A 113,686-nucleotide genomic window follows, 5' to 3' on the forward strand; every position below is an offset into this window, starting at 1 on the left:
ATGTCAGTTCGTCGGCGGGCGGCAAGACGGTGACGGTCACCATGACGCAGCCGTATCCCGCCTGGCGGCAACTGTTCTCGGATCTGCTGCCCCAGCATCTGGTCAAGGACTCGGGTTTCGAGCAGGGGTTGATCGACACCATCCGGATCTCCGGCGGCCAGTTCCGCATCAAGCAGGCCGACCGCGGCCGCGAGGAGATCCTGCTGGAACGCAATGACCGGTACTGGGGTCAGCCCGCGGTGCCGGATCAGATTCTATTGCGGCGCGGCGGAACTCCCGCGCAGGTGGCGGAGTCGCTGCGGGTCGGGGACGCGCAGATGGCGCTGGTGCACGGCGGTGTGGCGTTGCAGGCGCAGCTGGCGGCGATTCCGTCGGTGCGCACGGCCACCATGCCGCAGTCGCGGGAGATGCAGCTGGCGCTCAACGGTCGCAGCGGCGACCTGGCCGATGCGCGGGTGCGGCGTGCGGTGCTGGCGCTGCTGGATCCGGTGCTGCTGGCCACGGTCGGCGCGCAGACCGGCAGCTGGGTGGAACCGGCTCGGGCACAGGTGCTTTCGCCCTCGGATCCGGGTTATGTCGCGACCGAGCCGCCGCGGCTGAGCCAGGAGGAGGCGTTCGGACTACTGGCCGAGGCCGGATTCGCGCGGGCCGCGGAGACGCCCGCCACGCAGTCGGCGACCTCGCCCGCCCCGCAGCCGCGGTCGCTGGCCAAGAACGGTAAATCGCTGACGGTGCGGATCGGCGCGGTGGACGGCGACACCACCACGCTGGCGGTGGCCAATACCGCCGCCGACCAATTGCGCAGTGCCGGAATCGATGTCGTCGTGCGCAGTGTCACGGCCTCGGAGTTGTACGGCAAGGAGCTGACCGACGTCGGGGTCGACGCCGTGATCGGCTGGGAACGCACCGGTGAGGATCCGGCCACGGTGCTGGCGTCGCGTTACGGGTGCACGCCGGTGGCGCCGCCCGGTGACACCGCCGACACCACCGTCGCGGACGGGGCCAAGAAGTCCCCGTCGAATGTCTCCGGCGTGTGCGATCCGACCCTGCAGCCCGCCATCGACGCCGCCCTGCGCGGCATCGATGTGGGCAAGGTGATCGGCGAGACCGAGCCCAAGCTGTGGGAGCTGGCGACGGTGCTGCCCATCGTGCAGGACACCCAGGTCGCCGCGGCGGGCCCCCGGGTGGACGGGGCCTCGCTGAGCGGCGCCATTCAGACCGGCATCTTCGGTGATGCCGCCAACTGGCGGAGGCTGCCGTGAATCCTCTCGATGCTTCCCGGCACGGCCTGCTGCTGGTGCACGCGCATCCGGACGACGAGTCCATCACCACCGGCGGCACCATCGCCCACTATCGCAAGCGCGGCCTCCCGGTCACCGTGGTGACCTGCACGCTCGGCGAAGAGGGTGAGGTCATCGGCGACGACTACGCGCATCTGGTGGCCGGGCAGGCCGATCAGCTGGGCGGTTACCGCATTCTCGAATTGACCAGGGCGCTGGCCGAATTGGATGCCGGGGTGCCGAATTTCCTGGGTGGCGCGGGCCGCTGGCGGGATTCCGGCATGGCCGGGACGCCGTCGGCGCGCAACCCCCGCGCCTTCGTGAACTCGGGCACCGCCGCGACCGACGCGCTGGTGCAGGTGATCCTGGAGCTGCGCCCGCGCGTGGTGATCGGCTACGACCCGCGCGGCGGCTACGGGCATCCGGACCACATTCGCGCGCACCAGATCACCATGGCGGCCATCGACGCCGCCTCGGACTGGGGCTGGACGGTCCCGAAGGTGTACTGGACGGTCACCGACCGGACCGTGCTGGCCATGCACACCGAGTCGTTGAAACGCCGCACGGTGGAACAGTTGCCGGGTGCGCTGCCGCGCGGGTGGCGGCTGCCGCATGCGGGCGAGTTGGCCTGTGTCCCCGCCGAATCCGTGACCACCACGATCGATGTCTCGGATGTGCTGGCGGCCAAGCGCGCGGCTCTGCGGGCGCACGCCACCCAGGTGATGGTGGCCCCCTCGGGCCGGGAGTTCTCGCTGTCGAACGATGTCGCCCAGCCGGTGCTGCCGGAGGAGCATTACATTCTGGTGCGTGGCGAGCGCGGACCGCTGGGCCCCGACGGCCGCGAACATGATCTTCTCGGCGGCCTGGAATGAGAGACTGACGCTATGTACAACTGGGACCTGCAGAACGCGATCGCGGCGTTCGTCGAGAGCCAGCGCCCCTACTTCGAGTGGCAGCACGAGCTGTACCTCTCGGTGCTCTACGGCTTCGTGGACATGCAGAGTCAGCTGCTGACGCTGCTCGGATTCCCGCCGGTGCCGTGACGGCGGCGGTCGGTGCCCGGGCGGGCGATGCGGTGATGGCGGCGGGACCGGTGCGCGGGGTGCTGACCGCGTTGATCGGCACGCTGCTACTGGCCGATGCGGTGATCACGCTCGGGTTCGAGGTGCTGTTCCTGCCGATCTACGCCGGTCGGGCCCACATCCCGGAGCCGACGCCGGTGCTGGCCGCTGGCACCCTGGCCTCGAGCACGACCGACGGCGCGATCGCGGTGCCGCTCACGGCCCTGGCCGCCGCGGTGGTGAACGTGCTGCTGGTAATGGGCATGGGTGTGATCACCAAGCGGATCGGGGTGATGGCCCTGCCGATTCTGGTGTGGGTCCTGGGTTTCCTGATCTGCGCGGGTTTCAGCCCGAGCGGGTATGCCCTGCTCATGGGTGACTGGCCGACCATGCTGCTGCTCATCTGCGGCCTGCTGCCGGCGGGCATGTACCTCTACTACCGCGCGACCGTGCGCCTGGCCCGGTCCGGAGCCTGAACGGATCGTCCTGCGTTTCCGGTTCCTTTCCGCCGCGGTGTCACACTTCGGCGCCCTGTCTCGTCCCCCTCGTGAATCGCAATCACGATCAGGAACGAGGGAAGACGATGGGATTCGACGAACTGCGCAATGCTGTCCGGGGCCGCGTCCTGGAGTCCGGTGACGCGGACTTCGAGCAGGCCGCGCGGCCGTGGAGCCTGGCCGTGACGCAGCCGGTGGCGGCGGTCGCCGAGATCGCCGATGCCGCGGATGTGGCGGCCGTGGTCCGCTACGCGCGTGCCGCGGGCCGTCCGGTGGCGACCCAGCCGACCGGGCACGGCGCGGCGGGCGGCATCGATACCGCGATCCTGTTGCGGACCGGTGCGCTGAACCGGCTCGAGATCGATCCGGTCGCGCGGGTGGCCCGGGTCGGCGCGGGTGTGCGGTGGGGACAGGTGCAGGCGTCCGCTGCCGCGCACGGCCTGACCGGGCTCGCGGGCAGCAATCCGGTGGTCGGCGTGACCGGCTACACGCTGGGCGGCGGCAAGAGCTGGTTCGGCCGTAAGTACGGCTGGGCGTCGAACGCGGTGCGCGCCTTCGAGATCGTGGACGCCGAGGGCCGCCCGGCCCGGGTGACCGCGGACAGTGATCCGGACCTGTTCTGGGCATTGTCCGGTGGCGGTGGCGATTTCGCCGTGGTGACGGGCCTCGAGTTCGAGCTCTTCCCCGCGCCGGGGCTGTACGGCGGCCGCATCACCTGGACCGCCGATCGGCTGCCGGAGGTGTGGGAAGCCTTCCGCGAGTTGACTTCTCGAGCCCCGGATGAGTTGTCGGTGTGGTTCAACCGCTTCCAGTTCCCGCAGGCGCCGGAGATGGTGGGCGTGGACCTCGCCTGTCTGGGCGATCCGGAGCGGGGCCGGACCCTGGTGTCCGCGCTGGACCGGATCGGCGGCGCGCTCACCGACACGCGGGCCGCCCTGTCGGTGGCGGACCTCGGCGACATCACCAGGGAGCCGGTCGATCCCAGCCCGGCCATCACCCGCGGCGAGCTCCTCGACGACCTTTCCCCGGCGGCGGAGAAGATCATTCTCGGCGAATCCCTCGCACCGCTGGTCAGCGTTCAGGTCCGCCACCTGGGCGGCGCGCTGGCCCGCCCGGCCGCGGGTGCGCGCGGTGCGCTGTCCGACCGCTACCTCGTCTCCACCCTCGGCCTCGGTCTGCCCCACCTGCGAGAAGCGGTGCACGCCAGGACAAGTGCACTGGTGGCGGAGTTCGGTGCGCTGGTGACGGGCAAGAAGCCCTTCACCTTCCTGGCCCCCGGTGAGTCGGCCGCCGCGGCTTTCGACGCGGTGACCGTGGACCGTCTGCGCACGATCAAGCGTGAGCGCGACCCGCAGAACGTGATTCGCTCGAACTTCCCGGTGCTCGGCTGACGCTGCCGAATTCCGGCCCGGCGGTGGAGCATTCGATCCGCCGCCGAGCCGTTTCGGTCACCGCCCGGCGGGGATGCCCAGCTGTCCGGGGGAGACCGCGTCGATCAGGGACCACGCCTGGTCGATCGGCAGGTCGATGACGTGGTAGCGCTTCTTGCCCGCGGCGGAGGCGGCCACGACCGTGGCCACGCCCGCGCGACGCTGGAAGAGGGTCTGGCGGACCGTCCAGCCGATGACACCGGGGGCCTCCAGGCAGTCGCGGTCGCGGTCCAGGCAGCCGCTGCGGGTGATGAGCCAGGCCGGTTTGCCGTCGGTGGCGGGGAGCACGGCGTGGCCGAGGCCGCGGTAGCGGTCCCAGGCGAGGGCGGCGCCTATGGGGGTGGCGATGGCGAGCGCGATCCACATCCAGAGCGGGATGTGGCCGCCCGCAAGGGAAATGACGAGCAGCACCGCCGCGATGGCCGCGAGCGGACCCAGGGTGCGGGTGTAGCGGCGGCGGTGGGCGGCCGGACCGTGGGGGACCAGCGGCACGGTCACCAGTGGGGGTACCGGCAGGGTGGCCCCGGCCGGAACGGCGGAGGTGCCCAGCAGATGGGCGAGGGTGCGGTGCACGGCGGCGCGGGGAGCCTGCGGCAGGATCTTCTGCCGCGGGCTGGTGCCGGTCATGATGGCTTCGAGTTCGGCGGCTCCGGCCAGGCGCAGCAGCAGGGGCTCGTTGACGGTCGCGCCGCGCAGGCGGGCCAGGTCGAGGGTCGTCTGGCGGGTGGTGAACAGCCCGTGTCGCACGGTCAGGGTCTTGCCGTCGTCCAGCACGTTCAGGCCGAACCAGGTCATGAGGTAGCGCGCGCAGGCGGCGAGGCTGACCACCACGACGAGGATCACGACGAGCAGCGCGATCACGCCCGCGATGACGGTCACGCCGCGGTGCCCGACATCCTGGACCGTGCCGGATCTCAGGAAGAGCTGGGCGAACCCGTACTGGAAGGCCAGACCGACGACCGGCGTGATAATTGCGAAGCCGGTCAACGAGAGTGGCGCGTACCGCACCCAATCCGGTTGCCAGTGCGCGATTTCCACGACCGGGAGGCCGGGTGCCGCGTCCGGTGTCTCGCCTTCGGTCGTAACCGACCGGGCATCAACGGATTCCGTGCCCGCCCGGGTATGCGCCAGCAGCGCGAGCCGCAGTTCCGGCACCAGCTTCGCATCCAGTGAGTCCAGTTTGAACTGTTCCCGCTTCTCCGCGTGCTGCCCGGTGCCGATGGACAGCACCGCCAGTCCGAGTGCCCGATGCAGCAGGTCGGCCTGCACGTCGACCGATCGGACCCGGTTGCGCGGCACCGAAAGTCGTTTGCGCCGGATCAGTCCGGTGCGCAGCTCCACATTGTCGGGGGTGATGCGATAGGTGGTGGTGAACCAGCGGGTGAGCGCGAAGCCGACGATGATCGCCACCACGGCCAGGCTCCACCCGGGATTGTCCCTGCTCGCGCCGGCCACCAGCGTGGCGATCAGCACCGGGATGAAGCGGATGAGCTCGGTGACCGGATGGACCAGCAGCATGCGCTTGTCGAGCCGCTGCCAGTTCTCGGTGTCCGGACCGAGGGGCGTCCCCGTCCCCGGTGCCGCGGTGATCGGTGAAAGTGCTTCCGTCGGATAGGAATCCGGGAACATGTCCGGATCCGGGGGTGGCGGCTGGGTCATGTGGCGTCCCCCCGGTGTTGTGCGGCGATGGCGGTGAGCTGGGCGACGGTGTCGCGCGCGTCGGCCAGGGCGAGCGCGCTGATGTGCACGGCCCCGGCCGAGGAGGCGGTGGTGACGGTGACGGTGGCCAGTCCGAGCAGCCGTTCCAGCGGTCCGCGGTAGGTGTCCACGGTCTGCACGCGGGTGATGGGCGCGACCCGGCTCTCCTGGGTGAACCAGCCGGTGCGGGTGTAGACAGCCTCGTCGGTGATCTCCCACCGGTGCACGGCGTACCGCCACAGCGGGATGGCCACGATGCTGAATATCGCTGCCAGCAGCATGATTCCGAACACCAGTGCCTGCGGGCCGCGCCGGTGCGCGTCGAACAGCGCCCAGGCCCCCACTCCGAGGATCGGCACCACCCACGACAGCGCGGCGCTCAGCGCCCACAGCAGTTTGGCGCGTGGGCTGGGACGCCGCGACGGGTCGGCCAGGATGCCGCCGGGAGCGATGGGCTGGGACATGCTGGCACAGTACCGCCTCCTCGAAATATCAGCGGGCGGCTGAAAGCCGTTCACCACTGGTAGCCCGTGCCGGCGGTGGGGTGCCGAAACAATTCTGGGCGTACCCGGCGAGTTACCCTCGCCTCACGAGATCAGTTGTCACGACCGCACATTGCATGTGCCGTTTGTCGGCTAGTGCGGCGTTATCCGGAACAGTCCGGTGGTGGTGCCCTGGTACTGGATTCGCCCGGGCGCGATGGTGCCGACCATCTGGAGGGTGTCGTCCACCGTGGTCGCGCCGACGAACTGCTCGGTGTCGACCTTGCCGGTATCGGCGTCGATCACCGCGAAGCTGTAGTTGTCGGTCACCCCCGCGCTGCCGCTGCCGAGGCCACTGCTGCCGCTGCTGCTGCCACTGCCGAGCAGGGAGTGCCGGGTGAAGGTGTAGATCTTGCCGTCCGCCACCGACAGTCGCGGCACCGCCGAGGAGGGCACGGTGTTGGTCCAGACCACGGTGCAGCCGGAGCCGGTGACGTCGATGCGGGTCATGCCGCCCGAAATCGGTGCGCTCGCGGGCTGACTGGTCCCGGCGTTGGGCGGCAGCGCCGGGTAGGGGTAGCCGTAGGTGCTGGCCACGAACACGCTGTTGCCCGATCCGATGGGCGAGTTCTCGGTGCCGTCGATGGCGGGCACCGAGCAGATCTGGTGCCCGGTGGCGGTGTCGTAGACCAGCAGGTTCTCCTTGGGCACCGCATTGTCGGTGATGGTCAGGTATTCGGTGCCGTCGCCGGGCCCGAAGAAGGTCGGGGTGGCGCCGGTGCCCCAGCTCAGCTGGCCGGGCTTGCGGGCCGGCCCGCGGTCGTAGGCTTGGCGCCACGCGATCTGAGGGTTGCCGCTGCCATCGACGGTCAGCAGGTACAGGGCGTGGTCGGTGGCCACGGCCATGCCCTGGGGTGCGATGGCGATGCTGTTGGCGACGATCTCGCCGGGGGCGAGGACGATCGAGTGGGCGGTGCCGTCGGTGCCGACGTATCCGGCGGCGGCGTTGTCGGTGGCGAACCACACCCGGCCCTGGTAGTCGGGGGAGACGGAGTCGACCGAGTCGCAGGTGCCGCCGCCGCAGTGTCCGGTAACCGCTTGTGTCACATCGGTTTTCGAGGCGATCGACAGTGACCAGGAGCCGTCGGAGCCGCGTTGGTGCCCGATGCGCAGCAGGTTGCCCGACCCGTCGACGGTGACCATCTGGTCGTGGTTGTCGAGGTAGGCGTAGACCCCGCCGAGCAGGCTGCCCTTGGTGAGGTCGAGGTGCGCGAGGGTGTTGCCGTTGTTCGGGTCCAGCAGCAGCACTTCCGGCGCGCGATCGGTGATCTTCGTGCACAGCGCCTGCGGGAACCCGTCGGCCCCTTGCAGGATGGTCGGGCAGGCGGCGCCTTCCTCGTGGAAGTCGGCGTTGACGCCGCCGGTGCCGACGCCGGGCAGTGGCGTGGTGTCGGAGGCTTCCGAGTCACCGTGCATTGTCGCGGTGCCCACCGGTCCCAGGTACGGATTGGCGGGCGGCACCGGTCCGAATGCGGAGGCGGTGCTGGTGGCGATGGCCAGCAGGGCGGTGGCGCCCAGGGCGGCGACGACAGTGGCGCGGCGGATTTTCGCGAGCACGAAGGTCTCTCCCTCTTCTTCTGCGAAGTGGACGCCCGCGAGGCTATTTCATCGGAACTGAAATTTGAATAGATGAACTCGAGGATACGAATAATCAAGTCGGAATACCGGACGTGGGCGCCAGGTTGGCTCGTTCTAGGGCACCCGAGTCGGAACAGCCGGATGGATGGCGCATGATCGAGACCGTGACGGATCTACCGAACCCGAGCCTGCCGCCGAGGCCCACCAGCAGTTCGGCTACGCCCACGGGTTCCGCCATACGCAATGGTTCCGCTGTGTCCACCGATACTGCCGTGCCCACCGATTCCGCGATGCGCCGCGCGCTGCGCCGGGCCCGGGACGGTGCGACCCTCAATCTCGACGAGGCCGTGGTGCTGCTGCACGCGCGCGGCGCCGATCTGGAAGATCTGTGCGCGTCGGCCGCGCGGGTGCGCGATGCCGGTCTGCGGGAGTCCGGCTACGCGGGTGAGGTGCTGCCGATCACCTACTCCCGCAAGGTGTTCATCCCCATCACGCATCTGTGTCGCGACCGCTGCCACTACTGCACCTTCGTCACCGTGCCCGGCAAGCTGCGCGCGCAGGGCAAGGGCATGTACATGGAGCCGGACGAGATTCTCGAGGTCGCCCGGCAGGGTGCCGAACTCGGTTGCAAGGAAGCGCTTTTCACCCTGGGTGACCGCCCGGAGGAGCGCTGGCCCGAGGCGCGGCAATGGCTCGACGAGCGCGGCTACGACTCCACCCTGGATTACGTGCGCGCCATGGCGATTCGCGTGCTGGAGGAGACCGGCCTGCTGCCGCATCTGAATCCGGGCGTGATGAGCTGGGAGGAGCTGTCGCGGCTCAAGCCGGTGTCGCCGTCCATGGGCATGATGCTGGAGACCACCTCGACGCGGCTGTTCACCGAACCCGGTCAGGCACACTACGGTTCGCCCGACAAGGACCCGGCGGTGCGGCTGCGCGCGCTGACCGACGCCGGACGCCTGTCGGTGCCGTTCACCACCGGCATCCTGGTGGGCATCGGCGAGACCGTGGTCGAGCGCGCCGAGTCCATTCTCGCGATCCGCAAGGTGCACAAGGCTTTCGGGCATGTGCAGGAAGTCATCGTGCAGAACTTCCTGGCCAAGCGGAACACCGCCATGCGCCACAGTCCGGATACCGGGCTGGAGGAGTTCCGTGCCGCCATCGCCGTGACCCGGCTGCTGATGGGGCCGAAGATGCGCATCCAGGCGCCGCCGAATCTGGTGTCGCTGGAGGAATGCCGGGCGCTGCTGGCGGCGGGCATCGACGACTGGGGCGGGGTTTCGCCGCTCACCCCCGATCATGTGAATCCGGAACGGCCGTGGCCGAATCTGGAGACCCTCGCGCAGATCACCGCCGACTGCGGCTACGTCCTCACCGAGCGCATCACCGCTCACCCGAAGTACGTGCTGGCGGGCCATCCGTGGATCGATCCGCGGATTTCCGAACATGTTGCGGCACTGATGGATCCGAAGACCGGCCTGGCCGCCGACGTGAAGCCGTCCGGCCTGCCCTGGCAGGAGCCCGACCAGGATTGGGAATCGGTCGGCCGCATCGATCTGCACACCGCCATCGACGCCGAGGGCCGCCTGACCGAATCCCGCAGTGACGCAGGTATTGCCAATGATTCGCTGGGGGCGTTCGGTGACTGGGAGAGCATCCGTGAGCAGGTGCTCGAGCTGGCCGGTTCCGCCCCGGAGCGTGTCGACGCCGACGTGATGGCCGCCCTGCGCGCCGCCGAGAAGGACCCCGCGGGCCTGTCCGACGATCAGTACCTGGCCCTGGCCACCGCCGACGGCCCTGCCCTGGAGGCCGTGACCTCGCTGGCCGACCAGCTGCGCCGCGACGCCGTGGGCGACGAGGTCACCTATATCGTCAACCGGAACATCAACTTCACCAATATCTGCTACACCGGCTGCCGCTTCTGTGCGTTCGCGCAGCGCAAGGGCGATGCCGACGCCTTCAGCCTGAGCCCGGCCGAGGTCGCCGACCGCGCCTGGGAGGCCTGGGTCGAGGGCGCGACCGAGATCTGCATGCAGGGCGGCATCGATCCCGAGCTGCCGGTCACGGGCTACGCGGACCTGGTGCGCGCCATCAAGGCTCGGGTCCCCGGGATGCACGTGCACGCGTTCAGCCCGATGGAGATCGTCAATGGCGCGTCCCGCGGTGGGCAGTCGGTGCACGACTGGCTGTCGGCGTTGAAAGAGGCCGGGCTGGACAGCATTCCGGGCACCGCCGCCGAGATCCTGGACGACGAGGTGCGCTGGGTGCTGACCAAGGGCAAGCTGCCGGCCTCGGCGTGGGTGGATGTCGTCACCACCGCGCACCGGCTGGGCCTGCGCTCCAGCTCGACCATGATGTACGGCCACGTGGACAATCCGAAGCACTGGGTGGGCCACCTGCGCGTTCTGCGCGGAATCCAGGACGAGACCGGTGGTTTCACCGAATTCGTGCTGCTGCCGTTCGTGCACCAGAGCGCCCCGCTCTACCTCGCGGGTGCCTCCCGGCCCGGCCCGACCGTGCGCGAGAATCGCGCCGCGCATGCCCTGGCGCGGATCATGCTGCACGGCCGGATCGAGAATATTCAGACCAGCTGGGTCAAACTTGGTATCACCGGAACCCGGCTCATGTTGAACGGCGGCGCCAACGACCTCGGCGGCACGCTGATGGAGGAAACCATCTCCCGCATGGCCGGTTCCGAACATGGATCGGCCAAGACGGTCGGGGAACTGACGGAGATCGCGTCGGGTATCGGCCGCCCGGTCCGGCAGCGCACCACCACCTACGGTGTGCCACGGACCCGCCTCTCCGTGACTTTGGCGGACGGCTGAGAGCCGCTCACCGTTGGCAACCCGTGCCAGCGGCCGAGAGCCGAACCGATTTCGGGGGTATCCGCCGAGGTACCCCTGGCACAGCGAGATCAGTTGTCGCGTTTCCGATCGCTGCACCGCGGGTACGAACCCACCCGGAGTGCGGCGGTCGGAAGTTAGGGCAGGCTGTGCAGTAGTAATGTTGGCTGGCCGGGATAGGGTTTCGCCGGCGGAGTATCCCGCATGTGAGGACAGACTAGGAGAGCGGCAGTGCCGTACATCATCGCTGAACCGTGCGTTGACGTGAAGGACAAGGCGTGCATCGAGGAATGCCCCGTGGACTGCATCTACGAGGGCGGACGCATGCTGTACATCCAACCGGACGAGTGCGTGGACTGTGGTGCATGTGAACCGGTCTGTCCGGTGGAAGCCATCTTCTACGAAGACGACACCCCGGATCAGTGGGCCGGTTACGTCAACGCCAATGTCGACTTCTTCGACGACCTGGGTTCGCCGGGTGGCGCCACCAAGGTCGGCAAGGTCGACTACGACCCGCCGTTCATCGCCGCGCTGCCGCCGATGGCCAGCGAGTAGGACGAGCATTTGACCGCGCGTGGCCGGGTCAGCGCTCTGCTACCCGATTTCCCCTGGGACACCATCGCTTCCGTGAAGGCGAAGGCGGCGTCGCATCCGGACGGCATCGTCGACCTCTCGGTCGGCACGCCGGTCGATCCGGTGGATCCGCTGATCCGCACGGCACTCTCGTCGGTGGCGGAGGTGCCGGGCTACCCGACCACGCACGGCACGCCCGAATTGCGCGAAGCCGTTGTCGCGGCGCTGAAGCGGCGATTCGGGATCACGGGGGTGGACCCGGCGGCGGTGCTGCCGGCCATCGGCACCAAGGAGCTCATCGCCGGGCTGCCGCGGCTGCTCGGCCTGGGATCGCAGGATCTGGTCGTCATCCCCGAGGTCGCCTACCCGACCTACGAGGTGGGCGCGCTGCTCGCCGGGACCCGCTATGTGCGCGCCGACGGCACGACGCAGCTGGGCCCGGAGCGGCCCGCGCTGATCTTCCTCAACTCGCCGTCGAATCCGACCGGCAAGGTGCTGGGCGTCGATCATCTGCGCAAGGTGGTGCAGTTCGCCCGCGAGCGCGGGGCCATCGTCGCCTCCGACGAGTGCTACCTGGGGCTGGCCTGGGAGGGCCGCGCGGTGTCGATCCTCGACCCCGAGGTCAGCGACGGCGACCACACCGGCCTGCTCGCCATCCACTCGCTGTCCAAGACTTCGAATCTGGCCAGTTACCGGGCCGGTTTCGTGACCGGTGACCCGGCGCTCGTGGCGGAGTTGCTGGAGGTGCGCAAGCACTCCGGCATGATGCTGCCCTTCCCGATCCAGGCGGCCATGACCGCGGCCCTCGGCGATGACGCGCACGAGGTTCAGCAAAAGGACCGCTACCGGGCGCGGCGGGTCGTGCTGCGAGATGCCTTGCAGCGCGCGGGATTCCGGATCGACGACTCCGAGGCGGGTCTGTATCTCTGGTCGACGCGCGGTGAGGAATGCCGCACGACCCTGGATTGGCTGGCCGAGCGCGGCATCCTGGCGGCACCCGGCGAGTTCTACGGCCCGCGCGGCAATCAGCATGTGCGCATTGCCCTTACCGCGACGGACGAACGAATCACCGCGGCCGCTGATCGTCTGACCAGCTGATTTCCCGTTACCACCGGGCCCGTGATAGCGTCTACGACGTTGCAAGGCCCGGTGGCCGAGCGATTGCAAGGCCCTGTGGCGCAGTTGGTTAGCGCGCCGCCCTGTCACGGCGGAGGTCGCGGGTTCGAGTCCCGTCAGGGTCGCATATTTTTTCTTCGACTCTCGAAGTTCCTTCCCGGCGCTCTCGCCACCCCTCGCAGCACTCTCTGCTGACCACGCATTTTCTCAAAAAGTGATACACGTTCACTTCACAACCTCTATAACAGGTTCTCATCGCAACTCGATGAGGAGTCTTTCAGTGCGTGGTCTGTCTTATGAAACCCCCGGCAAGAGTGTCTATGGCAGCAATGTCAGCCGACGCGGGTTCCTAGCTGCAACAGGTGTCATTCTGGGGGCGGCTGCGCTACTACCGAAGGCGCCTCTGGCTCGAGCTCTACCCACGGGATCGATCAATGACGGTGACACGATGCCGATTCTGGTCATCGGCACCGGCTACGGCGGTGCGGTCGCCGCGTTGCGGCTCGCGCAGGCCGGGCAGAACGTGATCATGGTCGAGAAGGGCATGTCCTGGACCCAGCCCGGGTCCGACGGCAAGGTCTTCTGCAACATGCTGAATCCGGACGGCCGGTCCTTCTGGCTGCGTACCGAGACCGACCAGCCGATCAACCACTTCATGGGCGCGCCCTACAACAAGTCCATCTCCAGCTACACCGGCGTGCTGGATTCCGAGCAGTTCAGCGGCATCCGGATCTACCAGGGCCGCGGCGTGGGCGGCGGCTCGCTGGTCAACGGCGGTATGGCGGTGACGCCCAAGCAGGAGAACTTCGCCAGCATCCTGCCGTCGGTGGACGCCGGCTCGATGTACAGCACCTACTACCCGCGCGCCAATGCCGGGCTGAAGGTGAACAACATCGACCAGACCTGGTTCCAGGGCGCGGACTGCTATCAGTTCGCGCGGGTCGGCATCAAGCAGGCGCAGCGGTCCGGGTTCGCGTATACCTTCGTGCCCAACGTCTACGACTTCAACTACATGAAGCAGGAGCAGGCCAGCACCGCCCCGCGGTCGGCGCTCAACGCCGAGGTCATCTACGGCAACAACTACGGCAAGAACTCGCTGGACAAGACCTATCTGGCGGCGGCGTCGGGCACCGGCAAGGTGACCATCGTGCCGCAGCACGTGGTCACCACGGTGGCGCCGGCCAATGGCGGCGGCTACTCGGTGTCGATGAACCAGATCGACACCAGCGGCAATACCGTGAAGGCGAAAACCGTTACGGCGCAGAAGGTCTTCTTCGCGGCGGGCAGTGTCGGCACCAGCAAGCTGCTGGTTACCCAGAAGGCCACCGGCAAGCTGGGTAATCTGCCGGACTCGATCGGCGCCGGCTGGGGCAACAACGGCAATGTCATGGTGGCCCGGCAGAACCAGGCCTGGGACGCCACCGGCAGCCTCCAGTCCTGCATCCCCTGCGTCGGCATCGACAACTGGGCCGACAGCGGCGGACCGGCCTTCGCGGAGGTGTCGCCGTTCCCGGCCGGCATCGAGACCTTCGCCAGCCTGTACCTGGCCATCACCAAGAACCCGAACCGCGGCACCTTCTCCTACAACTCGGGAACCGGTGGCGTGGACCTGAACTGGCAGACCGCCTGGAACCAGCCCAGTATCGATTGCGCCAAGCGCATCTTCGACAAGATCAACAGTACGGAAGCCACCATCTACCGGACCGACCTGTTCGGTGAATACAAGACCTGGGGCGACGATTTCGCCTACCACCCGCTCGGCGGCTGCGTGCTGAACGTGTCCACCGACAACTACGGGAGGCTCACCCAGTATCCGGGGCTGTACGTCATCGACGGCTCCCTGATTCCGGGCCTCACCACCGTCAACCCCTTCGTCACGATCACCGCGCTGGCGGAACGCAATATCGAGACGATCATTTCGCAGGACTTCCACTGAGGAAGCGGCCCCGCTGACGGAGAAATTCCGTCGGCGGGGCCGGCCGGGGTGTGTTCGTTCCGGTCGGGCAGCGGCGATCGCGTTAGCCTTGGATATGGACGCTGTCACGGTTGTCCCTGCTCCCGGCAATGAACCGGTGCACACCTACGCCCCCGGCAGCCGCGAACGCGAGCTGCTGGCCGGCAGGCTCGCCGCTCTCGCCGCCGACCCCGTGAATGTGCCGCTCGTCATCGGCGGCAAGCATCAGCCCGGCGGCGGCGAGCGGCACACCATCGTGATGCCGCACCGGCGCCGCCACGCACTCGGGACCTACACCCACACCACCCACGACGAAGCACGCACGGCCATCGCGGCGGCGACGGCCGCCGCGCCCGGCTGGCAGGCCGTGCCCTTCGAGGAACGGGCCGCCATTCTGCTGCGGGCCGCCGACCTGCTGGCCGGGCCCTGGCGCGAGACCATGGCCGCCGCCACCATGCTCGGCCAGTCGAAAACGGTGCAGCAGGCCGAAATCGACGCGCCCTGCGAGCTGGTGGACTTCTGGCGCTTCAATGTCGCCTTCGCCCGGCAGATTCTCGCGGCCCAGCCGGAATCGGCGGCGGGCGTGTGGAATCGGATGGACTACCGGCCCCTGGAGGGCTTCGTCTACGCCATCACGCCGTTCAACTTCACCGCCATCGCCGGGAACCTGCCCACCGCGCCCGCGCTCATGGGCAATACCGTCGTCTGGAAACCTTCACCGACACAGACACTTTCGGCCTACTACACCATGAAGCTGCTGGAGGAGGCCGGGCTGCCGCCCGGCGTCATCAATATGGTGACCGGTGACGGGGTTCAGCTCTCGGAGGTGGCGCTGGCCGACCCGCGGCTGGCGGGCATCCACTTCACCGGTTCCACCCGCACCTTCCAGTACCTCTGGCAGAGCGTCGGCTCGAATATCGGCCGCTACCACGGGTATCCGCGGCTGGTGGGGGAGACCGGCGGGAAGGACTTCATCCTCGCCCACCCGTCCGCCGACCCGGATGCGCTGCGCACGGCCATGATTCGCGGCGCCTACGAGTATCAGGGGCAGAAGTGCTCGGCCGTCTCGCGCGCCTACGTCGCCAGGTCGGTGTGGCAGCGGATGGGGCAGGATTTCCTGTCCGAGGTGGAGTCGCTGACCTACGGCGATGTCTCCGATCTGTCGAATTTCGGTGGGGCCGTGATCGACAACCGTGCCTACGACAAGTGCGTGGCCGCCATCGAGAAGGCGAAGGACCGGGGGCTCATGGTCCCCGCGGGCGGTGGCTACGACGACAGCGAGGGCTGGTTCGTCCGGCCGACCGTGCTGCTCGGCGATGACCCGGGCGACGATGCCTTCGCCACCGAGTACTTCGGGCCGATTCTGTCGGTGTACGTCTACGACGACAGCGCCCCCGACTCGTTCGCCGAGATTCTCGAAGTGGTGGACGGGACCTCGCCCTACGCCCTCACCGGCGCGATCTTCGCCCGCGACCGCCAGGCCGTCGAATCCGCCTCGGACGCACTGCGATTCGCCGCGGGAAACTTCTACATCAATGACAAGCCCACCGGCGCGGTGGTGGGGCAGCAGCCCTTCGGCGGGGCCCGTGCCTCCGGCACCGACGACAAGGCGGGCTCCTACCTCAACCTGCTGCGCTGGGTCGCGCCCCGCACGCTCAAGGAGACCTTCGTTCCACCGACCGACTACCGCTACCCCCACATGGAGACGCGATGAACCCACTGCGGCCCGCGATTCTGGCCGCGGCCGGATCGTCGCGGATGAAGGACGCCATCACCCGGGTGCCGGTCACCGCCGCGGTGGTCCGGCGGTTCGTGGCCGGGGAAACCCGGGCCGAGCTGGTGCCGGTGGCGCGTGAGCTGCTGGCGAGCGGCCGCGCGGTGAGCGTCGACTTCCTCGGCGAGTACACCACCGACCATGCGCAGGCCGATGCCGCGGTGGCGGAATATCTTTCGCTCATCGACGACCTGGCCGAGGCCGACCAGACAGTGCCCGGCGCGCACACCTACATCCCCCGGGTCGAGGTCTCGGTCAAACTGTCGGCGCTCGGCCAATCGCTGGGTCAGGACGGTCCGGCCATCGCCGCGGAGAACCTGCACAAGCTGTGCGCCAAGGCCGTCGAGCGCCACGTCTGGGTGACCGTCGACGCCGAGGATCACACCACCACCGCCCGCACCCTGGAGGCGGTCCGCCAGGCCCGCGCCGAATTCCCCTGGCTCGCCGTCGCTTTGCAGACCTACCTGCGTCAGGCCGAGGACCGCGCCCGCGACCTGGCCGCCGACGGCACCCGGGTCCGCCTCTGCAAGGGCGCGTACCAGGAACCGGTGACCGTCGCCTACCAGCGCCGCGCCGAGGTAGACGCCTCCTACCTGCGCTGCCTCGACGTCCTCTTTCGCGGCGCGTGGTACCCCATGATCGCCTCCCACGACCCGGCCATGATCGACGCCGCCCTCACCTTCGCCACCGAAAACCACCGCAACCCAGGCGATTTCGAGTTCCAGATGCTCTACGGCATCCGAGACGCCGAACAGCGCCGCCTCGCCGCGGACGGCCACTCCTTGCGCGTCTACGTCCCCTACGGCACCCAGTGGTACGGCTATCTCATGCGCCGCCTCGCCGAACGCCCCGCAAACCTCGCCTTCTTCTTCCGGGCCCTGACCGACCGCGCCTGAGAATCGCGGTCGCGGGTTGTTCCGAGAGTTGGTTCAGACCAGCGGGCGGCCGAGGCGGCGGCGGAGGCGCATGTCGGCGAGGTAGAAGTTGTAGGGGAACAGGCGGATCGGGGTGGGCATGCGGGTCCAGATCGCGGAGATCAAGCGGAGGAAGCCGGCGAAGATGCGTTCGTCGCGGGCGGCCCAGGTCATGGCCATCTCCTCGCGCAGGTGCGGGGGGAGCAGGGCGGTGACGATGAAGCGGTGCAGGCCGCCCAGGGTGATCTGCAGGGGCCAGGGGAGCATCTTCAGATCGGTGAGGTCGTTGAAGTACTTGCGGGTGGGGCCGTCGATCGACTTGGTCGCGAGGTTCTCCTCCCAGTACACGTAGAACTCGTCGCGGCTGGCGGGCCACATCTCGGGACGCATCTGCAGGGTGGTGCCCAGCCGCGCGCAGTACTGGTAGAAGGCTTCCGCCAGTTCGGGATTCATGGGGCCGCGCATGCGGTGGTAGAGGTCGTCGACACCCCAGTAGAGGCAGGCCGCCACCCACAGCTGGAGCTTGGGGTCGAAGGCGTTGTACTTGACCGCGCTACCGGGCTTGGAATGGACGCTGCGGTGCGAGCGGTTCACGGCCTCGCGGTAGTCGCGGCGGTCGTCCTCGTTCCCGAGCAGCGCGACCGACAGGTAGGTGAGGGTGGTGCGCAGCCGCTTGATCGGGTGCAGTGTCACCTTGCCACTGTCGACGTCGCTCTCCATGACGCCGTACGCGACCGGTTTCAGCGACAGCTGCATGACGACATTGGCCGCGCCGCCGAGGAAGGCCGTGACGCCGTCGATGTGCTCTCGCACGGATTCCGGGGTCATCGGCTCGTGGGCCGGCGGGAACTCGTCGAACTTGCGCAGGGGGGCGGTCATCGTTGACTCGGCTCCTCGTCGTCACTCCTCGCCCTGAGGAGAGTGTGAGAAATTTGTCCACTCACCTTCTCATCGTGGGGGTGGCCATGTCAATGTGCGAAGATTAGTGCCTCACCGTTTCTTTGCGACCGGAAAGGGTCCGGACCATGGCCAAACTGGCCGAACTGCTACCGCTCGTCCGCGGGTCCGGCCCCGAGGATCACAACCAGGCCAAGGTCCTCGACGCCGCGCTCATGGCCTTCCTGGACTTCGGCATCAAACGCACCAGCATGGTGGAGGTCGCCCGTCGCGGCGGGCTCTCACTGGCCACCCTCTACCGTCGCTTCGCGGGCAAGAACGACCTCATCCAGGCCGTCGGCCTGCGGCAGGCCCGCCAGCTCGTCGAGGACGTCGACGCCGCGGTGCGGGTTCCGATCGAACGCGACGCCAGCGCCGAGGAGCAGATCACCGTCCTGTTCATCGCGTTCATCGAGGGCCTGCGCGGCAATCAGCTGCTGGGCCGCCTGCTCAAGACCGAACCCGAGGTCGTGCTGCCCTATCTGACCGTGCAGGGCGCGCCGGTCATCGAGCTCGGCCGCGATTACCTCGCCGAGTTCATCGCCCGCCTGCAGGCGGAAGACAAACTGCCGCAATATGATCCGCTGCCGCTGGCCGAGATGATCGCCCGCGCGGCGCTGTCGCTCGCACTGACGCCGCAGACGGTCATCCCGCTCGACGATCCCGTCGCGCTGCGGCAGTTCGCTCGCGACCACATCATCCCCGGATTCCGGATCCTCTGACCCGCACCGGGATTCACACCAGCCGCAGGCCCAGCCTGCGGCGCAGGCGCATATCCAGCAGATACGCGTTGAGCGGGAAGGCGCGGATCGGGGCGGGGACCACCGACTCGGCCGCGCCGGCCACCCGCAGGATCCGGGCCAGCGCCCGGTCCTGGCGCGGGGTCCAGGTCATGCCCATCTCGTCCCGAAGATGTTGCGGCAGCAGCCCGGTCACGAAGAACCGGTGTGTGCCGCCGAAGGCCAGCTGGAACGGGCGCGGCAGCATCTTCAGGTCGATGAGGTCCTCGAAGTACGCCTTGATCTTGGGGTCGATGCGTGTCGCGGCGAGGTTCTCGGCCCAATACCGGTCGAAGGCGCCGCGATCCGCGGGCCACATCTCCGGCCGCACCTGCAGCGTGGTGCCCATGCGCGCGGCGTGCAGGTAGAAGGCGTCGGCGTCGTAGTCGTCCATCGGGCCGTGCATGCGCTCGTAGAGGTCGCGCGCGCCCCAGTACAGGCAGGCCGCCACCCAGAGCTGGAGTTCGGGGTCGAAGGCGTTGTACTTCACCGTGCTGCCGGGCCGGGAGCGAACATACTTGTGCACGGAGTCGACGGCTTCCCGGTACGCCGCCCGATCCGCCTCGTTGCCCAGTAGCGCGACGGCCAGGTAGGTGAGGGTGGTGCGCAGCCGCTTGATCGGGTGGACCATGACGTTCCCGGATTCCACCGGGCTCTCCACCACGCCGTATCCGACCGGGCGGTTGGAGAGCTGCATGATGACATTCGCCGCCGCGCCGAAGAATCCGGCCGCGCCGTCGAGATATCGCCGGAGATCGATCTCGGGGGCGGCGGCCTCGGCGGCGTGATTGTCGAATGGGTCGTGCAGCGGCCTGGTCATCGTCGACCACATCCTCGGTTGAGAAGGTTATATAGAAACTTTCTTACCCACTCGGTCGTCTGTCAACCGGCTCGATGGCTTCGCAAGCGATTCGTTGCCGAGCGGCTCCGGTAGCGTGGGCCCGTGTCGCCGCTGTTGCTGAGCTCGCTGAACCCGGCCGCCATCGCCGCCGGAGCCGATATCCCGGATGCCGTCACCATCGACGGGGAGACGTTGTCGCGCAGTGATCTGCTCGGCGCGGCCACCTCCGTCGCCGAACGTGTCGCCCAGGCGCGCCGGGTGGCCGTGCTGGCCGAACCGACCGTCACCACCGTGCTCGCCGTGGTGGGCTGCCTGATCGCCGGGGTGACCGTGGTGCCGGTGCCGCCGGACTCCGGCAGTGCGGAACTGGCGCACATCCTGCGGGATTCGGGTGCGCAGGCCTGGCTGGGCAAGGCTCCCGAGGGCTCCGACCTGCCGGTTATCCCGGTGCGCAAGCACGCGCGGTCCTGGCATCGATACGCCGAACCCGGCGGGAAGGCAACGGCTTTCATCCTCTACACCTCCGGCACCACCGGTGCGCCCAAGGGTGTGATGCTCAGCCGTGACGCCATCGCGGCGGGTCTGGACGCGCTGATCGAGGCGTGGGGCTGGACATCGAAAGATGTTCTGGTGCACGGTCTTCCGCTGTTCCACGTGCACGGTCTGATTCTCGGCGTGCTGGGCCCGCTGCGGGTCGGCAGCCCGGTCGTTCACACCGGCAAGCCCACCCCGAGGGCGTACGCCGACGCGCACGGCACCATGTACTTCGGCGTGCCCACCGTGTGGTCGCGGATCACCGAAGATCCCGACGCCGCACGGGAATTGGCGAAGGCGCGGATCCTGATCTCCGGCAGCGCGCCGCTGCCCGTGCCGGTGTTCGAGCGGCTCGCCGAGCTCACCGGGCACGCCCCGATCGAGCGCTACGGCATGAGCGAAACCATGATCACCCTCTCCACCCGGCCCGACGGGGAACGCCGTCCGGGCTGGGTCGGTACCCCGGTCGCGGGCGTCGAGACCCGGCTGCGCGACGAGGCGGGCGACCCGGTGCCGCACGACGGGGAGAGCGTCGGCGGACTCCAGGTGCGCGGCCCCATGCTCTTCGACGGCTATCTGAACAAGCCCGAGGTCACCGCCGAGAACTTCACTGCCGACGGCTGGTTCCGGACCGGCGATGTGGCGGTCATCGACGCCGAGGGCTTCCACCGCATCGTGGGCCGGGAATCGGTGGACCTCATCAAGTCCGGCGGCTACCGCATCGGCGCGGGCGAGATCGAGACCGCGCTGCTGGGGCATCCGGCGGTGGCCGAGACCGCGGTCGTCGGCATCCCGGACGACGATCTGGGGCAGCGGATCGTCGCCTATGTCGTGCTTCGCGCCGGGGCGGGCGCGGCGATCGCCGACGAGCTCATCGCCCATGTAGCGGGCGAACTTTCGGCGCACAAGCGGCCGCGCGAGGTGCGCGTGGTGGACGGCCTGCCTCGCAATGCCATGGGCAAGGTCCAGAAGAAACTGCTGTCTTGACCTCGAGTGCACTCGAGGTCCTACCGTGATCGGTATGACCGCATCTCTGTCGCCCGCCCAGATCGAGTACCTGAACAGTCAGCGACTGGGGCGGCTGGCCACCATCCGCCCCGACGGCTCACCGCAGAACAACCCGGTGGGCTTCCGCTACAACGCGGCCCTGGGCACCATCGACATCGGCGGACGCGATCTTGGCGCGAGCCAGAAGTTCCGCAATCTGCTGAAGGAGGAGCGCGTCGCCTTCGTGGTCGACGACGTCCCGTCCGTGGACCCCTGGACGGTGCGGTGCCTCGAAATCCGTGGCACCGCACAGGCGTTGCGGGACGTGGAGCCGTGGTACCCCGGCCTGTCCCCGGAGCTGATCCGCATCACCCCCGAACGGGTAATCGCCTTCGGTCTCTGACACCGGAGTTCCGGTGCCGGAGGTTTCGGGGTCTCGCCGGGGCCGCGAGCGAACATCTAGCTTACGTGAAGCGAAATAGTCACGTTCTCAAGGAGATTCGCCCGATGCACACCTCTCTGCGCACCACCGTGGCGGCCGCCGCCGTCTTCGCCGGCCTGCTCGCTCCCGCCGCGGCGGCCACCGCCGATGCGCTGCCCCTCACCCCCGTGCAGCAGCCTGCCGAGCAGATCGCCAGCCCCACCAGCACCGGCTCGGTGAACACCGGGCCCACCGGCACCGGATCCTTCGACCTGTCGCCCACCGGCTCGTCGAACCTGATCAAGGCGTTCCAGACCGGCTCGGGCCAGTGCAACACCGGCGGCATCCCGTTCCCCGTCATGGACGGCTCGGCGGCGCCCTGGTGCGGCCTCTACCACTGAGCGCGAAATGACGAAAACCCCTGCGGCGGAAGCCGGCAGGGGTTTTCGCGTATCTGATTCAGTCGTTGGCGTGCAGCGCCGCGTTCAGCTCGATGCCGGTGCCCTTGCGCGGCCGGACCTCGACCGCGCCGGTCAGCGAGTTGCGGATGAACAGCAGGTTCGACTTGCCCGACAGCTCACCGGCCTTCACGACCGTGCCGTCCGGCAGCGCGACCTTGGTGCCGGCGGTGATGTACAGGCCCGCCTCCACCACGCAGTCGTCGCCGAGCGAGATGCCCAGGCCCGAGTTCGCGCCCAGCAGGCAGCGCTCACCGAGCGAGATGACCTGCTTGCCGCCGCCGGACAGGGTGCCCATGATGGACGCGCCGCCGCCGACGTCGGAGCCGTCGCCGACCACCACACCGGCCGAGATCCGGCCCTCCACCATGGAATTGCCGAGCGTGCCGGCATTGAAGTTGACGAAGCCCTCGTGCATGACCGTGGTGCCCGAGGCCAGGTGCGCGCCCAGGCGCACCCGGTCGGCATCGGCGATGCGCACCCCCGACGGCAGCACATAGTCGACCAGGCGCGGGAACTTGTCCACGCCGTACACGGTGACCGGGCCGCGGGCGAGCAGCTTCAGCCGGGTCAGCTCGAATTCCTCATTGGAGCAGGGGCCGTGATTGGTCCACACGACATTGGCCAGCAGGCCGAAGATGCCGTCCAGGTTCGCGCCGTGCGGGCGGACCAGCCGGTGCGAGAGCAGGTGCAGACGCAGGTAGGCGTCGTGCGTGTCGATCGGCGCGGCGGCCAGATCGGCGATGACGGTGCGCACCGCGACGATCTCCACGCGGCGTGCCTCGTCCGAGCCGACCGACGCGGCGAATTTCGCGAATTCGGGATCCGAGGCATCGAGCCGGACGGTGCCGACCTCGTCGGCGGAGAAGGTCCCGAGGCTGGGATACGGGTACCAGGTGTCCAGGACTGTGCCGTTGACGGTGATGGTGGCTAGGCCGACTGCAGATGCTCCCTGTGTACTCACGTCCCCCTACGTTACCGGGCTGTGAATTCATACCGCATGCGGTGCCGATTTGTGCCAACGCAGCGGCCGTGCGAAGAACGGAGGTTATTCCTCCTTTATGGTGGATCGAGTGACCATCGATCTGAGTGCCGACCCCATTTCACTCACCGCCGCGCTAGTGGACATTCCGAGCGTGTCGAAGAACGAGAAGGTCATCGCCGACATCGTCGAAACGGCGCTGCACGAACAGACCACCGGATTCGAAATCCTGCGGCACGGCAATACTGTGCTGGCGCGCACCAATCGCGGGCTGCCCACACGGGTCATTCTCGCCGGACATCTGGACACCGTGCCCATCGCCGACAATGTCCCCGGCCATTTCGAGACCACCGCGGACGGCGAACGGCAGCTGTGGGGATGCGGCAGTGTCGATATGAAGTCCGGCGACGCGGTCTTCCTGCACCTGGCCGCCACCGTGGCCGAGCCGCTGCACGACCTGACCCTGATCTTCTACGACTGTGAGGAGATCGCGGCCGAGTTCAACGGCCTGGGCCGCATCGAACGCGAACTGCCCGAGTGGCTCGCGGGTGATCTGGCCATCCTCGGCGAGCCCTCCGGCGGCTGGATCGAGGCGGGCTGCCAGGGCACCCTGCGGGTGCGCCTGACCACCTCCGGCGTGCGTGCGCACACCGCGCGAGCCTGGCTGGGGGACAACGCCATTCACCGTCTCGCCCCGATCCTGGAGCGGCTGGCCGGCTACCGGGCGCGCGAGGTCGAGATCGACGGCTGCACCTACCGTGAGGGCTTGTCCGCGGTTCGCGTCGAGGGCGGCGTGGCCGGCAATGTGGTGCCGGACGTGGCCACCGTGGACGTGAACTTCCGCTTCGCCCCCGACCGCACCCTGGACCAGGCCACCGAGCACGTGCGCGAGGTATTCGCCGGTCTGGAACTGGATTTCGAGCGCACCGACGGCGCGCCCGGCGCCCTGCCCGGCCTGTCCAATCCGGCAGCCAAGGACCTCATCGAGATCGTGCACGCGCACGGCAGCGGCGGCGTCCGCGCCAAGTACGGCTGGACCGATGTCTCGCGGTTCGCCGCCCGCGGCATCCCGGCTGTCAATTTCGGCCCGGGCGATCCGAACCTGGCCCACAAGCGCGACGAGCACCTGCCCGTCGACCAGATCGCGCAGGTGACGGCGATGCTGCGCAGTTACCTCACCGGTGCCAAAGGCTGACAGAACCAGCAGGTAGAAACCTCGGAGGTTCGCGGCGCGTCTCGGTTCTGGAGCGACTGGAGCGGGGGAGCGGAGCGGCGGAGCGGAGGGAGTGAAGAATCGGGACTTCCAGCGCCGCGAACCCCGCTCGTGTCGATGCTGCGCAGTTATCTCACCGGTGCCAAAGGCTGACAGAACCAGCAGGTAGAAACCTCGGAGGTTCGTGGCGCGTCTCGGTTCTGGAGGGACTGGAGCGGGGGAGCGGAGCGGCGGAGCGGAGGGAGTGAAGAATCGGGACTTCCAGCGCCGCGAACCCCGCCCGTAGCGAAGCGGAGGGCAAATTAGATACTGCCTGCATGTCTGCTGACGCCGAGTACGAGGGTGTGCGTTCGCCTAAGACGCCACGATTCCGCGGGCCGATCATGCTGCGGCGGGATCGCAAGAAGGGGATAGGCACCACCGATCAGCATCTGCTGGACGAGCGCGGGCCGACCGACTGGGTGCACACCGACCCCTGGCGCGTACTGCGCATCCAGGCCGAATTCGTCGAGGGTTTCGGCGCTTTGGCGGAGGCGCCGGCCGCGGTGGCGGTCTTCGGCTCCGCCCGCACCCCCGCCGAGTCGGCCGAATACCAGGCCGGCATGGCCATCGGAAGTGCCTTGGCCCGAGCCGGTTTCGCGGTCATCACCGGCGGCGGACCCGGCGCCATGGAGGCGGCCAACCGGGGCGCGTCGGAGGCGGGCGGATACTCCATCGGCCTCGGCATCGAGCTGCCCTTCGAGCAGCACCTCAACGAGTGGGTCGACCTCGGCATCAACTTCCGGTACTTCTTCGCGCGCAAGACGATGTTCGTGAAGTACGCCCAGGCCTTCGTCTGCCTGCCCGGTGGTTTCGGCACTCTCGACGAACTGTTCGAGGCGCTGACCCTGGTGCAGACCCGCAAGATCACCCGCTTCCCGATCATCCTGTTCGGCACCGAATACTGGGCGGGACTGATGGATTGGATGCGCGAATCGCTGCTCGGCTCGGCCAAGGTCGCCCCGGGCGATCTCGGGCTCCTGCACGTCACCGACAGCGTGGACGAGGTGGTGCGGATCGTGGTGGAGGCCACGCAAGCGCGCCGCGAGCTGGACGAGGCGGGGGCGGAGGATCAGTGGTGAGCACCGCCTACGCGGTCTGCGTGTACTGCTCTGCCAGCGTGGACGATCCGGTGGCGCTCGACCTGGCCACCCGGGTGGGCGACGAGATCGGCCGTCGCGGTTGGCAATTGGTGTCCGGCGGCGGCAACGTGTCCATGATGGGCGCGGTCGCGCAGGCGGCGCGGGCCGCCGGGGCCCGGACCGTCGGGGTGATCCCCAAGAAGCTGGTGCACCGCGAGGTCGCCGACACCGACGCCGACGAGTTGATCGTCACCGACACCATGCGCGAGCGCAAACAGGTCATGGACGACCGCGCCGACGCCTTCCTGACCCTGCCCGGCGGCATCGGCACGCTCGAGGAACTCTTCGAGACCTGGACCGGGGCCTACCTGGGCGTGCACGCCAAGCCGGTGGTGGTGCTCGATCCGCAGGACCACTACGGCGGCCTGTTCGAGTGGGTCGAGGAGCTGCGGCTGCGCGGGTACGCGGGCCGCGAAGCGGTCGATCGGGTGCTGGTGACCAAGGACTTCGACTCCGCTTTCGAGGCGCTGCGTCCCGGCCGTTGAGAACCATCTGGTTTCACTCGACAAGGTCGGGCGAATCGGCAAGGGTGGGCATCGGGATACGTGAGCGCGAGGAGCACAGCGAAGTGAATACCGACGTCCGATCGACGGTGAGCCTGCTCGACCTGGCCCGCGGCCTGCCCAGCATGGCGATGCAGGCCCCCGGCATGCTCCGCAACGTCGCGCACATGCTGGTGAAATCCGGCGACAAGGCATCCATCGGGCTGTTCTTCCAGCGCGGCGCGGCCAAGCATCCGGACCGGCCCTTCCTGAAATTCGAAGGGCGCGTGTACACCTGGGGCGAGGCCAACGCCGAGGTCAACCGGTACGCGAAGGTGCTTGCCGCGCACGGGGTCGAGCGCGGTGACGTGGTCGGCATCCTGATGGTCAATCGCGCCGAGGCGCTGTTCACCGTCCTCGCCACCGTGAAACTCGGCGCCACCGCGGGCCTGCTCAACCACAACCAGCGGGACGTGGTGCTGCAGCACAGCTTCGGGCTGCTGAATTCGGTGCTCGACGTGATCGGCGAGGAGTGCGCCGACGCCCTCGACACTCTCACCGAGGCCCGGCCCGTCCTGCTCTGGTCCGAGCAGCTGGCCGCCGAGGCGCGCACCGCCGACGCCTCGAATCCCGCTGTGACCGAACAGATCACGGCCAAGGAACGCGCCTACCTGATCTTCACGTCCGGCACCACCGGCCTGCCCAAGGCCAGCGTCATGACCCACCTGCGCTGGACCAAGTCCATGGCCGGCATCGGCGGGCTCGGCGTCCGGCTCGACGGCCGGGACACGCTGTACTGCTGTCTGCCGCTCTACCACAACAACGCCCTCACGGTGGCGCTGTCCTCGGTCATCGCCAGCGGCGCGACCTTCGCGCTGGGCCGCAAGTTCTCGGCCACCCGCTTCTGGGACGAGGCCATCGCCAATCAGGCCACCGCCTTCATCTACATCGGCGAGTTGTGCCGCTACCTGCTGAGCCAGCCGGCCAGGCCCGCCGACCGCGCGCACACCATCCGGCTCTGCGTCGGCAACGGCCTGCGGCCCGAGCTCTGGGACGAGTTCCAGCAGCGCTTCGGCATCGAGCGGATCGTCGAGTTCTACGGGGCCAGTGAGGGAAACGTCGCCTTCATCAACGCCTTCTCGGTCGCCCGGACCGCAGGTTTCACCCCGCTGCCCTTCGCCATCGTCGAATACGACGACGCCACCGGCAAGGCGCTGCGGCACCCGGACGGCCGCCTGCGCCGGGTGCCGCCGGGCGGGGTCGGGCTGCTGCTGGCCAAGGTCACCACGCGCTCGCCCTTCGACGGCTACACCGACGCCTCCGCCACCGAATCCAAGCTCGTGCGGGACGGTTTCGAGCCGGGCGACTGCTGGTTCGACACCGGTGACCTGGTGCGCGACCAGCGCTGGGGTCACATCGCGTTCGTGGACCGCCTCGGCGACACCTTCCGCTGGAAGGGCGAGAACGTGGCGACCACCGAGGTCGAGGGTGCCTTCGACGGCATCGACTCGGTCACGCAGGCGGTCGTTTTCGGCGTCGACATCGCCGGCACCGACGGCAAGGCGGGCATGGCCGCGGTGACGCTGCACGAGGGTGCGCACTTCGACGGCAGGGTCGCCGCCAAGGTGCTCTACGACCGCCTGCCGACCTACGCCGTGCCGCTGTTCATCCGGGTGGTGCCGGAGCTGGAGCAGACCTCCACCTTCAAGAACCGGAAGGTGGAACTGCGCAAGCAGGGCTACACCCCCGACGACGAGAGCACCCTCTACGTCCTCGAGGGCCGCACCGAGGGCTACGTTCCCGCATACTCCGAATACGCCGCCGACGTCGCCTCGGGGCGCGCGCCCGGCAACTGAACAGCAGCCGGTCGGAGCCCGGTTCCGGTCGGCTGCCCAGCAGTGCCGCCACAGCCCTCGGTACAGTCGAGGGCATGTGTGCGCCGTTGCCGACATTGTGCGGGAAGCCGGTGGCGACGGATCGGGCGCTTGTGATGGCGATCGTGAACCGGACGCCGGACTCCTTCTATGACCGAGGCGCGACGTTCAGCGACGAGCCCGCCATGCGGGCCGTCGACAAGGCCGTCGCCGAGGGTGCGGATCTGGTCGATATCGGCGGGGTGAAGGCCGGTCCGGGTGCCGAGGTGGACAACGTCGAGGAGGCCCGCCGGGTGGTGCCGTTCGTGGCGGCCATTCGCGAGCGCTACCCGGATCTGCTCATCAGCGTGGACACCTGGCGTGCCGACGTGGCCCGGGCCGCGATCGCCGAAGGTGCGGATCTGATCAACGACACCTGGGCGGGGGCGGACCCGGAACTGGTCGGCGTGGCCGCCGAGTTGGGCGTAGGAATCGTGTGCTCTCACACCGGGGGTGCGATTCCGCGGACCCGTCCGCACCGGGTCCGGTACGCGGATGTGGTGAGCCAGGTCACCGAGACGGTGGTGGCCGCGGCCGAAAATGCTGCGGCGGCAGGGGTGGCCAAGGACTCGATTTTGATCGATCCGACCCATGATTTCGGCAAAAACACCTATCACGGGCTCGAATTGTTGCGTGCGATAGACGTTCTTGTGAAAACCGGATGGCCCGTCTTGATGGCGCTGAGCAATAAGGATTTCATCGGAGAGACTCTTGGTGTCGAGCTGTCCGAACGATTGGAGGGCACATTGGCAGCGACTGCTTGGTCGGCCGCCGCGGGTGCTCGCGTCTTTCGAGTGCACGAGGTGGCTCACACCCGCCGGGTGGTGGACATGATCGCCGCCATCCAGGGTCACCGCCCACCCGCCCGTACCCTGCGAGGTCTCGCATGAAAACAGACTGGGTGAACACCAACACCTTCGACCGCCCCGACTGGACGGTGGCGGAACTCACCGCCGCCAAGGGCGACCGCACCGTCTCGGTGGTGCTGCCCGCCCTCAACGAGGAAGCCACCGTCGCCGCCGTGGTGGCCAGCATCCGGCCCCTGCTCGGCACGTTGGTGGACGAACTCGTCGTCCTGGACTCCGGGTCCACCGACGCCACCGCCGCCCGTGCACAGGCCGCCGGAGCCACCGTGGTGACCCGCGAACAAGCCGTCCCCGAACTCGACCCCGTCCCCGGCAAGGGCGAATGCCTGTGGCGCTCGCTGGCCGTCACCAGCGGCGACATCATCGCCTTCGTGGACTCCGACCTCATCGACCCCGACCCCGCCTTCGTCCCCAGGCTGCTGGGCCCGCTGCTCACCGTCGACGGCATGCACCTGGTCAAGGCCTACTACCGCCGCCCGCTGCGCACCGGAGAGTCGGTGGACCACCACGGCGGCGGCCGCGTCACCGAACTGGTGGCCCGCCCACTGCTGGCCGCACTGCGCCCCGAACTGTCGAATGTGCTGCAGCCCTTGGGCGGTGAGTACGCCGGCACCCGCGAACTGCTCACCTCGGTGCCGTTCGCGCCCGGTTACGGCGTCGAAATCGGCCTGCTGCTGGACACTTACGACCTCCTCGGCCTGTCCAGCATCAGCCAGGTCAATCTCGGTGTCCGCCAGCACCGCAACCGCCCGCTGGCCGACCTGGGCGTCATGAGCCGCCAGATCCTGGGCACCGTCCTGGGCCGCAGCGGAATTCAGGACTCCGGCGCGGCCCTGACCCAGTTCCCCATGGTCGCAGACGAATTCATCGCCCACGCCACCGAAGTCTCGCTGGCCGATCGTCCCCCGATGAACACCCTCCGCCCGGAGGAGGCCGCCGCCTGACCTCGAGGGGCCGGGCGGCGGCGCACTGCCATCGCCCGCGCCACCTCGCCGGATTCTGTTGCGCGCCATCGTGTCTGCCATCGATGCCATCGTGTCGGCCACGGATCCGGCTATCGGTCGTGGCGGTAGATCGGTGTCAGGAGGTCGGCCTCGATCGGTTCGCCGGTGGAGCGGTCGTACCGGACACCGACCACCGCTGAGAAAGGGTGGGTGCTCGCGCGCTCGTGCAGGGTCGCGAGTCTGGTTGCCAGCAACCGGATCGCGCCCAGCGAGGCGGGCGGGTGCAGGCCGTCGATGACCAGCACGCTGCCCTTGCCGTCCGGGCGGGGGAGCCGGGCCAGGTAGGCGATGTCGTAGGGTTCGGTGCCGCCCGGGCGGTAGACGCGGCGGGCGGCCCGGTCCTCGATGCCCCGGCGCACCCGCCCGGCACGCGCCACCGTGCGGCGCAGGCGCGGGTCCGCGGCCACCAGATACCGCAGACTGGGCGACAATTCGGGCCCGCCGAGCACGATCAGTCCGTCCCGGTCGAGGTCGAGCGGGCGGCCCGGCAGGAAGCGCTGGACATTGGCGGTGAAGCCGAGTTCCCGCAGTAGCTCGACCAGCCGATGCGGCGCCGCGGCATCGGGCGCGCCCACGAGGGCGATGGCGCGCGTCGTACTGCGGACGTCCGGGGTGAGGATGGTGAGCGGCCCGTGCCCGAAGAACAAACCTTCCGGTACTGGCCCCTGCGTGCTCACCTGGTGGATGCGGGCGCGGGAAAGTCCCGCGGCCGCACCTATTCTCGCGAACGTCCAGCCCTCGGCATGCAGTTCGCGGATGACGGCGCGGCGGATGCGAGTCAGCTCATTGATCTGCTGCTGCGCGGCTGCCACGCCTTCGGTGGCGGCCTTCAGGCGCTCGACCTTGTCCTCGATCGCGAATACCCGGGCCACCTCGTCGGCCGACATGTGCGCAGTCTAGATAGCTGGACAGCATCATGCGTCAAGTACGCTCGACATATTCGATCTCAGGTGGCGTCCGGATCCACCGGCGGACGTTCGTTGCGCTCCAGCGGTTTTTGTTCCTTCGGCATCGAAACCGGGCCGGATCCGCTGTTGGTGTAACCGTTTCCGCTGTTCGGGGTGCTCACCGGCTTGTCGAAACTGGTCAGGTCACTGAAGCTGTTCAGGATCGAGTCGTCCCCGTCGAGCAGGTGTTTGGTAACCATCGACCGCGGATTCATACTGCGCAGTTCGTTCAACTGCTCCAACGGTTTCCGGATCTCGTCGAATTCCGGGCCGAGCTCATTGCGCAATTGCTGAGTCGCGCCGGTGGCGTAATCGCGCGCCTGTTTGAGAGCGTGCGCGGTCCAGCGAACGGCGCCGGGCAGTCGCTCCGGACCCAGAATCACAAGTGCGGCGACGAGCAGAATGAGCATCTCGCCCCAGCCGATATTGCTGAACACGGTATCTATTTTGCCTTCCGCTTCGCTCCAGGCTGTTCGCGGCCCTGTTACCCCGGTCTTCCCTCCTCCGCTCCTCCGCTTCGCTCCCCCGCTCCGTCAGTCCAGACCGGGGCGGGCCGCGAACTGTGGGTGGGTCATTCTTCCAGATTGACCTCGTAATCCGATTCCAGGGTGACCGGTTAATCCGATCCCTGGTGACCGGTTAATCCGATTCCAGGGTGACCGGGACATCGACCTCGCGGCCGTCGCGAATCAGGCGCACCGTCACGGTCTGCCCGATCTCGTGCGACTGCACCGCAACCGTCAGTTCCTCCGGACCCGACACGTCGCGATCGCCGACCTTCACGATCACGTCGCCCTCCACGATGCCCGCCTTGGCCGCCGGGCTACCGGCCTGCACATCGGCCACCGCCGCACCGCTCATCACGTCATTGGCGACGATCTTGGTCTTGGCGCTCACACCCAGCCGCGGGTGGTGTACCGAACCGTCCCGGATCAGCGCCTGCGAGATCCGCTTGACCTGATCCACCGGAATCGCGAAGCCCAGACCCACCGAACCGCCGCTCTCGGACTTGATGGCCGAGTTGATGCCGATCAGTCGGCCCTGCATATCTACCAGCGCGCCACCGGAGTTGCCGTGGTTGATGGCGGCGTCGGTCTGGACGGCGTCCAGGGTGGCGTCGGTGTCGGTGCCCTCGCCGCCCACCTTCACCGGCCGGTGCAGCGCCGACACGATGCCGGAGGTGACCGTCTTCTCCAGGCCCAGCGGCGAACCCAGGGCCAGCACGTCGTCCCCGACCTGCACATCGCCGGAACTGCCGAGCTGGATCACCGCCAGGTTCTTCACATCGACCTTGAGCACCGCCAGGTCCGACTTGGTGTCGCGGCCCACGATCTGGGTCGGCACCCGCGAGCCGTCGGAGAACACCACGTCCAGCTTGGCCTTGCCCGACTTGTCATTGGCGGCCAGCGAGATCACGTGGTTGTTGGTGACGATGTAGCCGGCCCCGTCGATCACCACCCCCGAGCCCGTGGACCCGGTGTCGCCCAGCCACGCCCGGACGGTGACCACCGCGGGCATGACGGCATTGACCACCTTGGTGATCTGATTGTGCGATTCGCTGCCCGCGGGCGCGGACTGCAGCGCCACCTTGCGTGAGGTCAGCGCGGAGGCCGACGAGCCGGTGAACGCCCCGACGAACCCGCCCAGCAATCCGATGACCGCCGCGATGACCGCGAGCAGCGCCAGCGCCTGCCAGGACACCCGGCCACCGAACAGCACCTCCCGGGCACCCAGCTTGGGTCCGGGTGTCAGCGCCTGCGGCCGGGTCTGCGCCACGGCCGGAGTGCCCAGGCGCGCTGCCGAATTCGGGTCGCGCCACGGATCGGCGGGTGCGGCCGGCGCGGCCGCCTCGGTCCTGGCCTCCGGATCCCGCTGCAGTAGGTCGGTCGAACCGTCCGGACGACCGAACGCCTCCGCCAGCACCGCGTCCGGCGGGCGATTCTGAATCTCGGTATCCCCCTGCGGTGCCGCCCCGGCGGTACCCGCCGGCCGCGCGGCGAACGAACCGTGCTGACCGTTCGGGCGGCGGAAGGCACGCGCGGTGTGGGTGTCCACATGCGGCCGCAGGACCGGCCGCGGCCCCAGCACCGGTGCGTCCGACGGCCTCAGGTTCCCCCGATTGGCCGCCGAATCGTAAGCCGCATCCCGCTCGGGCCCCGGGCCCGTGTTCTTCGATTCGGTGGTCACGCTATGGACTCTACTTGCGCCACCACGACGTCCACCGCCTGCTGTCGAACGAATCCTGGCGCAGGCCGAAGGAACTCATACCGCGCGCCAGCGGACCTTGATCGCGGTCGGCGGGGTCGGGTGTCTGGTGATTGCCGCACTCCTGCAGCAACGCCCGCGGAATCCGGCTCAGCGTGTCGTGCAGGCTCAGCGGCGCGGAGATCTGATCCGAGGACTGCCGCAGCGCGATCCGGGCCTGCTGCTGGGCATCCACCTCGGCCGCGCACTCGCGACACACGGAAATATGGTGGGCGGCGCGCAGATACGCGTTCATCCGCAGCTCGCCGTCCACATAGGCGGCGATGGCCTCACTGGCCAGATGCTCGGTGGGGGCGAAACGCGGGGGACGACGGTGCGGTCGGTCCTCGCCACTCATACGCTGCACACCCTTCCGGAGGACTCGAGCTGTTCGGGCGGCACCTGCTCGCGAAGCTGGTGCCCAGGAAGCGCGGGCGCAGTGCCCGCGGCTTACCCGACCTTTTCGGTGGCGGCGAATCGCCGCTCAATCCCATTATGCTCGAGGTGCTCGCGCAGTGCCTGACGTCCTCGGTGGATGCGGCTGCGCACGGTACCCAGCTTGACACCCAGCGTCGCGCCGATCTCCTCGTACGACAGACCTTCGATGTCACAGAGCACGACCGCGGCGCGGAACTCCGGGGCCAGCGAGTCCAGTGCGGACTGCAGATCCGGGTCCAGGTTGGCGTCGTGATAGGCCTGCTCGGGACCCGGGCCCTCGGAGGGCACCCGGTCGTAGTCCTCCGGCAGCGCCTCCATGCGGATGCGGTTGCGGCGGCGGACCATGTCCAGGAACAGGTTGGTGGTGATGCGGTGCAGCCAGCCCTCGAAGGTGCCGGGCTGATAGTTCTGCAGGGACCGGAAGACCCGGATGAAGGTTTCCTGGGTCAGATCCTCGGCGTCCTGCGGATCACCGGTGAGGCGGTAGGCCAGGCGATACACGCGATCGGCGTGCTCGCGGACCAGTTCGTCCCAGGTGGGCATGACAGAGCGATCACCGGTGGCGTCGAAGGCGGCGGTCCCGGACAGGGCGGCCTCGTCATCGGCGGGGGACAGGATAGGGTCGCTGTCCAGCGTGGTGTCGCTGTCCAGCGGCTTGATCTGCGGGTGCAGAGTGTTGGCGTGTTCGCGCGCCGCGTCGACCATGTGGATGGGGTTACCTCCTACTCGGGACCGTGGACCCGATATCGAGGACAACCAATCTGTTGAATCAGCTGTTCCCGATTCCGAGCCCGCGGTCGCTGGCCTGGCGTGAGCATTACTCTGGCCGCTCGTGATGTGGCCGCTGTATGCAGAGGCTGAGGGACACCTGAGAAAAATCGCCACACCGGCCGGTCACCGCCACGCCTTACCGGTGTATCGCCATTAGCCTCTACTTCGTGAGCCAGACTCCCGCGGCACAGAACCTGCAGCGCAACCTCGCCTACGTGGAGGAATCCGTCGCCGAGGACGACATCCTCGTCGGCGCGCGCGAGCGCGCCCTCGAACTCGGCGCTGCCCCGGTCGCGCCGGCGGTCGGCGCGCTGCTCGGCATGTATGCCCAGCTGCTCAGGGCGCGGGCCGTGGTCGAGGTCGGCACCGGGGCCGGGGTGAGCGGGCTGTGGCTGCTGGACGGCATGCGCGAGGACGGCACCCTGACCACCATCGACTCCGAGCCCGAGCATCAGCGCGCGGCCCGCGAGGCGTTCAGGTCGGCCGAGATCGCGCCGGCGCGCACCCGGCTGATCAACGGGCGGGCCCTGGATGTGCTGCCGCGGCTCGCCGATGGGGCCTACGACCTGGTCTTCATCGATGCCGCGCCGCTGGAGCACCCGCAGTATGTGGTGCAGGCGGTGCGGCTGCTGCGGGACGGCGGCGCGATCCTGTTGCACAATGCCCTGCTCGGGGGCCGGGTCCCGGACCCCGCCCAGCGCGACCCGCAGACCATGGCCGTGCGGGCGGCGACCCGCGCGATCGCGGAGGATCCGGATCTGACGAGTGTGCTGATCCCGGTCGGCGACGGGCTGCTCTGCGCTTCGCGCGGGTGAGATTCTGCGCGTTGCGCGGGTGAAAACTCAACGCCCGGTGTGGAATTCGATTCGGCCGTGGCGTTCCGCACGGCGATAGTCCGCGTGGCAACAACTGCGGGCGGAGAGCTTTCCGGGCGCGGAAATTCTCCGGTGACGAAGTACCCGGACGTCTGGATTTCGTAAATCCCCGTGACTCGAGCCGAAAGGCCCTTGCCCTCGGCTTAAACGCGTGTTTAAGGTATTAAACATGCGTTCAACCGACGATCTGACAACCCGGGCACGGATTCGCGATGCCGCGATCACCGTGTTCGGTGAGCAAGGCTTCGGGGTCGGCGTGCGGGCCATCGCGGCTGCGGCGGGAGTCTCTCCCGGGCTGGTCAATCACCATTTCGGGTCCAAGGAAGGGCTGCGGGAGGCGTGCGACGAGTGGGTCCGGGAGACGATCCGGGCCGCCAAGATGGAGTACATCGAGAACCCCTCGCCCGGCGGGCTCATGCGCCAGCTGGCCGAGATCGAGGAGTTCGCCCCGGGCATGGCCTACCTGATGCGCAGCTTCCAGGCGGGCGGGTCACTGATGAAGACCTTCTTCGAGCACATGGTCGAGGACACCGAACAGTATCTGCGCGCCGGTGTGGCGGGCGGGTCCATCAAGCCGATGCGCGACGTGCGGGCCACGGCGCGCTACGTGGCCACCAACAACGGCGGCGGCATGATGATGTTCCTGCAGCTCTACGCGGCCGAACAGCCGGGGCCCATGGACTTCCGCAAGGCGCTGCGCGAATACGCCGACCGCATGATGCTGCCCGCGCTGGAGATCTACACCCACGGCATGCTCACCGATTCCACGGCGCTGGACGCACTGACGACCACTGAGCAATAACCCATCAACGTCGTTTTCCTACAAGGAGATTCGATGAACATTCCTGCCAATCCCGTGATCGAAGTCCGAGATCTGCACAAGAACTTCGGGCAGGTGCGAGCCCTGGACGGCCTCGACCTCGAGGTCGCCGAGGGCGAGGTGCACGGTTTCCTCGGGCCGAACGGGTCCGGGAAGTCCACCACCATCCGCATCCTGCTGGGCATCCTGTCGCGAACCTCCGGTGAGGTCGCGGTGCTGGGGCGGGACCCCTGGGCCGACGCGGTCGCGCTGCACCGTGACATCGCCTATGTGCCCGGCGATGTCACGCTGTGGCCGTCGCTGTCGGGCGGCGAGACCATCGACCTGCTGGCCCGTATGCGCGGCGGCATCGACCAGGCCCGGCGTGCGGAGCTGATCGAGCGGTTCGAGCTGGATCCGACCAAGAAGGCGCGCACCTACTCCAAGGGCAATCGGCAGAAAGTCGCTCTGGTGTCGGCGTTTTCGTCGAATGCGCGGCTGCTGCTGTTGGACGAGCCGACCTCGGGCTTGGACCCGCTCATGGAGCAGGTGTTCAACGAGTGCGTGGCCGAGGCTGTAGCGGGCGGCACCACGGTACTGCTGTCCAGCCACATTCTGTCCGAGGTGGAGAGACTGTGTGAACGGGTCACCATCATCCGGGCGGGCAAGACCGTCGAAACCGGCACGCTGGCACAGATGCGGCATCTGTCGCGCACCTCCATCACCGCCGAAATGATCGGCAGCCCCGGGGATCTCGGTCGCATTCCCGGCGTCGAGGACATCAGCATCGAGGACCACACCCTGCGCTGCCAGGTGGACAGCGAGCACCTCGGCGAGCTCATCCGGGTGCTCGGCGACGCAGGGGTGCGCAGTCTGGTCAGCCAGCCGCCGACGCTGGAAGAACTGTTCCTGCGCCACTATTCGCTCGACGACCGGGCTGCGGCCGACGAGCGCGAACCGGAGAAGGTGTCGAAATGACCTCCGTCACCGCCGCCGCGCCGCGCGCCTTCGAGACACCGGCATTCGCGGCGGATTTCACCGGGACCGGGAAGCTGCTGCGGCTGTATCTGCGGCGCGACCGGATCGTGTTGCCGCTGTGGATTCTGTTGCTGTCGCTGCCGCTGGGCAGCGTGTACATCAAGAGTATCCAGAAGCTCTACCACCAGCCTTCCGACTTCCACGACTTCGCCAACGGCGTCCTGTCCAACCCGGCCGAGCTGGCCATGTACGGGCCGATATACAACGACAGCAGCCTGGGTGCGGCGGGCATCTGGAAGGCGGGGATGTTCTACACGCTCATCGCCGTGGCCACCATCCTCACCGTCATCCGGCACACCCGCGCCGACGAGGAGACCGGGCGCACCGAGCTGCTGGCTTCCACCCGGGTCGGGCGATTCGCCGGACTGACCGCCGCGCTGATCGTGGCCTACGGCGGAGCCCTGCTCACCGGATTGATCGGATACGCCAGCATCGCGAGCACGTCCGTGCCGAAGTCGGGATCGTTGGCCTTCGGGCTGGCGCTGGCGGGGTCGGGCATCGTGTTCGCCTCGGTGGCGGCGGTCGCCGCGCAGCTGTCCGCCGGCGCGCGGACCGCGCGGGGCATCGCCTTCTCGGTGCTGGGCGCGACGTTCACGCTGCGGGCCATCGGTGACGTGCGCTCTGCGGCCGGGCCGACCAGCCCGCTCACCTGGATGGCGCCGCAGGGCTGGTCGCTGCAGGTGCGGCCGTTCGCGGGCGACCACTTCGCGGTGCTGGGGCTGCACGTGCTCACTGCGGTCGTGCTGACCGTCATCGCGTATTACCTACTGGCACACCGCGATACCGGTGCGGGTCTGATTGCCGAACGGCCCGGCGCGCTGGTGGCCGGGCCCGCGCTGGCCGGTCCGCTGGGACTGGCCTGGCGGCTACAGCGCGGGACGCTGTTGTCCTGGACGGTCGGACTCGGGTTGTACGGGTTGATGATCGGCAGCGTTACCCACGGCGTCGGCGATCAACTGGGCAGCAGTCAGACCATCCGAGATCTGATCACCCGGATGGGCGGTTCGGCATCGCTGGAGAAGTCTCTGATCAGCTATGCCTTCACCATGGTCGCGGTGGGTGCGGCCGCCTACGCGGTGTCGGCGGCCCTGCGGCTGCACGCCGAGGAGAGCACCGCGCACGCGGAAGCGGTACTCACCGGCGAGGTCTCCCGAACCCGTTGGGTGGCTTCGCATCTGACCTTCGCGCTGCTCGGCCCGGTGCTGGCGCTGACGGTGTCGGGTCTGCTCGCGGGCCTGATCTACGGTCGCGCCGCAGGTGATGTCGGCGGCAAGGTGGGGTGGACGATGGGGGCCGCGCTGGTGCAGGTGCCCGCGGTATGGACCTTCGTGGGGCTCACCGTCGTGCTGTTCGGCCTGCTGCCGCGCTTCACCACGGTCGCTTGGGGCTTCCTGACCGCCGCGATCGCCGTCTTCCTGCTCGGCTCACTGGCCGGTGCGCCGCAATGGTTCCGCGATCTCAACCCCTTCGAGCACGCGCCGAAGGTGCCCGGCGAACCGTTCACCGCCACCCCGCTGGTCATCCTGCTCCTGGTGGACGTGGCATTGCTCACGGTGGGGCTGATCGCGTTCCGCCGCCGAGATCTCCACTCCGCCTGAGGGAGAAGCCTCCGCGAACGGCCGTCCCGGGTATCCGGGGCGGCCGTTCGCACATCGCGATCTTGGCGGTCCGACAGCGAATCCCCAGTTGCCGGTGCGGGTACGGCGATCGGGCGGGGTGGGCGGCGAAGGGGCAGCGCTGAGGTCTGGATTCGGGCGGTGACCCGGTGGTACAGCAGAAGGGGATCGATTTTTGCTAGGAGGTGGGGGATATGTTCGAGGGACTGGCCCTCGGGGTACACCTACCGGCCGGATGGCTCTGGCCCGCACTGGTTTTCTTCGGCGGCATCATCTGCGTGGGGCTGCTGGTACTGCTACTGGTCAGCGGAGCCCGCTTCGACGACCACGCGTCGCGGTACGTGCCGACCACGACCAACACGTGTGAACCGTTCTGCGGTGCGCGGACTCCGGTGCCCGGGTATCCGAACTGAACGGTCGTATCCAGGTTTCCGGACCGTCGGCGCGGATACTCCACGGGAATGGTTCGACGAGTGGGGGTACCCATGGGGCAGCGGATCCCGGCCGTGGTCGGGTTGTACTTCCGCGAGGCCGGGCAGTGGCGGCGCATCGCCGAATTCCGGCTCGCCGCGGACGGTCGCGCCACCTTCCGGACGGTGGACCCGGTCGAAGGCCTGGTCGCCCGCGTCTGGTACCACCAGGGCGTCGACATTCTCGGCGAGAACCGCACCGTGCTGCCCGAGGACGGTGCGGCCTTCCTACGAGCGCTGCTGCAGCCGTTCGGCTTTCGCGACTACTGGTTCCGCGACGACAGTTCGCCGCGCGGCGGGCGCACCCGCACCGGGCATGCGGTCTCGCGTAGCGCCGCCCCGGTGCGTCCGGATGCCTGCGACAAGGACTGCGCGGCCGCGGAGCCGGATTGCCGGTGCGCCGAGGTGCGGGCTCCGGCCGATGACACTCCGCAGCCGCACGAGGAGCGGGCGCACCGTCCCGCGTCCCGGCCCGCCGCCTGGCGGCTGCTGGACTCGGATGTCCTCCGATTCTGAAGCGCCGCACCGGATCCGCTACAGGCTGTTGGCCAGCAGCGCGTACTGCGCCGCCGCCTTCTTCTGGGCGTCGGAATCATTGGTCCCGTTCACCACGCCCACGTATTGCTTGTAGCTGACGTAGCAGCGGCTCGGCGTCTTGTCCGAGGTACGGTGCACGCACTTGACGTCGGGCACCTTGTCCGGCCCGCTGGTCGCGGTCTCCTGCAGGTTGCTGATCATGCCGGTCACGAAATCCGTGCTGGCCTTGCCATCTCGCAGCCTGATGACGAAATTTCCGTCGGCACTGGACATTTCGTCCGCACCACCATCGGACACCAGCTTGGTCCAGTAGGACATGTCGTCGGAGGGCAGGATGAGCCAATTGGCCGGGAACACCGCGAAATTGTCGGGATCGACGGTCTTGTGGTCGCGGTCGGTCACCAGCGTGCGGGCCAGCAGGCGATCGGGATCGACCGGCAGCCGCGAGATCTGGTCGTTCGGGGTCTCCTGGAAGGCGTCCAGCGTCGGGACCTGGGCGTCGAGGGTCTTCTTGGCCCAGGACAGCAGGTCCTGCTGATCGGCACTGGGGCGCAGGATGAACAGTGAGACCACGAAGTCCTTGCGCGCCATGGTCAATCCGATGTTCGGCACGCCGGGCCGCCAGTGCGCGTAGGCGTCCGGATAGTCGGGCAGGGTGAGCTTCTGGTTCACGTTCAGCGCCACATTGAAGTCGGCGTCCTCGAGTTCGCGGGCGGCCAGCTTGGCATTGTCGGCGGACGGGAAGCGCAGCACGCGGGTGGTGATGGTGGTGCCGTTCGGATCCGGATTGTCGTTGACGTCCTCGCGGTCCGAGCCGCTGGCCGCGAAACCGGCCACGAAGCCGCGGTTGGTCAGCACGCCCTTGACCGCGGAGGACAGGTGGCTGACGTTCACCACATCGTCGACCGTGGACAGCACCACGCCGCCGCGGCCGATATTGAGATGGGAGTCGATCTTCACCGCCGGGGCGACGGCCGCGGTCATGCGGATGCCCTCGAGGGTGTTGCCCTTGCCGCTGTTGTTGCGGTCGTAGGTGTAGCGGTTCACCGGATAGGACCCGGTGTCCAGAGTGCGGACATCCAGCTCACCGGGAACCGCGGTGCCGGACTTACCGCATCCGGACAGTAGGGCGGTCAAGGCGAGGCAGGTGATGGTGGTGACGACACGTGCCGGACGGCGCATGGTGATCCCTCCCGCGCGGCCCGTCGACGGCGGCGCTCCATATGCACAGATTTTCGGACCAGCATCGGCCGGATGTCCACTCTTATCCGTGTCGCCCGCAGGCCCGGACGAATTGAAACGCCTGGTAGTCAGACCCAGATGCCCTTGCCGACGGTCACCACGCCGCCATTGCTCACCGCGAAACGCTCCCGATCCCGGTCCAGATCCACACCGATGATCTCGCCCTCCGATACCACGACGTTCTTGTCCAGAATGGCGTGCCGCACCACCGCACCCCGGCCGATCCGCGTGCCCGGCATGAGGACACTGCCCTCCACCGTCGCGCCGTCCTCCACCAGCACATTCGAGAACAGCACCGAATTGCGCACCGTCGCCGCCGACAGAATGCTGCCCGCGCCCACGATCGACTCCTGGGCCAGGCCGCCGCGGCCGAACTTGGCGGGCGGCAGATTCTCGGCCGCACCGCGAATCGGCCAGTGCTTGTTGTAGAGGTCGAAGACCGGATCCACCGACACCAGATCCATGTGCGCCTCGTAGAAGGCGTCGATGGTGCCGACATCGCGCCAGTAACCGCGGCTGCGCTCGGTCGCTCCGGGCACCACATTGGTGGAGAAGTCGTAGACCGCGGCCGCGCCCGAACGCACCAGGCTGGGAATGATGTCGCCGCCCATGTCGTGGTCGGAGTCGTTGTCGTCGGCATCGGCGCGAATGGCGTCCACCAGCACCTTGGTGCTGAACACGTAGTTGCCCATGGAGGCGAAGGTGACATTCGGATCGTCGGGGGTGCCCGGCGGATGCACCGGCTTCTCCAGAAAGCCGATGATGCGGCCGGATTCGTCGGAATCGATGCAGCCGAAGGCGCTCGCCGTACTGCGCGGCACCCGGATACCCGCCACCGTCACGCCCGCACCGGAGTCGATGTGCGCCTGCACCATCTGCTCCGGATCCATCCGGTACACGTGGTCCGCGCCGAAGACCACGATGTACTCCGGGTCCTCGTCGTAGATCAGGTTCAGCGACTGCATGATCGCGTCCGCGCTGCCGGTGTACCAGCGCGGGCCCAGCCGTTGCTGCGCGGGCACCGGGGTGATGTACTCCCCGCCGAAGCCCGACAGCCGCCAGGTCTGGGAGATGTGCCGGTCCAGTGAATGCGACTTGTATTGCGTCAGTACGCAAATGCGCAGATAACCCGCATTCACCAGATTCGACAGCACGAAGTCGATGAGCCGGTACGCGCCGCCGAAGGGAACCGCGGGCTTGGCGCGGTCCTTGGTGAGCGGAAAGAGTCGCTTGCCCTCGCCACCGGCGAGCACGATCCCGAGTACGTGCGGCTGGCTCCTCACACCCCTGAAACTACCGGTTGTGCCCGAACACGGAATGTCCAGCTGGTGCCGTGTTCATCGCGATCTCGAGGGCCCTGTCGATTGGTTGGCTCCGCTGCAAGCGTTTACGTTGGATCGGTGTAGGCATCGCGTCAACCCTGAGATGCATGCACCCGGTCGTTCGCCCCCCGGCTCGGTTCTGGAGCGACGGAGCGAGGGAGCGCAGCGACTGAGCGGAGGAGTGAAGAACCGAGCTCGCAGGGCCGCGAACAGCCGGAGCGGAGCGGAGGCAAATTGGACAGAGCGACTCGCGGATTGCGAGTGGCCATGATGACCCGCGAATACCCGCCCGAGGTGTACGGCGGGGCGGGGGTGCACGTCACCGAACTTGTGTCGCGGTTGCGGCGGCTGTGTGATGTCACCGTGCACTGCATGGGGGTCGAGCGTGCGGATGCCGTGGTGCACCAACCGGATCCGATGCTCTATGCCGCGAATTCCGCGCTGCAGATGATGTCCGCGCAGCTGCGCATGGCCGACGCCGCGAGCTTCGCCGACGTGGTGCACTCGCACACCTGGTACACCGGCCTCGCGGGGCATCTGGCCGGGCAGTTGTACGGGATTCCGCACGTGTTGACCGCGCATTCGCTCGAGCCGCGGCGGCCGTGGAAGGCCGAACAACTCGGCGGGGGCTACCGGCTGTCCTCGTGGTCGGAACACAATGCCATGACCCACGCCGACGCCGTCATCGCGGTGAGTGCGGGCATGCGCGCCGATGTGCTCGCCGCCTACCCCGACATCGATCCCGCCAAAGTCCATGTGGTGCACAACGGCATCGACGCCGAGGTCTGGCATCCGGGTGGTCCGGCGTCCGGCTCGCGGGACGTGCTCACCGAACTCGGCGTGTCCCGGGGTCGGCCCATCGCGGCGTTCGTCGGGCGCATCACCCGGCAGAAGGGCGTGTCGCATCTGCTGGCCGCGGCCCGGCATCTGGATCCGGACATTCAGCTGGTGCTGCTGGCCGGGGCGGCCGACACGCCCGCCATGGAGGCCGAGGTGGCGGCGTCGATGCGGGCGCTGCGGGCCGATCGCGACGGCGTGTTCTGGATCAAGGAGATGCTGCCCACCGAGCTGGTGCGGCAGGTGCTCGCGGCCGCAACGGTTTTCGTGTGCCCGTCGGTGTACGAGCCGCTGGGCATCGTGAACCTGGAGGCCATGGCCTGCGGGACCGCGGTGGTGGCCTCGGATGTGGGCGGGATTCCGGAGGTGGTGGTGCCGGGGGAGACCGGGCGACTGGTCCACTACGACGAGACCGCGCCCCGGGACTACGAGCGCGGTCTGGCCCGCGCCGTGAACACCGTTGCGGCGGACCCGGTCACGGCCGCCGCGATGGGGGCGGCCGGCCGCGACCGGGCGATCGGCGCCTTCGACTGGAACCGGATCGCCGCGCGCACCGCGCACATCTACGACCTGGTCCGCAAGGGGTAGCGGGGGCGCCGGTTCAGGCGGTCAGGGGATACCGCATGAACACATCGGCCCGGTCATAGGGACTGGGCGGCAGTTCCGAAGGCGGCACGTGCACGAAACCCATCGCCTCGTACAGGTGCACGGCACTGGCCAGCCGGGCATTGCTCGCCAGGAAGAACTCCGTCGCACCCAGGTCGCGCACCCGCTCGATGGCGGTGGCCAGCACCACCCGGCCGATGCCGCGGCCCCGGAAACGCGGCGACACGGCCATTTTCGACAGCTCGAACACGCCCGGCTCCTCCTGGACCAGCGCGACACAGCCGACGGCCTCGCCGTCCAGCCGGGCGATCAGCACCTCGCCGCCGTGATCGACGATGGCCTGCGGATTGTCGAGGGTGGCCAGGTCGGCGGGCTCGACCGAGAAGATGGTCTCGATCCACTCCAGGTTCAGGTCCTTGAAGGCGCGAGCGTCGTCGGGGGAGGACATCGGCGCGACCACGATCGAATCGAGTTCCGGGGCGCGGGCTTCCGTCTGCTGAGTCACCAGGAAACTATGTCGGACGTCGAACCATAACGTCCAATACTTGATAGCTGCGATCGATACGATGAGCTTATGAACCCCGGTGTGGAGCTGCGGCACCTGCGCTACTTCCTGGCGGTCGCCGAGGAACTGCACTTCGGACGGGCCGCTGCCCGCCTGCACATCGCCCAGCCCGCCCTCACCCAGCAGATCCAGCGCCTGGAAACCCTGCTCGGGACCAGGCTCTTCGACCGCACCTCGCGCACCGTCGCCCTCACCGCTGCCGGAATCGTGCTGCGCGAGCGCGCCCGCGGCCTGCTCGGTCACGCCGAACGCGACCTGGCCGAGGTCACCCGTATCGGCCAGGGCAGTCAGGGCACGCTCTACCTGGGCTTCGTCCCCTCGGTGCTGCCGCTCGAACCGCTGCGCGGGGTCCGCGAATTCCGCGAACGCTTCCCACTCGTGCGGGTCGACCTGGTCGAAGGGTTCACCAGCCACCTGATGGAGCGCCTCGCCAACGGCACCCTCGACATGGCCATCGTCCGCGACCCCGATGAGCAGCCCGGCACCGTGACCGTCCCCCTCATGACCGAGCCGTTCGTGGCGATCCTGCCCGCCGACCACCCCGACGCCGGACGCACCACCCTCACCGGCGCCGAACTCGCCGAGCACCCACTGGTCTTCTTCCCGCGCGCCGCGGGCGGACTCGCCTACGAGAAGAACCTCGCGCCGCTCCTGAAATCCGGCCGCGGCGCCCGCATCGTCCAGGAGGCCACCAACTGGACCATCATCCTCTACCTGGTCGCCGCGGGCCTGGGGGTCACCATCGCCCCACGCAGCGCCACCTTCACCGCCCCCGACTCGGTTCGCATCATCCCCCTCGCCGAAACCGACGCGGCCACAACGATTTACATCGCCACCCGGGCGGACGACAGCCGCCCCCTGGTCCGCAACATGCTCGACCTGCTCCCGAACCGCCCGAAACCTCAGGAACCGCCCGGGCTCAGCGCGGGCGATACACCGAGATCGTGACCGACGCGGTTACCAGCATCGGATCAGGCAGGGCCGCAATCTGTTCCGCCCGCCGCTCGGCCGCATGAAATGCCGACGGCCCCATGGCCGCCACATTCGCCACATCCTCGTGCGAGAGCTCCATCGTGTACTCGACCGCATCGTGTCCCACCAGCTCGAACCGCTCCCCGAGCGATTCGGCGAGCCGATCCGCCTTGGCCGCATCCACACTCACCATCCCGAGCGGCTCGATCAGCTCACCCAGATGCCGCGAGGTCGGCGTCACCACCACGAACCGGCCGTCTTCCGCGAGCACCCGCGCCACCTCGTCCGCATTGCGCGGCGCGAACACCGACACCACCGCCCCCATCACGCCATCCCGCACCGGCAGCCCCCGCCACGCATCCGCCAGCACCGACCCGCCCCGGGCATGCGCCCGAGCGGCCCGTCGCGCCGCCGCCTTCGATACGTCGAGGGCGACTCCCCGAGCTCCCGGCACCGCATCCAACACGGCCGTCAAGTAATACCCGGTCCCCGCCCCGATCTCGAGCAGTGCCGCGCCGCTCGTAGTGCCTTCCCGCACTGCCGAATTCGGACCGGCCAACGGATTCTCCGCCGCCGTCGCGGGCCGGTCGACGGCGGATTCCCGAGGCGCGGCGTGTGCCTTCGTCCGACTCGTGCTCTCCGCGGGCTGACCTCCGGCAGCGAGCCCGTGACCGGTATCGCCTCGGTGCCACTGCCCGCCTGGCGCTGGGGACAAGGCGGCGACCTCGTGATCGGCATCATCCGTGGGCCACTGCGCACCGGGCGCTGGGGACGAGGCGGCGCCACCGGTCGATTTGGGTGCGGGGGCCACGCCTGCGGACAGGAGGGTGGTGGCGAGTCGTGCCGCAGAGGCCGAAGTAACGGACATTCCGGGTGCGATGGTTCCGGAGCGGAGGCGTGGATGCCGGGGCGGGGTGGCTGGGCCGGGTTGGCCTGGATTGTGGGAGCTCGCAGGGTGTGCGGGGTCGCCGTGTCGGTGGGGTGCCGGTGGGTGTGCGCGCGAGGTGGCAGCCGCGGGGGAGTCCGCTCCGAATACTGCTGTGTCGAAATCAGTTACGGGGCGGGGGGTGGTGATGGCGGGTTCGGCGTCGCGGTGGGGGATGGCTGCTGCGACGGTCTCGGCCAGGGCGGCGGCGATCGGGGCGAAATGGCCTGCGGCTTGAAAGGCGGTGCGGGCGTCGAGCATGGCCGGGGTGTCGCCGGTCATTTTGGTGGACGCGCCGGTGAGGAGGCTGACGTAGCCCTGCTTGGCCAGGTCGAAGCTGTGGCCGTGCGGGCAGCGCAGGGCCCGGGCGGCGGGGTCGCCGACCACGGGAGCCGCGAGGGGCCGGCCGCACTGCGGGCAGGCCAGCAGGTCGGCGCAGGCCAGGAGCCGTTCCGCGGGGGATGGCTCGGCAGTGCCGACTATGGGGGGATATGAGCTGTTGTTCACCGTGGTACCGGTAAGCCTGGGAGCCCCCGGGATTCTCGAGGGGGTTCGGGGGCGAAGCCCCTGAGAGTCCCGGGAGTTGGGCTCACCGGCACCGGCGAGTCGATCGATCAGCTGGTGACTTTGACGAGTTCGTCACCGAGCGCCGCGGCTTCATCCGGCGTGAGCTCGACGACCAGACGCCCGCCACCCTCGAGTGGAACCCGCATGACGATTCCACGCCCTTCCTTGGTTGCCTCGAGGGGACCGTCCCCGGTGCGGGGCTTCATGGCCGCCATCCTCTGCTCCCTCCAGATCTGCGCGGTCTGCTGCGCACTTTCATGGAACTCCAGTTGTCACCAACCAGGCAGCCCGCCGGCATGTGGCGGGCTACACCATGCCCATTCTTCCCTATCGCGGATCGAGGCGGGTACCTGAGTTCCAAAAACCGACCGTCGTGGCGTTCAGCGAGTACTCACATTCACCCAGCAATCGGCGATGTGATCGTCTACCATCCCCGTCGCCTGCATGAGTGCGTACGCGGTCGTGGGTCCCACGAATTTGAACCCGCGCCGCTTGAGTTCTTTTGCGAGAGCGGTGCTTTCGGTTGTGACAGCGGGCACATCGGACATGCTCCGCGGACGCTTGCGCGGAGCCGGGGCATAGGACCAGAGCAGGGCGTCCAGGCTCTCGCCGAGATCGCGGGCAACCCGCGCATTGTGGACGCTCGCCACTATTTTGGCCCGATTGCGAACAATGCTCGGATCCGCCATGAGACGTTCCACATCGGCATCCCCGAACCCCGCCACCCGTTCGATCGCGAAGCCCTCGAATGCGGTACGGAAGGCCGGTCGCTTCCGCAAAATCGTGATCCACGCCAACCCCGACTGAAACGCCTCGAGGCACATTCGTTCGAATAGCGCGTCATCGCCGTGCAGCGGGCGCCCCCACTCCTGATCGTGGTAATCCCGATAAAGCTGGGACCCCTCCGCCCATCCGCACCGAATCAGTCCGTCGGCGCTCGTGTCCGTGGTCACCGCGCGCCCGGCTCTTCGCCATGCTCCGCCGGGGCGGCCGGTTCGGCCGGGAGCACCCGGGGGGCCGACGCCTCGCCGTTCGAGCCCGCGATCCGCCGGGGCGCGGATGGCTCGCCCGACCCGGGCTGCGAATCCGTGCCGGGCTCGGCCGTCGGCTCTGCCGTGGCCTCCGCCCCGGTCACGCGGGCGAGTTCGCCCTCGAGTTCGTCGATGCGAGCGGCGAGCCGGGTCAGGGCCCAGTCCACCTCGCCCGCCTTGTACCCCCGGAACACCTGCTGGAAGCGCAGTGCCCGCACATCGCAGCCGCTGATCCCCGCCGCGGGCAGCACGGTGACGGTCGTCCCCTCCGGCAGCGGCCCGAGCTCCTCCGACCGCCCGAAGATCGCACTGGCCACCAGGAACAGCAGCGCGGCGACCAATCCGACGATCAGCACGTACAGCAGCATCGTGAGCATGCCCCGAGCTTAGGGCCAGCCCGCACCGCAGTCCGCCCATACCCCTGGCGGAAACGCGCCGTCGAATTCCGCACTCCCCCAAAGGGAGAACAAAGCCGGGGAGCTCTCAGCGCGGGAATTCGAGCGAATTCCGCGCTGAGAGCTCCCCGATCGTGATTGCTACAGGTGGCGGGTGGTGTCGATGGAGAGGGACATGCCGGCCAGGCCTCGCCGGCGGACGGACAGTTTGTCGGCGATGTCGAGCAGGGCCCTACCCGACGGGCTTTCGGGGGCACGCAGCACGATGGGGGTGCCCTCGTCGCCGGCCTCGCGCAGCTGCTGCTCGATCGGGATCTGGCCCAGCAGCGCGACATTCGCGCCGATGGCGCGGGTCAGGTTGTCGGCCACGGTCTGGCCGCCGCCGGCGCCGTAGAGCTCCATGCGGGTGCCGTCGGGCAGGTCGAGCCAGGACATGTTCTCGATGACACCGGCGATGCGCTGGCGGGTCTGCAGGGCGATGGAGCCCGCGCGCTCGGCGACCTCGGCGGCGGCCAGCTGCGGGGTCGTCACGACCAGGATCTCCGCGTTCGGGATGAGCTGGGCCAGCGAGATGGCCACGTCGCCGGTCCCGGGCGGCAGGTCCAGCAGCAGGATGTCGAGGTCGCCCCAGAAGACATCGGCCAGGAACTGCTGCAGCGCGCGGTGCAGCATCGGGCCGCGCCACACCACCGGGGTGTTGCCCTGGGTGAACATGGAGATCGAGATGACCTTCACGTCGTGCGCGATGGGCGGCAGGATCATGCGCTCGACCTGGGTGGGCCGCTGCTGGGTGCCCAGCATGCGGGGCACGCTGTGGCCGTAGATGTCGGCGTCGAGCACGCCCACCGAGAGGCCCTTGGCGGCCATGGCGGCGGCGAGATTGACGGTGACCGAGGACTTTCCGACACCGCCCTTGCCGGATGCGACCGCGTAGACGCGGGTGAGCGAGCCGGGCTGGGCGAAGGGGATGACCGGTTCCGCGGCGTCACCGCGCAACTTGCGGCGCAGTTCGGTGCGCTGCTCGTCGTTCATGACGTCCAGCTCGACCGTGATGGCGCCGACTCCGGCCACGTCGGCGACGGCCTTCGTGACCCGTTCCTGGATGGCGGATTTCATCGGGCAGGCCGACGTTGTCAGGTAGATCACAACGTGGACACCGCTATCCGCGCCGACCGCGACGCTCTTCACCATGCCCAGCTCGGTGATCGGCTTCCGGATCTCCGGGTCGATCACCTTCGCGAGCGCGACCCGCACATCCGATTCCGTAAGCACTGGCATGAGCCCAAGTCTAGGAGCGCCTCGAGCCGTGCCGCTTTCGCCCTCCGCTTATACCGGGGGCGGGTGTGTACGGCGTGGTCGGATGTGGGGCGGAGCGGTCAGATGCGGGGGAGCGCGGCGGCCGCCGGGGAGATCCCCGAGCCGTACGCGGTCTCCCACGCCATGACGTTCGCGACGTACGCCATGGAGTTGTTGTAGCGCAGGATGGCCCGGGTCTGCTGGCCCGGATCACGCATGTCGAGGCCGCCCGAGCAGAGGTACTTGCCGGCGGTGAGCGCGGCGTCGTAGATGTTCTGCGGATCGGCGACGCCGTCGCCATCGCCGTCGGCCGCGTACTTGCGCCAGGTCTCGGGCAGGAACTGCATGGGGCCGACGGCGCGGCGGTAGCTGCCGGACAAGCCGTCCAGGTCGCCACCGCCGGAGGTCGCGACCACGTTGTTCCCGGCCAGCCTGCCGTCCAGGATCGGGCCGTAGACGGGTTCGAGCGGATAGCCGTTGTCATCGATCTTGCCGTAGCCGTGGCCGGATTCGACCCGGCCGATACCGGCCAGCAGGTTCCACGGCATATTGCAGGTCGGATTCTCCACGGCCAGAATGCGTTCCGCGTTCTCGTAGGCGTCTTGCGCGACGCCCGGTATGCCGAGCGGCCCGGCGGGGCGCGCCGACGGCATTCGGCCGTCCGGCTGCGCGACGGACTTCACTTCCGGAGGACCAACGGGCGCAACCTGTTTGGCCTCGTGCAGCAGCGGTTCCGGTGCGGCGGCGGGTAATACGGCAGCCTCGGGCTTGGGTAGTTGTTCCTCGCTGTCGTTCGACAGCTGGTGCTGGACGGTAGCTGCGAGCTTGTCGGCGATGTTCCCGTCGCCGGCTCCGGTAACTGTGGCCAGTCCGGCGGGCACGAGCCCGGTCAATGCGATGACCGATCCACGGCGAACTTTCAGGACCGGGGGTTTGCGGTGACGACCCACTGTGTGGTGACCCTCCATTGCCATCGGTTGATACCGGGGTGATGCAACAGAGGCCACGTTACCTTATCCGAGACCTTCCTGTTACCCCTTCGTGACCAACTCTCAGGATTTGAAGGAAACGCAAGTCAGACGCGAGTTCCGGAGCGTCACTCCGAAACTCGCGAATCACACGGTCGTTACGGGGCAGGCGCCGGGGCCGGGGCCGGAAGCGGAATCGTGATGCCGAACGGCAGCGTGATGCCCGGGGCCGGGGTGGTGGTCGTGGTGGTGTCGGGAGCGGAATCGGACGGGACGTCGGCCTCGGGTGCGGGCGTCTTGCTGGGCGTGACCGTTTGCTGGTCCTGCGGTTGCTGGACGGCCTGCTGCGGCTGATCCTGGGGCTTCTGGTCCTGCTGACCCGTCTGGGTGTTGCAGGAGGTGACGGCGGGCTGATCCTTGGCCACCGGCTTGCCGTCGGGTCCGAACTGCTGCTCGTTCGGCTTGCCGTTCTCGGGCTTGGCGGCGTCCTCGGGCTTGGTCTTGTCGTCGGTGGCCGGGTCGCCGGGGACCTTGTCGGCCTTCTGATCCGGCTGCTGCTGCGCCGGAACCGCCACCTGCTCACAGGGATTCGCGGGCACCACGGGAGCCGGGCAGAAGATGCCACACGGGATCGGCGGCAGGCCCGGGATGGTGATCATCACCTGGGTCGGCGTCGGCGTGGTGGTCTGCTGCGTGGTGTCGGGCGCCGCGGTGGCCGGAATCGTGGTGGAGGCCACCGTGATATCCGGGCCGCTGACCGGAACGTAGTTGTTGGGCACCAGATCCGGCGAGATGCTCACCTGCTGCGGTGCGCCGCCGGTCTTGTACGCATTGGCCCAGCTGAGCACATTGGCCGCGTACGACACCGAATTGTTGTAGCGCAGCACGGCCCGGAGCTGCTGCTGCGGATCGGCCAGGTCCATGCCGCCCGAGCACAGGTACTTGCCCGCCGCCAGCGCGGCGTCGAAGACATTGTTGGGATCCGGTGTGCCGTTGCCCTTTCCATTGGCGGCGTACACCGACCAGGTGCTGGGCAGGAACTGCATGGGGCCGATAGCCCGGACGAAACTGCCGTCGCTGGCCTTGATGATCTCGTTGCCGGGCAGCGTCCCGTCCAGGGCCGGGCCGTAGATGGGGGAGACCGTGGTGCCCGCGGCGTCGGTGCGGCCGTTGTTGGCGTGGTTGGACTCGATGCGGCCGATGCCGGCCAGCAGGTACCAGGGCAGATGGCAGTTCGGGTCCGAAGACTGCAGCGCCAGTTCGGCATTGCGGTAGGCGGCCAGTACGATCTCCGGAATGCCCAGCACGCCACTGCCGCCGGGCAATGCGATGTCCTGCAGCGGCACGGTGCCGCCGAAGAGCGGCGAGCCGTCGGCGGGCGGGGTCATTGCGCTGAGTTTGCGGGCGGCCTCCGGGGCCGCCGGAACGAGGCCGACGGTCTGATCCGAGGGGGTGTCGGCGGGACTGTTCACACTCACGTTGTGCGCCGAGGCGGCTGCCAGCAACGCGTCCGGCGCGGCCTGCGGGGCCACGGTGTGGACGGTCGTATTGGTGGCAGAACCGGCGGTGACCAGGCCCGCAATCAACAGTGCCGACGCTGTCACCGGAGCAGATAGTCTCTTTGCCACCACACAATCCCCTCAGTCGTGCGGCCGATGCCCCGTGGTGACACTCATGCAGCGGCAGTGTCTGGGTAGGTCGCTCGGAACAACGTGATCCAGGTTACCCATCAGTCAGCTCGATCGGAACAACTTCGATGGTCAGTCGCCATCTTTTTGTGCCGAAATTGCGACCTCATCAGACTTCCGATCGGTACTCTTCTTTGATTTCCTGGCCTTCGCGATCTCGCCGCCGACGGCCAGTTTCTCCAGTCTGACCAGGGATTCCTTAATGTCGTCCAGCTCCCGGCGCACGTAGTCGCGCGTGGTGACCTCGCCCACGGCCAGCCGCAGCGCGGCGAGCTCACGCGCCAGGAATTCGGTGTCGGCTTTCGTCTGGGCCGCTCGTGTCCGGTCCTCCTCGAGCGAGACCCGGTCGCGATTGTCCTGGCGGTTCTGTGCCAGCAGGATCAGCGGCGCGGCGTAGGCGGCCTGGGTGGAGAACGCCAGATTCAACAGAATGAACGGATACGGGTCCCACTGCAGCCGCAGCGCGAAAACGTTGAGCAGGATCCACACCACCACGATGGCGGTCTGGATCACCAGGTAGCGGCCGGTGCCCAGGAAGCGGGCCACCTTCTCGCTGGAACGTGCCATCGCCTCGGGATCCCAGTCGAGACCGCGGAAGCGGCTCTGCACCGGGGTCTCCAAACGCTGGCGGGCGCTGAGTTTTTCGAGCCGTTCGCTCATGCTGTTTCCTCTCGGCATGAACCGGGCCCCTGCGTGGTTACGCAAGCTGCCGCCTCCGGGGCCTGACTGTTCACGCCCTGCCTCCCGTCCCCTCGATCACGGGCATGCCGTGCGCATCGTGATGGTCTTCGTCCTGCTCGCGCCAGTCCTCCGGCAGCAGGTGGTCGAGCACGTCATCGACGGTGACGGCTCCCAGTAGATGATTCTCCGTGTCCACCACCGGTCCGCACACCAGGTTGTAGGTGGCGAAATAGCGGGTCACGGCGGTGAGCGGGGCATCGGGCCGCAGCTGCACCAGGTCGGTGTCGACAATGCCGCCGACCAGGTTCGCGGGCGGTTCCCGCAGCAACTGCTGGAAGTGCACGCAGCCCAGGTAGCGGCCGGTCGGGGTGGCCGTGGGCGGACGCACCACGAAGGCCATCGACGCCAGGGCCGGGGTCAGCTCGGGATCGCGGATGCGGGCCAGCGCCTCGGCGACCGTGGTGGAGGCGGTGATGACGATCGCGTCGGGCGTCATCAGACCACCGGCGGTGTAGGGCGCGTGCTCGAGCAGGCGGCGCACCGGTTCGGAGTCCTCCGGATCCATCAGCGCCAGCAGCGATTCCGCCTCGCCCGCGGGCAGCTCGCCCAGCAGGTCGGCGGCGTCGTCGGGGTCCATGGCCTCGAGCAGGTCGGCCGCGCGTTCCACGCCGAGCTGTTCGAGCAGTTCCACCTGGTCGTTCTCGGGCAGCTCCTGGACCACGTCGGCCAGCCGCTCGTCGTCGAAGGCGGCCGCCACCTCGATGCGGCGCTTGAGCGGCAGTTCGCGCAGCAGGTGCGCGACGTCGGCAGGGCGCATGCCCTCGAACTGCTCGAGCAGCTGGGTGACGTCCTGGCCGGGCAGGTTCAGCTCGGTCTGGGTGAGGCCGCGCACCTGTGCCCAGTCGACCACGTGCACCGCGCCGCGCCGGCCGAAGCCCACGCCGAGGCGGCGGCGTTCGCGCACGGCGACCCGGGACACTACCCAGTCGCGGGTGCGGCCCTGCTCGATACCCAGGTCGACCACCACCACGTCCGCGCTCGCCAGCTGCGGCAGCTCGGAATCGGCGACGCGGACCGTGGAGTCGAGAATCTGTGCGATGGCCAGCAGCTCGCCGGGCCGCTGCTCGAAGCGGCGCACGCTGATGGTGCCGGTGGTGAGGGTGAGGGCGCCCGGTTCGATGGCCTGGACCCGCAGCATGGGCACGAAAATGCGCTTGCGGGTGGGGAGTTCGACGAGCACGCCCAGCACCCTGGGCTGCTGGCGGTCGTACCGTATCGAGATCACGATGTCGCGGAGGCGGCCGATAGACTCGCCGTCCGGTCCCAGTACCACCAAGCCCGCCAGCCGGGCGGCGAAAACCTTCGTCGCTGCCATGTTTGGTAAGGCTAATGGGTCGAACGCGTCCAAAATGTCGCGCCATAAGAAGGAGTGAGCCATGACATCGCGCCGATCGGTGCTCGCCGTCCCCGGCAGCAACCCGCGCATGATCGAGAAGGCCAAGGGACTGCCCGCCGACGAGGTGTTCCTGGATCTCGAGGACGCGGTCGCGCCGGCGGCGAAGGCGGCCGCGCGGGCGAACATCGTGGCGGCCCTCAACTCCGGCGGCTGGGGCGCCCAGATTCGCGTTGTGCGGGTCAACGATTGGACCACCGAGCACACGTATGCCGACGTCATCGCCGTGGTGGAGGGCGCGGGCTCGGAGTTGGACGCCATCCTGCTGCCGAAGGTCACCGACGCCGGGCAGGTGCAGGCCCTCGACCTGCTGCTGACCCAGCTGGAGAAGGCCAACGGGCTGCCGGTCGGGCGGATCGGGATCGAACCGCAGATCGAGAACGCGCTCGGGCTGCGCAATATCGACGCCATCGCGACCGCGAGCCCGCGGGTGCGGACCCTGGTGTTCGGTCCCGCCGACTTCATGGCCTCGATCAATATGCGCACCCTGGTGGTGGGCGAGCAGCCCGAGGGCTACGAGCCGGGTGACGCCTATCACCACATCTATATGACGATCCTGCTGGCGGCCCGCGCCCACGGCCTGCAGGCCATCGACGGCCCCTACCTGGCGGTCCGCGATATCGACGGCTTCCGCCGCAACGCATCCCGCACGGCCGCACTGGGTTTCGACGGCAAGTGGGTGCTGCACCCGGATCAGATCACCGCCTGCAATGAGATCTTCAGCCCACGCCAGGCCGATTACGACCGGGCCGAGGAGATCCTCGACGCCTACGCGTTCCACACCTCGACCGAGGGCGGCGCGCGGGGCGCGGTAATGCTCGGTGACGAGATGATCGACGAGGCCAGCGCCAAGATGGCTCAGGTGATCGCTGATAAAGGCAGGGCCGCCGGAATGGCGCGAACCACGCGTTTCGTACCAGCGCCCGTCGACGCGAAATAGCATGATGGAGTCATGACGAATCCCATGGGGAATCCGAGCCGGGGCCGTCCCGGCCTGCCGACGCCACCGTCGGGCTGGCCGGTCGGCTCCTACCCGACCTATGCCGAGGCGCAGCGGGCGGTCGACTACCTGGCCGACAACCAGTTCGCGGTGGAGGGCGTGACCATCGTCGGTGTCGACCTCATGCAGGTCGAGCGTGTGCTGTACCGGCTGACCTGGGGCAAAGTCATTGGCGGCGGCATGGTTTCGGGCGCCTGGCTGGGCCTGTTCCTGGGTCTGCTGCTGAGCATGTTCACCTCCGGCGGGGCCATCGGCCCGCTGGCGGTCGGCCTGATCGGCGGCATCATCTTCGGCCTCATCTCCGCATCCATCCCGTACGCGGCCACCCGGGGCCAGCGCGACTTCGCCTCCACCATGCAGCTGGTGGCCGGCCGCTACGACGTGCTGTGCGACCCGAAGACCGCCGAGCAGGCGCGCGACATGCTCGCCAGGCTGGCCATCTAGATCCATGGAGGTAATGGATCAGGTCCGGGCCGCGCTGCTCGGTCATTTCGGGGTGGAGTCCGCGGACGCGGCATCGGTGACGTTTCTGGGGCTGGAGCCCATCGACATCCTGCGTATCCCGGACGGCGAGTTCGTGCACTACGCCACACTGGGCGGCTCCCGGCATCCGATGACGGATCCGGCCGCGGCGCTGGCCGATCCGGTGCGCGGGCCGCGTGCGGAGCTGGTGCTGACACTGCGCGGCGGTGTGGGCGCGGGTTCGGGGTTGACTCGCACGCTGGGCGTACTGGTGGCGGCACCTGCGGTGGAAGGTGTTGTGCTGCAGGCGGATGCGCTGCTCGACCTGGGAGAACAGTTGTGGGCCAACGCACCGTTCACCGCGGTGCTACTGGGTGCGAGCGACATCCCGGAGGTGGCGCTGCCGGAACCCGCTGAGCCCGTGCGATTCCTGGCTGTCGTGCCGATCACCGCGACGGAGGCGGCGTGGGTGCGGATTCGCGGCGCGGCGGCATTGCGCGACGCCTGGGCCGAGGCGGGAATCGACGTGCGCGATCCCGCCCGGGCCGCCGCGTCGCTCTAATCGAACGGGTTGCCGTCGATCGGACAGGTCGTGCCGCTGGCCGGAAGCGTTCCCGCGATGAGATATTCGCGTTTCGCGGCCTCCGAGCACGTGCTGTGCACGTACATGCTGCTGTGCCCGGCGCCCTCCACCACCAACAGGCGCGCGTCCGACAGTTCGGCCGCACCGGCGGCGGCTCCGGCCAGCGGTGTCGCGGGATCATTGCGACTGTTGATCACCAGGATCGGGGCAGTCGGCCGATTCCACGGTCCCGGGTAGGGGTTCACGGCGGTCTGCGGCCAGTAGGCGCAGGTCAGTGCGTCCAGGACGCCGAGCCGGCCGAAGACGGGCACCCGCTGGTCCTCACTGATCGCGAGGGCGCTGTAGCGCCGCTCGTCGCGCGGCACCCGGCTGTCGGCGCACTGGACGCCGTGGAAGGCCTCGGTGTAGTTGTCGTCGTAGGTGTTGGCGCCGGTGCCGCCCAGGCCTTGCGAGCTGCCCGTGCCGATATCGGCCACCTGCCGCACCAGGGCCGAGGTCTCGGCGAGCACATCGGTCGGCCGATACGGTGTGTTGCGCAGATCGTAGAGAAGTTGCAGGGTGGCGGCGACCTGCGGCCAGCCGGCCGGATTGGACAGCTGGCCCGCAGCGGCCACCACCGTGCCGTAATCGTACCGTTTGCCGTCCCACGAGATCGGTTCGCGCCGTACCCGTTCCAGGATCCGCTGCCATTTGTCTCGCGGATCTCCCTGGGAGAAAGCGCATTCGGGCCCGGCCGCCACACAGGCGTCGAGCATGGCGTCGAACGTGCCCGCGATTCCGGTGGCGACGTCCTGACGGGTGTCGATGGGCTGGTCGGCGGCGGCGTCGTCGAGACCGAGGGCGTTACCGCGGAAGTCCATCGAGCCGTCCAATGCCAGGGCGCGGACCCGGCCGGGAAACATGTTGGCGTACAGCGCGCCCAGGTAGGTGCCGTACGAAATGCCGTGGTATGTCAGCTTGTCGTCGCCGACGGCCCGGCGCAGCAGGTCCAGATCTCGTGCGGTGTTCTCGGTCGACAGGTGGGGCAGCAGGTCGGCGGCGCGCTGCCCGCAGTTGTCCGCCAGCGTCTTCGCGGCCACGAAGAACGGCGGCTCCGTGCCGGGCGTGCCGGGCATCGCGGGATAGGTGGCGAAGAACAGCTGCTGCGCGGTCGCATCCGGAAAACAGTGCACCGGTGCGCTGTTCGCGACGCCGCGGGAATCCCAGGACACCAGATCGAAGCGGGCGCGCAGCTCGTCGGAGAACAGCCACGGCCAGTGCGCCCGTTCCCGCAGCCGCTGCACCCCGGACCGGCCGGGGCCGCCGAAGTTGACGAACAGCGTGCCGATCCGCCGGGCCGGGTCGGCGGCGGGGAGTTTGATCACGGCCAGGTCGATCGATCGCGCCTCGGGGTGCGCGTAGTCCAGTGGCACTCGTGCTGTCGCACAGGAGAATCCGGAATCGCAGTCGGTCCACTGCAGGGTGGGTGCCGGTGCGGCATCGGCGAGAGAGTCGACGTAGGAGTCGGTTGCCGGGCCGGCCGCGGCGGGCACCGGCACAGCCAGCAGGAGCCCGAATATTGCTGTCCACCAAGCCATCCGGCCGCGGACCGGCGAAGTCCTCTTCATGAACACAGCCGAATTCATAGCAACCCGACGGCGGGCGCGTCGAGGCGATCAGCAAAGCCCCTGGTCGGGGCGGGTGCTCAAAGCCAGTTGTTGCGATGGAAATTCGCGTACAGCAGGGCGCACAGGCCGATCATCGTCACGATCACGATGGGGTAGCCGTAGGTCCACGAGAGTTCCGGCATGTGTTCGAAATTCATGCCGTAGACGCCCGCGATCATGGTCGGCACGGCGGCCATGGCGGCGTAGGCGGAGATCTTGCGCATATCGGTGTTCTGCTGCACGCTCACCTTGGCCAGCGCGGCATTGATGAGGGCGCTGAGGGATTCGTTGAAATCGATGATCTGCTCGGTGACCGCGGTGTGGTGGTCGGTGACGTCGCGCAGATATCGGTGGATCTCCTTGGGCAGCGGCAGCGTGGTGTCGTGGGTCAGCACCTGCAGCGGCAGCCCGAGCGGCTTGACGGCCCGGCGCAGCTCCACCACTTCACGTTTCAGCTGGTAGATGGCATCGATCTGGAGCTTGTTCGCCGGCGTGAAGACGGCCTCCTCGATGGCGTCCACGTCCTCCTCGATCGCCGCCGTGACCTGGACATAGGAGTCGACCACGCGGTCGGCCACCGCGTGCAGGACCGCGCCGGGCCCCAGTCCGAGCTGGCGCGGGTCGGCTTCGAGGTCCTTGCGCACACCGCTCAATTCGGTGTGCTCACCGTGGCGGACGGTGATCACGAAATCGGGTCCCGCGAACACCATGATCTCGCCGGTGTCGACGATCTCGCTGACCGTGCTGAGTTCGTGCTCGATGTAGCGCACGGTGCGCAGCACCAGGAACAGGATGTCGTCGTAGCGTTCGAGTTTGGGCCGCTGCTGCGCCTTGACCGCGTCCTCGACGGCGAGTTCGTGCAGGCCGAAGGTCTGCGCGATATCGGCCATGAGTTCCTTGCCGGGCTCGAACAGTCCGAGCCAGACGAATCCTTCGCGGCGTTCGCGCACTTCGGCCAGCGCGTTCTTGTACGAGCTGTGCTCGAACAGCCGCACCCCGTCGACGTAGACCGCGCAGTCGACGATCCGGCCGCGATGGACGGGCATCTTGGCGGGGTCCAGCGGCTCGCCGGACCGCCCGAGCCAGTGGAAGGACGGCAGCGGCGGAATCGAGGACACATCAACGATGCTAATCGTCCCGCCCCCGGGCGCTGGTTTGCGTCGCAGGCAATATAGGGGGCGTGCGCATCGATCTCCACACCCATTCCAACGCGTCCGACGGCACGGACACCCCGGCCGAACTGATCGCGAACGCCGCCGCTGCCGGTCTCGACGTGGTGGCCCTGACCGACCACGACACCACCTCCGGCTGGGCCGAGGCCGCCGCCGCGCTCCCTCCGGGCCTGACGCTGGTGCGCGGCATGGAGATGTCGTGTGTCGGGCTGGGGGAGGACGGCTATCCGGTGCCGGTCCACCTGCTGGCCTACCTGTTCGACCCCGAGGACGAGTCCTTCGCGCAGGAGCGGGAGCGGTTGCGCGCCGAACGGGTGGTGCGGCTGCGAACCATGGCCGAGCAGATGGCCGCCGACGGCCTGCCCATCGATCCGGACGCGGTCATGGCGTCGGTGGGCCCGTCGGCGGGTCGCCCGCATCTGGCCCGGGCCCTGGTGCACGCCGGGGTGGTGCCGACCGTGGGCGCCGCCTTCCAGGATCTGCTGGCCCCGCACGGCCGCTACTACGTCGAGAAGGCCGATACGCCGCTGCGGCGGGCCGTCGAAATGGTGGCCTCGGCGGGCGGCGTGAGCGTGGTGGCGCACGCCCGGGCCCGCAAGCGTGGGCGGCTGCTGGCGCTGGATCACATTCGCGAGCTGACCGAGTTCGGGCTGGGTGGCCTGGAACTCGATCACCCCGACCACAGTGCGGAGGACCGTGAGGTGCTGCGCGGGCTGGCCGCCGAGCTGGGTTTGCTGACGACCGGCTCCTCGGACTACCACGGCGCCAACAAGACCATTCGGCTCGGCGAATTCACCACCGACCCAACGCAATTCGAGGAAATCGTGGGCAAAGCGAGCGGAGTCCCGGTGATCACCGCATGAGAGTGGTCCGGGGCCTGAGCGGAATGGTCGCGGGGGGCACGCTGGTGCTGGCGGCCACGGTCGCCACCACCGCGATCATCGGTGCTCGGCGCGGTTTTCCGGGCCCCGGATGGGCGGCTGTGACGTGGCATGTGACCGCGGCGGCAGCCGTGCTGGCCGCCCAAATTTATGCGGATAGGCATCGGGGTTTTGCGGCTTTTTTCGGATGTTTGGTCGTTTTCGTGATAGCCGGATATCTGCTCTGGGCGCAGTGGTGGAATTGAAATACGCATAACGGTTGCGAGTGAGTGAACCGTCGTCGAACATTTGTCGATATGACCGAATTCGACGCCGATGTGCTGGTGCTGGGAGGTGGCCCGGCCGGAGCCTGGGCCGCTCTGGCCGCTGCCGCCGCGGGCGCGCGGGTATTGGTCGCCGACAAGGGCCGCTGCGGCAGCAGCGGCCCTACGGCGCGGGGCGGGGTCACCCTGTGGAACATTCCGCCCGGGCCGGCCCGAGACGAGGCCGTACGGCAGAACTTCGCGCACGGCGGCGGGCTGGGCGACGCGGAGTGGATGTGCCGGGTGCTGGAGGAGACCCATCGGCGGGTCGGCCAACTGGTGACCGGCGGCTTCCGCTTCCGTGGTGAACACGCCGAGCGCCCGGCGCGGGTCTATCTCGACGGCGCGCAGTATCTGGGCCGGCTGCGGCGCAGCATGGTGATCGCGGGGATCCGCATCCTCGACCGCCATCCCGCGCTCCAGCTCATCACCGACCGCGACGGCGTCGTGTCGGGCGCGGCGGGTGTGACGGAGGGTGGCGAGTTCCGCGGCTGGACCGTCCGGGCGCGTGCGGTGGTGCTGGCCACCGGCGGCTGTGCCTTCCTCTCCGGTGGCGCGGGCACCGATGTGGACACCGGGGACGGGCTGCTCATGGGGGCGGAGGCGGGGGCCGAACTGTCCGGCATGGAGTTCTCCAACGCGTATTCGCTGACCCCGGTGGCCGGTTCGCCGCTGCCGGGTGGCCGCGCGGTGGCCGCGGTGTTCGCCTCCGACCAGGTCATGCACTTCGCCACGCTCTACGACGAGTCGCGAGCGGTGCTGTGGGGGCAGGGATGCGGTTCGCGCGCACAGGCTTTCGCGGCCATCGCCGACGGCAGGCGGGTCTATGCCGCGCTGGACGAACTGCCCGAGGCAGTGCGCGCGGAGCTGCAGCGGCACGGGCCGAGCCCGACCGGTCAGGTGCCGTTGTCCGCGGTGCTGGAGGGCACGGTGCGCGGCACCGGCGGGCTGCGGCTGACCGGACTCGACTGCGCGACCACGGTTCCCGGCCTCTACGGCGCGGGCGACGTCACCACCCGGGAGCCCATCACCGGGGCGGTCAGCGGGTTCGGCGGCCAGAACGGCGCGTGGGCCATCTCCTCCGGCGTGTGGGCGGGCGCGGGCGCGGCCGATTTCGCGGCGGCCCGCCGCAAGCTCGGCAAGGCGCGCCCGGTGCCCGGCGCGGGTCTGGGCGACAAGGCGCGCATCGATCCGCGCGCGGTGGTCGGCCTGGTCCAGGAGCACACGCTGCCGCTGCGGCGCAGCTACTGGCGCAGCGACGGCAGCCTGCGCGACAGCATCGGCGAACTGGACGGCATGTGGCCCGCCGTCGAATTGGCGCTCGGCGGAAGGGGACCCGATCGCCTGCTCGCCCGGCAGGCCGCCGCGCTGCTGGCCGTCGCTCGCTGGACCAAGTACTCCGCCCTGGCCCGCACCGAGACCCGCGGCATGCATCGCCGCACCGACCATCCGGGCGCCGGAAGTGACTGGCGAGTACGGTTGCTCTCCGGAGGTCTCGGCAGTGTCTGGGTCCGGCCGGACCTCACAGCGGTGAGTGCATCCCCCGCTTGACAGCTCACAGCCGCCGCCGCAACCGCGTTGTGACAGTTCTCCGAGTTCAGGTTCCGACCAGCGAGTTTCTGTTCATCTCGGTGTGATTCGGCTGCCTTACCCTTCAACGATGGTGAGGCGACGCGACGGACCCGGGGGCGATTTGGCAGGCCGTCGCAGCGACTGGCAGAATGGGCCGATCCCGGCCGCCGCCACCGCCCGGCCCGGGACACTCGGTGATCACGAACCCCGACTCGCGGGTTCACACGAGGTCACCCCGGCTGTATCGCCCGGACACACCCCTCCGGTTCTCGCTCGATGATCTGCGCTGGCGCGACACACTTCTCGCAATGCCGTAATACTTTGTATGCGTCGCCACGATGAGGTGGCAAGGTTTCCACGAAGTGGCTCGGAAGTGGTGTCGACGTCGCTGAACGCGGCTGCGGCAAAAGATATATGAGCACCGAAACCACAAATTCCGCTATTACCGAACGGTAACCGTCCAACGGTTGAGTCCGAACCGATCAGGAGTGAAATCGTGTCACCCGTGACTGAAGCAGTGAATGCCACCGAGGCCCCCGCGTCCAATGGGGCGAACCTGTCCGACATCACCAACGAAGAAATTTTCGCCGGGCACCTTGGCGGCAAGCTCTCGGTCGAACTCACCGCGCCGCTGGAGACCCAGCGCGACCTGTCCATCGCCTACACCCCCGGCGTCGCGAAGGTGTGCCTCGGCATCGCCGAGGACGAGTCCCTCGCCAAGACCTACACCTGGGCCGAGCGCCTGGTCGTGGTCGTGTCCGATGGCACCGCCGTGCTGGGCCTGGGCGACATCGGCGCCCGCGCCTCGCTGCCGGTGATGGAGGGCAAGGCGGCACTGTTCAAGAAGTTCGCCGGGCTGGACTCCATTCCGCTGGTGCTCGACACCAAGGACCCCGACGAGATCGTCGAGACCCTGATCCGCCTGCGCCCGAGCTTCGGCGCGGTCAACCTCGAGGACATCTCCGCGCCGCGCTGCTTCGAGATCGAGAAGCGCGTGATCGAGGCGCTGGACTGCCCGGTCATGCACGACGACCAGCACGGCACCGCCATCGTGGTGCTGGCCGCCCTCAAGGGTGCGGCCGCTGTGCAGGGTCGTGACATGTCCGGCCTGAAGGTTGTGGTGTCCGGTGCCGGCGCGGCCGGTGTGGCGTGCACCGACATCCTGCTGGCCGCAGGCGTTTCCGACATCATCGTGCTCGACTCGAAGGGCATCGTGAGCCAGGACCGCACCGACCTCAACGAGGTCAAGGCGGAGCTGGCGAAGCGCACCAACCCGCGCGGTGTCACCGGCGGCGCGGCCGAGGCGCTCGCGGGCGCGGACGTGTTCCTGGGCCTGTCGGCCGGCACCATCGCCGAGGAGCTCATCGCATCGATGGCTCCCGAGTCCGTCGTGTTCGCCATGTCGAACCCGAACCCGGAGATCCACCCCGAGGTGGCCAAGAAGTACGCCGCCATCGTGGCCACCGGCCGCAGCGACTTCCCGAACCAGATCAACAATGTGCTGGCCTTCCCGGGCGTCTTCAAGGGCGCGCTGGATGCCGGCGCGCGCCGTATCACCGAGGGCATGAAGGTGGCTGCGGCCGAGGCGATCTTCAACGTGGTGGCCGGTGAGCTGTCCGTGGACAAGATCATCCCGAGCCCGCTGGACCCGCGCGTGGCTCCGGCCGTCGCCGAGGCCGTGGGCAACGCGGCTCGCGCCGAGGGTGTGGCGTAGCCACTGGCCGGGCAACAAAAGGGGCGCTTCGTCGTATGACGAAGCGCCCCTTTTCTTATTGGACTAGACCGCGGCCGTGACCTTTTCGAGCTCGGGGGTTGCGGCATTCTCGTGCCAGCCGGGCGGGCCGAATATATATCCGAGACGCCCGCGCCAGGTTCGGGCCGTCCGGACATCACGGACCAGATCGACGAGTTCGGTGTAATTGACCTTGAGTGGATTGTCGGTATTGATGTCCGTGGTCAACCCGTAGCGAATCGGTTCGGTCTCCGTGGCGAAGCTGCCGAACAGGCGATCCCAGATGATCAGGATGCCGCCGTAATTGGTGTCCAGATACGGCTGGTTGGAGCCGTGGTGCACGCGGTGGTGGGCCGGGGTGTTGAACACGAATTCGAGGGGCCGCCACAGGGTTTTCACGCGCTGGGTGTGGATCGGGAACTGGTAGAGCAGCCCCAGCGACTGCAGGGCGAACACCATCCAGGCCGGGAAGCCCAGCAGTGCCGCGGGCACCCAGCACAGGCCGCGCACGATATTGGCGGCCGGATGCGCCCAGGGCAGCCGGATGGCGGTGGAGAAGTTGAAGAACCGGCTGGAGTGGTGGACGCTGTGCGAGGTCCACAGCAGCCGCACCCGGTGGTCGGCTCGATGCGCCCAGTAGTAGCAGAAATCGGTGACGATCAGGCCCAGCACCCACACCCACCAGTGCGCCGGCGACAGGTGCAGCGGGGTGAAGTGCGCGGCCAGCACCACGCCGGAGAACGGAATCACCTGCGCCAGAATCGGTTTGGCTATGCGGCCGAGCACGAAGGTGGCGATGTTGGAGGTGGTGTCGCGGCGGTCGATGCCATTGGCCGGGCGGTCCGGGTCGCGCCGGTTGTCGATCCATTCGATCAACATGAGCAGCGCGAACGCCGGCAGGGCGTAGATGAACAGATCGGCATTCACGGGCGTGCTCCTCGGCGGGCCGGTCGGGCTGCTGGCATGTGCTCGACGCTAGTTCCCCGGCGCGCGCGGATCGTCGCGCCGACGGGGGATTCCGCGTCCCCCACACGGGGGACGGCCGGTCCCCGGGGTACCGTGCGGCCATGGATGTGACCAGGTCACTGGCCCGGCAGTCGCTGCTGGTGGCCGCCGTCGCGGCGGCGCTGGACGGCGCTCAGATGGTGATGTGCGGGGCCTTCGGCGCCGCGCCCGCGCTGGCCGCGATCCTGACGCTGGCCACGGTGGCAGCCGATCTGGCGCTGGCCGCGCCCGCGTCGACGGCGGCCGCGGTGGCGGTGGCGCAGGTGGTGGTGAAGGTGGCGGTGGCGCTGTTCGCCCACCACTACGGCATCACCGCACGGGTTTTCGACGTCGGCTTCCTGGTCGCGGGATATCAGGCGGGTGCGTGGCTGAGCGGGATCAGCTCGGTGCTGACCATGCTGCTGCTGGCCGGCGGCTCGCTGACGGTGAACGTGGTGGCGGCCATCGAGGGCGCCAACAATCCGGTCCGGCTGGCGATCTTCGCGCTGGGCGCGGGCGTGGTGCCCTGGCTGGTGGGCCGGTACACCGCGGCGCGCGGGGCCTATATCGCGGAGCTGGAGCAGCGGGAGACCCTGCGGCAGCAGGAGCAGCGGGCGGCGCTGGACCGGGCGCTGGCCGATGAGCGCGAGGCCATCGCGCGGGATCTGCACGACGTCATCTCGCACCATGTGAGCGCCATCGGGATTCACGCCGGGGTGGCGCGAATGGCCCTGTCCCGCACCGATACCGAGGCGGCGGCGCGTTCGGTGTCCGCGGTGGAGTCGAGCAGCCGCGCCGCCATGGTGGATCTGCGCCGCCAGCTTGACCTGCTGCACGGCCGCGACGACGAGGGCGAGCGGCAGCCCGGCCTCGCCGATATCGAGGACCTGGCGCAGCGGGTGCGGGATGCCGGACTGACTGTGCACGTGACGGTTTCGGGTGAGCCGCCGGTGCTGCCGGAGTCGCTGGACGTCATGCTCTACCGGGTGGTCCAGGAGCTGCTGACCAATGCACTGCGGCACGGGCGTGATGCGGCCGCGCTGGAGATCGGTTATCGCCCGGACGCGGTGGAGCTGCGCGAGACGAATCCCATTGCCGCCCTGGAGACCACCACCGGGGTGCCGCGCGGCCTGGATGGGATCCGCCGCCGGGTCGAACTGTTCGACGGCACCGTCGCCTACGGCGCCGACCCGTCCGGAACCCGCTGGGTCGTCCGGGTTTCCGTGCCGGTGGGGACCGCATAATGCCCATTGGGACCGCACAGCCGATCGGAGCCGCATGAGCATCACCATCCTGATCGCCGATGACCACACCGTGTTCCGTTCCGGTCTGCGCGCGGTGGTGGACGCGCACCCGGATCTGGAGTGCGTGGCCGAAGTGGGCGACGGCCGGGCCGCCATCGAGGCGGCCGCCCGCACCCATCCGGACGTGGCGATCCTGGATGTGCGCATGCCGAAGCTGGACGGGCTCGCCGCCACCGCCGCCATCGTGGCGGCGGGCGGCACCCGGGTGCTGGTGCTCACCACCTACGACAGCGAGGCCAACCTGCATCGCGCGCTGTCGGCCGGGGCCAGTGGCTTTCTGCTGAAAAGCCTTCCGCCGGAGGAACTCGTGGCCGCCATCCGGGTGGCAGTGCGCGGCGACGCCGTCATCGACCCGTCCATGACGCGCCGCCTGGCGACCCGCCTGGTGACCGGCATCGCCCCGCCGTCCGAGCCGCCGGAGCTGGCGCAACTCACCGCCCGCGAGCGGGAGGTCCTGCTACTGGTGGCCGATGCCCGCAGCAACAGCGAGATCGCCGCCGCCCTGGGCGTCGGCGAGGAGACGGTCAAGACCCACGTCTCCCGAGTCCTCGCCAAACTCGGTGTGCGAGACCGCATCCACGCGGTCGTCTACGCCCACCAACATGGACTTGTACACCTCGACCGTCCGCGCTGACCCGCCAAGTCGGCGCGACGAGTCCCGCACGGCGCGTTGCTGGTGGCCGTATCGCAGCAGACCGATCGGGTTATCCGGAGGCCGGTCAGTCGCGCGATCTCGTAGCGGCGCCGACGATCCGGCCGCGGCGGCGCCGAACCGGATGGCCGGTCCTGTCGACCGATCTGATTCCGGCCGGCTCGCCTGACGAGGAGCGTCGTCGAACCGGAAACCCTCAGTGCACCCGAGGGCTTCTCGAGTAGTGCGCATTTGCCGTTCGGTGAGGTGCGGATCAGTTCTGTGGCGCGGGTTGCGGCTGCGGATCGGCCCACTTGGAGGTGCCCGGTGCGGCCTGCCAGGTATTCAGCAGGTCGATGCCCGCGGCGATCAACGTCGGGCCGCCCGCCACCAGGCCACCGATGATTCCGCCCGCCGGGACCCCGGCAACACCGCCGGGGATGCAGCCGATCGCGATGCTGGCAACGCAACCGACGACGAAACCGATTATCCCGCCGACCAATGCGCCGACTTGACCGGCGACCGACAGCTTGCTGCTGAATTCGTTCAGCGCTCGCTGGTCCTCTTGCGGAGAGGCAATCGGTTCGAGCGCGAGTTGCTGGTTGGAGATCTGCACTCCTTCCGGCTTCGTCGGTGTGATCTCGAGAACGGTGTCATCGTTCCTCGTGACCGCTTTGACGGGAACCCGGGCGTCCCCGATCCGGTAGTCGAGCGGCATCGACAGTACCGTCGCACCGCTGTCGTCCTTGATGTTGGCCACCTGGGTCTTCGGAGCGTCAGGCGTCGGGCCGTCCTGCTCGATCAGCGCGAACCTCGCGCCCCGGAGTGTGGCGACCACGGTCTTGTCGACCACCTTGAGTGAGTACTTGATCCCTGGATCGGCCGGGGCGGCGGGCTCGGCATGCACGGTCCCCAGACCGCCGGTCAGTGCGCCGACAACCAGTATGGAAGTCGCGGTGGCGCTGCGGAATTTCATTCGATTTCCCAATCCGTCGTAGGGCTGCCCGCACCACCGTTGCCGCATGAGACATCTTGTCCCACAGGGAAATTCCACCACGAGCAGTGGTAGTAGCGGTGCGGCCAACGGCATCCTGACCAGGCTAGAACGGGTTGTAGCCCGAAGGAGGCGCCGATGATCCCCGATAGAGCACGCGATGATCATTCGGTGATGCGGTGACGGATTGCCGACGAACGGTTGAAATCAGTTGGCGGGCTTGCCGAACCAGCGGGCGAGGTGCTCGTTCAGGTGCCGCTGGTTCTCGCCGATCCAGGCGACGTGGCCGTCGGGCCGGAGCAGGATCGCCGGAACATCCAGTGCCGCGGTGGGATCCGCGATGAGGTCGACCCGGTCCGACCAGCCCTCGACGGTCAGACGTCCGGTGCGGTCGAGTACCAGGCCGCGGCCCCGATGTAGTCGGTCGTAGAGGCGACCCTGTTGCAGGTCGATATCGCGCAGCCGGCGGCCGAGCAGGTCGGGGCCCTCGCCGAAGTCGTAGCGGATGTCGATCGCGGTGATCTTCTCGATCAGATAGCGGTTCACCTCGTCGAAATCCATCAGTTCGGTGAGCAGCCTGCGCACGGCCTGCGGGCCCGGTTCGGTGGACAGCAGTTCCATCTGGGCGCGGGTGTTGTCCAGTACGTCTTCGGCGACCGGATGACGTTCGGTCTGGTAGGTGTCCAGCAATGTTTCCGGTGCCCAGCCGCGGATCTGTGCGGCCAGTTTCCAGCCGAGGTTGAACGCGTCCTGAACGCCAAGGTTGAGGCCCTGACCGCCGGTGGGCGGATGGATGTGCGCCGCATCGCCGGCCAGCAGCACCCGACCGACCCGATAGTGCTCGGCCAGCCGGGTGGCATCCCCGAAGCGGGACAGCCAGCGCGGGGAGTGCACGCCGAAATCGGTTCCGGCGATGTCGCGCAACCCTTGTTTGAAATCCTCGAGGGTGGGTGGTTCCGTGCGATCCTCGCTGACTCCCTTGGTGGGGACGACGACGCGATAGACCCCTTCACCGAAGGGCCCGAGACTGAATACCTTGTTGGTCTTGCGGATTTCGGCGACCTTGGCGGCGATCTCCTCCTGCGGCACACCCACTTCCATCTCGCCCATCAGCGTCTCGGTCCGTGCGGGCTCGCCGGGGAAGCCGACGCCGAGCAGTTTGCGCACCGTACTGCGCGCGCCGTCACAGCCGACGAGGTAACGCGACCGCAGCCGCTCCCCGTCGGCCAGCTCGACGGTCACACCCTCGTCGTCCTGCTCGAAATCGGCCACCGCGCAACCGCTTCGGACCTGCGCACCCAGTTCGATCGCATGTTCTTCGAGTAGATGATCGACGACCGGCTGCGGGATGCCCAGCAGATAAGCGTGCGCGGAATCCAGGCCCTCGGGAGCGGGTTTGGTGATGGCGGCGAAGATACCGCCGACCGGACGCGGTCTTCCGCGTTCGAGAATGCGATCCAGCAGTCCGCGCATCGCCATCAGCTCGATACTGCGAATATGCAGACCGACTATGCGCACGAACGATACGGGCTCGGGTTCTTTCTCCAGAACGAGTACCCGCACATCGTGCAGCCGCAGTTCGGCGGCCAGCATCGCACCGGTCGGCCCGCACCCCGCAATGATCACATCGAACATGAACCACCCATTCGCCCAATTCTCACCCAGCCGCCGTGCGTCCTGTCGTCAGCGCGGCCGCGCGTGCAACCGTCTCGCTGATTCCGCATTTCCGCAGGTCCTGGCATCGAGCGCCTATTCTGCGGCCCTCTAGGTCTTGCCGCAAGCGAGATATGTTGAAAGCGGAGGGGTTCGGCCGAGAACGCCTCGACCGGACCCGCCGGTGAAGCGGACTCGTTATCCATGGGTCGGCGCGACCGGGGCGCCGGCCGCCGCCACGAAGGCAGGGCGGCAGTCGGCGCTGGACGGTGTTTCAGACGCCGATTGTTCGCAGCCAATCGGCGAGCGCGGCGCCCATCGCGTGGGGAGCGTCTTCGGGAGTCCAGTGGATCCCCGGGACCGGGGCCTCGGTGAGGTTGGGCCAGGTACTGATCATTTCCCGCCTGCGCCCACCTTGCCGGGCGATGCCGCCGGGGACACCGGGGAGGTGGAGCTTGGGGACAGAGGCGCTGGCAAGCCATTCGGCCTGCGCTTCGAGAACCGTGCGTATCTCGCTGCGGTCGTCGCCGAACGGTACTTGGCTGGGCCAGTCGATGGTGGGGCGGCGGTCCTCGCCGCTTTTCGCATAGGGGCGCACGATCTCGGCGAGCTCGGCCGGCGTGAGCACACGGGTGATGCTGTGCGGAGCGGCGTTGACGAAGACGTTGTTCTCCAGGACGTCCTGCTCGCCTTCCGCGGTCCGCAGGTACTGGAACGCCGGCCGCATCTCCGCCGGCCAGTCCTCCCAGTCGAACGGCGGGGTGATCCCCTCGGAGAAGGCCAGGCCGCGGACCCGTCCCTCGTTCCGCATGGCCCAGTCGAAGGCGACGTTGGCGCCCCAGTCGTGACCCACGAGCACGACACCTTCGGACAGGTTGAGCGTCTCCATCCACGCGTCGAAGTATCGAGCGTGGGTGGCGAAGCTGTAAGTGCCGGGTCCGGCGCCGGGGAGCTTGTCGGAGTCGCCGGCGCCGATGAGGTCGACCGCGATGGTGCGCGCGGGCAGCCCGTCGAGGTGAGGGATCACGTTGCGCCACAGGAATGACGACATGACGTCGCCGTGCACGAACACGACCGGGATGCCGGCCCCTTCGTCGAGGAAGGTCATGGTGCGTCCGAGTACGTTCGCCCGGTGCTTGGTGAAGGGCGAGACGGCCGAGATCGGCGGACCCTGCGGGGCCGGCGGGAGCAGGGCGACGTGGTTGAGCAGCGTGCCGATGGGTGTGCGGGCAGCGCCACTGACGTTCACCTGATCGAAGTAGTCGTACCAGCCGGACGCGGCGACTTCGGCTTCGATCTTGCGCTGAGCGTCGACATCGGGGACTCGGTAGACGCAGAAGAAGTCGTACGGTGCGCGGCGGTCGGTCTCGAGGTCGTTCGCACCGTATCCGATGACCTCGACACCCTGCTTCTGGAGACCGGTCAAGGCATCCATCACGCCCATGACGAAGGTCTGACGCTGCTCGTCGTCGAGAGCGCGCCATTCGGGGCGGTAATTGTATAGCTCAACGAAAATCTGCTGCACGATGTGTTTCTCCTTGCGATGAATTCGATCCACGGAGGGTGGATCGCGTATGTGTGATTGGTCGGCCGGCTACGGCGCGGCGGTGAAGCGTTTGCGGTATTCGGCCGGTGTGGCCCCCAGACGCATCCGGAAAGCGCGGTGGAGGGTCTCCAGAGAGCCGAATCCACAGTCGGTGGCGATGGCGGAGGGGGTCTTCCGAGTGCGTTCCAGGAGGCGACGGGCTTGCTCCAGGCGCAGGCTCTCGATGTATTCACCCGGGGTCGAGCCGACTTCGGCCCGGAAGATCCGGGACAGGTGCCGTGGGCTGACCGAGAGGCGATCGGCGAGTGCACCGACCGAGAGGTCGGCGGTCAGGTTCTCTCCGATCCACCGCCGCAGCTCGGCGATGTCGTCGCGCTTGCCGGGCTGGGCCGCCAGCGGAACGCTGAACTGGCTTTGACCTCCCGGCCGCTGGACGTACATGACCATGTTCCTGGCGACCTCCAGTGCCACCTCGTCGCCGTGGTCCTCGGTCACCAGCGCGAGCGCGAGGTCCAGTGACGAAGTAATCCCGGCGCTTGTCCATATTCGCCCCGAACGCACGAAGATCGGGTCGGCGTCCACCTCGACAAGCGGATGGTCCGCAGCCAGACGCGGTGCGGTGGCCCAGTGCGTGGTGGCCCGGTGGCCGTCGAGAAGCCCCGCGGCGGCCGCGATGTGACTGCCCGCGCAGACCGCGGCCACGCGGCCGGCGCCCTCACCCGCCGCAGCCAGCCAGGCGGTGACCTCGGGGTCGATCACAGGGAACGGCCCGTCGGGCCCCACGTCCATGTGTCCGCAGATGATGATGGTGTCGGGGTGACCGCGAAACTCCTCGAACGAGATGTCAGCCTGGACACGGAGGCCTGCGGCCGTTCGGATGGCATCGCGGGAAGGTCCGATGAAGAGGATCTCGTAGCGTGGCCGTCCGGGCGGTAACAGCAAATTGGCCATGGTGAACACCTCCGCAGGTCCTGCGACGTCAAAGGCGTCCACACCCGGGAAGACCGTCACCAGGACGATGTGGTTCGGTTCCGCTTCCATGTCTCCAGGGTCGTTCCCGGAGCGGATGTCTGCAATGACATGTTCTTGCAAGATACGGACATCGACCGAGGGAGCTGCTCGAGAGGCCCCCTTCTGCGCGGTCGTCCCGGCTTACGGCGAAACTGCGCCCTCACGGGCCCTCACCAGCTTCGAGACGTTCGACACCTTGGTCGGACCTGACGGCGACCTGTTCGACGCCATCTCGGTGATCACCGGGATCGCTGCCACCGTGCTGGGAGCAAGCACATAGGAATGTTCGGCCCGCTCGGGCTGAAGATCAGCCGCCCAGCTCGACGGGGACGGTCGAACGTCCCGCACTGCCGGTGTTCTCTGGCGATCATGGCGTCTCGTGGCCGTAACGCGCACTGCCCGTTGATCTTCCGCCGCGCACGCTGACCGGTTCGGTCAGCGTGGTACGCGGCGCATGATGGTGCGTTCCTGAGGCTGAGATGATCTCGGCGCGTTGATCTTCGGCCGCACCGTGTCGGCCGCTTCGAACCGCCCGCCACGCGGCAGTCGAGGATGTTCGTGAAGGGTGGGTGGTGGCTCGGTGTGCGTGATCAGAGTGGTTGGGCAAGTAGCTGGAATGCGCCTCGGATGATGAGGCGGCCTTTGGTGACTGAGCGCGGCCAGCCTCGGCCTGGACGAGATCAACGCGATGAGCGCCGACGACCACCGCCAAGCCTTCATGGCGTACATCGCCGGCCTGCTCGGCGACTTCGACCGCTACCTCGCTCGCGGCGATATCGACCTGCTACGCGACCAGGTCGCCTACCGCCTCGCAGCCATGTGGCTCACCGACACCGAGTTCGCCGAACTGCGCCGCAAACTGCTCAGCGTGCTCCAGCCCAGCCTGGCCAACCCGTCGGGACCCGGCCGCACCCGCCGCACCTACGCGAGCATCCTGCTGCCCGGCGACGACACCCCATCCCGCCAGCGGCCACAGACCCCGGACGCCACCCCCAACCCATGAATACCGCTCGACGCCCCGCCAGCTATCCGCATCGGAGGGCGCCGACGGCGGAACGGTCGAACTACTCATACTGTTCGGCCTCCGGGGAATGCGCGCGCATGTGCGTGCCGACCCGTACGAGAATCGTTGACCGGCAACGTAACTCACAGCAGGTAGGACGGATATGGCGTAGCGGACGGCTTGGTTGTCATGTCGTGAGCGTGAACTGGGTCGCCAATCGGGCGGCCTCGTGCTTCGAGGCTGCGGCCACGCGCTTCTCGCCTTCGATGCGGGCTCGGATTGCGGCAACCGAGCGGTGGTCCGGGATGCGTGGCCCGGGGAGGTAGCGTCGGCCGGTCTGCGCGAGATACCACGCGAGGAGCATGAAAGTAGCTGCGGTGGTGACGATTTCGGTGATCATGGTGTCCTCTCGCGGCTAGACGGGGTAGGTGCGGGGAATGTCGCGGAGGACGATGCGGATCGCTCGTAGGATCGCGGTGATGGGCTGGAGCCTCTCCGCCTGCGGGTATCTGAACCAGTGGGGCTCGGGTCCGGGAGGAGGGAGGGTGGAGGGGAGGGCGATTTGCCTTCCCGGCGGCAGGAACTCGAAGCGCGCGCGGCGGCGGAGATCGGCGGCGCTGCGGCTCATGTCGAGCGGGCTCGGGGCGGCCAGCAGGATCAGGTCGCCGCTGCCGGTGCCCTCGTCCAGGATCGGCGTGACCTTCTTGCTCCAGAACAGTTCATCGTCGATCAGCGCCGCCAGTCCGCTCGGCGCATTGATCGCGCTGACATCACTGGTGGACAGGGTGATTCGGGCGCCCGATACCCGACAGGGCAGACCGTAGAGCTCCCGGTACAGCCACACCTGCCGTTCGACCGGACTCTCACCGGTCATGTTCTGTACCGGCATGGTGAATTCCTTCCCGTTTCAGGTACTTTCGGGCGCTCTCCGCGCGCGGGCACGGCGGCTCGCAGTTGGCATGGATCGCGCTGATGCCTTTGGCCCGCGCCCGGGTGATGGGGTGAATCGAACCGTTCTGGCAGTCGTCGTCGACCCAGGATCTCTGGTGCTCGGGCTGCTTGCCTTGCTGCTGGGTTGCCATGCATCAAGTGCATCGAGGCGATGAGGAGTTGGGAAGTGAAAAGCGGGAATCCGGATTTTCTCACTGTTTCACCAGGATTCGACCCTCGGACCGTGAGATGATTTTCCCGCTCCGGGAATAATCATCGTCGCGGAGCGGGAAACATGATGACCCGAGAACGGGAAATTCCATGTCCGAAAGCGAAAGCACCCTCACCCGCCGCCAACTTGGTCGGTACCTGAAGTCCGCCCGCGAGGAGGCAGGGTTCACGTTGGAACAGGCTGGCAGACAGATGGATTGGAGCAAGAGCAAGCTCCAGCGACACGAGGCCGGAGAGGTTGCGAAGATCCGCCGTCCCGATCTGGACCTCCTGATCCGGCTGTACCAGATAGACGATCGCCAGGCCGCGCACCTGAGGGGCTTGGCGGAAACCGCCGCCGGGAAATCATGGTGGCACGAGTTCAGCCGTGTTCTTCCGGAGGACTTCCGCATCTATGTGGATATGGAATCCGCTGCCACGATGCTGACGACCTACCAGCCCGACCTCATCCCCGGACTCCTCCAGACGCGTCCCTACGCACGCGTGCTGGCCTACACCGCTAACCCTGACGACGGAGAAGCCGCTCTCGCGGGGCGATTGGAGTTGAAGGCGAGGCGGCAGCGCCTCCTCACACACAACCTCAAGAAGCCTCAGCTGAACATGGTGCTCGGAGAAACTGCGTTGCGCAGAGTGATCGGCGGGCCGAAGATAATGGCAGACCAACTCAAACGTCTTGCCGAGGCAAGTACTTTGCCGAACGTGACCCTCCGCATCCTTCCGTTCTCCGCCGGGATGCCGACCGGTGATCAGACCGGGCCGTTCGTGATCATCGACTTCGGGCCGGACGGACGTGGCCAGCCTGTCGCTCCGACCACGATCTACGGCGAGGGCTACTCGAGCGACATGTACTCGGAGAAGCACGATGTCGTCGACCGCTACATCCACGCGTACAGAGTCCTCCAGCGGGCTGCGCTGGATGAATCGAGCAGCAGAGATCTGGTGCGCGAGATAGCAAGGGAGTACAACGCATGAACTACGAACTCAACGGCGCACGTTGGTTCAAGAGCAGTAGAAGTGGCGGCAGCAAGGAGTGCGTGGAGGCCGCGTTCCTGGCCGGGGGCAAGGTCGGTGTCCGCGACTCCAAGAATCCCGCCGGGCCGGCGCATGTCTTCACCGCCGGTCAGTGGGATGCGTTCGTGGGCGCGGTCATGGCGGGGAAGTTCGACCTGTCCCGCGTTTGATCGATCGGGAACGCGCCGAAATACGAACCGGGCCCGGTCATTTCGACCGGGCCCGCACGTGATGACGGCTTACTTCTGGTGGCCGCAAGCCTTGTGGTAGTCGATGACGGCCTGGCGCGCGGCCTTCAGGTCCTGCGCCTCCTGCGGGTTGGCCTGCCGCCACGCCTTCCGTTCGGCGCGGCGCTGGTCCTCGGGCAGGGTCTTCACCTTGGCGATCTCGGCGGCCACATCCGGGTGCTGCGCCAGGTAGGCGGCCACCTTGGGGGCGGCGTCCGCGCGGGCCGCGGCGGCGGCCTGTGGGCTGCACTGCGGCGTGTCGGCGGAGGCGGTGCCCGGCACGGCCAGGGCGATGGCGGCAGCTCCGGCGGCGCCGGCCAGGACCGCGGCAAGGGTGCGTTTCATTCTCACTCCAGGTTCGTGGGTTGGGGTCCCCACCGAATCTGCCCGCGCAAGCTGAAGGCGGCCTGAATCGGCCGGCCATCTTCAGGTGATCTTCAGCCACCCGTCGGCAACCTCGGCGATCACGGGTGAGCCGGCGGTGTGCTGCTTGGCAGGCGGAGGACGAAGACGGCTCCGGTCGTGCCGGGGGCGGGGTCGGCGCAGGTCAGGTCGCCGCCGTGCGCGCGGGCCAGGCCGCGCGCGATGGCCAGGCCCAGACCCGAACCGTCCGGGCGATGGTGGCGGGCATGGTCGAGACGGACCAGGCGGTCGAAGATACGCTCGCGATCCCCGACCGGAATGCCGGGGCCGCTGTCGGAGACGACGACCTCGACGGCATCGGCATACGCGCGCAACTCGACGGTAATGCTGCCGTCGTCCTTCATGGCCTGGCAGGCATTGCTGCACAGGTTGGTGAGGATCTGGGTGATGCGCTCGGGATCGGCGGGCACGGTGGCCGCCTCGCCGGTGAGCCGGAATTCGGTGTGCGGGTGCAGCATTCGCATCCGGTCGAGATGCGTGGCGGTCAGCGCGTACAGGTCCACCGGTTCGAGCCGGAGCTGCAGGCCGGCGTCGATGCGGGCCAGGTCCAGCAGGTCGTCGACCAGGCGGCCCGCGCGCTGGGTCTCCCGGACCAGGAGCAGCAGCATGCGCTGGCGGTCCTCGGGATCGGTGTCCGCGGGCTGCTGGAACACCGCCTCGGCCAGCGAGCGCACGCCGGTGATGGGGGTGCGCAGTTCGTGGGCGGCGTCGCCGACGAACACCCGGATGCGCTGTTCGGAGGCGCGGGCCCGGGCCTCGGCGGCGGCGGTGTCGCGCAGCGCGCCCTCCAGGGCATCGAGCATCTCGTCGAAAGCGGCTGCGGTGCGGCCCAATTCGGTGTCGGTGCGGGATGGCTCGAGGCGGCGGCCGAGGTGGCCGTGCGCGATATCGCGGGCCAGCCGGGTCATGGCGTCCAGGGGCGCGAGCGCACGGCGCACCCCGAACCAGAGCCCGAGCGCGATCACCGCGATGGCCCCGATGGTGGCCAGGGTCAGCAGCAGTCCCAGCCGCGACTGCGCCCGGGCGATCAGCGGCGTGTCCACCTGCAGGGTGAGCCGGCCGTCGTTGAGCGTCCCGGGTCCGGTGAGTTTGATGACGCGGGTCTTGGTGGTGCTGTCCTCCGCCAGCCGGTGCTCGAGGCTGCCGAAGGTGCGTCCGTCGGGCAGCACCAGCCGGACCCGCACCGAATGCGTGTCCACCCGGGTGATCAGGTCCTCCGGCGAAACCCCTTCCTGCGCGAGCTGTCTGGCCAGCTGGGCGCGGTCGGTGAGCACGGTGTTCTCGCTGCGGGTCACCACCACCCCGAACAGCGCGTGCACGCTCAGTGCGACCAGCACCAGCACGATGCCGGAAACCAGTGCGGCCGTGAGGGTTACGCGGCCGCGGAGCGAGACCGTCCTCACCGCGGCACCCGCAGCGTGTATCCGAGGCCGCGCACGGTGTGCACCACCCGCTCACCGTGTTCCTCGAGTTTGCGGCGCAGCGCGCTCACATGTACCTCGACCAGGTTGGGGTCGTAGTCCTCGTATCCCCAGACGGCCGTGAGGATCTGGGTCTTGGTGACCACCCGGTCCCGCTGCGCGGCCAGGTATGCGAGCAGCTTGAATTCGGTGGCGGTGAGGGTGAGCTCGTGCCCGGCCCGCCGCGCGCCCCCGGCGTCCACGTCCACCTCGAGGTCGCCGATCACGATGCGGCTCTGGAGTTTTCCCATCCGCCGCAGCAGCGCGTCCACCCGCGCCACCAGTTCGATGAGGTCGAAGGGTTTCACCACGTAGTCGTCGGAGCCGGCGCGCAGTCCGCGCACCCGGTCCTCGACGCCGTCGCGGGCGGTGAGCATGACCACGCCGGCCGCCGAGCGGGCCCGCACCGATTCCAGCAGGGCGAAGCCGTCGCGGCCGGGCAGCATCACATCGAGCACCACGACATCGGGCCGGAACTGGGCCAGGTCCTGTTCCAGCAGGCCGCCGTCCGCACGGGTGAGCACCTCGTGCCCGGCGGCGGACAGTCCGGCTCCCACCGCGGCCCGAATGGCCTCGGCGTCTTCGATGACAAGAATGCGTCCCGGTTGCACCCGGCAATTCTCAGGCCTGTGCCTGTGAATCCGCTGCGAACCGGGACGCCTCCCAGGTCTTTAGTGCGGGACCGCGATGGCGGTAATGAATTCCGCCAGCTTCCTGTCGTCGATGCTCTTGGCGAGGTCGGATTCACAGATCATGCCGACCAGTTGATTACCCCGGCGCATATCGAGCACCGGCATGCGCTTGATCTGGTTCTGTTCCATGACGTCCAGGACGGTACTCAAGTCCGTGTCGACGTCGACCGACCACACACGGCCCTGGGCCAGATCACCGGCCCGAACCCGGCTCGGGTCGTGTCCCATGGCGACGCAGTGCACGACGATGTCACGGTCGGTGAGCATGCCGATCAGCGTGTCGCCCTCGCAGATGGGGAGTGCGCCGACATCCATGTTGCGCATCAGCTGAGCGGCGCGGTCCAGGGTTTCATCGGCGGGGATGCATTCCGCACTCCGGTGCATGATGTCGCGAGCCTTCACTGCAACCTCCTGTCTCGGGATGGGTGTGCCAGGAGACATCGTGACCCCGATCACACCGGAAGGTCAATGCGTGAGCTGGAAGCGACTCGTGAGGCGGCGCAACCGGCCGGTTCCCGGCACGCTCAGCCACACCACGAACGCCAGAAGACCGTCCAGTATCAGCGCCAGCGCGGCCACCAGGATCGCGCCCACGAGCACCTTGTCGTAGCGGTAGAGACTGATGCCGTCGAAGATGTAGCGGCCCAGCCCGCCGAGGTTCACGTAGGCGGCGATGGTCGCGGTCGCCACCACCTGGAGAGTGGCCGCGCGCAGGCCGCTGAGCAGCACCGGCATGGCATTGGGCAGCTCGACCCGCAGCAGCACCCGGGGTTCGCTCATGCCCACGGCCCGCGACGCGTCGACCACGACCGGGTCCACATTCGCGATGCCCGCGTACGCACCCGCCAGCAGCGGCGGAATGCCGACGGTGAGCAGCGCCAGCAGCGGCGGGGTCAGGCCCAGGCCCATGAGCAGCACCACGAAGGTCAGCACGCCCAGCGTCGGCAGCGCGCGCATGGAGTTGGCGAAGCCGACGATGAGGGCCGACCCGCGGCGGGTGTGCCCGATCAGCAGGCCGATCGGCACCGCGATCACGGCCGACAGGCCCACGGCCAGCAGGCTGTACCACAGGTGTTCGAGAATGCGGCGCCCGATGCCGGCCGGTCCGGACCAGTTCGCGCCGTCGGTGAGGAAGTGCCAGGCATCCAGGAAAAGGTTCATGCTGACTCCATTCGGCATGGGCGGGGCCGCTGCGTGGTGACGCGAGCTGCCTCCTTCGCGGCCTGACCGCTCATGCCGGCTCCATTCGGCATGGGCGGGGCCGCTGCGTGGTGACGCGAGCTGCCTCCTTCGCGGCCTGACCGCTCATGCCGTGCGCCCTTTCCGCCACGGCGTCGCCACCCGGCCCAGCAGGTACAGCAGGCGGTCCACGATCAGGGCCAGCGCCAGCACCACGATGATGCCCGCGACGATCTCGTCCGGGTAGTCGCGCTGATAGCCCTGGGTGAACAGCTTGCCGAGCCCGCCGACACCGATCAGCGCACCGACGGTCACCATCGAGATATTGGTGACCGCCACGACACGCAGGTTGGCGATGAAAACCGGTAGGGCGAGCGGGAAGTCGACGGTGAGCACCCGCCGCCAGCGCGGGTAGCCGATGGCGTCGGCGGCGTCGAGGATGTCGGCCGGCACCGAATCCAGGGCGGTGGGGACCGCCGTGATGAGCAGCGCCACCGAGTAGATGGTCAGCGCGATAACCACATTCAGCGGATCGATGACGCCGAGGCCCAGCAGCGGCGGAAGAATGACGAACAGCGCCAGCGACGGAATCGTGTACGCGATACTGGCCGCCGTGGTGGTGGCCCGCCGCAGCCAGCGCGCCCGATGCGCCAGCGCGCCCACCGGGATCGCGATCACCAGGCCCAGCAGCAGCGGCAGCAGGGCCAGATACAGATGGGTACGGGCGTATCCGGCGATCTCGTCGAAATTGTCGATGAGGTACCTCACCGGGGCTCCTGGAAGAAGACCCGATTGCGTTCGGCGTCCTCGGCGGTGCGCTGCCGGTGCAGCTGCTCGAGCACGTCGCGCGCGTAGATCGCGCCCACTGCCGCCCCGGAATCATCCACCGCCACACCGATTTCCGAGGGCGAGGAGATGGTGGAGTCGAGGGCCTGGCGCAGATCGCCGTCCTGTGGGAAGAGCGAGCCGCCCGCGGCCATGCTGTCGGTCAGCGCGTGCCCGGCGCGCACGCCCTCCACGCCGGTGGTGTCGATCCAGCCCAGGGGCCGCTTGGCCCGATCGATGACCAGCCGCCATTCGCCCTGCTCCAGCCGGACGCCGGGCACCTCGTCCGGCGTGACCGTCGAGAGTTCGTGCAGCGGAACGGCATCGGCCGTCCGGAAGGACAGTTCCCGGTAGCCGCGGTCGCGGCCCACGAAGCCGGCCACGAAATCGGTGGCGGGCTTGGCGAGTACGGTCCGCGGCACATCGTGCTGCTGGAGGTAGCCGCCGGGGCCGAACACGGCGATGTGGTCGCCGAGCTTGATGGCCTCGTCGATGTCGTGGGTGACGAAGACGATGGTCTTGTGCAGTTCGGCCTGCAGCCGCAGCATCTCGTTCTGGAGTTCGGTGCGCACCACCGGGTCGACGGCGCTGAACGGTTCGTCCATCAGCAGGATCGGCGGGTCCACGGCCAGCGCCCGGGCCACGCCCACGCGCTGCTGCTGACCACCCGACAGCTGCGCCGGATAGCGTTGCGCCAGGCCGCGATCCAGGCCGACCCGGTCCATCACCTCGAGCGCCGCCCGGCGGGCCGCGCGGCGGGACTGTCCGCGCAGCACCGGCACGGTGGCCACATTGTCGACCACGGTGCGGTGCGGCAGCAGGCCCGCGTTCTGGATCACGTAGCCGATGCCGAGCCGCAGCTGGACCGGATCGCTGCGCGAGATGTCCTGCCCGCCAACGGTGATGACGCCCGTACTGGGGCCGATCATGCGGTTGATCATGCGCATGGAGGTGGTCTTGCCGCAGCCGGACGGCCCGACGAACACGGTGAACGACCCGGATTCGATGCGCAGGTCGAGGTCGTGGACGGCGGTGGTGCCGTCCGGATACGTCTTGCTGACGCCGGTGAATTCGATGTCGGACACCGTGTTCGGCCCTCCCTAGGCGATCGGCTTGTCGAGCCCCCGCGCGGCCACCCACTGCTTGGCGGCGGCGGCCGGTTCTGTCTTGCTGCTGCCGGAGACGGCGGTATTGAGCGAGATGAGTTCGGCCGTGGTCAGTTTCGCCGAGACCGCGTCGAGCACCTTCGTCAGCTTGTCGCTCTTCTTGGCGGTGTTGTAGAGCGGCACCACGTTCTGCGGCGGGAAGTTGTGCTTCGGGTCGGTCAGCACCACCAGGTTGTTGGCGGCGATGGCGGGGGAGGTGGTGAAGATGTCGGCCGCGGTGACCTGACCGTCGGTCAGGGCCTTCACGGTGGCGGGGCCGCCGCCGTCGGCGATCGGCACGAAGTTCGCGGCCGCGATGTCCAGGCCGTAGTTCTTCTTCAGGCCGGGCAGGCCGCCGGGGCGCTCGGAGAACTCCGCGGGCGCGGCCAGTTTCACCTCGGCCGAGTGCGCCGCCAGATCGCCGATGCTCGTCAGGTTCCACTTGTCGGCGGTGGCCTTGGTGACCACGACGGCGTCGGAGTCCTCACCAGGCGCGGGGGTGCCGGTGGCGAGCTGATCGCCGAGCGCCTTGGCCAGTGCCGCGTTCACTTCGTCCGGGGTGGTGGCGGTGCTCGACTTGTCCAGGTACTGCAGCAGATTGCCGGTGTAATCCGGGATGAGGGTGATGGCGCACTGCTTCAGCGCGGGGACGTAGGCTTCGCGGCTGCCGATATTGAGCTTGGTGTCGATACCGAAACCGTTGGTGCGCAAGGCTTCCGCGTAGACATCGGCCACGGTCTCGGATTCCGGGAAGTTGGCAGAGCCGACGGTCACCTTGTTGGCGTCGCTGCCGCAGTCGCCGCCACCGCCGAGCGGATTGGACTTGGAGCCGCCACAGGCGGACAGCGCCATGGCCGCGGCCAGCGCCACCGACGCGGCCAGAATTCGGAGTACCGTCCGGGCGGTGCGCCTGCCGTCGGCGCGTGTGGTGATGAGCGAGTGCACTGTCGTCCTTCCGAGCGGGGTGCCTGCGCGGGCGGGGCGGATTCCACCCCTGAAACAGACTCAACTGTCCATATTGCCCGGCTGTTCCTGCGAACGTCGCCTACCTGTGGTCGGTTTCGTGCATTTGGCGGATACGGTCGAGCCATCCTGCCGGGCCGTTTCCGGCAGCGGAACCCCTCGGCTCGAGCTGCGCGGAACTCCGCGGTGCGCCCATGCGCGGGTCGGTTTCGCGTGGGGGAGGGGTGGGGCGGCAGACTGTTGCGCGTGTCCGGCACAGACTCCTCCGCACCGCGCGCCCTCGGCCGTCGCGCCCGTCCGCTCCGCCGCGCGCGGCGGCCCCGCCTCGGGTCGGCGCTGCTGGTCGTCGCGGTCGCCGCGGCCGCGGTGGCCTGCGGCAGCTCGGGCACCGGACCGGTATTGACCGTGGGAGCGGGGAATTCGGCGGAATCGATGATGATCGCCGAGATCTACGCGGGCGCGCTGGCCCGCACCGGACTGCGCACCCGGGTCGAGGATCGGATCGGACAGCGCACGGATCTGCTCGCGGCCCTCGACGCCGACCGGATCGCGCTGTTCGGCGATGTCAGCGGAGATCTGCTGACCGCCCTGGACTCCACCGCGACCGTCACGAAACCGGACGACGTGAATGCGGCTCTGTCCAAGGCGCTTCCGCAGGGCGTCGTCGACTCCGATGCCGCCGACGGCACCGACCTGCGCCCCACCGTGGTCGCCGCCGCCGCCCGCCCCGACGGCCTGCCGTCCTCGCTGAAGGACCTGGGCGCGCGCTGCGCCGAGCTCACCATCGGTATCGACACCGGCGCGCCCCTGGACGCTCTGCGCGCCCCGCTCGACCCGCAACGCGACGTCCTGGACCCGCTGCGCACCGTCTACCACTGCGCGATCACCCACCCGGTCACCTTCGCCACCGACGCCGACCTGCGAAAGGCCCTCTCCGACGGGGAAATCCAGCTGGCCGTTCTCCCCGGCCCGCCCGCCTTCCTCCCCGACGGCGGCGCCGACCTCGCTCCACTCGCCGACCCCGACTACGCCTTCCGCGCCGCGATGGTCCTCCCGATCATCCGCAAATCCGCCCTGACCGATCAGCAACTCCGCAAGCTCAACTATGTCGCCGGCGAACTCATCACCACCGACCTGGCCGACATGATCCACCAGGTCCGCGACGAGGGCGCCGTCCCCGCCGCGGTCGCCCGGGTCTGGCTCGACGCGCACGCCCTGTGACCCCCGCCCGGTCGTGAATCCGTAACACCTCGGCGTCCCCTGCGTCGCAACCGGTTTCGCTCGCCTACCGTGGATGGATCGGGGCAGCTTCCCATGGCGGTACGGAACCGGGATACGACTGTGAACCCACCAGGCGGCGGGCATCTGGGCGATTGGCCCTGGCCTACGGGGACTTTCATGGAACGGCTGTGCGCGCGCAGCCGCCAGGACCTGCTCCAGCTCGGCGTGCAGACCTACTGCCCGCCGGGCACCGTGCTCATGCGCCAGGGCGAACCGGGCACCACGGTGTACCTGCTGCGCTCGCGGGATCGCACGCTGTCGGCGTGCGTGAAGATCACCGCGGCCGACGGCAAGCTCTTCGCGATCCGGGTCAGCGGCGACGTGATCGGGGAACTGGGTGCGCTGGTACCGGATTCGCCACGGTCCAATACCGCGACGGTGTGCACCGCCACCATCGCGCACCGTATTCCGGGGTCGGTGTTCATGGCGTTTCTGGAATCCCATCCGGACGGTTCGCTGGTGCTGTGCCGCTCGCTGGCCGATCGGCTGGCCTGGTCCGATCAGCGCCGCCTGGACTTCGGCGGCTGCCACGTGCACATCCGGCTCGCCCGCCTGCTGGTCGAATTCGTCGAATCCTGCGGGCGGCGTGCGGAAGCGGGGTGGGAGATCACCGTGCGACTGTCCTACGAGGAGCTCGGCAATCTCGTCGGCGCTGGTGTGGACGCGGTGGGACTGGCCATGCGCGAGATGCGGGAGTCCGACCTGGTGCGCCTGAACAACCGGCACGTCCACGTCCGGGACCTCGAAAAACTGCGTCGATTCGCGGAATTGGAGGAGTGATTCCCGAAATCCTTCTGAGAGACCTGATTTTTCAGGCTTTCTTACATCCGCACCGTGTCACGCTCGAGGAGTCTCCCCATCATGGATCTGGGGCAAAACGCACGGGAGGTGTGACCGATGTCGGCACCCGAAATACCGTCCGGATGTACAGCGGTCGACGAGCTCTATCGCGCGCTGACCCTTGTCCACAGCCCACTGGCGGCCGCGCTCATCGTCGCCGCCACGACGGGGCGGTGGCCCGACCGGGACGAGCCGGCCATCGCCCTCGTGGTCAGGGTCCGTTAGGTTCCCGCGTCATTGCCGCAGGGCCGCAGCGAGATCCGCGTTGAGGGCGAGGGCCGGGAGGGACGCGACGAGCATGTCGACCAGGGACTCCCTGGTGATGGGTTCCTCGCGGAGCCAGGTCAGGGTGGTTTCCTCGACGAAGGCGATCCAGCCGCGAACGGCCAGGCCCAGGCGGGGGCGGTCGGGGTCCTCGGCGGGGATGGGGGCCGCGGCGATGATGCGGTCCACCAGGGCCATGCGGGTGGCGTCGACCAGGGCGACCAGTTCGGGGCTGGCGCTGGCCGGGCCCCGGAGCAGGGCCAGGTAGGACGTGCGGTTCTCGGTGACGTAGTCGATGTAGCGCTCGACCGAGTCGCGGAGCATGTCGAACAGCGCCAGCTTCGGGTCGGGCGAGGTGCGTTCCAGCAGTTCGGCATTGGCGTGCTGGATGATCGCCAGGTGGAAGTCCTGCTTGGTGGGGAAGTAGTGGAACAGCAGGCCGCGCGAGATGCCGGCCTGCTCGGCGATCTCGCCGATGGAGATGTCGTCCAGGGCGCGTTCACGCAGCATGCGGGCGCCGAGTGTGATCAACTGCTCGCGGCGTTCGGTGGGGCTCAGGCGCACGCGTTTGCCCCGGCTGTCGGGTCTGCTGCTCACGGCGCGCTCCTTGGTCATCGGTCCAACGTTAGGCCATCTTGTCATGTCTTACTGAACGTGAGTCAATACTGTTGACTCCCGCTCAATAAGACCCTACGCTCGGATACATGAGTCGCAAGGTTACAGACAAAGCTGTCGGCAACCGGCCGGTCCGGCACTCCCGCGTGATCATCGTCGGCAGCGGGTTCTCGGGCCTGGGCCTGGCCATCCGGCTGAGCCAGCAGGCACGCACCGACTATCTCGTGCTGGAGCGTGGCAACGATGTCGGCGGCACCTGGCGCGACAACACCTACCCGGGTGCGGCCTGTGACGTGCCCTCCCAGCTGTACTCCTACTCGTTCGCGCTCAACCCGGAGTGGTCGCGCTCGTTCTCCAAGCAGCCGGAGATCCAGCGCTACATCCAGGGTGTCGCCGACACGTACGGCGTGCGCGACAAGCACATCTTCGACTGCGAGATGACCGGCGCCCGGTGGAACGCCGAGGACGCCCGCTGGGAGATCCAGACCAGCCAGGGCCCCTTCACGGCCGACATCCTGGTCTCCGCCGTCGGCGCGCTCTGCGAGCCCAACCTGCCGGACATCAAGGGCATCAACGACTTCCAGGGCGAGATCTTCCACTCCGCCCGCTGGAACCACGACTCCGACCTGACCGGCAAGCGCGTCGCTGTCATCGGCACCGGCGCCTCGGCCATTCAGATCGTCCCCAGCATCGCCGGTAAGGTCGCGCACCTCGACGTCTACCAGCGCACCGCGCCCTGGCTGCTGCCCCGCGTCGACCGCGAGTACCTGGCCCCGGAGAAGTTCGCGCTCAAGCACATTCCCGCGCTGCGCAGCCTCTACCGCGCCGGGATCTACGCCGCCCGCGAGACCCAGGTGGTCGGACTGGCCAAGTTCCCGCCCGCCATGCTCGGCCTCGAGGCCGTCGCCCGCGCCAAGCTGTTCGCCGAGGTGCGCGATCCGGAGCTGCGCCGCAAGGTCACCCCGAACTTCCGCATCGGCTGCAAGCGCATGCTGATCTCCAACGAGTACTACCCGGCGCTGAGCCGCGACAATGTCGACGTGGTGACCGACGGGATCAAGGAGATCCGCCCGGGCTCCATCGTCACCAAGGACGGCACCGAGCGCGAGGTCGACGCCATCATCGTGGCCACCGGCTTCCACGTCACCGACTCGCCGGTCTACGACACCGTCTCCGGTCGCGACGGCCGCACGCTCTCCGAGGTTTTCGAGGCCATCGGTCAGCAGGGCTACAAGGGCTCGGCCATCAACAACTACCCCAACATGTTCTTCATGCTGGGCCCGAACGTGGGCCTGGGGCACACCTCGATGGTGTTCATGCTGGAATCGCAGATCAACTACATCTCCGACGCCATCGCGCAGTTCGACAAGCTGGGCCTGCGCACGGTCGAGGTCCGCAAGGACGTGCAGGACGAATACAACGCCGGCCTGCAGCGCAAACTGGAAGGTGCGGTGTGGAGCACCGGCGGCTGCGCCTCCTGGTACCTCGACAAGCACGGCAACAACACCACGCTGTGGCCGGACTTCACCTTCCGGTTCCGCAGTCTGCTCGAGCACTTCGATGTCTCGGCCTACGACACGACCACCGAGCCTGTCGCACAGGCCGTCTAGTCCACCCAACCCAGACAACCGAAGGCGGTAACCGTGAGCAACGACGCTTACTTCAAGGACAAGGTCTGCGTGATCACCGGTGCGGGTTCCGGCATCGGCCGCGCCCTGGCGGAGAACCTGGCCCGGCGCGGCGCGCACCTCGCGCTGTCCGACATCGACGACGAGGGCCTCGCCGAAACCGTGCGACGCTGCGAGAAGTACGGCGTCAAGGTCAAATCCGACCGGATCAATGTGGCCGAGCGCGAGGCCGTCCTGCTCTACGCCGATGACGTGAAGAAGTACTTCGGCAAGGTCAACCAGATCTACAACAATGCCGGCATCGCCCACCACGGCGATGTGCTCGACACCGCCTTCAAGGACATCGAGCGCATCATGGACGTCGACTTCTGGGGCGTCGTCAACGGCACCAAGGCGTTCCTGCCGTTCCTCATCGAATCCGGCGACGGCCACGTGGTGAACGTGTCCAGCCTCTTCGGCCTGATCGCGGTCCCCGGCCAGAGTGCCTACAACTCGGCCAAATTCGCGGTCCGCGGCTTCACCGAGGCGCTGCGCCAGGAAATGCTGATGAGCGGCACCCCGGTCAAGGTGACCTGCGTGCACCCGGGCGGCATCAAGACCGCCGTCGCCCGCAATGCCACCGTCTCCGAGGGCCTCAACCAGAAGAACCTGGCCGCCCTCTTCGACAGCAAGCTGGCCCTGCACATCCCGGAAATGGCCGCGCAGACCATTACCGAGGCCGTCCGCAAGGGTCACGGCCGGGTGCTCATCGGCTGGGAGGCCAAGGCTCTCGACCTGTTCGTGCGCACCACCGCCTCGTACTACCAGCGCATCTCCGCCGTGGTGCAGAAGCGCTTCCTGCCGTAGGACAGTGACAGAGGAAGGACGCTCGGTCATGCCCGATGTGACACTGCCATTGCCCATCGTCCGCGCCGCGTTGAATCCGCTCTTCCGGATCGTGCTCAACCACCGGCTGTCGTTCAGTGTCCAACGGGCGCTGCTGGATTGGAGTTCGGTGGCGCAGCGCGTGCCGCGGGGCACCCGCGTGGAGCACGTCGAACTCGGTGGCCGCCCGGCCGAACGCGTGACGGTCGGACTGGTCTCCGACAACGCCACCGTGCTGTACCTGCACGGCGGCGGCTACACCGTCTGCTCGCCGGCCACGCACCGGTCGCTGGCGGCCTATCTGGCGCGGGAAACCGGTTGCGCCGTCCAGGTTCTGGACTACCGGCTGGCTCCCGAGCATCCGTTCCCGGCGGCGCTCGACGATGCCGAGGCGGCCTTCCTGGACCTGGTGGCCGCCGGCTATCGGCCGGAACACATTGCGGTGGCCGGTGATTCGGCCGGTGGCGGGCTGGCGCTGGCGCTGGCGCTGCGGTTGCGCGACCGGCACCGGCTGGTTCCGGCCGCGCTCGGCCTGATCGCGCCCTGGGCCGACCCGAACGAGGTGCCGGTCCGGGACCGCGATCTGGTCATCGGCAAGCGGTGGTCGCGGGCCTGTGCCGCCGCCTATCTGGGTGCGGGCGACGGCACCGACACCGGTTACGCGCCGCTGCTCGCCGACCCGTCCGGGCTGCCGCCGACCTATGTCCAGGCCGACGTGGACGAACTGCTGCACGCCCAGTGCGCGCGGCTGGTCGCGCAGCTGCGCGCGGTCGGCGTGCCGGCCGAGTTCACCGAGACTCGCGGACTGTGGCACGTGGCCCAGTTGCAGGCGAGTCTCGTGGTCCCCGCCGCGGCGGTGACCGTCGAGCTCGGTCAGTTCCTGCGGCACGCCCTTCGACCAGCGCAGAGCCGGTCAATAGGATAGGGAGAAGACATAACGCGGGACCGTCCGAGCACCGGTTCGGGCGGTCCGCCGGGAGTTACCCGTGAGCGTGGCGTAAATTACCCGCCAGTAAACCCACTGTGGAAGGGCAGCGATGCGAGAGTTCGAAGTCCCGGCTACCTACACCATTCCGGAGAACGCCAATATGTCGGACGGCGCGTTCCGGCACGCGGAGAAGACCCCCAACCTGGTCGTCTTCAACACCCCGGATGGCAAGGGCGGCTGGAACGACGTCACGGCAGCGACGTTCGCGAAGACCGTGACCGAGGTGGCCAAGGGGCTGGTCGCCTCCGGCGTCGAGCTCGGTGACCGCGTCGCCATCATGGCCCAGACCAGCTACGAGTGGGTCGTGCTCGACTTCGCCATCTGGGCGGCCGGCGGCTGCACCGTCGCCATCTACGACTCCTCCTCCGCCGAGCAGGCGCGCTGGATCCTCGAGGACTCGGCCACCAAGCTCACCGTCGTCCAGAACGACAAGCACCGCGCCACCATCGCGGAAATCGAAGGCGGACTGGACAGCCTGAGGGAAGTCCTGCAGATCGACAAGGGCGCCATCGCCGACCTCGTCGCCCGCGGCGCCGACCTCGACGACGCCGTCGTGCACGAGCGCCGCGCCCAGGTGAAGGCCGCCTCCCCGGCGACCCTCATCTACACCTCCGGCACCACCGGCCGGCCCAAGGGCGTCATGCTCTCGCACGCCAACCTGTACGCCGAGTCGGCCGCCGACCGCAGCGCCATGAGCGAGTTCCTGCAGCCCGGCCGCAAGTCGCTGCTGTTCCTGCCGCTGGCCCACGTCTTCGCCCGTGCGGTCGCGCTGGCCGCCTTCGACGCCGGTGTCACCGTGGCCCATACCGCCGACTGGTCCACCCTGGTCGAGCAGTTCGGGGAGTACAAGCCGAACTTCATCCTCTCGGTGCCGCGCGTATTCGAGAAGGTGTTCAATGGCGCCAAGCAGAAGGCGCACGACGGCGGCAAGGGCAAGATCTTCGACTACGCCACCGAGATCGCCATCCAGTACAGCCAGTCGCTGCAGAGCGGCGGCCCGAACATCGTGCTCAAGCTGCAGCACATGCTGTTCGACAAGCTGGTCTTCTCCAAGCTGCGCGAGGCCATGGGCGGTCAGTGCGATTCCGCCGTCTCCGGCGGCGGCCCGCTGGGCGCGCGCCTGGGCCACTACTTCCGCGGCGCCGGCGTCACCATCTACGAGGGCTACGGCCTCACCGAGTCCACCGCCGCTGTCAGCGTGAACACCCCCAAGTTCATCAAGGTCGGTTCGGTCGGCCGCCCGCTGCCCGGCCACGGCGCCAGGGTCGCCGAGGACGGCGAGCTGCTCATCCGCGGCCCGGTCGTGTTCGGTGGCTACTGGAACAACCCCGAGGCCAGCGCCGACGCCTTCGACGCCGACGGCTGGTTCAAGACCGGCGACCTCGGCGCCATCGACGAGCAGGGCTTCATCGCGATCACCGGCCGCAAGAAGGAAATCCTGGTCACCGCCGGCGGCAAGAACGTCTCCCCGGCCATGCTCGAGGACTCGCTGCGCCAGAACGCGCTGATCAGCCAGGTCATGGTGGTCGGCGACGGCCAACCCTTCATCGGCGCGCTCGTCACCCTCGACCCGGAAGCCCTGCCGGCGTGGAAGGCGCGCAACGGGATTCCCGCCGACACCCCGATCGAGCACGTCATCGAGAACCCGGCCCTGGTCGCCGAGATCAATGACGCGGTCGCGGCCACCAACAAGCTGGTGTCGCACGCCGAGGCGATCAAGAAGGTCCGCATCCTCCCGGTCGACTGGACCCAGGAGGGCGGCGAGCTCACCCCGAAGCTGTCGCTCAAGCGCGCCGTCGTCATGAAGCAGTACGCGGCCGACGTGGACGCGATCTACAACTCCTGATCGGCTCCGGAGACATCCGGAAAGGCAAGGGGCCCGCGGATTTCCGCGGGCCCCTTCGCGTTCGCGGGTAACGCCCGGGTGCACCGGTGAATAACGAATCCTCGTGATGTGGCGGTCCGGTGTTTACCGGAAGCATCGATGCCATGAGCGACAACGGGATCGGCCCCACCGCCTCGTGATCCCGGCTCGCGGGTCCGGCGTCCTTCTGCCGGTCCTAAGTCGCGCTCCGGCATTTCCTCGAAACTAGTTGCTTGGAAACTAGTATTATGGATACTATTGCTCCATCGAAAGGAGCCCGCAATGTCCACCGCCACCGCCCTCACGCCGCCCGTCACCGCCGTGTCCACTCCACTCGCCGCACCCGCCCGCCGGTGGCTGGGGCTGTCCGCGATCATCGGCGCGACGCTGATGAACATGCTCGACACCAATGTCGTGAACGTCGCGCTGCCGATGATCCGGCGTGATCTGGGCGGCACCTACGCCACGATGCAGTGGATCGCTGCGGCCTACACGCTGGTGCTGGCGGTCGGGTTGCTCACCGGCGGGCGACTCGGCGACCTGTTCGGGCGCCGGCGGATGTTCCTCGGCGGCACAATCGGATTCGTGCTCGCCTCGGTGGCCTGCTCGCTGGCCGCGTCGCCGGAGGCACTGATCGGTGGGCGGGTCGCGCAGGCCGCGGCGGCCGCGCTGATGGTGCCGCAGTGCCTGGGGATGATCCGGGATCTGTTCCCGGACACCGCGGATCAGCCCAGGGCATGGGCGGCGTTCGGCACCACCCTCGGCGTCGCGAGCATTCTCGGGCCGATTGTCGCCGGCCTGCTCATCAAGGTGGATCTGCTCGGCACCGGCTGGCGGTCGATCTTCTGGATCAATGTGCCGCTCGGGCTCTTCGCCCTGATCGGGGGTATCGCGGCGCTGCCCCGGCGCGGCGGGGACCGCACCGGCGGCCTCGATCTGCTCGGCGTCGTCCTGGCCGGTTCGGGTGTCGGGCTGCTGATCTATCCGCTCATGCAGGGTCGTGAGCACGGCTGGCCGGCCTGGAGCCTGATCATGCCGGTGATCGGTGTCGCGGTGCTCGGGATCTTCGTTGCGCAGCAGCGGTTCCGGACCGCTGCCGGCCGGACCCCGCTGGTGCGGCTGAGCGTGTTCGGCCGCCGTTCCTACAGTGCCGGAGTGCTTTTCGAGACGGTGTTCTTCATCGGTATCATCGGTTTCTCGCTCGCCCTGGGCCTGATGCTGCAGCTCGGCTTCGGCTACAGCCCGATCGGCGCGAGCATCGCCATGGCGGCCTGGGCGCTCGGCTCCTTCTTCGGTTCCGCCATCGGCGCGGAGGCCCCGAAGCTGGGCCGCAAGGTGCTGCACCTGGGCGTCGGCATCATGACCGCCGGACTGGCCGGCCAGTACGCGGTGCTGCATCTGGTCGGCACCGGTCTGAACGCCTGGGAGCTGGCGGGCCCGCTGCTGATCGTCGGATTCGGTATGGGCATGGTGTTCGTCCCGATGTTCAGCATCATCATCGGCGAGATCGAGGATGACGAGGTCGGCTCGGCCTCGGGCCTGCTGGAATCGGTGCAGCAGCTGGCTGGCGCGCTCGGCGTCGCGGTGCTGGGCACCGTGTTCTTCAACCGCTTCACCCACCTCGGTGGCACCCCGCGCGGCAATGCCCTGATCGGTATGGAGCACGTCACGCTCGTCGGCATCGGGCTCGGCGTCATGGCCTTCTGCCTGGCCTTCCTGCTTCCGCACGCGCCCCGCGAGGCCCACTGATCCACGCGGCGAACATCATTCGGCAGGCCCCGCCCGCGCGGGGCCTGTCGTCGTGGCAGGGTGGGGTCCGGCGCCTCACCGTGCGGGTGTGGGTAGGCGGTCGAGGAAATCGGCGATGAGCCCGGCGATTTCGGAGACATGGGTTTCCAGGGCGAAATGACCCGTATCGAACAGGTGGAGTTCGGCATCGGGGAGGTCGGCCAGATAGGCGCGCGCGCCCACGGCGGGGAAGAAGGGGTCGTTCGCGCCCCAGGTGATGAGGGTGGGGGGAGTGTAGGTGCGGAGCCAGGACTGCCATTCGGGGTAGCGGGCCACGTTCGACTTGTAGTCGAAGGCCAGGGCCACCTGGGCTTCCTTGCGGCCGAGGAGATCGAGGTAGTGCTGGTCCAGGGTCCAGGCATCAGGGTCGAGCAGGGCCGGGTCGGCGACGCCGGTTTCGTATTGGCCACGGGTGCCCTCGAGGGTGAGCAGGCCGCGGATGACCTCCTCGTCGCCCTCGTGGTCGGGGCGCAGGGCGACGAAACCCTGTGCGGCCTCGGACAAACCGGCTTCGTAGGCATTGCCGTTCTGAACGATGAGACCGGTGATCCACTCCGGATGCCGGGTGGCCAAGCGCAGGCCGATGGGTGCCCCGAAGTCGAAGATGTACATGGCGAAACTGGTCAGGCCCAGCCGCTGAACGAAACCCTCGGTGATGTCGGCCAGGCGGTCGAAACTGTAGTCGAAATCCGCGGGGGCGACGGTGTTTCCGAAGCCGGGATAGTCGGGGGCGATGAGGCGGTAGCGGTCGCCCAGGGCGTCGATGAGGCGGCGGAACTGATGGGACGCGGTGGGAAAACCGTGCAGTAGCAACAGGACCGGGGCGTCCGCGCGGGCGGGTGCCGACTCCCGGTAGAAGACCTCGACGCCATCGACCTCGAGGCGGCCGTGCCGGACGGTGGGGAGCGGGTGCAGGACCCGGGGGAGCACGCTCATGGCTTCACATGCTTTCTGTCGGCGATGTTGCATTAGTTCTACGCCGACTCCGGCTAATGTGTCAACGGCTCGAGGTAGCATTAGCGACGTGGCTGATCTCGAACCGTTGATCGGTGAACCTCTCGCGCTGGACCTGGTGAACACCCGGCCCATCGGTGCCGACCTGCTGGAAACCCCTGAGCAGCTGGCGGATTGGCTGCGCCTGGAGGCCGATCGCCTACCCGAGCCGCCGCCGCAGCGCCTCACCGGCGCCGACCTGGCCGCCGTCCACGCGGTGCGCGACCACACCGCCGTGGCGCTGGACGCGATGCTGCACGGCCGCCGCCCACCGGCCGCCGCACTGCGCGGCCTCGCCGAGGCGCAATCGGCCGCGCCTGCCATTCGTCGCCTGGACTGGAACGGCGATGCCGTCACCGAAACCGTGGCGCGCCTCGGCGATCCGGGCGCCCGGCTGGCCGCGCATCTGGCCGATGCCGCCGCGACCCTGCTCACCGATCCGGCCATCGATCGCCTGCGGCAGTGTGGTGCGGAGGACTGCGTCATGCTCTTCCTGCCCGCGCATCCGCGCCGCCAGTGGTGCTCGCCCGAGCGGTGCGGCAACCGGGTCCGGGTCGCCCGCTACTACCAGCGCCACCGGGCCACCGACTGATTCGCCGAATTCCTCGCCGGTTCACCCGAATTCTCCGGGCGGAGGCCGATGATTTCGGCGTGGCCCCCGCGTCCTACCTTCCGGGTGCCGCCGCACCTGCCCGAAAACGATCGAGGAGGAACCCGTGCCCGCTCTGAACCCGTACCTGCTCTTCAACGGCAATGCCGAAGAGGCCATCACCTTCTACCAGTCTGTCTTCGGCGGCGAGGCGACCATCGTCCGTTTCCGCGACATGGGTGAGACCCCGCCGGAGATGCCCGAGGACGTGCTGAACCGGGTCGCCAATGCACAGCTGCCGCTGAGCGAGACCAATAACCTCATGGTCTCCGACTGCCCGCCCGGCAGCGAGATCGACAACTCCAAGCCGGGTTTCATCGTGCAGGTCGAGGTCGAGTCGGCCGCCGAGGCCGAGCGGCTGTTCAACGAGCTCGCGCCGGGTGGATCCGTTTCCATGCCGCTGGGCCGGGTTCAGTGGGCCGAGGCGTTCGCCATGGTCACCGACAAGTTCTCGGTGCCGTGGATGATCAACTACACCGGTAACGCGCTGATGTGATTCACTCCGGCCCGCCGGGCCGGTCCTCCGCGAAGCGTTCGGCCGCGAGTTCGCGAAAACGCCTGGCGGCCAGCGGCAGATAGGCATCCGTGCGCCAGACGAGGTGCAGGGTGCGGTGGCAGTAGACGTCGTCGAGGTGCAGCCAGGCCACCGCGGGGCCGGAGTAGTCGCGCGCCATGGCCGGGAGCAGGCCGATGCCGAAGCCGGTGGCGATCAGGCCGCGGATCGCGGAGGGCTCGTCGCCCTCGCAGACGATCGTGGGGCGCAGCCCGGCGCGGGCGAATACGCGATCCAGCACGATGCGTTGCCAGTAGTCGGGTGAGGTCGTGATGAAGGGTTCGGTCGCCAGCTCGGCGACCGTGACTCGATCCCGGCCGGCGAGCCGGTGTGTGGGCGAAACAGCCAGTAGCACTTCCTCGTCCAGCAATTCCTGCCCGGCCAGGCCGGGTGTGTCCGGCGTCAGCGACACCACCCCGAGGTCGAGGTCGCCGGCCGCCAGCCGGGCCGACACCTGTGCGGCGGTGCCCGAGAAAAGCTGGACGCGTACGCCGGGATACGCCTGCAGGAAGTCCGCGATCACGTTCTGGACGACTCGCAGATTCTCCGCCCCGATCGTGATCGCACCCCGCTCCAGCCCGGCCAGATCATCGAGCTCCCGGCGGGCACCGTCGAGTTCGTCCAGGGCGCGATCCACCCGCACGAGGAACGCCGCGCCGAAGCGGTTCAGCCGCAGCCGCCGTCCCTGCCGGTCGAAAAGCGGTACGCCCAGCTCGTTTTCGAGCCGGGTGATGGTCCGGCTCAGCGAGGGCTGGGCCACCCGGAGTTCCTCCGCCACCCGGGTGATGTTCTCGGCGCGGGCCACCATTCGGAAGTAACGCAGCTGCAGTAGATCCACGCTCATAACTCTAGAGGCATTGGTGTATAGCACTTTTGGTCGTGGAAGCTATGAGAAGGCCGCCTTACCGTTCAAATATGACCGCACTGCACGTTCCCGCCCGCCCCGAAGCTCCTACGGCCGCAGCCAATCCCTGGATCACGCTGGTGGCCGTCACCGGCGGTCAGTTCCTGGCCGTCCTGTCCACCACCGTCGTGAGCGTGGCGCTGCCGACGATCGGCCGCGACCTGCACGCGGATGCCACCGCGACCGAGTGGATCGTCAATGCCTACGTTCTGGTCTACGCCAGCCTGCTGATGCTCAGCGGCGGACTCGGCGACCGATTCGGCCGCAAGGGCGTCTTCCTCCTTGGCATGCTGACCTTCGCACTCGGCGCGCTGATCGCGGGCCTGGCGCCGAATGTCCCGATGCTGTTGGCGGGCCGCGTGATTCAGGGCGTCGGCCCTGCCCTGCTGGTGCCCACCAGCCTCGCCGTCGTCCGCGCCGCCTTCCCCGACGAGCGGGAGCGGGCGGTCGCGATCGGGGCCTGGTCGACCTCGTCCGGCCTGGCGCTGGCGGTGGGCCCGATTCTGGGCGGTGTCGTCGTGACCGGATTGGGCTGGCGCTGGGTGCTGCTGCTGAACGTGCCGCTGGTCGCCGTGTTCGCGGCGGTCGCGGCGTTGGTCGTGCCGCGCCTGCCCCGCACGCCGGCCACCGGCCGGTTCGATTGGCAGGGCGCGCTCCTGACCACGACGGCCATCGCGGCGCTCTCGTTCGGATTGATCGAGGGCCGCGGGCAGGGCTGGGCCTCCGCGCCGATTCTGGCCGCGTTCGGGCTGGCCGCCGTCGCCGCGGTGGCGTTCGTGCGCTGGGAGCGGCGGCACGCCGATCCGCTGGTGGATCTCACGCTGTTCGGCCACCGCGGCTTCGTCGCCGCGAATCTGGCCGGTGCGGTGGCGTTCTTCGCCTTCGTCGGGCTGATCGTGTACCTGAGCGCGTATTTCCAGCAGGTGCAGGGACATTCGGCGGTCCGGGCCGGGCTCGATGTGTGCGCCATCGGGGTCGCGTTCGCGCTGGCGACGCCGCTGTCCGGACGACTGGTCGGCCGCTTCGGTCCCCGGATTCCGATGGTGACCGGACTGACCCTTGGTGGTCTGGCCGTCGCGGGCCTGCTGACCGTGCAGCGCGACACCGGCATCGGCTCGATCTGGTGGCTGCTGGCGGTGGGCGGCTTCGGCATCGGGCTGTGCCTGACCCCGATGACCGCGACCGTGCTGGCCGCCGTGCATCCGCACCGCGCGGGCATGGCCTCCTCGGTGCACAATGCGCTGCGGCAGCTGGGGCAGGTGCTCGGGGTCGCGGTCCTGGGCGCGCTGGCATATTCGGGACCGGCCCTGAGCGTGACCGGCCTGCACCACGCCTTCGCGGTGGCGGGCGGCAGCCTGCTGGTCATGGCCGTGATCGCCGCCGCGGCGCTGCGGACCCGGGCCGTTGAGGACGGCGTCACGCTTCCGTAATCCTTCGAGCCGTTCCACGAGCCGACCCGCGCAGTAGGGTCGGTTTCGTGGCGGATAGCGGATTACGGACGGCCGGTGGAATTGTCGCCGGCGGCGTCACCCTGGGTGTGGCGGAGCTGGTGTCCGTGCTGGTCAGCCCCGACAGCACGCCCTTGCAGGCGGTCGGGGCATGGATCATCGACCACACGCCGGACGGGTTCCGGGAGTGGATCATCGGCCTGGTCGGCACCAATGACAAGCTGCTGCTGTTCGTGATCATGGGTGTGGTTGCGGTGGTGCTGGCCGCGGTCGCCGGGATCGTGGAGCGGGAGCGACGGCCCTTCGGGTCCATCCTGTTCGCCGTCTTCGGGTTGTTGTCCACCATGGCCGCGCTCGGTCGCCCCAATGCGGCCTGGACCTGGGCCTTCCCTTCGATCCTCGGCATGATCGCCGGAATCCTGGTGCTGCGCAGCCTGACCAGCCGGATCACCCGCTTCGGCGAACTCGCGGCGACTGCCCGGGACGCGGAAACATCCGAGCCGCAACGGCTTTCACCCGCCGAGCTGGCGGTGGAGCGGCGGCTGGTGGTGCGCGGGATGGTCATCACGGGCGTGGCCGCGGCGGTCGGCGGTATCGCGGGACGGATCATCGGGCTGCGGTCGCGAGATGTGTCGGCCGAGCGCGCGGATGTGCAGCTACCCACGCCCACCGGCGCGGAGCCTTCGATCGAGCCGGGCGCGGATCTGCGGATTCCGGGTCTGACGCCGTATCTCACCTCGAACGCCGACTTCTATCGCATCGACACCGCTCTCACCGTGCCGCAGGTCAGCAAGGACGACTGGTCGTTGCGCATCCACGGCATGGTCGATCGCGAGATCCGTTTGACCTACTCCGATCTCGCCGCCAAGACCCCCATCGAACGGCTGGTCACGCTTGCGTGTGTGTCCAATCCGGTCGGCGGCGATTTGATCAGCAATGCCCGCTGGCTCGGCTATCGGCTCGACGAGCTGATCACCGCCGCCGGACCGCATCCCGACGCGGACATGGTGCTCTCGCACAGCATCGACGGCTTCACCGCGGGCAGCCCGCTCGCCGTGCTGATGGACGGCCGCGACGCCATGCTGGCCGTCGGCATGAACGGCGAACCGCTGCCCACCGCGCACGGCTATCCCGCACGGCTGGTGGTGCCCGGCCTGTACGGCTACGTGTCGGCCACCAAGTGGGTGACCGAACTGGAGATCACCAGATTCGATCGCGCCGAGGCGTTCTGGACCAAGCGCGGCTGGTCGGCCAAGGGGCCGATCAAGACCGAATGCCGCATCGACACCCCCCGGGGCCGCGGCACCATCGCCCCGGGCAAGGTCACCATCGCGGGCGTGGCGTGGGCGCAGCATCGCGGCATTCGCGGCGTGGAAGTCCGTATCGACCAGGGGGATTGGCGGCCCGCCCGGCTGGCGGTGGCCCCGTCCATCGACACCTGGGTGCAGTGGGCCTACGACTGGGACGCCACCGGCAGCACCGGCGTGCACACGGTGTGGGCGCGCGCGACCGATGGCACCGGGGAGACTCAGACCGACAAGGAGCAGGACGTCGTCCCGGACGGCGCGACCGGATATCCCTCGCTCACAGTGCGAATCGGCTGAGTACGCCCCGCTCCGGCGAGACCCACCGGCCGCTCATGCCCCGGCGGCGAGACGCTGGTGGACCCTCCCATCGAGACGAGCCTCGACTGGACCCGCCTCATGGGCCTGCTGCACTGACCCGGCAAAAAAGCGCCGCCTGCCGGAAACATCTGGCAGACAGCGCTTTTCGATCACCGGTCGATCAGTGCGCGCCGATATCGGCCTTCGCCAGATCGTCGCTCCGACCACTCGCCGCCTTGCCGTACCCGATGAACAGGGCCGAGGCGACGACGCCGATCAGCAGGATCAGGGCGGGCAGGTACATGGACTGACCCAGCGCGGTGCTGATCTTGTCAAGCAGGGCGGCCTTGAGGTGCGGGTCCTGGATGTGGCTCAGGCCGCCGTTACCGCCGCCGCCTTCACCGATGGGTCCGCTCGGAAGACCCTGTGCGGCAATACGGGCCGTCAGCAGCGCGCTGATCGCGGCCGAACCCAGCACCGAACCGACCTGACGGGTGGTGTTGTAGACACCCGCGCCCGCACCGGCCTGCTGCACCGGCAGGTTGTGGGTGGCGGTGGTGCCCAGCGGGGCCCAGATGCAGGCATTGGCGATACCCGCGAGGCCGCCGACGATCATGAACAGCGGGATCGAGCCGTCCGGCTTCATGAGCACCGCGAACCCGAACAGGGTCGCCGAGAACAGCGCGAAGCCGATGGTCGGGATGATGCGGGGCGGCGTCTTGTCCGAGATCTTGCCGATGATCGGCGCGAACACGCCGGTCAGGATGGCCATCGGCGCGAATACCAGGGCAGAGCGGGTGGGCGTCAGGTCGTGCACCTGCTGCAGGTAGAAGTAGGCGGGTACGAACACACCCGTCACCGCCGCGCCCATGGACGCGATGGCGAAGTTGCCCAGCGCGAAGTTGCGGTCCTTGAAGAGACTCAGCGGTACCAGCGGCTCACCGGTATTGCGCGCCTGATTGACCACGAACAGCGCCAGCACCACCAGACCGGCAATGATCATGGCCCAGATCCAGGCGTCCCAGTGGTGGGTATTGCCCTCCTGGATGCCGAACACCAGCAGGAACATGCCGATCGCCGAGAGCGCCACACCGACCAGATCGAACTTGTGTTCGTGCGTGGGCAGCGACGGCACCAGCCAGAACGCCAGCGCGAAGGCGATGATGCCGATCGGCACGTTCACGTAGAAGATCCACTGCCAGCCCTGCCAGTCCACCAGCACGCCGCCCAGGATCGGGCCGACCAGGGTGGCCAGACCGGCCACGCCGCCCCACAGGCCCATGGCCGCGCCACGCTTGTCCGGCGGGAAGGTGCGCATGATGACGGCCATGGTCTGCGGCGTCATGAGCGCCGCGCCCAGGCCCTGCACGGCGCGGGCCGCGATCAGCATGTTGATGCTGGTCGACTCGGCACACCACAGCGAGGCCAGGGTGAACACAGCCAGGCCGCCGAGGTAGATGTTCTTGGGACCGAAGCGATCTCCGAGCCGGCCGGTGACCAGCAGCGGCACCGCGTAGGACAGCAGGTAGGCGGAGGTGACCCAGATGACCTGGGAGACATCGGCCTGCAGGTCCTTCATGATCGCCGGATTTGCCACCGCGACGATGGTCATGTCCAGCAGGATCATGAAGAACCCGACGACCAGCGCGTATAGCGCCAGCCACGGATTGCGTTGAGTGGACATGGGATTCGGGTTCCTATCTCGGGTGGTGGGTGCGGACGGCGGCCAGGTCCTCGGCGGTGAGGCCCGCGCCCCAGTCATGGCCCTTGTTTTCCTCGGGGATGGCGCGGCGTTCGCCTTCGGCATCGAAGGGCTCCCACTCCAGCGCGCCGCTGTCCAGGTCGTCGATGAAGCCGCGCAGCCAGCGGGCCTCGGTCACGGACAGGTCGTGGACATAGTCGATGGCCACCCAGTACCGCCTGGGGACCTGGCGGTTGCTCGCCCACTCGCGCAGCGCCTCGAGTTCGGTGATCCGGCTCTCGATCCAAGCGATACGTTCGCGCAGCACGGCGGCGACTTCGCCAGCGGGCAGATTGTGCGCTTCGGCCAGCGCGACCGGGAAGATCGGATACTCCTTCACCGGTTGCCGCAGCAATTCCGAGATGCGGGCCCGCAGTGCCGCGCGCCCGGCCGTGCGGATTCGGTAGGTGGTCCGTTCGGGCCGGTTGCCGGCGCGATCGGTGCCCTCGGCCAGGACCAATTCCTGCTCGGCCAGCCGGGCCACGGTGTGGTACAGCGACCCGGGCTTGATCTTCACCAGCTCGTCCTCGTGGCGGCTGATCAGGAGCTGATACATCTCGTAGGGGTGCATGGGCCGTTCTTCGAGCAGCGCGAGCACCGCGATCGCCAAGGGCGTCAACGCTGGTATCGCCTGCTGTTTCGCCACCCGGGCCTCCGTTCTCGTGACCGTTCGACGCTAGCGCCGGTCACCGACATCCTCCGTACCAAATATTCCACGTGGAATATACGATGCGGAACAAGCTGGGGCAACCCCGACCGGCCGCACGCCCCTCGCTGTGATGGCCATCACGACTCTGGCGAAATGCCTTGCCGCAGGCCATTTCCCGACAGGCCGCAAGTAATTCGGGCCGGTAGCATCAACTTTCGTTACGGAAATCGCAGAAAGAGGTACACGCAATGTCCGATCAGGAATCGACCCAGGACACCGCCGCCGCTGAGGGCATCGCCGCCATGATGGCGGTCTGGGACCTCAAGGGCTCGGACGACGCTGAGGCCGAAGGCGACGCGCAGGACAAGTAATCCCGCACTCCCGCAATGGAAAAGCCGCCCGCCGGATCGGAAGATCCAGCGGGCGGCTCCGTTTCACCGCAATCCGGCCGAATTATGCGGTCGGGGAGAACGCCTCGTCGATGATCTCCTGCTGCTCCACCGCGTGCACCTTGGACGAACCCGAGGACGGGGCCGACATGGCGCGACGCGAGATGCGGCGCAGCTTGCCGAAGCGGGCCGGCAGGATCTCCGGCAGGTTCAGGCCGAAGAACGGCCACGCGCCCTGGTTGGCCGGCTCCTCCTGGACCCACGCCAGATCGCCGGCGTTGGGGTACTGCTCCAGCGCCTCGTTCAGGCGGAACTTCGGAATCGGGTACAGCTGCTCGACGCGCACGATGGCGACGTCGTCGCGGTTGTGCTTGTTCTTCTCGGCCACCAGCTCGTAGTAGATCTTGCCGGAGGTGAGCAGCACGCGCTTGACCTTGGCGCGGTCGCCGTCGCCCGACTCGTAGGTGGGCTCCTCGAGCACGCTGCGGAACTTGTTGTCCGTGAAGTCCTCGACCTCGGAGATCACGGCCTTGTTGCGCAGCATGGACTTCGGGGTGAAGACCACCAGCGGGCGCCGGATGCCGTCCAGGGCGTGGCGGCGCAGCAGGTGGAAGTAATTCGACGGGGTGGACGGGACGGCCACTGTCATCGACCCCTCCGCACACAGCTGCAGGAAGCGCTCGATACGACCCGAGGTGTGGTCCGGGCCCTGGCCCTCGTGACCGTGCGGCAGCATCAGCACGACCTCGGAGAGCTGACCCCACTTGGCCTCACCCGAGGAGATGAACTCGTCGATGATGGACTGCGCGCCGTTGACGAAGTCACCGAACTGCGCCTCCCAAAGGACCAGTGCGTCCGGGTTGCCCAGCGAGTAGCCGTACTCGAAACCGACAGCGGCGTACTCGGACAGCGCCGAGTCGTGCACCGCGAACCAGCCCGGGTTCTTCGACCCGATGTTGTGCAGCGGGGTGTACTCGTCACCGTTCTTGCGGTCGATGATCACCGAGTGCCGCTGCGAGAAGGTGCCGCGACGGGAGTCCTGACCGGTCAGGCGAACGGCCTTGCCCTCGTCGATGAGCGTGCCGAAGGCCAGCAGCTCGGCCATGGCCCAGTCGACCTTGCCCTCGTAGGCCATCTCGCGACGCTTCTCCAGCACCGGCTTGACGCGCGGGTGCACGCTGAAGCCCTCGGGCACGTTCACGAACGCGTCGCCGATGCGCTGCAGCACCGTCTTGTCCACGGAGGTCACCAGGTTCGGCGGCAGCTGCTGCTCGTCCTCGACCGACTCCGACGGCTCCGGCGGGAACTTCTCCAGCTCGCGCACCTCGTTGAAGATCCGCTCCAGCTGACCCTGGTAGTCACGCAGGGCGTCTTCGGCTTCCTTCATGGAGATGTCGCCACGGCCGATCAGGCTCTCGGTGTACGCCTTGCGGACCGAGCGCTTGGTGTCGATCACGTCGTACATGCCCGGCTGGGTCATCGACGGGTCGTCGCCCTCGTTGTGGCCGCGACGGCGGTAGCAGATCATGTCGATGACCACGTCGCGGTTGAACTTCTGCCGGTAGTCGACGGCCAGCTTGGCCACCCACACACAGGCTTCCGGGTCGTCGCCGTTCACGTGGAAGATCGGGGCGCCGATGAACTTCGCGATGTCGGTGGAGTATTCGGTGGACCGTGAGTACTCCGGCGCGGTGGTGAAGCCGATCTGGTTGTTCACCACGATGTGCACGGTGCCGCCGGTGCGGTAGCCGCGCAGACCCGACAGGTTCAGGGTCTCGGCCACCACGCCCTGGCCGGCGAAGGCCGCGTCACCGTGCAGCATGAGCGGCACGACCGAGAACGACCGCGCCTCTTCACCCTTGGTGACGATGTCTTCCTTGGTGAGCAGGTCCTGCTTGGCGCGGACCAGACCCTCCAGCACCGGGTCGACGGCCTCGAGGTGCGAGGGGTTGGCCGTCAGCGAGACCTCGATCTCGTTGTCGCCGAACATCTGCAGGTAGGTGCCGCGCGCGCCGAGGTGGTACTTCACGTCGCCGGAGCCGTGGGTGGCGGCCGGGTTCATGTTGCCCTCGAACTCGGTGAAGATCTTCGAGTAGGGCTTGCCGACGATGTTCGCCAGCACGTTCAGGCGGCCGCGGTGCGGCATGCCGATGATGACCTCGTCGAGGGCGTACTCGGCGCACTGGTCGATGACGGCGTCCATCATCGGGATGACCGATTCGGCGCCTTCCAGCGAGAAGCGCTTCTGGCCCACGTACTTGGTCTGCAGGAAGGTCTCGAACGCCTCGGCCGCGTTGAGCCGGGACATGATGTACTTCTGCTCGGCCACAGTGGGTTTCGCGTGCTTCTGCTCCACGCGCTCCTGAATCCACTTGAGCTGCTCGGGATCCAGGATGTGGGTGTACTCCACACCCACGTGGCGGGCGTAGGCGTCGCGCAGGATGGACAGCACGTCGCGCAGCTTCATGCGCTCCTGGCCGTGGAAGCCCGCGACATTGAATTCGCGGTCCAGATCCCACAGGGTCAGGCCGTGCTGGGTGACGTCCAGGTCGGGGTGCGAGCGGAACTTGTCCTTCACCAGCCGCAGCGGGTCGGTGTCGGCCATCAGGTGGCCGCGGCTGCGGTAGGCGTTGATCATCTCCTGCACGCGGGTCGACTTGTCGATACCGCGTTCCTGAACGTCCTTGCGCCAGCGCACCGGCTCGTAGGGGACACCCATGCCGTGGAAGATCTCGTCGTAGAACTCGTCGGAGATCAGCAGGTTGTGGACGGTCCGCAGGAAGTCGCCGGACTCGGCGCCCTGGATGATGCGGTGGTCGTAGGTCGAGGTCAGGGTCATCAGCTTGCCGATACCCATTTCGGCCAGCTGCTGGTCGCCCATGCCCTGGAACTCGGCCGGGTACTCCATGGCGCCCGCGCCGATGATCGCGCCCTGGCCCAGCATCAGGCGCGGCACCGAGTGGTTGGTGCCGATGGTGCCCGGGTTGGTGAGCGAGATGGTGACGCCGGCGAAGTCGTCGTTGGTCAGCTTGCCGTCGCGGGCGCGGCGCACGACGTCCTCGTAGGCGCTGTGGAACTGCGCGAAGGTCATGCCCTCGGCGTTCTTGATGGCCGCGACCGCCAGCGCGCGGTTGCCGTCCTTGCCCGGCAGGTCGATGGCCAGACCGAGATTGGTGTGCGCCGGGGTGACCGCGTTCGGCTTCCCGTCGACCTCGGCGAAGTGCCGGTTCATGTTCGGGAAGGCCTTGATGGCCTGCACGATGGCGTAACCCAGCAGGTGGGTGAAGGAGATCTTGCCACCGCGGGTACGGGCCAGGTGGTTGTTGATGACCAGGCGGTTGTCGATCATCAGCTTGGCCGGGATGGCACGCACGGAAGTCGCGGTGGGGATGGCCAGCGACGCCGACATGTTCTTCACGACGGCCGCGGCGGGCCCGCGCAGCACCTTGGTCCCGTCCTCGGCGGCGGGCTTGGGGCCGCCCGAGGTCGGGGCCGCGTTGGAGCTGGGGGCGGGAGTGGTCTGGGGGGTGCGCACCTGGGCGGGGGCCGGAGCCTGGGCGGGGGCGGCCGGGGCGGGGGTGGCGACCGGGGTGGAATTCACGGCGGGGGCCGCGGCGGCAGGTGCCGGAGCGACGGCGGCGACCGCCTGGCTGTTGTTACCAATCTCGGCAGTGTTCTCCGGCGTGTAATCCGCCAGGAACTCGTGCCAGCTCTCATCGACGGACGAGGGGTCTTGCTTGTACTTCTGGTACATCTCGTCGACAAGCCACTGGTTCTGTCCGAACTGGTCTGTTGAGCTGCTCACAGCAGGTGTTCGCCTCATTTCGTTCTTCGCGCTGCGACGTTTGTGACGTGCCCGGCACGGGTAATCGGCGGATGCGCGCCGATGCGCCCCCACTGAGGATATGCCCACCCCTGTTCGCCGTCGGGCATGGCTACCACCGAGCGGACGCCTTCTCTTGTGACGACTCGTCTTCGCCCGAGAATATTCCTTCCGTCGCCTGCGCCGCGGCCCACAGGTGGGAGTACGGGCCGCGTGCCGCGAGGAGTTCGTCGTGGGCGCCGATTTCGCTGATCCGGCCGTGCTGCACGACGGCGATCCGATCGGCCTGGGCGGCGGTCGCCAGCCGGTGCGCGACGATGACCGAGGTGCGGCCGCGCGTCACCGATTCGCTTGCGACCAGCACCGATGCCTCGGCGGCCGGATCCAGCACCGCAGTGGCCTCGTCGAGCAGCAGCAGATCGGGGCGGACCAGTTCGGCGCGGGCCAGGGCGATGAGCTGCCGCTGCCCGGCCGAGAGCCCGCGTCCGCGTTCCCCGACCGGTTGCCGCATGCCCTGGGGCAGCGCGGTGATGGTGTCCAGCGCCCCGACCGCGGCGGCGGCCGCCTCGATTTCCTCGGGACTCGCAAATGGTTTGCCAAATGCAATGTTGCTGGCGATGTCGCCGGTGAACAGGTGAGCTTCCTGAGGCACCACGCCGAGCCGCGAGCGGAACTCGGCGAGGCGATAGTCGCGAATGTCCACGCCGTCCACACGAATTGTGCCGGCGCTGTCCGGATAATGGCCACTGTCATGCATTTCAGCTATGGAGAGCGGCGTGACACTGGCGGAAAGTTCGTGATTCCCCTCACCCGCCGTCCTCGGCATGTTGTCGCCCGTCGTCCGGGGCATGTCATAGAGCCGGGCGAGCAGCTTCACGATGGTCGACTTGCCCGCGCCGGTCTCGCCGACCAGCGCCAGGCTGCCGCCCGCCGGGATGGTCAGGCTGACGCCCTCGAGCGCGGGCCGCACCGCGCCCGGGTACTGGAAGCGGACATTGTCGAAGACGACCTCCCCGCGCAGCCGCCCTTCGATGGGCGCCGCGTCCGCGGGATCCGCGGCGATGGAGGACCGCGTGCGCAGCAGTTCCCCGATCCGCCGCAACCCGACTCGTGCCTGCTGATACCCGTCGAACAGCTGCGAGAGCTGCATGATCGGCCCGAACAGCAGCTGCAGGTAGAGCACGAACGCCACCAGCGTGCCCGGCGTGGTGGACCCGTGCGCGACCGCCCACGCCCCGGTGAAGACCACCGACGCCAGCGCCAGATCCGCCCACATGCCGACGAAGGCGAAGAAGGTGGCGATGGCCCGCTGCGCTCGCATCCGGCTGACCCGGAAATTGTCGGAGTACCCGGCGAATCGGCGTGCGGAGCTGGCCTCGTGCCGATTGGCCTGCACCACCCGCAGTCCCGCGACATTCTCGGCGAAGTCGGCGTTCACGGTCGCCGAATGTTCGCGTGCGGCACTGTAGGCCGAGTCGGAGACCTTGCGGAACCACCAGGTGGCGAGGAGCAGCGGCGGCAGCGTCACGAACACGACCAGCGCCAGCTGGAAGTCGATCACCAGCAGTGCCACCGCGATGCCGGCCACCGTCAGCAGCGCGACGAGCGCGTCCGGCAGACCGGTCTGCATGAAGGTGGACAGGGCGTCGATGTCGGTGGTCATCCGGGTCATGATGCGGCCGGACAGTTCTCGCTCGTAGAAGTCGAGGCCGAGTCGCTGCAGGTGGGCGTAGCTGCGGACCCGCAGCCCGAAGAGCACGCGCTCCCCGGCCCGATTGCTCCACAGCAGTGAGGTCGAGGCGACCAGCCAGCCCAGCCCGACCAGCACGGCCCCGATCGCGGTGGCCTGCACCAGCGCCCAGCCGTCGTGCTTGCCGACGCCCGAGTCCACCGCGTACCGCACCACGGACGGGAAGCCGACGCCCACCACCGCGTTCAGCGCGAGCAGCACCATGGTGCCGGCGACCAGCCACTTCACCAGCCGCAGCGCATGGCTCAGCCGGAAGCCCGGGTCGGGCTCGCGCAGCTCGGCCGCGTCCAGCCCCGGCCGCTCGGTGGCCGGCGGCAGCTTCCCCAGCACCCGCCGCACCTCCGCCGGTGTGTCCCGATCGATCGAGTCCTGGCTTCCGGCAGCCGTTTCCGCGGTCACGTCCCGCGCGTCCGTGGTCACCGATACCCGCTCGTCGCCGGATTCCGGTGCGGGCAGCCGGATCACGCGGTCGGCGTGGGAGAGGGTGGATTCGCGGTGGGCCAGGATGAGGGTGGTGCGTCCGGAATCGGTGGGAAGGGACGCGAAGATGGCGGCCTCGGTGACGGCGTCCACCGCGGAGGTGGCGTCGTCGAGGACGAGGATGCGCGGGTCGGCGAGCAGGGCGCGGGCCAGTGCGATGCGCTGGCGCTGACCGCCGGAGAGGGTCAGGCCGCGTTCGCCGACCACGGTCTCGTAGCCGTCGGGCAGGGCATTGATGAAGTCGTCGGCCGCAGCCTGTTTGGCGGCGGCGTGGATCTCCGCCTCGGTGGACTCGGGTCGGCCGAGGGCGATATTGGCGGCGATGGTGTCCGAGAGCAGGAAGGCCTCGTCGAAGACCACGCCGACCGCCGAGCGCAGGTCGGCGGCGCGCAGGTCGGCGATGTCGGCGCGGGAGTCCTTGCCGTACAGGGCGATCCGGCCCGAGCCGGGGGAGTAGAAGCGGGGCAGCAGCAGGCTCAGGGTGGATTTGCCCGAGCCCGCCGGGCCGATGACGGCCACCGTCTCGCCGGGGGCGATGTTCAGCGTGAAGTCGCGCAGCACGGGCCGGCCGGGCTCGAAACCGAAGGTGAGATCATCTATTTCGATGCCGAGCGGTCCTTCGGGCACCTCCACCGGGTGCTCCGGATCGATGCGTTCGGGCGCACTGTCGATGACCTGGTTCACGCGTTCGGCCGCCGCGCGTGTCAGCTGCGCCATGACCACCACATACGACACGATCCGGGTGGAGTTGGTCATCGTCGACACATACGCGACGAAGGCCAGGAAGGTGCCGAGCCCGATGCTGCCGTGGAAGGCGAGCAGCCCGCCCGCCGCGATCACCGCGACCAGACCGGCCTGCGGAATCGATCCCAGGGTCGGGCTGAAGCGGGCGTCGATATGGGCGGCGCGCATCCGCTCGGCGTACACGTTGCGGCCGTGCTGCTCGAGCACGTCGACCATACGGGCCTCCTGCCCGAAGCCCTTCACGACGCGCACGCCGGTGACGGTCTCCTCGACGTGCTGGGCCAGGTCGGCGGCGCGCTGCTGCGCGGACCAGGTGGCCGCGTACAGCCGCGGCCGTACCCGGTAGACCACCAGCGCCAGCACCGGCACCACCAGCAGCGCGGCCAGGGCCAGCGGCGGCGAGAGCCACAGCATGACGCCCGCGGCCAGCACGAATTGCAGTGCCGCCACCGCGGACCAGGGACCCATGGCCAGCAGGCCCTGCACCAGGGTCAGGTCGCTGATCGAGCGCGAGATCACCTGCCCGGTGCGCAGCCCGTCCTGTCCGGACCCGTCCAGCCGTTGCAGCGCGGACAGCAGATCCACGCGCAGTTCGTGCTGGACGTCGAGGGCGAGCCGCCCCGCGAGCATGCGCCGCCCGAAAGAGGCGAGGAAGCGGCCGACCGCGAGCACACCCAGCGCCACGGCCATGGCCGCGATGATGCCGGTGTTCCCGGCGGTCGCGCCGTCGAGGGCGCGCTTGGCCAGCAGCGGCCCGGTCACCTCCACCACCGCGCCTAGCACGATGGCCAGCCCCAGCCCGGACAGCATCCACGGGTGCCCGGCGCACCGTTCCCACAACCTGCGCAGCCAGCCGCGCACGGTATCCACATCCTTCGAAGTCATCCCGGAGAACAACTGTCTCCCCACCCCCACTTTGTTCCCGTCGTCGTGCCGCCCTGTCCAGTGTGCCGGGACGGTGGCTTGTGCGGCGCGGCACGCCATGGTCGGCTGGTTCGGTCACGGTCCTTCGAAATGGAGTCGCCCCCATGCCGATTCAGCGTCTCAATCATGCCGTCCTGTTCGTCTCCGACGTGGAGCGGTCGGTCGCCTTCTACAGCGAGGTGCTGGGCTTTCGTCGCCTGCCCGGCGGTTTCCCGGGCGGGGCGTTCCTGCAGGCGGCCGGGTCGGCCAACGACCACGACCTGGGCCTGTTCCAGTCGCCGGACCCGGCGGTCCCGCACCGCACCGGCCGCGTCGGTCTCTACCACCTGGCCTGGGAGGTGGACACGCTGAGCGAACTGCAGCGGGTGCGCGACGCCCTGGTCGCGGCGGGCGCGCTCACCGGGGCCTCCGACCACGCCTCCACCAAGGCCCTCTACGCCGCCGACCCCGACGGCATCGAATTCGAGGTCTGCTGGCTGGTTCCCGACTCCGCGGTGGAAGCGGAGCTGGCCGCCATGACCGCTCCGAGCCTCCCGCTGGACCTGCCCGGTCTCATCGCGAAGTACGGCGCGGACACTCCCGGCGGCCCGCGGACCGATCACGAGGTGTGGCGGCGGTTGTTCTCCGGCCGCGCCTGATCAGAGGTCGCGGCGGGTGAGCATCCACCAGGCGGCCGCGCCCGCCGCGGCGCTCCACAGCACCAGCAGCGCCATGGCGGCCGGGGTCGGCGCCAAGAGCGCGCTCTTGGCGTAGCGGCCGCCGCTGATCGCCCCGACCGTCGAGGACACCGGCAGGATGGCCGCCAGCCCGCCGAATCCGATGGCGCGCGCGGTGATCCAGATCAGCGGCTCCAGCACGGCCCAGCCCAGCACGGCGGCCAGCGCTCGGGTGGGCGAGCGCAGCACGATACCGATCGCGGTGCCGATCACCGCCCAGCACACCGCTGCCAGCGCCACCCCGGCCAGCACGCCGAAGAAGCCGCCGTCCAGGGGCACCCGGGAGCCGCCGGCCAGCCGCATGGCGGCCCCGCCCAGCACCTCCATCAGCAGCACGGTGCCGAGCGAGAACGCCCCCGCCACCGCGAGTTTCGCGCCGAGCAGCAGGGTGCGGTCAGGGGTGTACAGCGAGCTCATCGCCAGCGATCCGGCCTGGAAATCGGTGCCCGCGCCGAGCGCCCCGAAGGCGGCGGCCGCCGCGACCGTGAGCACCAGCACCCAGGTGGTCAGCAGTGCCGCCCAGCCGGATCCGGAGCTGAAGCCCTGCGCGTGCTCGTCGCCGGGCTGGAAGCCGGTGCCCAGCGCCACGAACGCGATCACACCCGCCGCGATGACCCCGCCGCCGATCAGCCAGTTCAACCGCACCGAAGTCACCTTCCGCACTTCGGAATTCGCGGCCCGGGCGACCACCGGCGGCACAGTGAGGATCATCGAATGTCCTTTCGTGGGAGGTCATCGACCTCGCGCAGGCGTGCGGCCCCGATCGGGCGGGCGCGGGCGGGCCGCCGACGGCCCGCGTCTCCGGCGATGGCGCGGATATCGTTGTGGCGCAACGACTTCACCGGTAGCTCCGGTAGGTGGCCGGGCCCGGGTACGCGGGGGCCGGAGGCCCGCTGTGGGTGAGGGCGGCCAGGACCTGATCGGGATGAATGTGTTCGGGGGTGATCTCGGTGAGCTGGACGCGGGCCGTGGAGGCGGCCGATTCCAGTTGCGAGAGCGAGGCTTCCGCGATGGCGAGGCGGCCGTCGGGCCGCATGACCGCGTCGGTGAAGCCCTGCGCGGCCAGGGTGGTGGCCAGCGCGATCGGGCTGGAGGCCTTCACCAGCAGCCGGTCGGGGTGGCTGCGGCGCAGCCGGGCCGGGCTGCCCTGGTAGGCGATGCGCCCGCGGTCCAGCACGAGGAGCTCGTCGGCGATGGGCAGCACGGTGCTGAGCGTGCGGGAGGTGAGCAGCACGGTGCCGCCGCGGCGGGCGTGGCCGCGCAGATAGTCGTTGAGCCAGGCGGTCTCGCCGACATCGAGCCCGGCGGCCGGATCGTCGAGCACCAGCAGCGGCGGGTCGCCGAGCAGCGCGACGGCTAACGCCAGCCGGGTCCGCATGCCCTCCGGCAGGCCGCCGATGCGCTCGTCGGCGGCCTCGGTGAGCCGCACCAGCGCCAGCAGTTCCTCCGCCCGGGCATCGGAAATGCCTGCGGCGGAGGCGTAGACGCGCAGCTGGGCGAACACCCGGCGGGCCGGGTGCAGGCCGCGCGGATTCAGCATGGCGCCCACCACCTGGCGTCCGGCCTGCGCGCCGGAGCCGGGTCCGCCCACGCTCGCGGTGCCGGAGGTGGGGGTGAGCAACCCGAGCAGCATGCGCAGCACCGTGGACTTGCCCGCGCCGTGCGGGCCCACTAGGGCGGCCACCTTGCCGGCGGGCACCACGAAGCTCACGTCCTCGACCGCGGTGACGCTCTCGAAGGTCTTGGTCAGGCCCCCGGCGGCGAAGGCGAGCGGCCGCGCGCTCACGGCTGCAGGTTCCGGGTCGGCGCCTCCACCGCGGGCAGCGGATCGGCGTCGATGACCAGGGGCTGCGGCCAGGTCAGCGGCGGCGCGCCGAACGCCTTGCGGGCATTGTCGACCACGCCGTGCCCGATCGCCCGGTTGCCGAATCCGCCGATGGCCGCGCCGATTCCGGCCGGAATCACCTTGCCGACCATGAGCGCGCCGCGTTTGGCGATGAACTGGATCATGAACCGTTTGAGCAGCGAATCGTTCATGGCGCTCAGGCCCGGGATCTTGGCCGCCAGCAGCCCGCCCCAGTTCTTGGCCGAGTGCCCGACGCTCTTCTGCACGATCTCCATGCCGCTCTCGCCGAGCACCACGGCCAGCACCAGGGCGCGGCGGCGCTCCTTGTCCTCGGGCGCGACTCCGTGCACGGCCGCCACCGCCAGGGTGAACACCGCGGACGCCTCCAGGAAGAAGGCGGTCTCCGCGCTCATGGCCGCCAGCGACGCCACCGTCCCGACGCCCGGCACCGCCGCGGTCGCGCCGACCGCCGTGCCGGAGGTGGTCACGGTATTGAGGTAGAGCTTCTCGATGCGCGCGATAATCTGCCCGGGCGTCTCACCCGGATGCGCATCCCGCAGCTTGCCCACGTACTTCGTGACAGCCGGGGCCTGTACCTGGGACCCGTTGTCGAGCAGCGAGACGACCGCGTTTTCGAGCCCGGCCTTGAACATCGACGACAACCCCTTCTCCGTGCGGTCCTCCGGACCGAGACTCTATGGCACCTGTATCCAATATGCCCTCCGCTTCGCTCCGGGCGGCTTCTCGGCCCCGAGGTCTCGTTTCTTCCCTCCTCCGGGGCGCAGGTCTGTGGAGCCGTTCGCGCCCCGCTCCGAGGCGGAGGTCTATCCAGCCACGGTCCGGAATCGAGACGGCCGCCAAGCATTCGGCGTCTCTGCTGCACGCGGGTCCGTGATCGGTCTACGGTGGTCGAGTGGCAGGCGTGTCCGAAGGCGCGTCGGGGGTGCCCGACCCGCGGTTGCGCGCGTACGTCCTCGGGTACGAGGGCTATCTGCTGCACGGCTTCGCGCCGGGTACGCATGTCGGGATGCCCGCGTCGGCGCTGACCGTGATCATCACCATCGACGAGCCCATCCACGTGCCGGTGTCCTCGCATCCGGAGCAGGCGGGCGGTCACTGGGACATGCTGGCCAGCGGGCTCACGGTGCGGCCGGCGGTGATCGCGCACAACGGGTCCCAGCACGGGGTGCAGCTGAACCTGACGCCGCTGGGCTGCCGGGCGCTGTTCGGGATGCCCGCGGCGGCGCTCGGGTCGTGGATCGTGGATCTGGCCGACGTGCTCGGGCCGCGCGCGGCGGAGTTGCGGGAGCGGCTGTCGTCGGCGCCCTCGTGGCCGCGGCGCTTCGCCGTCATCGATGAAATCCTGCTGCGCCAGGTGGATCCGGTGCACTGGGATGCCGAGCTGACCCACGCCTGGACCCTGTTGTCGGGCCCCGACCCGGCGGTGCGGGTGGCCGCCGTGGCCGACGAGATCGGCTGGAGCCGAAGACATCTCGACAGCCGCTTCAACGCCGAGTTCGGCATCACCCCCAAGGACGCCGCCCGGGTGGCCCGCTTCGAACGCTCGCACCGCCTGCTGCGCGACCCGATCCTGCCCGCGCTCGCCGCGGTGGCGGCCGCCGCCGGGTACTACGACCAGGCGCACATGGCTCGCGAGTGGCGCGAACTGGCAGGTATGCCCCCGTCGGTGTGGCGGGAACGCGAGGAGTTCCCATTCGTCCAAGACCAGCGGGCCGCCGAGGTCGGACGCTAGTCCCATGAGCGAAACGACAACCCCCATCGAGACCGGCACCGTCGTCTGGCCGACCCTGGTCTACCGCGACGCCCCGGCCGCCATCGCATTCCTGGAGCGGGCCTTCGGCTTCGAGACCACCGCCCGCTACGACGAGGGCGGCACCGTCGCGCACGCCGAACTCGCCTGGCCGGGCGGCGGCGCCATCATGCTCGGCGGCGTCCGCGAGGGCATGGCGCTGGACTGCCAACCGCCCGGCGTCGGATCGGTGTACATCGCCATCGACGACGCGGACGCACTGTACGCCCGGGCGCAGGCCGCGGGCGCCACCATCACCCGCGAGCTGCGCGATGAAACCGATTACGAGTCACGGGGTTTCACCTGCCGCGACCCCGAAGGCGTCTACTGGAGCTTCGGCACCTACCGGGGCGCGGCCGGCGAATAGCCCGGTCAGGCCGGGGCGTGTCCCGCGGGCACGCGCTCGGCCCCGACCGGCGGGGGCGGCGGGGTACCGTCCCCGAAGGGCCTGCCGCCCAAGGCTTCCCGGCCGTGCGGGGTCAGCCAATTGCCGAGCTCGGGCCCCTTGGGCACCACCCGTGTCGGGTTGATGTCGGTGTGCACGATGTAGTAGTGCTGCTTGATCTGCACGAAGTCGATCGTGTCGCCGAACCCGGGGGTCTGGTACAGGTCGCGGGCGTAGGCCCACAGCACCGGCATCTCGGTGAGCTTCTGCCGATTGCACTTGAAGTGGCCGTGATAGACCGGATCGAACCGGGCCAGCGTCGTGAACAGCCGCACGTCGGCCTCGGTGATGGTGTCGCCCACCAGGTACCGCTGCGTCGCCAGTCGCTGGGACAGCCAGTCGAGTGCGGTGAAGAGCCGGTCGTAGGCGGCGTCGTAGGCA

Annotated in this window: 109 protein-coding genes and 1 tRNA gene (2 of these 110 cut by a window edge); 57 read left to right on the forward strand and 53 right to left on the reverse strand. The window is 68.5% G+C overall.

Annotation, left to right across the window (positions count from 1 at the left end; genetic code table 11):
• The 5 genes from ACIRRA_RS23280 to ACIRRA_RS23300 all read left to right on the forward strand — a co-directional run.
• On the forward strand, window positions 1-1,262 hold the 3' portion of the coding sequence (locus tag ACIRRA_RS23280; RefSeq protein ID WP_402771594.1) for an ABC transporter family substrate-binding protein. 481 nt of this gene lie to the left of the window's left edge; the window shows 1,262 of its 1,743 coding nt (coding positions 482-1,743); its start codon lies beyond the left edge, outside the window; it ends in the stop codon at window positions 1,260-1,262.
• Complete coding sequence (gene mshB / locus ACIRRA_RS23285; protein ID WP_402771595.1) at window positions 1,259-2,152, forward strand: N-acetyl-1-D-myo-inositol-2-amino-2-deoxy-alpha-D-glucopyranoside deacetylase; 894 nt, start codon at window positions 1,259-1,261, stop codon at window positions 2,150-2,152. The genes ACIRRA_RS23280 and mshB overlap by 4 nt, the downstream gene beginning before the upstream one ends.
• Window positions 2,153-2,164: 12 nt before the next feature.
• Entirely contained in the window at window positions 2,165-2,323 is a 159-nt protein-coding gene (locus ACIRRA_RS23290; RefSeq protein ID WP_326306468.1) for a hypothetical protein, read from the forward strand.
• Complete coding sequence (locus tag ACIRRA_RS23295) at window positions 2,320-2,817, forward strand: hypothetical protein (protein WP_356995839.1); 498 nt, start codon at window positions 2,320-2,322, stop codon at window positions 2,815-2,817. Before ACIRRA_RS23290 ends, ACIRRA_RS23295 begins: the two co-directional genes overlap by 4 nt.
• A 107-nt stretch (window positions 2,818-2,924) precedes the next feature.
• Complete coding sequence (locus ACIRRA_RS23300) at window positions 2,925-4,229, forward strand: FAD-binding oxidoreductase (RefSeq protein WP_402771598.1); 1,305 nt, start codon at window positions 2,925-2,927, stop codon at window positions 4,227-4,229.
• A 57-nt stretch (window positions 4,230-4,286) separates the two neighbouring features.
• Here ACIRRA_RS23300 and ACIRRA_RS23305 read toward each other — a convergent pair whose 3' ends face one another.
• From ACIRRA_RS23305 to ACIRRA_RS23315, 3 genes are all read right to left on the reverse strand, one after another.
• The gene (locus ACIRRA_RS23305) at window positions 4,287-5,927 is read right to left on the reverse strand and encodes a PH domain-containing protein (protein ID WP_402771601.1); all 1,641 of its coding nucleotides are present in this window, start codon (window positions 5,925-5,927) and stop codon (window positions 4,287-4,289) included.
• The gene (locus tag ACIRRA_RS23310; protein ID WP_402771604.1) at window positions 5,924-6,430 is read right to left on the reverse strand and encodes a PH domain-containing protein; all 507 of its coding nucleotides are present in this window, start codon (window positions 6,428-6,430) and stop codon (window positions 5,924-5,926) included. The genes ACIRRA_RS23305 and ACIRRA_RS23310 overlap by 4 nt, the downstream gene beginning before the upstream one ends.
• A 171-nt stretch (window positions 6,431-6,601) precedes the next feature.
• Window positions 6,602-8,065, reverse strand: a complete 1,464-nt coding sequence (locus ACIRRA_RS23315) for a hypothetical protein (RefSeq protein ID WP_402771607.1) — start codon at window positions 8,063-8,065, stop codon at window positions 6,602-6,604.
• A 173-nt stretch (window positions 8,066-8,238) separates the two neighbouring features.
• Between ACIRRA_RS23315 and ACIRRA_RS23320 the strand changes: the two genes are divergently transcribed.
• The 7 genes from ACIRRA_RS23320 to ACIRRA_RS23350 all read left to right on the forward strand — a co-directional run bounded on the left by ACIRRA_RS23320 (window position 8,239) and on the right by ACIRRA_RS23350 (window position 17,245).
• Entirely contained in the window at window positions 8,239-10,914 is a 2,676-nt protein-coding gene (locus ACIRRA_RS23320; protein ID WP_402771609.1) for a bifunctional FO biosynthesis protein CofGH, read from the forward strand.
• A gap of 249 nt (window positions 10,915-11,163) precedes the next feature.
• Window positions 11,164-11,487: a ferredoxin gene (gene fdxA / locus ACIRRA_RS23325; protein ID WP_040812194.1), complete on the forward strand. Its 324-nt coding sequence runs from the start codon at window positions 11,164-11,166 to the stop codon at window positions 11,485-11,487.
• A gap of 9 nt (window positions 11,488-11,496) precedes the next feature.
• Window positions 11,497-12,603 (forward strand): succinyldiaminopimelate transaminase, encoded by a 1,107-nt coding sequence (gene dapC, locus ACIRRA_RS23330; RefSeq protein ID WP_356995846.1) that lies wholly within the window; start codon window positions 11,497-11,499, stop codon window positions 12,601-12,603.
• 69 nt (window positions 12,604-12,672) lie between these two features.
• Window positions 12,673-12,746: transfer RNA gene (locus ACIRRA_RS23335), tRNA-Asp, on the forward strand.
• 323 nt (window positions 12,747-13,069) lie between these two features.
• Complete coding sequence (locus ACIRRA_RS23340) at window positions 13,070-14,557, forward strand: GMC oxidoreductase (RefSeq protein ID WP_402771613.1); 1,488 nt, start codon at window positions 13,070-13,072, stop codon at window positions 14,555-14,557.
• Between the two features lie 94 nt (window positions 14,558-14,651).
• The gene (pruA, locus tag ACIRRA_RS23345) at window positions 14,652-16,289 is read left to right on the forward strand and encodes an L-glutamate gamma-semialdehyde dehydrogenase (protein ID WP_402771616.1); all 1,638 of its coding nucleotides are present in this window, start codon (window positions 14,652-14,654) and stop codon (window positions 16,287-16,289) included.
• Window positions 16,286-17,245 (forward strand): proline dehydrogenase family protein, encoded by a 960-nt coding sequence (locus ACIRRA_RS23350; protein ID WP_402771618.1) that lies wholly within the window; start codon window positions 16,286-16,288, stop codon window positions 17,243-17,245. The genes pruA and ACIRRA_RS23350 overlap by 4 nt, the downstream gene beginning before the upstream one ends.
• A 33-nt stretch (window positions 17,246-17,278) precedes the next feature.
• Here the strand turns inward: ACIRRA_RS23350 and ACIRRA_RS23355 are convergent, their stop codons facing one another.
• Window positions 17,279-18,142 carry an oxygenase MpaB family protein gene (locus ACIRRA_RS23355; RefSeq protein ID WP_402771621.1) on the reverse strand — a complete coding sequence of 288 codons (864 nt, stop codon included), beginning with the start codon at window positions 18,140-18,142 and terminating at the stop codon, window positions 17,279-17,281.
• Between the two features lie 146 nt (window positions 18,143-18,288).
• On the opposite strand from ACIRRA_RS23355, the gene ACIRRA_RS23360 reads away from it, so the two are divergent.
• Window positions 18,289-18,921, forward strand: a complete 633-nt coding sequence (locus ACIRRA_RS23360; RefSeq protein ID WP_402771624.1) for a TetR/AcrR family transcriptional regulator — start codon at window positions 18,289-18,291, stop codon at window positions 18,919-18,921.
• A gap of 13 nt (window positions 18,922-18,934) precedes the next feature.
• On the opposite strand, the gene ACIRRA_RS23365 is transcribed toward ACIRRA_RS23360, so the two are convergent.
• Entirely contained in the window at window positions 18,935-19,798 is an 864-nt protein-coding gene (locus tag ACIRRA_RS23365) for an oxygenase MpaB family protein (protein WP_356995852.1), read from the reverse strand.
• A gap of 132 nt (window positions 19,799-19,930) precedes the next feature.
• On the opposite strand from ACIRRA_RS23365, the gene ACIRRA_RS23370 reads away from it, so the two are divergent.
• From ACIRRA_RS23370 to ACIRRA_RS23380, 3 genes are all read left to right on the forward strand, one after another.
• A complete protein-coding gene (locus tag ACIRRA_RS23370; RefSeq protein ID WP_402771963.1) occupies window positions 19,931-21,340 on the forward strand; it encodes an acyl-CoA synthetase in 1,410 nt (469 codons plus the stop codon).
• Window positions 21,341-21,374: 34 nt separating this feature from the next.
• The gene (locus ACIRRA_RS23375) at window positions 21,375-21,743 is read left to right on the forward strand and encodes a PPOX class F420-dependent oxidoreductase (protein ID WP_379379889.1); all 369 of its coding nucleotides are present in this window, start codon (window positions 21,375-21,377) and stop codon (window positions 21,741-21,743) included.
• A 104-nt stretch (window positions 21,744-21,847) separates the two neighbouring features.
• Complete coding sequence (locus ACIRRA_RS23380) at window positions 21,848-22,162, forward strand: hypothetical protein (protein ID WP_402771628.1); 315 nt, start codon at window positions 21,848-21,850, stop codon at window positions 22,160-22,162.
• Between the two features lie 58 nt (window positions 22,163-22,220).
• Here the strand turns inward: ACIRRA_RS23380 and dapD are convergent, their stop codons facing one another.
• Window positions 22,221-23,183 carry a 2,3,4,5-tetrahydropyridine-2,6-dicarboxylate N-succinyltransferase gene (gene dapD, locus ACIRRA_RS23385; protein WP_402771630.1) on the reverse strand — a complete coding sequence of 321 codons (963 nt, stop codon included), beginning with the start codon at window positions 23,181-23,183 and terminating at the stop codon, window positions 22,221-22,223.
• 109 nt (window positions 23,184-23,292) lie between these two features.
• Here dapD and dapE point away from each other — a divergent pair, with 109 nt between their 5' ends.
• From dapE to ACIRRA_RS23415, 6 genes are all read left to right on the forward strand, one after another.
• Window positions 23,293-24,396, forward strand: coding sequence for a succinyl-diaminopimelate desuccinylase (gene dapE / locus ACIRRA_RS23390; RefSeq protein WP_402771632.1), 1,104 nt, complete (start codon window positions 23,293-23,295; stop codon window positions 24,394-24,396).
• 335 nt (window positions 24,397-24,731) lie between these two features.
• Complete coding sequence (locus tag ACIRRA_RS23395; protein ID WP_402771635.1) at window positions 24,732-25,535, forward strand: TIGR00730 family Rossman fold protein; 804 nt, start codon at window positions 24,732-24,734, stop codon at window positions 25,533-25,535.
• Window positions 25,529-26,080: a TIGR00730 family Rossman fold protein gene (locus tag ACIRRA_RS23400; RefSeq protein ID WP_402771637.1), complete on the forward strand. Its 552-nt coding sequence runs from the start codon at window positions 25,529-25,531 to the stop codon at window positions 26,078-26,080. The genes ACIRRA_RS23395 and ACIRRA_RS23400 overlap by 7 nt, the downstream gene beginning before the upstream one ends.
• An 83-nt stretch (window positions 26,081-26,163) precedes the next feature.
• Entirely contained in the window at window positions 26,164-27,933 is a 1,770-nt protein-coding gene (locus ACIRRA_RS23405; RefSeq protein WP_402771640.1) for a long-chain-acyl-CoA synthetase, read from the forward strand.
• A 74-nt stretch (window positions 27,934-28,007) separates the two neighbouring features.
• Window positions 28,008-28,880, forward strand: coding sequence for a dihydropteroate synthase (gene folP / locus ACIRRA_RS23410; RefSeq protein ID WP_402771642.1), 873 nt, complete (start codon window positions 28,008-28,010; stop codon window positions 28,878-28,880).
• Entirely contained in the window at window positions 28,877-29,800 is a 924-nt protein-coding gene (locus tag ACIRRA_RS23415) for a glucosyl-3-phosphoglycerate synthase (RefSeq protein WP_402771645.1), read from the forward strand. Before folP ends, ACIRRA_RS23415 begins: the two co-directional genes overlap by 4 nt.
• Before the next feature lie 110 nt (window positions 29,801-29,910).
• Here ACIRRA_RS23415 and ACIRRA_RS23420 read toward each other — a convergent pair whose 3' ends face one another.
• The 5 genes from ACIRRA_RS23420 to sigE all read right to left on the reverse strand — a co-directional run bounded on the left by ACIRRA_RS23420 (window position 29,911) and on the right by sigE (window position 34,194).
• Window positions 29,911-30,747, reverse strand: coding sequence for a hypothetical protein (locus tag ACIRRA_RS23420; RefSeq protein WP_354833617.1), 837 nt, complete (start codon window positions 30,745-30,747; stop codon window positions 29,911-29,913).
• A gap of 59 nt (window positions 30,748-30,806) precedes the next feature.
• Complete coding sequence (gene tatB, locus ACIRRA_RS23425) at window positions 30,807-31,244, reverse strand: Sec-independent protein translocase protein TatB (RefSeq protein ID WP_402771648.1); 438 nt, start codon at window positions 31,242-31,244, stop codon at window positions 30,807-30,809.
• A 202-nt stretch (window positions 31,245-31,446) separates the two neighbouring features.
• The gene (locus ACIRRA_RS23430; protein WP_402771650.1) at window positions 31,447-32,994 is read right to left on the reverse strand and encodes a S1C family serine protease; all 1,548 of its coding nucleotides are present in this window, start codon (window positions 32,992-32,994) and stop codon (window positions 31,447-31,449) included.
• Between the two features lie 10 nt (window positions 32,995-33,004).
• A complete protein-coding gene (locus tag ACIRRA_RS23435; protein WP_402771653.1) occupies window positions 33,005-33,409 on the reverse strand; it encodes a hypothetical protein in 405 nt (134 codons plus the stop codon).
• Window positions 33,410-33,501: 92 nt separating this feature from the next.
• Entirely contained in the window at window positions 33,502-34,194 is a 693-nt protein-coding gene (gene sigE, locus ACIRRA_RS23440; protein WP_402771655.1) for an RNA polymerase sigma factor SigE, read from the reverse strand.
• Between the two features lie 233 nt (window positions 34,195-34,427).
• Between sigE and ACIRRA_RS23445 the strand changes: the two genes are divergently transcribed.
• The 6 genes from ACIRRA_RS23445 to ACIRRA_RS23470 all read left to right on the forward strand — a co-directional run bounded on the left by ACIRRA_RS23445 (window position 34,428) and on the right by ACIRRA_RS23470 (window position 39,574).
• Window positions 34,428-35,075: an O-methyltransferase gene (locus ACIRRA_RS23445; protein WP_402771658.1), complete on the forward strand. Its 648-nt coding sequence runs from the start codon at window positions 34,428-34,430 to the stop codon at window positions 35,073-35,075.
• Between the two features lie 229 nt (window positions 35,076-35,304).
• Window positions 35,305-35,937 carry a TetR family transcriptional regulator gene (locus tag ACIRRA_RS23450; RefSeq protein ID WP_402771661.1) on the forward strand — a complete coding sequence of 211 codons (633 nt, stop codon included), beginning with the start codon at window positions 35,305-35,307 and terminating at the stop codon, window positions 35,935-35,937.
• Window positions 35,938-35,970: 33 nt separating this feature from the next.
• Complete coding sequence (locus tag ACIRRA_RS23455; protein WP_402771663.1) at window positions 35,971-36,912, forward strand: ATP-binding cassette domain-containing protein; 942 nt, start codon at window positions 35,971-35,973, stop codon at window positions 36,910-36,912.
• The gene (locus ACIRRA_RS23460) at window positions 36,909-38,570 is read left to right on the forward strand and encodes an ABC transporter permease (protein WP_402771666.1); all 1,662 of its coding nucleotides are present in this window, start codon (window positions 36,909-36,911) and stop codon (window positions 38,568-38,570) included. The genes ACIRRA_RS23455 and ACIRRA_RS23460 overlap by 4 nt, the downstream gene beginning before the upstream one ends.
• A gap of 212 nt (window positions 38,571-38,782) precedes the next feature.
• Window positions 38,783-39,001, forward strand: coding sequence for a hypothetical protein (locus tag ACIRRA_RS23465; protein ID WP_402771668.1), 219 nt, complete (start codon window positions 38,783-38,785; stop codon window positions 38,999-39,001).
• Between the two features lie 60 nt (window positions 39,002-39,061).
• A complete protein-coding gene (locus ACIRRA_RS23470; RefSeq protein WP_402771671.1) occupies window positions 39,062-39,574 on the forward strand; it encodes a hypothetical protein in 513 nt (170 codons plus the stop codon).
• Window positions 39,575-39,592: 18 nt separating this feature from the next.
• Here ACIRRA_RS23470 and ACIRRA_RS23475 read toward each other — a convergent pair whose 3' ends face one another.
• Window positions 39,593-40,777, reverse strand: a complete 1,185-nt coding sequence (locus ACIRRA_RS23475) for a hypothetical protein (protein WP_402771673.1) — start codon at window positions 40,775-40,777, stop codon at window positions 39,593-39,595.
• Between the two features lie 128 nt (window positions 40,778-40,905).
• Complete coding sequence (glgC, locus tag ACIRRA_RS23480; protein WP_402771676.1) at window positions 40,906-42,120, reverse strand: glucose-1-phosphate adenylyltransferase; 1,215 nt, start codon at window positions 42,118-42,120, stop codon at window positions 40,906-40,908.
• A gap of 294 nt (window positions 42,121-42,414) precedes the next feature.
• Between glgC and glgA the strand changes: the two genes are divergently transcribed.
• Entirely contained in the window at window positions 42,415-43,584 is a 1,170-nt protein-coding gene (gene glgA, locus ACIRRA_RS23485; protein WP_402771966.1) for a glycogen synthase, read from the forward strand.
• Between the two features lie 13 nt (window positions 43,585-43,597).
• Here the strand turns inward: glgA and ACIRRA_RS23490 are convergent, their stop codons facing one another.
• On the reverse strand, window positions 43,598-44,107 hold the full coding sequence (locus tag ACIRRA_RS23490; protein WP_402771678.1) for a GNAT family N-acetyltransferase: 510 nt from the start codon (window positions 44,105-44,107) through the stop codon (window positions 43,598-43,600).
• 69 nt (window positions 44,108-44,176) lie between these two features.
• On the opposite strand from ACIRRA_RS23490, the gene ACIRRA_RS23495 reads away from it, so the two are divergent.
• Window positions 44,177-45,115 (forward strand): LysR family transcriptional regulator, encoded by a 939-nt coding sequence (locus tag ACIRRA_RS23495; RefSeq protein WP_402771681.1) that lies wholly within the window; start codon window positions 44,177-44,179, stop codon window positions 45,113-45,115.
• Here the strand turns inward: ACIRRA_RS23495 and ACIRRA_RS23500 are convergent.
• From ACIRRA_RS23500 to ACIRRA_RS23540, 9 genes are all read right to left on the reverse strand, one after another.
• Window positions 45,087-46,571, reverse strand: a complete 1,485-nt coding sequence (locus tag ACIRRA_RS23500) for a putative RNA methyltransferase (RefSeq protein WP_402771684.1) — start codon at window positions 46,569-46,571, stop codon at window positions 45,087-45,089. The genes ACIRRA_RS23495 and ACIRRA_RS23500 overlap by 29 nt on opposite strands.
• Window positions 46,572-46,678: 107 nt before the next feature.
• Window positions 46,679-46,846 (reverse strand): DUF3117 domain-containing protein, encoded by a 168-nt coding sequence (locus tag ACIRRA_RS23505; protein ID WP_083869218.1) that lies wholly within the window; start codon window positions 46,844-46,846, stop codon window positions 46,679-46,681.
• A gap of 165 nt (window positions 46,847-47,011) precedes the next feature.
• Window positions 47,012-47,584, reverse strand: coding sequence for a DNA-3-methyladenine glycosylase I (locus ACIRRA_RS23510; protein WP_402771687.1), 573 nt, complete (start codon window positions 47,582-47,584; stop codon window positions 47,012-47,014).
• Entirely contained in the window at window positions 47,581-48,039 is a 459-nt protein-coding gene (locus ACIRRA_RS23515) for a DivIVA domain-containing protein (RefSeq protein ID WP_402771690.1), read from the reverse strand. The genes ACIRRA_RS23510 and ACIRRA_RS23515 overlap by 4 nt, the downstream gene beginning before the upstream one ends.
• Window positions 48,040-48,198: 159 nt before the next feature.
• Window positions 48,199-49,335, reverse strand: coding sequence for an Mrp/NBP35 family ATP-binding protein (locus tag ACIRRA_RS23520; protein WP_402771693.1), 1,137 nt, complete (start codon window positions 49,333-49,335; stop codon window positions 48,199-48,201).
• 98 nt (window positions 49,336-49,433) lie between these two features.
• Window positions 49,434-50,303, reverse strand: a complete 870-nt coding sequence (locus tag ACIRRA_RS23525; RefSeq protein WP_402771968.1) for a lytic transglycosylase domain-containing protein — start codon at window positions 50,301-50,303, stop codon at window positions 49,434-49,436.
• A gap of 176 nt (window positions 50,304-50,479) precedes the next feature.
• On the reverse strand, window positions 50,480-51,925 hold the full coding sequence (locus tag ACIRRA_RS23530) for a lytic transglycosylase domain-containing protein (RefSeq protein ID WP_402771696.1): 1,446 nt from the start codon (window positions 51,923-51,925) through the stop codon (window positions 50,480-50,482).
• Between the two features lie 156 nt (window positions 51,926-52,081).
• On the reverse strand, window positions 52,082-52,669 hold the full coding sequence (locus tag ACIRRA_RS23535) for a DUF1003 domain-containing protein (RefSeq protein ID WP_402771698.1): 588 nt from the start codon (window positions 52,667-52,669) through the stop codon (window positions 52,082-52,084).
• 70 nt (window positions 52,670-52,739) lie between these two features.
• Window positions 52,740-54,065: a magnesium transporter MgtE N-terminal domain-containing protein gene (locus ACIRRA_RS23540; RefSeq protein ID WP_402771701.1), complete on the reverse strand. Its 1,326-nt coding sequence runs from the start codon at window positions 54,063-54,065 to the stop codon at window positions 52,740-52,742.
• A 61-nt stretch (window positions 54,066-54,126) separates the two neighbouring features.
• Between ACIRRA_RS23540 and ACIRRA_RS23545 the strand changes: the two genes are divergently transcribed.
• From ACIRRA_RS23545 to ACIRRA_RS23555, 3 genes are read left to right on the forward strand one after another with little or no spacing between them, the layout of a single operon-like run.
• The gene (locus ACIRRA_RS23545; protein ID WP_402771704.1) at window positions 54,127-55,083 is read left to right on the forward strand and encodes an HpcH/HpaI aldolase/citrate lyase family protein; all 957 of its coding nucleotides are present in this window, start codon (window positions 54,127-54,129) and stop codon (window positions 55,081-55,083) included.
• A 12-nt stretch (window positions 55,084-55,095) separates the two neighbouring features.
• Window positions 55,096-55,587 carry a general stress protein gene (locus tag ACIRRA_RS23550; RefSeq protein ID WP_402771707.1) on the forward strand — a complete coding sequence of 164 codons (492 nt, stop codon included), beginning with the start codon at window positions 55,096-55,098 and terminating at the stop codon, window positions 55,585-55,587.
• Between the two features lie 4 nt (window positions 55,588-55,591).
• A complete protein-coding gene (locus ACIRRA_RS23555) occupies window positions 55,592-56,167 on the forward strand; it encodes a suppressor of fused domain protein (RefSeq protein WP_402771710.1) in 576 nt (191 codons plus the stop codon).
• On the opposite strand, the gene ACIRRA_RS23560 is transcribed toward ACIRRA_RS23555, so the two are convergent.
• Both ACIRRA_RS23560 and ACIRRA_RS23565 read right to left on the reverse strand, forming a co-directional pair.
• Window positions 56,164-57,795 (reverse strand): alpha/beta hydrolase, encoded by a 1,632-nt coding sequence (locus tag ACIRRA_RS23560; protein WP_402771713.1) that lies wholly within the window; start codon window positions 57,793-57,795, stop codon window positions 56,164-56,166. The genes ACIRRA_RS23555 and ACIRRA_RS23560 overlap by 4 nt on opposite strands.
• A gap of 77 nt (window positions 57,796-57,872) precedes the next feature.
• Window positions 57,873-58,943 carry a magnesium and cobalt transport protein CorA gene (locus ACIRRA_RS23565; protein WP_402771971.1) on the reverse strand — a complete coding sequence of 357 codons (1,071 nt, stop codon included), beginning with the start codon at window positions 58,941-58,943 and terminating at the stop codon, window positions 57,873-57,875.
• Window positions 58,944-59,014: 71 nt separating this feature from the next.
• On the opposite strand from ACIRRA_RS23565, the gene ACIRRA_RS23570 reads away from it, so the two are divergent.
• From ACIRRA_RS23570 to ACIRRA_RS23580, 3 genes are all read left to right on the forward strand, one after another.
• On the forward strand, window positions 59,015-59,869 hold the full coding sequence (locus tag ACIRRA_RS23570) for a PHP domain-containing protein (RefSeq protein WP_402771716.1): 855 nt from the start codon (window positions 59,015-59,017) through the stop codon (window positions 59,867-59,869).
• Window positions 59,870-60,183: 314 nt separating this feature from the next.
• Window positions 60,184-61,740 carry an FAD-binding protein gene (locus tag ACIRRA_RS23575; RefSeq protein WP_402771718.1) on the forward strand — a complete coding sequence of 519 codons (1,557 nt, stop codon included), beginning with the start codon at window positions 60,184-60,186 and terminating at the stop codon, window positions 61,738-61,740.
• Between the two features lie 517 nt (window positions 61,741-62,257).
• Window positions 62,258-63,475, forward strand: a complete 1,218-nt coding sequence (locus ACIRRA_RS23580) for an NADP-dependent malic enzyme (protein WP_402771721.1) — start codon at window positions 62,258-62,260, stop codon at window positions 63,473-63,475.
• Between the two features lie 63 nt (window positions 63,476-63,538).
• On the opposite strand, the gene ACIRRA_RS23585 is transcribed toward ACIRRA_RS23580, so the two are convergent.
• Window positions 63,539-64,420 carry a sterol desaturase family protein gene (locus ACIRRA_RS23585; RefSeq protein WP_402771724.1) on the reverse strand — a complete coding sequence of 294 codons (882 nt, stop codon included), beginning with the start codon at window positions 64,418-64,420 and terminating at the stop codon, window positions 63,539-63,541.
• Between the two features lie 140 nt (window positions 64,421-64,560).
• Here ACIRRA_RS23585 and ACIRRA_RS23590 point away from each other — a divergent pair, with 140 nt between their 5' ends.
• Together ACIRRA_RS23590 and ACIRRA_RS23595 are read left to right on the forward strand one after the other, a co-directional pair.
• Window positions 64,561-65,721 (forward strand): sensor histidine kinase, encoded by a 1,161-nt coding sequence (locus ACIRRA_RS23590; protein WP_402771727.1) that lies wholly within the window; start codon window positions 64,561-64,563, stop codon window positions 65,719-65,721.
• A gap of 34 nt (window positions 65,722-65,755) precedes the next feature.
• Complete coding sequence (locus ACIRRA_RS23595; protein WP_357011979.1) at window positions 65,756-66,415, forward strand: response regulator transcription factor; 660 nt, start codon at window positions 65,756-65,758, stop codon at window positions 66,413-66,415.
• 271 nt (window positions 66,416-66,686) lie between these two features.
• Here ACIRRA_RS23595 and ACIRRA_RS23600 read toward each other — a convergent pair whose 3' ends face one another.
• The 4 genes from ACIRRA_RS23600 to ACIRRA_RS23615 form a co-directional block, all read right to left on the reverse strand.
• A complete protein-coding gene (locus ACIRRA_RS23600; RefSeq protein ID WP_402771730.1) occupies window positions 66,687-67,265 on the reverse strand; it encodes a hypothetical protein in 579 nt (192 codons plus the stop codon).
• 348 nt (window positions 67,266-67,613) lie between these two features.
• On the reverse strand, window positions 67,614-69,041 hold the full coding sequence (rox, locus tag ACIRRA_RS23605; RefSeq protein ID WP_402771733.1) for a rifampin monooxygenase: 1,428 nt from the start codon (window positions 69,039-69,041) through the stop codon (window positions 67,614-67,616).
• A 292-nt stretch (window positions 69,042-69,333) separates the two neighbouring features.
• Window positions 69,334-70,584 carry a haloalkane dehalogenase gene (locus ACIRRA_RS23610; protein WP_402771734.1) on the reverse strand — a complete coding sequence of 417 codons (1,251 nt, stop codon included), beginning with the start codon at window positions 70,582-70,584 and terminating at the stop codon, window positions 69,334-69,336.
• Between the two features lie 69 nt (window positions 70,585-70,653).
• On the reverse strand, window positions 70,654-71,646 hold the full coding sequence (locus tag ACIRRA_RS23615) for a GlxA family transcriptional regulator (protein ID WP_402771737.1): 993 nt from the start codon (window positions 71,644-71,646) through the stop codon (window positions 70,654-70,656).
• A gap of 658 nt (window positions 71,647-72,304) precedes the next feature.
• On the opposite strand from ACIRRA_RS23615, the gene ACIRRA_RS23620 reads away from it, so the two are divergent.
• A complete protein-coding gene (locus ACIRRA_RS23620; protein WP_402771740.1) occupies window positions 72,305-72,619 on the forward strand; it encodes a hypothetical protein in 315 nt (104 codons plus the stop codon).
• Between the two features lie 187 nt (window positions 72,620-72,806).
• On the opposite strand, the gene ACIRRA_RS23625 is transcribed toward ACIRRA_RS23620, so the two are convergent.
• The 3 genes from ACIRRA_RS23625 to ACIRRA_RS23635 are packed head-to-tail and all read right to left on the reverse strand — an operon-like array spanning window position 72,807 to window position 73,701.
• Complete coding sequence (locus ACIRRA_RS23625) at window positions 72,807-73,019, reverse strand: hypothetical protein (RefSeq protein ID WP_402771743.1); 213 nt, start codon at window positions 73,017-73,019, stop codon at window positions 72,807-72,809.
• Window positions 73,020-73,034: 15 nt separating this feature from the next.
• Window positions 73,035-73,508 carry a hypothetical protein gene (locus ACIRRA_RS23630; protein ID WP_402771746.1) on the reverse strand — a complete coding sequence of 158 codons (474 nt, stop codon included), beginning with the start codon at window positions 73,506-73,508 and terminating at the stop codon, window positions 73,035-73,037.
• Window positions 73,483-73,701 (reverse strand): hypothetical protein, encoded by a 219-nt coding sequence (locus ACIRRA_RS23635; RefSeq protein ID WP_357001834.1) that lies wholly within the window; start codon window positions 73,699-73,701, stop codon window positions 73,483-73,485. The genes ACIRRA_RS23630 and ACIRRA_RS23635 overlap by 26 nt, the downstream gene beginning before the upstream one ends.
• A gap of 169 nt (window positions 73,702-73,870) precedes the next feature.
• On the opposite strand from ACIRRA_RS23635, the gene ACIRRA_RS23640 reads away from it, so the two are divergent.
• Window positions 73,871-74,752, forward strand: a complete 882-nt coding sequence (locus tag ACIRRA_RS23640) for a helix-turn-helix domain-containing protein (protein ID WP_402771749.1) — start codon at window positions 73,871-73,873, stop codon at window positions 74,750-74,752.
• The gene (locus ACIRRA_RS23645; protein WP_402771752.1) at window positions 74,749-74,961 is read left to right on the forward strand and encodes a DUF397 domain-containing protein; all 213 of its coding nucleotides are present in this window, start codon (window positions 74,749-74,751) and stop codon (window positions 74,959-74,961) included. The genes ACIRRA_RS23640 and ACIRRA_RS23645 overlap by 4 nt, the downstream gene beginning before the upstream one ends.
• Window positions 74,962-75,030: 69 nt before the next feature.
• Here the strand turns inward: ACIRRA_RS23645 and ACIRRA_RS23650 are convergent, their stop codons facing one another.
• The 8 genes from ACIRRA_RS23650 to ACIRRA_RS23685 form a co-directional block, all read right to left on the reverse strand.
• Window positions 75,031-75,363 carry a hemophore-related protein gene (locus ACIRRA_RS23650; protein ID WP_402771754.1) on the reverse strand — a complete coding sequence of 111 codons (333 nt, stop codon included), beginning with the start codon at window positions 75,361-75,363 and terminating at the stop codon, window positions 75,031-75,033.
• A 119-nt stretch (window positions 75,364-75,482) separates the two neighbouring features.
• Complete coding sequence (locus ACIRRA_RS23655) at window positions 75,483-76,844, reverse strand: sensor histidine kinase (protein WP_402771757.1); 1,362 nt, start codon at window positions 76,842-76,844, stop codon at window positions 75,483-75,485.
• Window positions 76,841-77,512, reverse strand: coding sequence for a response regulator transcription factor (locus tag ACIRRA_RS23660; protein WP_402771760.1), 672 nt, complete (start codon window positions 77,510-77,512; stop codon window positions 76,841-76,843). Before ACIRRA_RS23660 ends, ACIRRA_RS23655 begins: the two co-directional genes overlap by 4 nt.
• A 60-nt stretch (window positions 77,513-77,572) precedes the next feature.
• Entirely contained in the window at window positions 77,573-77,995 is a 423-nt protein-coding gene (locus tag ACIRRA_RS23665; RefSeq protein ID WP_402771762.1) for a CBS domain-containing protein, read from the reverse strand.
• Window positions 77,996-78,058: 63 nt separating this feature from the next.
• On the reverse strand, window positions 78,059-78,754 hold the full coding sequence (locus ACIRRA_RS23670) for an ABC transporter permease (protein ID WP_402771765.1): 696 nt from the start codon (window positions 78,752-78,754) through the stop codon (window positions 78,059-78,061).
• Between the two features lie 144 nt (window positions 78,755-78,898).
• Complete coding sequence (locus tag ACIRRA_RS23675) at window positions 78,899-79,540, reverse strand: ABC transporter permease (RefSeq protein WP_402771768.1); 642 nt, start codon at window positions 79,538-79,540, stop codon at window positions 78,899-78,901.
• The gene (locus ACIRRA_RS23680; protein WP_402771771.1) at window positions 79,537-80,682 is read right to left on the reverse strand and encodes an ABC transporter ATP-binding protein; all 1,146 of its coding nucleotides are present in this window, start codon (window positions 80,680-80,682) and stop codon (window positions 79,537-79,539) included. Before ACIRRA_RS23680 ends, ACIRRA_RS23675 begins: the two co-directional genes overlap by 4 nt.
• A gap of 15 nt (window positions 80,683-80,697) precedes the next feature.
• Complete coding sequence (locus ACIRRA_RS23685) at window positions 80,698-81,594, reverse strand: ABC transporter substrate-binding protein (protein ID WP_402771974.1); 897 nt, start codon at window positions 81,592-81,594, stop codon at window positions 80,698-80,700.
• Between the two features lie 357 nt (window positions 81,595-81,951).
• Here ACIRRA_RS23685 and ACIRRA_RS23690 point away from each other — a divergent pair, with 357 nt between their 5' ends.
• The 3 genes from ACIRRA_RS23690 to ACIRRA_RS23700 all read left to right on the forward strand — a co-directional run bounded on the left by ACIRRA_RS23690 (window position 81,952) and on the right by ACIRRA_RS23700 (window position 84,051).
• Entirely contained in the window at window positions 81,952-82,926 is a 975-nt protein-coding gene (locus ACIRRA_RS23690) for a glycine betaine ABC transporter substrate-binding protein (protein ID WP_402771774.1), read from the forward strand.
• Window positions 82,927-83,046: 120 nt separating this feature from the next.
• A complete protein-coding gene (locus ACIRRA_RS23695; RefSeq protein ID WP_402771777.1) occupies window positions 83,047-83,766 on the forward strand; it encodes a Crp/Fnr family transcriptional regulator in 720 nt (239 codons plus the stop codon).
• A gap of 117 nt (window positions 83,767-83,883) precedes the next feature.
• A complete protein-coding gene (locus tag ACIRRA_RS23700; protein ID WP_402771779.1) occupies window positions 83,884-84,051 on the forward strand; it encodes a hypothetical protein in 168 nt (55 codons plus the stop codon).
• 9 nt (window positions 84,052-84,060) lie between these two features.
• Here the strand turns inward: ACIRRA_RS23700 and ACIRRA_RS23705 are convergent, their stop codons facing one another.
• Complete coding sequence (locus tag ACIRRA_RS23705; protein WP_402771782.1) at window positions 84,061-84,687, reverse strand: TetR/AcrR family transcriptional regulator; 627 nt, start codon at window positions 84,685-84,687, stop codon at window positions 84,061-84,063.
• Window positions 84,688-84,794: 107 nt separating this feature from the next.
• On the opposite strand from ACIRRA_RS23705, the gene ACIRRA_RS23710 reads away from it, so the two are divergent.
• The 5 genes from ACIRRA_RS23710 to ACIRRA_RS23730 all read left to right on the forward strand — a co-directional run bounded on the left by ACIRRA_RS23710 (window position 84,795) and on the right by ACIRRA_RS23730 (window position 91,798).
• Window positions 84,795-86,315 carry a flavin-containing monooxygenase gene (locus ACIRRA_RS23710; protein ID WP_402771785.1) on the forward strand — a complete coding sequence of 507 codons (1,521 nt, stop codon included), beginning with the start codon at window positions 84,795-84,797 and terminating at the stop codon, window positions 86,313-86,315.
• A gap of 33 nt (window positions 86,316-86,348) precedes the next feature.
• Entirely contained in the window at window positions 86,349-87,179 is an 831-nt protein-coding gene (locus tag ACIRRA_RS23715) for an SDR family NAD(P)-dependent oxidoreductase (RefSeq protein WP_402771787.1), read from the forward strand.
• 28 nt (window positions 87,180-87,207) lie between these two features.
• Entirely contained in the window at window positions 87,208-88,122 is a 915-nt protein-coding gene (locus ACIRRA_RS23720) for an alpha/beta hydrolase fold domain-containing protein (protein ID WP_402771790.1), read from the forward strand.
• A gap of 112 nt (window positions 88,123-88,234) precedes the next feature.
• Complete coding sequence (locus ACIRRA_RS23725) at window positions 88,235-90,031, forward strand: AMP-dependent synthetase/ligase (protein WP_402771793.1); 1,797 nt, start codon at window positions 88,235-88,237, stop codon at window positions 90,029-90,031.
• A 300-nt stretch (window positions 90,032-90,331) separates the two neighbouring features.
• Window positions 90,332-91,798: an MFS transporter gene (locus tag ACIRRA_RS23730; protein ID WP_402771796.1), complete on the forward strand. Its 1,467-nt coding sequence runs from the start codon at window positions 90,332-90,334 to the stop codon at window positions 91,796-91,798.
• A 75-nt stretch (window positions 91,799-91,873) separates the two neighbouring features.
• On the opposite strand, the gene ACIRRA_RS23735 is transcribed toward ACIRRA_RS23730, so the two are convergent.
• Window positions 91,874-92,773, reverse strand: coding sequence for an alpha/beta fold hydrolase (locus ACIRRA_RS23735; protein ID WP_402771798.1), 900 nt, complete (start codon window positions 92,771-92,773; stop codon window positions 91,874-91,876).
• A gap of 88 nt (window positions 92,774-92,861) precedes the next feature.
• Between ACIRRA_RS23735 and ACIRRA_RS23740 the strand changes: the two genes are divergently transcribed.
• Both ACIRRA_RS23740 and ACIRRA_RS23745 read left to right on the forward strand, forming a co-directional pair.
• Window positions 92,862-93,422: a CGNR zinc finger domain-containing protein gene (locus tag ACIRRA_RS23740; protein WP_402771801.1), complete on the forward strand. Its 561-nt coding sequence runs from the start codon at window positions 92,862-92,864 to the stop codon at window positions 93,420-93,422.
• A gap of 124 nt (window positions 93,423-93,546) precedes the next feature.
• Window positions 93,547-93,975, forward strand: a complete 429-nt coding sequence (locus tag ACIRRA_RS23745; protein ID WP_402771804.1) for a VOC family protein — start codon at window positions 93,547-93,549, stop codon at window positions 93,973-93,975.
• Window position 93,976: 1 nt separating this feature from the next.
• Here the strand turns inward: ACIRRA_RS23745 and ACIRRA_RS23750 are convergent, their stop codons facing one another.
• Window positions 93,977-94,870, reverse strand: coding sequence for a LysR family transcriptional regulator (locus tag ACIRRA_RS23750; protein WP_402771807.1), 894 nt, complete (start codon window positions 94,868-94,870; stop codon window positions 93,977-93,979).
• A 77-nt stretch (window positions 94,871-94,947) separates the two neighbouring features.
• Between ACIRRA_RS23750 and ACIRRA_RS23755 the strand changes: the two genes are divergently transcribed.
• Window positions 94,948-96,366: an MFS transporter gene (locus ACIRRA_RS23755; RefSeq protein ID WP_402771810.1), complete on the forward strand. Its 1,419-nt coding sequence runs from the start codon at window positions 94,948-94,950 to the stop codon at window positions 96,364-96,366.
• Window positions 96,367-96,413: 47 nt separating this feature from the next.
• Window positions 96,414-97,988 (forward strand): molybdopterin-dependent oxidoreductase, encoded by a 1,575-nt coding sequence (locus ACIRRA_RS23760; RefSeq protein WP_402771813.1) that lies wholly within the window; start codon window positions 96,414-96,416, stop codon window positions 97,986-97,988.
• Between the two features lie 181 nt (window positions 97,989-98,169).
• Here the strand turns inward: ACIRRA_RS23760 and ACIRRA_RS23765 are convergent, their stop codons facing one another.
• Both ACIRRA_RS23765 and ACIRRA_RS23770 read right to left on the reverse strand, forming a co-directional pair.
• Window positions 98,170-99,672: a DHA2 family efflux MFS transporter permease subunit gene (locus ACIRRA_RS23765; RefSeq protein WP_402771816.1), complete on the reverse strand. Its 1,503-nt coding sequence runs from the start codon at window positions 99,670-99,672 to the stop codon at window positions 98,170-98,172.
• 13 nt (window positions 99,673-99,685) lie between these two features.
• Window positions 99,686-100,375, reverse strand: a complete 690-nt coding sequence (locus ACIRRA_RS23770) for a PadR family transcriptional regulator (RefSeq protein ID WP_402771819.1) — start codon at window positions 100,373-100,375, stop codon at window positions 99,686-99,688.
• 251 nt (window positions 100,376-100,626) lie between these two features.
• On the opposite strand from ACIRRA_RS23770, the gene ACIRRA_RS23775 reads away from it, so the two are divergent.
• Window positions 100,627-100,749 (forward strand): hypothetical protein, encoded by a 123-nt coding sequence (locus tag ACIRRA_RS23775; protein WP_402771821.1) that lies wholly within the window; start codon window positions 100,627-100,629, stop codon window positions 100,747-100,749.
• Between the two features lie 82 nt (window positions 100,750-100,831).
• On the opposite strand, the gene ACIRRA_RS23780 is transcribed toward ACIRRA_RS23775, so the two are convergent.
• Together ACIRRA_RS23780 and ACIRRA_RS23785 are read right to left on the reverse strand one after the other, a co-directional pair.
• Complete coding sequence (locus ACIRRA_RS23780) at window positions 100,832-104,590, reverse strand: multifunctional oxoglutarate decarboxylase/oxoglutarate dehydrogenase thiamine pyrophosphate-binding subunit/dihydrolipoyllysine-residue succinyltransferase subunit (protein WP_402771824.1); 3,759 nt, start codon at window positions 104,588-104,590, stop codon at window positions 100,832-100,834.
• 112 nt (window positions 104,591-104,702) lie between these two features.
• A complete protein-coding gene (locus tag ACIRRA_RS23785) occupies window positions 104,703-108,449 on the reverse strand; it encodes an ABC transporter ATP-binding protein (protein ID WP_402771827.1) in 3,747 nt (1,248 codons plus the stop codon).
• Between the two features lie 143 nt (window positions 108,450-108,592).
• Between ACIRRA_RS23785 and ACIRRA_RS23790 the strand changes: the two genes are divergently transcribed.
• The gene (locus ACIRRA_RS23790; RefSeq protein ID WP_357001910.1) at window positions 108,593-109,126 is read left to right on the forward strand and encodes a VOC family protein; all 534 of its coding nucleotides are present in this window, start codon (window positions 108,593-108,595) and stop codon (window positions 109,124-109,126) included.
• On the opposite strand, the gene ACIRRA_RS23795 is transcribed toward ACIRRA_RS23790, so the two are convergent.
• From ACIRRA_RS23795 to ACIRRA_RS23810, 4 genes are read right to left on the reverse strand one after another with little or no spacing between them, the layout of a single operon-like run.
• On the reverse strand, window positions 109,127-109,915 hold the full coding sequence (locus tag ACIRRA_RS23795; RefSeq protein ID WP_402771831.1) for an ABC transporter permease: 789 nt from the start codon (window positions 109,913-109,915) through the stop codon (window positions 109,127-109,129).
• The gene (locus tag ACIRRA_RS23800; protein ID WP_402771833.1) at window positions 109,912-110,046 is read right to left on the reverse strand and encodes a hypothetical protein; all 135 of its coding nucleotides are present in this window, start codon (window positions 110,044-110,046) and stop codon (window positions 109,912-109,914) included. Before ACIRRA_RS23800 ends, ACIRRA_RS23795 begins: the two co-directional genes overlap by 4 nt.
• A complete protein-coding gene (locus tag ACIRRA_RS23805; protein ID WP_402771836.1) occupies window positions 110,043-110,990 on the reverse strand; it encodes an ABC transporter ATP-binding protein in 948 nt (315 codons plus the stop codon). The genes ACIRRA_RS23800 and ACIRRA_RS23805 overlap by 4 nt, the downstream gene beginning before the upstream one ends.
• Window positions 110,987-111,703 carry a hypothetical protein gene (locus tag ACIRRA_RS23810; protein ID WP_402771977.1) on the reverse strand — a complete coding sequence of 239 codons (717 nt, stop codon included), beginning with the start codon at window positions 111,701-111,703 and terminating at the stop codon, window positions 110,987-110,989. The genes ACIRRA_RS23805 and ACIRRA_RS23810 overlap by 4 nt, the downstream gene beginning before the upstream one ends.
• Before the next feature lie 260 nt (window positions 111,704-111,963).
• Here ACIRRA_RS23810 and ACIRRA_RS23815 point away from each other — a divergent pair, with 260 nt between their 5' ends.
• The gene (locus tag ACIRRA_RS23815; RefSeq protein WP_402771839.1) at window positions 111,964-112,803 is read left to right on the forward strand and encodes a helix-turn-helix domain-containing protein; all 840 of its coding nucleotides are present in this window, start codon (window positions 111,964-111,966) and stop codon (window positions 112,801-112,803) included.
• A gap of 4 nt (window positions 112,804-112,807) precedes the next feature.
• A complete protein-coding gene (locus tag ACIRRA_RS23820; protein WP_402771842.1) occupies window positions 112,808-113,227 on the forward strand; it encodes a VOC family protein in 420 nt (139 codons plus the stop codon).
• A 5-nt stretch (window positions 113,228-113,232) separates the two neighbouring features.
• Here ACIRRA_RS23820 and ACIRRA_RS23825 read toward each other — a convergent pair whose 3' ends face one another.
• A protein-coding gene (locus tag ACIRRA_RS23825) for a glutathione S-transferase family protein (protein WP_402771845.1) crosses the window boundary here: on the reverse strand, window positions 113,233-113,686 show its end. Its footprint extends 578 nt past the window's final position; the window shows 454 of its 1,032 coding nt (coding positions 579-1,032); its start codon lies off the right edge, out of view; its stop codon occupies window positions 113,233-113,235.

Origin of the sequence: Nocardia sp. NPDC101769 (assembly GCF_044766925.1) — a bacterium.
Taxonomy (GTDB): Bacteria; Actinomycetota; Actinomycetes; order Mycobacteriales; family Mycobacteriaceae; genus Nocardia.

Bases quoted from the DNA above. Each gene is read 5' to 3' on its own strand.
- ACIRRA_RS23290 (WP_326306468.1), top strand. From the start codon at position 2,165: ATGTACAACTGGGACCTGCAGAACGCGATCGCGGCGTTCGTCGAGAGC.
- ACIRRA_RS23300 (WP_402771598.1), top strand. From the start codon at position 2,925: ATGGGATTCGACGAACTGCGCAATGCTGTCCGGGGCCGCGTCCTGGAG.
- ACIRRA_RS23305 (WP_402771601.1), bottom strand. From the start codon at position 5,927: ATGACCCAGCCGCCACCCCCGGATCCGGACATGTTCCCGGATTCCTAT.
- ACIRRA_RS23310 (WP_402771604.1), bottom strand. From the start codon at position 6,430: ATGTCCCAGCCCATCGCTCCCGGCGGCATCCTGGCCGACCCGTCGCGG.
- ACIRRA_RS23320 (WP_402771609.1), top strand. From the start codon at position 8,239: ATGATCGAGACCGTGACGGATCTACCGAACCCGAGCCTGCCGCCGAGG.
- ACIRRA_RS23340 (WP_402771613.1), top strand. From the start codon at position 13,070: ATGCCGATTCTGGTCATCGGCACCGGCTACGGCGGTGCGGTCGCCGCG.
- pruA (WP_402771616.1), top strand. From the start codon at position 14,652: ATGGACGCTGTCACGGTTGTCCCTGCTCCCGGCAATGAACCGGTGCAC.
- ACIRRA_RS23350 (WP_402771618.1), top strand. From the start codon at position 16,286: ATGAACCCACTGCGGCCCGCGATTCTGGCCGCGGCCGGATCGTCGCGG.
- ACIRRA_RS23355 (WP_402771621.1), bottom strand. From the start codon at position 18,142: ATGACCGCCCCCCTGCGCAAGTTCGACGAGTTCCCGCCGGCCCACGAG.
- ACIRRA_RS23360 (WP_402771624.1), top strand. From the start codon at position 18,289: ATGGCCAAACTGGCCGAACTGCTACCGCTCGTCCGCGGGTCCGGCCCC.
- ACIRRA_RS23365 (WP_356995852.1), bottom strand. From the start codon at position 19,798: ATGACCAGGCCGCTGCACGACCCATTCGACAATCACGCCGCCGAGGCC.
- ACIRRA_RS23375 (WP_379379889.1), top strand. From the start codon at position 21,375: ATGACCGCATCTCTGTCGCCCGCCCAGATCGAGTACCTGAACAGTCAG.
- ACIRRA_RS23380 (WP_402771628.1), top strand. From the start codon at position 21,848: ATGCACACCTCTCTGCGCACCACCGTGGCGGCCGCCGCCGTCTTCGCC.
- ACIRRA_RS23395 (WP_402771635.1), top strand. From the start codon at position 24,732: ATGTCTGCTGACGCCGAGTACGAGGGTGTGCGTTCGCCTAAGACGCCA.
- folP (WP_402771642.1), top strand. From the start codon at position 28,008: ATGTGTGCGCCGTTGCCGACATTGTGCGGGAAGCCGGTGGCGACGGAT.
- ACIRRA_RS23415 (WP_402771645.1), top strand. From the start codon at position 28,877: ATGAAAACAGACTGGGTGAACACCAACACCTTCGACCGCCCCGACTGG.
- ACIRRA_RS23420 (WP_354833617.1), bottom strand. From the start codon at position 30,747: ATGTCGGCCGACGAGGTGGCCCGGGTATTCGCGATCGAGGACAAGGTC.
- ACIRRA_RS23435 (WP_402771653.1), bottom strand. From the start codon at position 33,409: ATGAGTGGCGAGGACCGACCGCACCGTCGTCCCCCGCGTTTCGCCCCC.
- sigE (WP_402771655.1), bottom strand. From the start codon at position 34,194: ATGGTCGACGCGGCGCGCGAACACGCCAACACTCTGCACCCGCAGATC.
- ACIRRA_RS23450 (WP_402771661.1), top strand. From the start codon at position 35,305: ATGCGTTCAACCGACGATCTGACAACCCGGGCACGGATTCGCGATGCC.
- ACIRRA_RS23455 (WP_402771663.1), top strand. From the start codon at position 35,971: ATGAACATTCCTGCCAATCCCGTGATCGAAGTCCGAGATCTGCACAAG.
- ACIRRA_RS23460 (WP_402771666.1), top strand. From the start codon at position 36,909: ATGACCTCCGTCACCGCCGCCGCGCCGCGCGCCTTCGAGACACCGGCA.
- ACIRRA_RS23465 (WP_402771668.1), top strand. From the start codon at position 38,783: ATGTTCGAGGGACTGGCCCTCGGGGTACACCTACCGGCCGGATGGCTC.
- ACIRRA_RS23475 (WP_402771673.1), bottom strand. From the start codon at position 40,777: ATGCGCCGTCCGGCACGTGTCGTCACCACCATCACCTGCCTCGCCTTG.
- ACIRRA_RS23495 (WP_402771681.1), top strand. From the start codon at position 44,177: ATGAACCCCGGTGTGGAGCTGCGGCACCTGCGCTACTTCCTGGCGGTC.
- ACIRRA_RS23505 (WP_083869218.1), bottom strand. From the start codon at position 46,846: ATGGCGGCCATGAAGCCCCGCACCGGGGACGGTCCCCTCGAGGCAACC.
- ACIRRA_RS23515 (WP_402771690.1), bottom strand. From the start codon at position 48,039: ATGCTCACGATGCTGCTGTACGTGCTGATCGTCGGATTGGTCGCCGCG.
- ACIRRA_RS23520 (WP_402771693.1), bottom strand. From the start codon at position 49,335: ATGCCAGTGCTTACGGAATCGGATGTGCGGGTCGCGCTCGCGAAGGTG.
- ACIRRA_RS23535 (WP_402771698.1), bottom strand. From the start codon at position 52,669: ATGAGCGAACGGCTCGAAAAACTCAGCGCCCGCCAGCGTTTGGAGACC.
- ACIRRA_RS23540 (WP_402771701.1), bottom strand. From the start codon at position 54,065: ATGGCAGCGACGAAGGTTTTCGCCGCCCGGCTGGCGGGCTTGGTGGTA.
- ACIRRA_RS23545 (WP_402771704.1), top strand. From the start codon at position 54,127: ATGACATCGCGCCGATCGGTGCTCGCCGTCCCCGGCAGCAACCCGCGC.
- ACIRRA_RS23550 (WP_402771707.1), top strand. From the start codon at position 55,096: ATGACGAATCCCATGGGGAATCCGAGCCGGGGCCGTCCCGGCCTGCCG.
- ACIRRA_RS23555 (WP_402771710.1), top strand. From the start codon at position 55,592: ATGGAGGTAATGGATCAGGTCCGGGCCGCGCTGCTCGGTCATTTCGGG.
- ACIRRA_RS23560 (WP_402771713.1), bottom strand. From the start codon at position 57,795: ATGAAGAGGACTTCGCCGGTCCGCGGCCGGATGGCTTGGTGGACAGCA.
- ACIRRA_RS23575 (WP_402771718.1), top strand. From the start codon at position 60,184: ATGACCGAATTCGACGCCGATGTGCTGGTGCTGGGAGGTGGCCCGGCC.
- ACIRRA_RS23590 (WP_402771727.1), top strand. From the start codon at position 64,561: ATGGATGTGACCAGGTCACTGGCCCGGCAGTCGCTGCTGGTGGCCGCC.
- ACIRRA_RS23595 (WP_357011979.1), top strand. From the start codon at position 65,756: ATGAGCATCACCATCCTGATCGCCGATGACCACACCGTGTTCCGTTCC.
- rox (WP_402771733.1), bottom strand. From the start codon at position 69,041: ATGTTCGATGTGATCATTGCGGGGTGCGGGCCGACCGGTGCGATGCTG.
- ACIRRA_RS23615 (WP_402771737.1), bottom strand. From the start codon at position 71,646: ATGGAAGCGGAACCGAACCACATCGTCCTGGTGACGGTCTTCCCGGGT.
- ACIRRA_RS23620 (WP_402771740.1), top strand. From the start codon at position 72,305: ATGAGCGCCGACGACCACCGCCAAGCCTTCATGGCGTACATCGCCGGC.
- ACIRRA_RS23625 (WP_402771743.1), bottom strand. From the start codon at position 73,019: ATGATCACCGAAATCGTCACCACCGCAGCTACTTTCATGCTCCTCGCG.
- ACIRRA_RS23630 (WP_402771746.1), bottom strand. From the start codon at position 73,508: ATGCCGGTACAGAACATGACCGGTGAGAGTCCGGTCGAACGGCAGGTG.
- ACIRRA_RS23635 (WP_357001834.1), bottom strand. From the start codon at position 73,701: ATGGCAACCCAGCAGCAAGGCAAGCAGCCCGAGCACCAGAGATCCTGG.
- ACIRRA_RS23640 (WP_402771749.1), top strand. From the start codon at position 73,871: ATGTCCGAAAGCGAAAGCACCCTCACCCGCCGCCAACTTGGTCGGTAC.
- ACIRRA_RS23645 (WP_402771752.1), top strand. From the start codon at position 74,749: ATGAACTACGAACTCAACGGCGCACGTTGGTTCAAGAGCAGTAGAAGT.
- ACIRRA_RS23650 (WP_402771754.1), bottom strand. From the start codon at position 75,363: ATGAAACGCACCCTTGCCGCGGTCCTGGCCGGCGCCGCCGGAGCTGCC.
- ACIRRA_RS23670 (WP_402771765.1), bottom strand. From the start codon at position 78,754: ATGAACCTTTTCCTGGATGCCTGGCACTTCCTCACCGACGGCGCGAAC.
- ACIRRA_RS23685 (WP_402771974.1), bottom strand. From the start codon at position 81,594: ATGGCGCTGTCCGCCTGTGGCGGCTCCAAGTCCAATCCGCTCGGCGGT.
- ACIRRA_RS23700 (WP_402771779.1), top strand. From the start codon at position 83,884: ATGTCGGCACCCGAAATACCGTCCGGATGTACAGCGGTCGACGAGCTC.
- ACIRRA_RS23710 (WP_402771785.1), top strand. From the start codon at position 84,795: ATGAGTCGCAAGGTTACAGACAAAGCTGTCGGCAACCGGCCGGTCCGG.
- ACIRRA_RS23720 (WP_402771790.1), top strand. From the start codon at position 87,208: ATGCCCGATGTGACACTGCCATTGCCCATCGTCCGCGCCGCGTTGAAT.
- ACIRRA_RS23725 (WP_402771793.1), top strand. From the start codon at position 88,235: ATGCGAGAGTTCGAAGTCCCGGCTACCTACACCATTCCGGAGAACGCC.
- ACIRRA_RS23730 (WP_402771796.1), top strand. From the start codon at position 90,332: ATGTCCACCGCCACCGCCCTCACGCCGCCCGTCACCGCCGTGTCCACT.
- ACIRRA_RS23735 (WP_402771798.1), bottom strand. From the start codon at position 92,773: ATGAGCGTGCTCCCCCGGGTCCTGCACCCGCTCCCCACCGTCCGGCAC.
- ACIRRA_RS23755 (WP_402771810.1), top strand. From the start codon at position 94,948: ATGACCGCACTGCACGTTCCCGCCCGCCCCGAAGCTCCTACGGCCGCA.
- ACIRRA_RS23765 (WP_402771816.1), bottom strand. From the start codon at position 99,672: ATGTCCACTCAACGCAATCCGTGGCTGGCGCTATACGCGCTGGTCGTC.
- ACIRRA_RS23775 (WP_402771821.1), top strand. From the start codon at position 100,627: ATGTCCGATCAGGAATCGACCCAGGACACCGCCGCCGCTGAGGGCATC.
- ACIRRA_RS23780 (WP_402771824.1), bottom strand. From the start codon at position 104,590: ATGAGGCGAACACCTGCTGTGAGCAGCTCAACAGACCAGTTCGGACAG.
- ACIRRA_RS23785 (WP_402771827.1), bottom strand. From the start codon at position 108,449: ATGACTTCGAAGGATGTGGATACCGTGCGCGGCTGGCTGCGCAGGTTG.
- ACIRRA_RS23790 (WP_357001910.1), top strand. From the start codon at position 108,593: ATGCCGATTCAGCGTCTCAATCATGCCGTCCTGTTCGTCTCCGACGTG.
- ACIRRA_RS23795 (WP_402771831.1), bottom strand. From the start codon at position 109,915: ATGATCCTCACTGTGCCGCCGGTGGTCGCCCGGGCCGCGAATTCCGAA.
- ACIRRA_RS23810 (WP_402771977.1), bottom strand. From the start codon at position 111,703: ATGTTCAAGGCCGGGCTCGAAAACGCGGTCGTCTCGCTGCTCGACAAC.
- ACIRRA_RS23820 (WP_402771842.1), top strand. From the start codon at position 112,808: ATGAGCGAAACGACAACCCCCATCGAGACCGGCACCGTCGTCTGGCCG.